This window comes from Azospirillum sp. ST 5-10 (assembly GCF_051225715.1).
Classification (GTDB): domain Bacteria; phylum Pseudomonadota; class Alphaproteobacteria; order Azospirillales; family Azospirillaceae; genus Azospirillum.
On the sequence record NZ_JBPJSP010000008.1, the window covers coordinates 109,084 to 203,897 of the forward strand.

A 94,814-nucleotide genomic window follows, 5' to 3' on the forward strand; every position below is an offset into this window, starting at 1 on the left:
CGGCGCGTGGGTGTACTCGTCGTAGAGGTCGATGATCCGCTGGTCCATGGCTCACCCTCCCACGGGGAATTCTTGTGGGCGCAAGTGTGCCGCGCCGGCCGCGGACCGGCAATTCGCGATTGCGTGAAACCCCTCAGCCGTGGCGGACCAGCAGGCCGTCGCGCAGTTCGAGGACGCGGTCCATGCGCCGCGCCAGGTCCAGGTTGTGGGTGGCGACGAGCGCGCCGACCCGTTCGCGGCGGACCAGGTCGGTCAGCATGGCGAAGACCGCCTCGGCGGTGTGCGGGTCGAGGTTGCCGGTCGGCTCGTCGGCGATCAGCAGACCGGGACGGTTGGCGAGCGCGCGGGCGATGGCGACGCGCTGCTGCTCGCCGCCGGACAGCCGGGCCGGCCGGTGGGTGGCCCGCGCCTCCAGCCCGATCGCCGCCAGCAGCTCGCGCGCCCGCACCGCCGCCTCCCGCTTGGCCATCCCGGCGACCATCTGCGGCAGGACGATGTTCTCCAGCGCCGAGAACTCCGGCAGCAGGTGGTGGAACTGGTAGACGAAGCCGATGGCGCGCCGGCGCAGCGCCGTCCGCTTGTCGTCGTCGAGGCGGGAGGCGTCGGTGCCGGCGATCCGCACCGTGCCCCCGTCCGGCCGTTCCAGCAGGCCGGCGACGTGCAGCAGGGTGGACTTCCCCGCGCCCGACGGACCGACCAGGCCCACCAGCTCGCCCGGCCGCACGGCCAGGGCGGCGCCGCGCAGCACCTCCAGCCGCGTGCCCGCCTGCTCGAAGACGCGGACGACGTCGGCCAGCTCCAGCATCGCCGCCTCACTCATAGCGCAGGGCCTCCACCGGGTCGAGGCGGGCGGCCCGCCACGACGGATACAGGGTGGCGCCGAACGACAGGGCGAGCGCCATCGCCGCCACCTGCGCCACCTCGCCCCAGTCGATCTTCGCCGGCAGCTGCGAGAGGAAATAGATCTCCGCCGAGAACAGGTCGGTTCCCGACAGGCTCTGGATGAACTGGCGGATGCTCTCGATGTTGAGCGCGAAGGCGATGCCCAGCGCCAGCCCGGCCAACGTGCCGACGACGCCGATGGACGCCCCGGCGAGGAAGAAGATCCGCATGATCATGCCGCGGGTCGCCCCCATGGTGCGCAGGATGGCGATGTCGCGGCCCTTGTCCTTCACCAGCATGATCATGCTGGAGATGATGTTGAAGGCGGCCACCATGATGATCAGCGACAGGATCAGGAACATGACGTTGCGTTCCACCTGCAGCGCGGTGAAGAAGCTGGCGTTGGACTGCTGCCAGTCGACCACCCGGCCGACCCCGGCCACCGCCGGCAGGATGGCGGAGCGGGCGGCGGCGAGCTGCGTCGGGTCGTCGACGAACACCTCGAGCGAGGTCACGGACCCGTCGCCGGTGCGAAAGAAGATCTGCGCCTGCTCCAGCGGCATGAAGATGAAGGCGTTGTCGTACTCGAACATGCCGACGTTGAAGATCGCGCCGATCGGGAAGCGGCGCAGCCGCGGCACCGTGCCGAAGGCGGTGGCGTTGCCCTGGGGGGCGATCAGGGTCAGCTCGTCCCCCACCGTCAGGCCGAGGCGCTGCGCCATGCGGATGCCGATGGCGATGCGGTCGCCGCCGAAATCCGCCAGCGAGCCGACGGCGATGTTGCCCGCCAGGGTCGGCCGGTGGCGGAAATCCTCCGGCCGGACGCCGCGCACCACCGCGCCCGACGCGGTGCCGCGCGCCGACACCAGCGCCTGGCCCTCGACGGTCGGCGTCACCTGCACCACGCCGGGCGCGGCGCGCAGCCGGTCGGCCAGCGCGTCGAAGTTGGGCAGCGGCCCGCCCTGGGCGGAATAGACGTTGAGGTGCCCGTTGAGCCCCAGCACCCGGCCGAGCAGCTCGGCGCGGAAGCCGTTCATGACCGCCATGACGATGATCAGCGTCGCCACCCCGAGCGCGATGCCCAGCAGCGAGAAGCCGGCGATGACGGAGATGAACCCCTCCTGCCGGCGGGCGCGCAGGTAGCGCATCGCCACCGTGCGTTCGAAAGCGGAAAAGATCATGAAGGCCTGTCGGGAACGGGGCGACGCGGAAGGAAAGCGTGGTCCGCACCATATGGGGACGGACCGGCGCGAACCATAGGGTCCGAACGAGGCAAAAGGAAGGGGGCAGTGCGGCGCCACGTCGCGGCGAACATCCTCCCCCAGGGCGTCGGATTCCGCTGGCCAGAGCCCGGTTATCCGCCCGAAAATGAGAGCGGTCCCGCAGGCCCCACAACCGCGATCGCCGCGGCGCCCCCGCCGGGCCGCCGCCGCCACGACCGCAAGGAGGACCCCGCCGATGAGCGATGCCGTCCGTTACGACCTGATGCTCTTCGCCCCGAACCAGCCCGCCGGCTCGGCCACGCTGACCCTGAGCGCGGCCGACGGCACCCCTTTGCCGGCCTTCCGGGGGCCCGCGCCGGAGAGCGCCGTGCCGACCGGCGACATCACGGTCAGCGTCGTGCCCATGAAGGCCGCGCTGACCCTGGAGGGGGGCGCCCCGATTCCGCTGACCGGCTTCGCCCTGGTCAGCCTGCTCGGCCCGGTCTACTGCTTCAAGTTCGTCAACGCCGAGGCCGGGCCCGACTGGGCCGTGGATTTCTCGCTCCTCGATTCCCCGGGCACCGGCATCGGCGGCAGCGGCACCACCTCCTCGCCGGCCCTGGGGGCGAACTGGGCGTTCCTCGGCTACCGCGGATAGGCCGCGGTCAGGCGGACCGCACCGGCCGGCCCCGGCACACCGGGGCCGGCCGCACGATCGTGAGCGTCACGGCCGCCTCGTCAGGCGGTCAGCTTCGCCAGCGCCGCCTCGGCCGACAGCTCCTCGCGCGCGCCGGTGGCGCGGCGCTTCAGTTCGACCACGCCGTTCTTGAGGCCGCGCGGCCCGACGACGAGCTGCCAGGGCAGACCGATCAGGTCCATGTCGGCGAACTTGACGCCCGGGCGCTCGTCGCGGTCGTCGTAGAGGACCTCGACCCCGGCCGCGCCCAGCTTGGCGTAGAGGTCGCCGCAGACGCGGTCGGTCTCGGCGTCGCCCGGCTTCAAATTGACCAGCCCGACCTTGAAGGGTGCCACGGCGTCGGGCCAGACGATGCCGTTGTCGTCGTGGCTGGCCTCGATGATGGCGCCCATCAGGCGCGACACGCCGATGCCGTAGCTGCCCATCTCGACGAGCACCGGCTCGCCGTCCGGGCCGGCGACGGCGGCGTTCATCGGCTTGGAGTACTTGGTGCCGAAATAGAAGATGTGCCCGACCTCGATGCCGCGGGCCGACACCAGGTCCTTGGGGGCGGCCGGATCGCCCTCGACGTGCTTCTCGTCGGTGGCGGCGTAGATCGAGGTGAACTTGTCGAAGAATGGCTGCAGGTCCTCGCCATGGTTCGGCGCCTCGGCGAGGACGTCGAGGTCGAGCCACTGGCGGTCGCAGAAGACGCCGCTCTCGCCGGTGTCGGCGAGGATGATGAATTCGTGGCTGAGGTCGCCGCCGATCGGGCCGGTGTCGGCGCGCATGGGGATCGCCTTCAGGCCCATGCGGGCGAAGGTGCGCAGATAGGCGAGGAACATCGCCTGGTACGAGCGCTTGGCGCCGGCCGCGTCGATGTCGAAGGAATAGGCGTCCTTCATCAGGAACTCGCGGCCGCGCATCACCCCGAAGCGCGGGCGGATCTCGTCGCGGAACTTCCACTGGATGTGGTAGAGGTTGAGCGGGAGCTGGCGGTAGCTCTTCACGAAGGTGCGGAAGATGTCGGTGATCATCTCCTCGTTCGTGGGCCCGAACAGCATCTCGCGCTCGTGCCGGTCGGTGATGCGCAGCATCTCCTTGCCGTAGTCGTCGTAGCGCCCGCTCTCCTTCCACAGCTCGGCCGACTGGATGGTCGGCATCAGCAGCTCCTGGGCGCCGGCGGCGTCCTGCTCCTCGCGGACGATCTGCTCGATCTTGCGCAGCACCCGCCAGCCCATCGGCAGCCAGGCGTAGATGCCGGCGCTGGTCTGGCGGATCATGCCGGCCCGCAGCATCAGCCGGTGCGAGACGATCTGCGCCTCGGTGGGGGTTTCCTTGAGGGTCGGCAGGAAGAAGGCGGACATCCGCATGGGGTGCACTCTCGATCGATCGGGGCCGGGAGCCCGGCCGGCGCAGGGGTGTGCGACTTTAGGAAGGCGCGGCGCGCTTGTCCATCGCCGCGGCGCGCCTCAGCGCGGGCTGCGGCAGAAGGCGTAGATCCGGCCCTCGCTGCCGGCGTCGAGCGGGCGGCCGTTGAAGCTGAGCCGGCCGCCGTCGAGCACCAGCGTGCCGATCTCGGTGCCGCCGGGCAGGCCGGTGCGCGGCACCGACACGCCCATGCGGCGCAGGAAGCCGAGGGTCACGGGGATCTCGAAACGGTCCAGCGGCGCCGCGGCGCCGGCGGAGCCCGGCAGGTCGGCCGGCGCCACCGGCCGGCCGTGGACGTCGACGCCGGGAACGTACTCGACGTCCGCGGCGGGGCGATGGGCCGTCATGTACTGGCAGAGCGACAGGTCGACGGGCGCCTGCAGATCCAACGGCGCCTGGGCCGCCGCCGGGCCGGCGGCGGTCGTCAGGATGGCGGCCGTCAGGACAGCGGCCGTCAGGGCGGCGGCGAGGAACGAAAGCGCGGTTCGCGGCATGGCACCGGTCACTCCTGCACGAGGACGGCGTTGGACATCGCCTTCCAGTAGAGGGTCAGGTAGGGCATCCCGCGCTCCGCCTCCTCCTGCGTGCGCGCGGACTGCCGGATGAACTTGCCGATGAACTGCTTGTTGACGTGCTCGAAGTCCACCGCCGCCTTGACCACCAGGAACTCGCCGATGCGGTCGGGCAGGTTGAACTGCCATTTCTGCAGGGCGTCGGACAGGACGCCGGTCTTGGCCTGGTCGTGACCGGTCATCTCGAACTCCTGCCGGTGGTACTGCGCCAGCTCCTTGGAGGCCGCCAGCACCCGCGCCGGCTTCACCCGCACCAGCGCCTTGAACACCCGCAGATCGTCGTGGAAGAGCGGCAGATAGCCCTTCTTGTCCGACAGCCGGTTCAGCATGCTGTAGAGCCCTTCCATCACCGCGCCCTCCTCGTTGGCGGGGCGCGATTCCGGCTTGGGCTGGCCGCGCCGCCCGAACAGGGAGCCGAGGAAGCCGCGCCGGCGCTCCGGCTGCGCCGACGTGGAGGCCGGCGCCTTGCGCTCGTCCCACAGCGCGTCCCAGGCATAGTCCCACGACGTGAACACGGCGTTGGTGCGGTCGTCGAGCACGCTGAGCAGGTACTCCCGTCCCTCGCGCGCCCAGTCGACGTCGCCGACGATGGCCCGCACCGGCCGCCGGCTGAGCACCACCGGGAAGATGCCGACCCGCACCACCTCGCTGTAGATGTCGAAGAAGGAGGGCGTCTGGGCGAACGGCAACCGGGCGCACGGCTCCTTCTCGGGAACGAGAAGCTCCATGGTCTTCTTGGTCCGCTCGAGCAGCTCGGTCTGGAGGACCGCGGCGAATTGCTCGAATCGCTCGTTCTCGTTCGCGGTCATGCCACGCCTCAATCCCGCTCCGTTCCCGGGCCGGACCACCGCAACGTCCGGCCGCATTTCACGCACAACAACCGACCGCGGCCCTCATCCTCCTTCCGCGGCCCTTTCGTTCGAGCCCAGACTTTTGAAGTTCCTACCTTAACAGAGCCTTAAGGAAAAATCCCCCGCCGGTCGTCGCGCGGACGACCGTGCCGCCCTGTTCCAGTGGTGACGTGTCGCGACGGCGTCGTCAAGTGTGCGAACAAAAAAAGGACCGCGAAGCGGTTGCCGCGCGGCCCAAGTCTAGGGAGGAATCGCCACCAGGCGTCGGTCGGAGAGCGAAAAACTCTCGTCACCATGTAAGTGTGCGGCCACTCCCCGAACAAGGCAAGACCAAATTGGAAGTGCCACCTTCATCCGACCGCCATTTCTACTGCATCGCCCAGAGGTCAGGCATTCGCTTAAGCACTGGGCATGAGATCGCCCACTTCATAGGCGTGAAGGACAGGGATTCGACGTACGGTGAAGGGGTGCGGGACGCCAGAGGGGGAATCCGGCGCTTGCCCATCTCTGTCGGCGGCCCGCACCGTCCGTCAGCCCGCGGGGACCAGCCAGCCGTCGCGCACCCGGACGCCCACGGCGGCCCCAGGCGCCGGAGGTTCGCCGGCGGTTTCGAGGTGCAGCTCGGCGCCCTCCGGCCCCGCCGCCACCGACACCCGGGAGGCGGCGCCCTGGAACGCCACCGCCCGCACCCGCGCGGACACGGTGCCGGCGGGCCCGGCCAGCTCCAGGTCGCCGGGGCGCAGGCAGAGCAGCCGTTCCTCGCCGGGCCGGCCGTCGCCCCGGGCGAGGATGCGATGCCCCCAGAGATCGACCGCCGTGCGCCCGTCGCCGACCGGCCCGCCGACCGTCACCGGCACCAGCATGCCGCGGCCGACGAAGGCCGCCACCATGGCCGTCGCCGGTGTGCGGTAGAGGTCGCGTGGCGGCGCCACCTGCTCGATCCGCCCCGCGCTCATCACCGCCACCCGGTCGGCCAGCGCCATCGCCTCGCCCTGGTCGTGGGTGACGTAGAGGAAGGTGGCGCCGATCTCGCGGTGGAAGCGCTGGAACTCGCCCTGCATGGCGTCGCGCAGGTGGGCGTCCAGGTTGGCCAGCGGTTCGTCCAGCAGGACGACCGGCGGCCGCATGGCGAGGCAGCGGGCCAGCGCCACGCGCTGGCGCTGGCCGCCGGAGAGCTGCTGCGGCCGCCGCGCCGCCAGTCCGGCCAGGCCGACCAGGTCGAGCGCGCGGGCCACCCGCTCCGCCCGTTCCGCCGCCGGCAGGCGGCGCACCTTGAGGGCGTAGGCGACGTTCTCGGCCACCGTCATGTGCGGCCACAGCGCGTAGGACTGGAACACCATGCCGAGCCCCCGCCGCTCCGGCGGCACCACCCGCCCGGGCTCGGCGACCGGCTCCCCGCCGATGCGGATGCGGCCCTCGTCCGGAGCCTCGAAGCCGGCGACCAGGCGCAGCAGGGTCGTCTTGCCGCAGCCGGACGGGCCGAGCAGCGCCAGGAACTCGCCGTCGCGCACCTCGAGCGACACGCCGTCGACGGCCCGCGTCGCCGCGAAGCGCCGGGTCACGCCCTGCAGGCTCACGCTCGCCACGGCACCACCCCGTCGGGAAGCCGCCGCCCGGCGAGGCCGACGAGCAGCGCCAGGACGACGGTCACCAGGACGCTGACCGCCGCCACCGCGGCGGCGGCCGGCGAGTTCCCTTCATAGTGCAGCGAAAACACCATCACCCCCAAGGTCTCGTTGCCGGTGGACCACAGCAGCGCCGAGACCGTCAGCTCGTTGAACGCGGTCATGAACACGAGAAGCCCGCCGGCGGCGGCCGACGGGGCGGCCAGCGGCAGCACCACCGTGGCCAGCCGGCGCAGCAGCCCCGCCCCGGCCATCTGCGCCGCCTCCTCGAGCGTGCGGTCGAGCTGCTCCATGCCGGCCAGCGCCGGCCGCAGGGCGAGCGCCAGGAAGCGGGCGAGGTAGGCGGCGAGGATGATCCACACCGTCCCGTAGAGGCCGATCCCCAGGAGCGGCAGCGGCTGCAGGAACACCAGGATCGCGGCGATCGACAGGACGATGCCGGGGACGGCGTAGGGGGCGTCGGCGACGAGGTCGAGGACGCGGGCGAGGCGGCTGCGCCGGAACACCAGGAGATAGGCGAGCGGCACGCTGACCAGCGCCGACACCACCGCGGCGGCCGCGGCCAGGGCGAAGCTGTTGGCGAAGGCGCGGCGCACCGCCTCCTGCTCGACCAGGGCGAAGCGGTAGTTGGCGAGGGTGGCGCTGTCCGGCCCCAGCGGCACCCCCAGGGCCGGGCTGAGCGAGGTCGCCAGCAGGGCGCACAGCGGCAGCACCGACAGCAGCGTCAGGCCGCCCCACAGCCCGGCCTCCAGCCAGGGCCGCCAGCGGCCGAGGGCGAAGGGCGGCGCCCCGCCGCCGGTGCGGTCGACCACCGCGCCGCCGCGCGCCGCCAGCGCCGCGCGCACCGCCAGGCCGGCCGCCGCCAGCGCCGCCAGGATCATCGCCAGGGCCGCCACCTCGCCCAGCACCTTCGGCCCGAAGCCGTTGAGCCGCTGGTAGATGAGCGTGGTCAGCAGCGGGTAGCGGCCGGGGATGCCGAGCAGGGCCGGCACCCCGAAATTGCCGATGGCCGAGACGAAGGCGAGCGCGCCGCCGGCCAGCACGGCCGGGCGCAGCAGCGGCAGGACGATACCGACCACCACCCGCCGCGGCCCGGCGCCGGCCAGCCGCGCCGCCTCAACGAGGTCGCGCGGCAGCGCCCGCAGCCCGGCGCGCACGGCGAGGAAGACGATGGTCGCGTGCTCGACGCCCATCACCAGGATGACGCCCCCCGGCGAATAGAGGGGATTGGTGGTGCCGGGCGGCGGGGCGAGGCCGAGCAGGCCGAGGACCGGGCTGGACGGTCCGGCCAGTTCCAGCCAGGCGAGCGCGGTGATCTGCGGCGGGACGAGAAGCGGCAGCAGCAGCAGGAAGACGAGCGCCGCCTTGCCGCGGACGTCGGTCAGGCCGACCGCCAGCGCCGTCCCGGTGCCCAGCACCACCGCCAGCAGCGACGACCAGACGCCCGCCTCCAGGGTGTTGGCGAGCGCGCGCTGCGTCGCCCGGCTCGCCCACACCTCGGCCAGAAGGGCGAACGGGCCGCCGTCGCCGGCCAGCGCCTCGGCGAACAGGCGCAGCAGCGGCCACAGGGCGAGGACGCCGACGTAGAGCGACAGGGCGGCCAGCAGCAGCGCCTGCGCGGTGAGAACGGGCAGGACCGGGCGCCCGAACCGCCGGGCGCCCGCCAAGGCGGCGTCGGCCACGCGTCAGCCGCCGAACAGGTCCGCGAAGGTCTTCTTCATCGCCTCGTCCGTCTTCAGCATGACGGCCGGATCGGCCTCCAGGATGCGGACCTTGGACAGCGCCGGGTAGCCCTTCGGCGGCTCCAGCGAGGGGATGGCGGGGTAGTAGCCCTGCTCCACCGCCTGGCGCTGGGCGGCCTGCGAGAGCTGCCAGTCGACGAAGGCCTTGGCCGCCTCGACGTTGCCGGCGGTCTTGAGGATGGCGACGGGCTGGGTGATGACGCTCACCCCCTCCTCCGGCACCACGAACTCCAGCGGCGAGCCCTTCTCCTTGGCGTTGAGGGCCATGTACTCGATGATGATCCCGTAGGCCTTCTCGCCGCGGGCGACCGCCTCGAGGACCGAGCCGTTGCCCTTGCCGGCGACCGCCCCGCCGTCGGCCAGCGCCCCGTAGTAGTCCCAGCCGAACTGCGGCTGCAGCACCATGGTGGCGACGTGGATGGCGGCGGCACCGGAATAGAGCGGGCTCGGCATGATCGTCGCCTTGGCGGCCTCGGGGGCCAGGAGGTCCTTCCACGAGCCGGGCGGCGTCTTGACCAGGCTGGTGTTGTAGACGATGCCGGTGGTGATCAGCTTGGTGCCGAAGAAGGTGCGGTCGGGATCGATCAGCGCCGCCGGGACCGCCCCGACCGGGGCATCCGTGTAGGCCAGCAGCCGGCCGTCGGCCTTGAGCTGCGTGGTGGCGACGGCGTCGGCGATGAGGACGACGTCGGCCTTGGGGGCGCCGGCGGCGAACTCGGCCTGCAGCTTGTTCATCACCTCGGTGGTGCCGGAGCGGAACAGCTCGACCGTGACGCCCGGGTAGGCCTCGTTGAAGGCCTTGACCACCGCGGCCATCTGGTCGCTCGGCTGCGAGGTGTAGACCGTCAGCGTTCCCGACGGCGCGGCGCTGGCGACCCCGCCGAAGAGCGACAGCACGACCGCACCGGCGGCCAGAGTCTTGGCGATTCCCATGGTCCCGTTTCCCTCCTGCCTGTCCCGTCGGCGGGCGCGGCGGCGCCCGCCGGGGCATCCGTGAAGGGTCCCTTCACTAGCAGACCAAGGTTACGGTTTCGGGACACCGCCACGCCGGCCGGCCCCGGCGGGCTCAGGCGCTCGTCTCGCCGGCCATGCGCCCGACGCCGCCCGGCGCGTTCCGCCGGCGTCCCCGCCGCACGATCTCGGCGAGGCGCGCCGTCAGCTCCTCCGGCCGGAACGGCTTCTGCAGGACGGCGTCGCAGTCGAGACCGTCGGGCGCGTCGGCGTATCCGGTGATCACCATCACCGGCAGGCCCGGCAGCCGCCGGCGCGCCTCGCGCGCCAGCGCGGCTCCCGTCATCCCGGGCATGGCGTAGTCGGTGACCAGCGCATCCACCGGCCCCTCCTCGCCCAGGACGCGCAGCGCCTCGGGGCCGTCGCCGGCCGTCAGCACCCGGTAGCCGACCGACTCCAGCAGCGCCTGGGCGGCGAGGCGGATGACGGCGTCGTCGTCGACCAGGAGCACGCTGCGCCCCTCCTCCGGCACCACCTCCACCCGCGGCGGCGACGGGGACGGCGCCGCGGCGGCGGCGCGGGGCAGATAGATGGTCACCGTGGTGCCGACGCCGACGGTGCTGGCGACGGCGACCCCGCCGCCAAGCTGCATCGCCATCCCGTGGACCATGGCCAGGCCGAGGCCGGAGCCCTTGCCCACCTCCTTGGTGGTGAAGAAGGGCTCGAAGACGCGGGCGACGGTCGCCTCGTCCATGCCGGTCCCGGTGTCGGCGGCGCTGACGGTCACGTAGGCGCCGGGCTCCAGGTCCGGCGGACGGCCGGGCTCGCCGCGGCGGGCGACCGTGACGCCGCCGGTCCGCAGGGTGAGCCGGCCGCCGCCCGGCATGGCGTCGCGGGCGTTGATCGCCAGGTTGAGGATGGCGGACTCGAGCTGGGCGCGGTCGACCAGCGCCGGGGCCGTCTCCTTCGGCGCCTCGATCTCCACCGCGATCATGCCGCCCAGGGTGCGCTCCAGGAGGGGCCGCATGCCCTCGAGAAGCTCGCGCAGGTCGGTCGGCTCGGGCGCCAGCATCTGCCGCCGGGCGAAGGCCAGCAGCGCCTGCGTGAGGCGCGCGCCGCGGCCGATGCTCTGGCGGGCGGCGTCGAACAGCAGCCGCGGGTTGCCGGCCGGAACGTAGGGCTCGAGCACGGCGAGGCAGCCGCCGATGCCCTGCAGCACGTTGTTGAAGTCGTGCGCCACGCCGCCGGTCAGCTGGCCCATCGCCTCGAAGCGCTGGGTGCGGCGCAGCGCCTCCTCCGCCTTGTCGCGCCGCTCCACCTCGTCGCGCAGCGCGTCCAGCGCGCGCTGCTCGCGGGCGGCGTGGCGCAACGCGAACAGGGTGGCGGCGCCGAGGATGACGGTCGCCGCCGCCCAGGCCGGCAGGAAGCCGAGCATCCTGTGCCGCCACATCGCGGCGACGTCGGCCGTCGAGCGGGCCACCACGACGTAGAGCGGCAGCTCCTCCAGGCGGCGGTAGGCGAAGGTCCGCGGGACGCCGTCGCGCCAGGTCTCGTAGGTGTAGGTGCCGCGCTCGGGGTCCGTGACGATCGCCCGCAGCAGCCCCCGGTCCGCCGGCAGCCGGGGAAAGGGCGGCTCGGGCGCGGGGTAGACGGCCGGGTAGCGGGCGAGGATCGCCCCGTCGTCGCGCAGCAGGCCGGCGATCTCGAACCGGCTGTCCAGCAGCAGCCGGGGATAGGCGTCGCTGAAATAGGCGGGATCGGCGGACACCGCGATCAGCCCGTCGAAGCGGCCGGCGCCGTCGCGCAGCGGCACCGCCAGGGTGAAGAACAGCGCTCCGTCCACCCGCCCCCGCCCGATCTCGCTGACGTAGAAGTCGCGACCGGCGTGATCGCGCAGGCCGACGAAGTAGTCGCGGTCGGACAGGTCGAGCGACGGCGCGACGGGGAAGGCGACGGACGTCGCCAGCGGCCGGCCGGTGCGGTCGAGGACCCAGATCGAGGACAGGGGACGGAGCTGCGTCACCAGCCCTTTGAGCGCCGCGTGCAGCCCCGCCTCGTCGCCCCGGCGCGATTGCGCCAGTTCCCGCACCCGGTCGACGACGACGCGGTGCAGATCGAACACGCGCAGGGAATGCTCGTACAGGACGTCGACCTGGGTCAGCAAGGTGACGCGCGACCGCGCCACGTCGTCGCGGTAGGACAAGGCGCCGAACAGGGCCAGGATCACCGCCGGACCGAGGACCGACGCCGCCAGCAGCAGCCACAGGATGGGCACGGTGCGCGGACGACGGGACGGCGGGCTGGCGGAAACGGCTTCGTCGGACTGCATGCGGCGCCTCGTTGCGCCACCTTCATACGGCACGGCGTCGGCAAAGGCGAGCATACCGAACGCCATATGCCGACAGCGACGCAGATTCTCCTACGGCACCGCCGACCAGGGCGGATTCCGGGCGAGGATCGTCGCGTGTACCGGGCAGCCGGGATGATGGGCGCCGGGCAGGTAGCCGATGCTCATCAGAAACTCGCCGACGATCTCGCCGCCGGTGAAGCGGAAGGTGCGCCTGAACAGCGTCACCCACTCCGGCTTGGCGAGCGGGTGGTGGGCGGCGAGCCAGCCGGCGAAGGAGCCGTATTCGGCCCGGAGCGCGACGAGGCGGCGGGCGTTCTCGATGGCGGCATCGACCTTCAGCCGGTTGCGGACGATGCCGGCGTCGGCCAGCAGGCGGGCGCGGTCGGCCTCGCCGTAGGCGGCGACCCGATCGATGTCGAACCCGTCGAAGGCGGCCCGGAAGGCGTCCCGCTTCTTCAGGATGGTGAGCCAGGAGAGGCCGGCCTGGTTGATCTCCAGCACCAGCCGCTCGAACAGCACGCGGTCGTCGGCGACGGGAAAGCCGTACTCCCCGTCGTGGTAGGGAGCGTGGACGGGATGGCCGAGGGCTGCCTCGCAGTAGGTGGCGGCGCCCACCCCTACAGCCCCTTCGCCATCTCGCGAAACGAGATCAGGTCGGACATGACGACGAGGTAGATGCCCGTCCACACCACCGCGGCGACCACCGACGTCACGGCGAACTTCAGCAGGATGCGCGGCTTCTGCGGCGCGCTTTCGGCGGTGCCCGGCTCCGGCTCGTCCGGCGGGCGCACGCCCCAGGGCAGCACCGCGAACAGGACGACCCACCAGACGACGAAATAGACGGCGATGCCGGTCACCAGGCCCATGCTGCTCCTCTCCCGTTCACGCCTGCTCCAGTTCCACCAGGGTGCCGCAGAAGTCCTTGGGGTGGAGGAAGAGCACCGGCTTGTCGTGGGCGCCGATCTTGGGGTTGCCGTCGCCCAGCACGCGCGCGCCTTCCGCCTTCAGCTTGTCGCGGGCGGCCAGGATGTCCTCCACCTCGTAGCAGATGTGGTGGATGCCGCCGGCCGGGTTCTTCTCGAGGAAGGCGGCGATGGGCGACGTGCCGCCCAGCGGATGCAGCAGCTCGACCTTGGTGTTGGGCAGGGTGATGAACACCACCGTGACGCCGTGGGCCGGCTGGTCCAGCGGCTCCGAGACGGTGGCGCCCAGGGTGTCGCGGTAGAGGGCGGTCGCCGCGGCGAGGTCGGGCACGGCGATGGCGACGTGGTTCAGCTTGCCGATCATGGTGGTCCCCCGGGGGTTCGTTCCTGCTTATTGTCCTTCAGACGCGCACCAGATGCACCTCGGTCACCGGCTTCTTCCCGTGCGACGCGTTGAAGCAGCGGCGCACGGCGATGCGGGCGGCCTCGCGCACCTGGGCGTCGTCGAGGCGCGCCGCCCGCGGCAGCGCCGCCACGGCTTCCCGCACCGCGTCGACGACGTCGAGGACGGCGTCGCGTTCGGCGCCGTCCTCCAGCAGCCCCATGATGGCGACCTGGGGTGCCGTGACCAGCTCGCCCCTGCCGTTCAGCACCAGGGTGGCGACCGCCGCGCCGTTGTGCACCATGCGGTGGCGGGCGCGCATCAGCCCGGTGTCGAGCGGCACCAGCTTCCTGCCGTCGAGCGCCCAGCGGCCGGCGTGCACCTGCGCCACCACCTCGGCCGGGCCGGGCGCCAGGCGGATGACGTCGCCGTTGCCGGGCACCACCGTCTCGGCGACCTGGCAGGCGCGGGCCAGCCGTGCGTGCTCCAGTTGGTGGCGCTGCTCGCCGTGCACCGGCACGGCGATGCGCGGGCGGATCCACTGGTACATCTGCACCAGCTCCTCCTGGGCGGGATGCCCGGAGACGTGCACCGGCGCGTGGTCGGCGGTGACGACGCCGATGCCCCGCGCCGCCAGCAGGTTCTGGACGCGGCCGATGGCGCGCTCGTTGCCGGGGATCTCGCGCGAGGAGAAGACCACCGTGTCGCCCGGCTCCAGCGAGACCTGGGGATGGTCGTCGGCGGCGATGCGGGCCAGCGCCGAGCGCGGCTCGCCCTGGCTGCCGGTGCAGATCAGCACCAGCTTGTCGCGCGGCAGGAAGCTGGCGTCGTGCTCGGTGAGGAAGGGCGGCGTGTCGCGGAGATAGCCGGTGGACCGCGCCGCCTCGTTGATGCGCCAGAGCGAGCGGCCGACCAGGGCGACGTTGCGGCCGTGGTGCGCCGCCGCCGCGGCGATGCTCTCCAGCCGCGCCACGTTGGTGGCGAAGCAGGTGACGGCGATGCGGTTGGGGTAGCGGCCGATCAGCTCGGTCAGCGCCGCCCGCACCTCGGCCTCCGACCCGGACCGGCCGGGCACCAGGGCGTTGGTGCTGTCGCACAGCATGGCGAGGACGCCCTCGTCGCCGATCCGGCGCAGCCGCGCCTCGTCGGCCACCGGGCCGACCTGCGGCGCCGGGTCGAGCTTCCAGTCGCCGGTGTGCAGGACCGTGCCGGCGGCGGTGCGGATCGCCAGGGCGCTGGGCTCGGGGATCGAGTGGGTGACCGTCACGTACTCGACCCGGAAGGGCCCGGCCTCGACGCTGCCGCCGGGCGGCACCTCGACGATCGGCACGCGCTGGGCCAGCGCCCGCTCGTACAGCTTGGCGCGCAGCACCGACGCCGTGAAGGGCGTCGCGTAGACCGGACAATCGAGGCCCGGCCACAGGTACTGCACGGCGCCGAGATGGTCCTCGTGGGCGTGCGTCAGGACGATGCCGACGAGGTTCTCGCGCTGCTCGGCGATGAAGGTCGGGTCGGGCATGATGACGTCGAGGCCCGGCATGGTGTCGTCGGCGAAGGAGATGCCGAGGTCGACCATCAGCCACTTGCCGCGATGCCCGTAGAGATTGAGGTTCATGCCGATCTCGCCCGAGCCGCCCAGCGGCACGAAATAGAGACCGTCGCCATCCGGCGAGAACGAGGCGGAGGAGGAAGGGCGGGCCTGCCCGGGGGTGCCGCTGGCCGGAATGCTCATGCTGCCGTGTTGCGCTGGTAGATCAGGAGGAGGCCGCGCAGCGTGAGCTCCGCGTCCGTGTGCTCAATGACATGGGTCGCCTTGGCGAACAGTACAGCGAGGCCGCCGGTGCCGACGACCGTCATCGGCCGCCCGTACTCCGCGCGGATGCGCGCCACCAGCCCCTCGATCAGGCCGATGTAGCCCCAGAAGATGCCGGACTGCATGCACTGCACCGTGTTGCGCCCGATCACCGCGTCGGGCTGCACGATCTCCACGCGCGGCAGCTTGGAGGCCGCCATGTGCAGCGCCTCCAGAGACAGGTTGATGCCCGGCGCGATGACGCCGCCGCGGTAGTTGCCGTCCTCGTCCACCACGTCGAACGTGGTCGCGGTGCCGAAGTCGATGACGATCAGCGGCAGCGGGTAGCTCGCCGCGGCCGACACCGCGTTGACCAGGCGGTCGGCGCCCACCTCGTCGGGGCGCTCGACCACCGCCTTGGCGCCGAGGCTGACGGTCGGCTGGCCGACGATCATCGGCTCGCAGCCGAAATGGTCCTTGCACAGGCGCTTGAGGTTGAAGGTGGCGCCGGGCACCACGCTGGCGACGATGCAGCCGTCGACGTCGCCCGGCGCCAGGGCCCGCAGGGCCATGAGGTGGGTGAGCCAGACCATGTACTCGTCGGCGGTCCGCTTGGGGTCGGTGGCGATGCGCCAGAGGCCGCGCTGCACCCCGCCCTCGTAGACGGCGAAGACGACGTTGGTGTTGCCGGCGTCGATGGCGAGCAGCATGTCAGCCCTCTTCCCCTTCCGCTCGGGGCACCGGCGGGATGCCCGGAAAGAACACGTCGCCGGCGGCGATGCGCTGCCGCCCACCGCCGTCCTGGCGATCAAGCAGCAGAACGCCGTCGCTGTCCAGGTCCGCAAACGTGCCATGCAGCGTACGGTCCGCCAGGCGGACCACCACCGGCCCGCCGACCCCGGCCGCCCGCCCCAGCCAAGCGGCGCGCACCGCGGCGAAGCCCTCGCCGCGCCAGCGGTCGAGCCAGCGGGCGAGCGCCGCTATGAAGCGTTCCGCCGCCGCCGCCGGTTCGGCGCCGACCGCCCCCTCGGCGGCCAGCGAGGTCGCGGGATACTCCGCATCGGCCGGTGCATGCCGGAGGTTGACGCCGACGCCCAGCACCATCCACGCCAGACCGCCGTCCGCCGTCGCCTCGCACTCCAGCAGGATGCCCGACAGCTTGCGCCCGCCGACCAGCACGTCGTTGGGCCACTTGCAGCGGACCGCGGCGTCCGGCGGCAGGAAGGACGAGGCGGTCTCGGCGATGGCGAGCGCGGCGACGAACGACAGCTGCGCCGCCTCGGCGACGGCGACCGGGGGGCGCAGGATGGTCGAGAGATAGAGGTTGCCCTCGACGGAACTCCAGGCGCGACCGCGCCGGCCGCGTCCCGCCGTCTGGCGACGCGCCCAGACGACGGTGCGCTCCGGACACCCGGAGCGCGCCAGGTCCCTGGCCACGTCGTTGGTGCTGCCGACGGCGTCGTAGGCCACCACCCGAAAGCCCGGGGGCAGGCGCAGCCCGCCCGCCCCCGCGGCCGCCGCGTCGGTCATCCCGCGAACAGGGTGTGCGCCGCCGCCGCCGCGCTGTTCAGGATCGGCCCGGGAATGACGAAGAACAGCAGGGTGAACAGACCGGTGCCCACCAGGATCGCCGTCATGCCGTCCTCGCCGACGCGGTCGAGCGTCTCCACCGGCTCGTCGAAGTACATGATCTTGATGATGCGCAGATAGTAGTAGGCGCCCACCACGCTGGTCAGCACGCCGATGACGGCGAGCGTGTAGAGCTGCGCCTCGATGGCGGCGAGGAAGACGTAGAGTTTGCCGAAGAAGCCGGCCATCGGCGGGATGCCGGCCATGGAGAACATGAAGATCGCCATGGCCGCCGCCAGCATCGGGTTGGTGCGGGCGAGGCCGCCGAGGTCCTTCACCTCCTCCACCATGCGGCCGTTCTGCTTCATGCAGAGGATGACGCCGAAGGTGCCGACGTTCATGAAGAGGTAGATGGCCATGTAGATCAGCACGCCGCGCACGCCCACCTCGGTGCCGGTGGCGAGGCCGACCAGGGCGTAGCCGACGTGGCCGATCGACGAATAGGCCATCAGCCGCTTGATGTTGGTCTGCACGATCGCGGCGAAGGAGCCGAGGATCATCGACAGGACCGAGGCGACGATGACGATCTGCTGCCACTGCTCCAGCAGGTGGCCGAACGGCTCGATCAGCAGGCGGGTGAACAGGGCGACGGCGGCGATCTTCGGGGCGACGGCGAAGAAGGCGGTGACCGGGGTCGGCGCGCCCTCGTAGACGTCCGGCGTCCACATGTGGAACGGCACGGCGGAGATCTTGAACGCCAGGCCGGCGGCGACGAACACCAGGCCGATGACGACGCCGGTGGAGGCGTGGGCGCCGCCGCCGAACAGGCCGGCGATGCGGTCGAAGCTGGTGGTGCCGGCGAAGCCGTAGACCAGCGACGCGCCGTAGAGCAGCAGGCCGGACGACAGCGCCCCGAGGACGAAGTACTTCAGGCCGGCTTCGGCCGAGCGCGCGGAATCGCGCCGGAAGGCGGCGATGACGTAGAGCGCCAGCGACTGCGTCTCCAGGCCGACGTAGAGCGAGATGAGGTCGTTGGCCGAGATCATCATCATCATGCCGAGCGTGGCGAACAGCATGAGGACGGGGAACTCGAAGCGCTTCATCTGCTCGCGCTCGATGTAGCCGAGCGACATCAGCACCGCCAACGAGGAGGCGACCAGCACCAGGATCTTCATGAACACCGCGAAGGCGTCCATCACGAAGAGGCCGTTGAAGGTCACCACCCTCGCCTCGCCGAGGCCGAGCGACAGGATGGCGGCGAACAGCATGGCGACGACGGCGAGATAGGCGACCGGCCGCGTCGCCCCGTCGCCGCGGAACACGCCCAGCATCAGCAGCGCCATGCCGGCGACGGCCAGGAAGATCTCCGGCAGCGCCGGCCAAAGGTCGGGGAACTGTGCAAGCATGGCGTTTCCTCTAGCGGGCGGCCAGTTCGGACCCGCCGGCGGCGGCGGCGAGCTTGGTTTCGTAGACGGAGATGAGCTGTTCGACCGAGGCCGAGGTCATGCCGAGGAAGCTCGAGGGGTAGATGCCCATCCACAGCACCACCAGGATCAGCGGCACGAACACCGCGATCTCGCGCGGCCCCATGTCCAGCATCGCCCGCACGTCGTCGCGGGTCAGCTTGCCGAACACCACCCGGCGGTAGAGCCACAGCGCGTAGGCGGCGCCGAGCACGAGGCCGGTGGCGGCGAGCGTCGCCACCCAGGTGTTGTCGCGGAAGGCGCCCAGCAGGATCAGGAACTCGCCGACGAAGCCCGAGGTGCCGGGCAGGCCGACCGACGCCAGGGTCATGAACATGAAGACCACGGCGTACTTCGGCATGTTGTGGACGAGGCCGCCGTAGCGGGCGATCTCGCGGGTGTGCAGGCGGTCGTAGACGACGCCCACGCACAGGAACAGGGCGCCCGAGACGATGCCGTGCGACAGCATCTGGAAGATCGAGCCCTCGACGCCCTGCTGGTTCAGGGTGAACATGCCGATCGTCACGAAGCCCATGTGGGCGACCGAGGAGTAGGCGATCAGCTTCTTCATGTCCTCCTGGGCCAGTGCCACCAGCGAGGTGTAGATCACCGCCACCACCGACAGGGTGTAGACCAGCGGCGTGAAGAACTCGGTCGCCTCCGGCATGATCGGGATGTTGAAGCGCAGGAAGCCGTAGCCGCCCATCTTCAGCAGCACGCCGGCCAGGATCACCGATCCGGCGGTGGGCGCCTCGACGTGGGCGTCGGGCAGCCAGGTGTGCACCGGCCACATCGGCACCTTCACCGCGAAGGAGGCGAAGAAGGCCAGCCACAGCCACATCTGCATGTCGCGCGGGATCGTCGTGGCGGTGATCGTCGGGATGTCGGTGGTGCCGGCGAGGAAGTACATGGCGAGGATCGCCAGCAGCATCAGCACCGAGCCCAGCAGCGTATAGAGGAAGAACTTGAACGCCGCATAGACCCGCCGCGGCCCGCCCCACACGCCGATGATCAGGAACATCGGGATGAGCACGCCTTCGAAGAACATGTAGAAGACGACGAAGTCGAGCGCGCAGAACATGCCGATCATCAAGGTCTCGAGGACCAGGAAGGAGATCATGTACTCCTTGACGCGCCGTTCGATCGCCTCCCAGCTGGCGAGGATGCACAGCGGCATGAGGAAGGTGGAGAGGATGACGAACAGCACCGAGATGCCGTCGACGCCCATGTGGTAGGCGATGTTGAAGGTGGGGATCCACTCCACCTTCTCCACCATCTGGTAGTTGGGGTTCGCGGGATCGAAGTTGATCCAGATGAACAGCGACAGCACGAAGGTGATGAGGGTCGTCCACAGCGCCACGTTGCGGGCGTTGCGGTTCACATCCTCGGGCGTGCCGCGGATGATCAGGATGAACAGCGCGCCCACCAGCGGCAGGAACGTCGTGATCGACAGGATCGGCCAGCCAGCCATTGTTCTTCTTCCCCCTTAACCGATCAGCCGAACATCGACAGCCAGAGGATCAGCGCGACCACGCCGATCACCATGGCGAACGCGTAGTGGTAGACGTAGCCGGACTGCAGGCGGGCGGCCCGGGCGGCGACGTCCCGCGTCGCCGCGGCGATGCCGTCCGGCCCGACGCCGTCGATCACCGCGCCGTCGCCCGACTTCCACAGGCCGTAGCCGAGCGCGCGGGCCGGGCGGACGAAGGCCCAGTCGTAGAGCTCGTCGAAGTACCACTTGTTGTAGAGGAACTGGTGGACGCCGGAGAGCGCCGAGGCGATGCGGCCCGGCGTGCCCGGCCAGAACATGTAGAGCAGGTAGGCGAGCCCGATGCCGAACAGGCCGCAGAAGATCGGCAGCACCGGCACCCAGCCCGGCAGGTGGTGGTGCGCCGCCTCGATGCTGTCCTGTTCGTGCAGGACGAAGATCGCTTCGCCCCAGAAGGATTCGCGGCCGTCGCCGATGAAGCCCTCGTGGAAGACCATGCCGGCGAACAGTGCGCCGAGCGCCAGGACGGCGAGCGGCACCAGCATCACCGCCGGCGACTCATGGACGTGGGCCATGACGTGCTCGTTGGCGCGCGGCCGGCCGTGGAACGTCATGATCAGCAGGCGCCAGGAATAGAAGGCGGTCATCACGGCGGCGGCGATGCCGAGCCAGAAGGCGAAGGCGCCGACCGGGCTGTGGGAGGCGTAAGCCGCCTCCAGGATCATGTCCTTGGAGTAGTAGCCGGCGAAGAACGGCAGGCCGGCCAGCGCCAGGTTGCCGATCCACATGAAGGCGTAGGTGAACTTGATGTGCTTCCAGATGCCGCCCATGTGCCGCATGTCCTGCTCGTCCGACATGGCGTGGATGACCGAGCCGGCGCCCAGGAACAGCAGCGCCTTGAAGAAGGCGTGGGTGAACAGGTGGAACATGGCGGCGCTGTACGCCGACACGCCGATGGCGAAGAACATGTAGCCGAGCTGCGACATCGTCGAATAGGCGATGACGCGCTTGATGTCGAACTGGGTGAAGCCGATGGTCGCGGCGACGAACGCCGTCAGCGCACCGACCACGGCCACCACCTCGAGCGCCGCCGGCGCGTACTCGTAGACCGGCGACAGGCGGCACAGCATGAAGACGCCGGCGGTCACCATGGTGGCGGCATGGATGAGGGCCGACACCGGGGTCGGGCCCTCCATGGCGTCGGGCAGCCAGGTGTGCAGGCCGAGCTGCGCCGACTTGCCCATGGCGCCCATGAACAGCAGCAGGCAGGCGGTGGTGAGCGCCGGCACCTGCCAGGACAGGAACGGCATGGTGGCGTCCGCCAGCTCCGGCGCGCGGGCGAAGATGGCGTCGAACTGCACCGAGCCGGTCAGCACGAAGATGGCGAAGATGCCGAGCGCGAAGCCGAAGTCGCCGACGCGGTTGACCAGGAAAGCCTTGATCGACGCGTTGTTGGCCGAGGGCTTCTCGTACCAGAAATTGATCAGCAGGTAGGACGCGAGGCCGACGCCCTCCCAGCCGAAGAACATCTGCACCAGGTTGTCCGCCGTCACCAGCATCAGCATGAAGAAGGTGAACAGCGACAGATAGCCCATGAACCGCGGCTTGTTCGGGTCGTGGCTCATGTAGCCGATGGAGTAGACGTGCACCATGGCCGAGACGGAGTTCACCACCACCAGCATGACGGCGGTGAGCTGGTCGATGCGCAGCGCCCAGGACAGCTCGAAGGTGCCGACGTCGATCCAGGTGAACAGCTCGGTCGTGCGCGTCTGCCCGCCGTAGACGACCTGGAAGAAGATCACCCAGGACAGCACGAAGCAGACCAGCAGCGCCCCGGTGGTGACGAACTGGGAGGCGGTGTCGCGCCAGTCGGCCTTGTGCCCGCCGTGGCCGTGGTCGCCGTGACCGTGGCCGTGCCCGTGGTCGTCATGGGGGGCGCCGGCGAACAGCGCGATCGCGCCGGCGACGAGGAACGCCAGCAGCGGGAGGAATACGACGAGAACGTCCATGGCGCGGCTCAGCCCCTCATCAGGTTGATGTCTTCGACTCGGATGGAGCCGCGGTTGCGGAAATAGACCACCAGGATCGCCAGGCCGATGGCCGCCTCGGCGGCCGCCACGGTGAGGATGATCAGCGAGAAGACCTGGCCGACCAGGTCGTTCAGGAACACCGAGAAGGCGATGAGGTTGAGGTTCACCGCCAGCAGGATCATCTCGATCGACATCAGGATGACGATGACGTTCTTACGGTTCAGGAAGATGCCGAAGACGCCGAGGGTGAACACGATCGCGGCGACCGTCAGGTAATGGCCGAGCCCGATTTCCATTGTCAGATTCCTCCCCCGGTCGGCACCTTGCGGATCGCCACGGCCTCTTCGCGGCGGCGGGCGAGCTGGCGCCCGACGTTCTGTTTGCGCACGCCCTCGCGCTGGCGCAGCGTCAGCACGATGGCGCCGACCATGGCGATCAGCAGGACCAGGCCGGCCGCCTGGAACAGGTAGACGTAGTGGGTGTAGACGAGCAGGCCGAGCGCGTGCGTGTTGGTCACCTGGTCGACCGCCGGCGCGGGGGCTGCGGCCAGTCCGGCGGCCTCGGGTGCGACCACCCAGGCGCCCAGGACCACCGCCAGCTCGACCAGCAGGATCAGCCCGACCAGCCCGCCGATCGGCAGGTAGGTCAGGAAGCCGCTGCGCAGCTCCTGGAAGTTGATGTCGAGCATCATGACGACGAAGAGGAACAGCACCGCGACGGCGCCGACGTAGACGATGACCAGGATCATCGCCAGGAACTCGGCCCCGAGCAGCACGCACAGGCCGGCGGCCTGGAAGAATGCCAGGATCAGGTACAGGACCGAGTGCACCGGGTTCCGCGCGGAGATGACCATCACGCCGGAGGCCACCAGGATGGCGGAGAACACGTAAAACGCCAGGGTTTGCACAATCATCTTAAGTCCCCGCCTCCGCGGTCGAGGGTGTATCCGTCCGGTCCGGGCGTTCGACCGGGAGCGGGTCCGCCGCACCGGCGCCGGACCCCGCCCCCTTCGCCCGGGGGGTTCTTAGCGGTAGGGCGCTTCGGCCGCAAGGTTGGTGGCGATCTCCGCCTCCCAGCGGTCGCCGTTCGCCAGCAGCTTCTGCTTGTTGTAGAACAGCTCCTCACGGGTCTCCGTGGAGAACTCGAAGTTCGGCCCCTCGACGATGGCGTCCACCGGGCAGGCTTCCTGGCAGAAGCCGCAGTAGATGCACTTCGTCATGTCGATGTCGTAGCGCGTCGTGCGGCGGCTGCCGTCCTCGCGCGGTTCGGCCTCGATGGTGATGGCGAGCGCCGGGCACACCGCTTCGCAGAGCTTGCAGGCGATGCACCGCTCCTCGCCGTTGGGATAGCGGCGCAGCGCGTGCTCGCCGCGGAAGCGCGGGCTGATCGGCCCCTTCTCGTGCGGATAGTTCAGCGTCGCCTTCGGCTTGAACATGTAGCGGAAGGTGAGGCCGAGACCGGTCACGAGCTCGCTGAGGAACAGGCTGCGCGCCGTGCGATCGAGGAATGCCATGGCCGCTTCTTCTCCTTGTTGCCGCGGGCGCCCGACCGGAAGCGCCCGCGATCCTTGTCCTTGTCGCCCGCCGAGGCGGGTCCGTGGTGTCCGTTCAGCGCGGCAGCCAGTCGAAGGCCACCAGCACGCCCGCCGTCAGCACGACCCAGAACAGCGAGAACGGCAGGAAGACCTTCCAGCCCAGCCGCATCAGCTGGTCGTAGCGGTAGCGCGGCATGGTGGCGCGGACCCAGATGAACACGAACAGGCAGAGCGCGATCTTCAGGGCCAGCCAGATCGGACCGGGGATCCAGTTGAGCGGGGCGATGTCCAGCGGCGGCAGCCAGCCGCCGAGGAACAGGATGGTGGTCATCCCGCTCATCAGGATCATGTTGGCGTATTCGCCGAGGAAGAAGAGGGCGAAGGGCATGGCGCTGTACTCGACCATGAAGCCGGCGACCAGCTCCGACTCGCCTTCCGGCAGGTCGAAGGGCGAACGGTTGGTCTCGGCCAGGATCGAGATGAAGAAGACGATGAACATCGGGAACAGCGGGATGAAGAACCACACCGTCTCCTGCGCCCGCACAATGTCCGTCAGGTTGAGCGAGCCGACGCACAGCAGCACCGAGATGATCACGAAGCCCATCGAGACTTCGTAGGACACCATCTGCGCCGCCGAGCGCAGGGCGCCGAGGAAGGCGTAGCGCGAGTTCGAGCCCCAGCCCGCCATGACGATGCCGTAGACGCCCATCGACGAGATGGCGAACAGGTACAGGATGCCGACGTTGATGTCGGCCAGCACCAGGCCGTAGTCGAAGGGGATCACCGCCCAGGCGACGAGGCTGAGGAAGAAGGTCAGCATCGGCGCCATGTAGAAGACGACGCGGTTGGCGCCGGCCGGCAGGATCTGCTCCTTGGCGAACAGCTTGAGGCCGTCGGCGAAGGGCTGCAGCAGGCCGAACGGCCCGACCATGTTCGGGCCCTGGCGCAGCTGCATGGCGCTCATGATCTTGCGCTCGGCGTAGGTGAGGTACGCCACCGCCACCAGGAGCGGAACGACGATCGCCAGGATCTGGAGGACGATGATGATCAGCGGCAGCAGGAAGCCGCTCCAGAACTCAGCCATGGGTACCCGTCCTCTCCTGGGCGGTTCCGAGGAACGTCTCGGTGCAGCGGGCCATCGTCACCGAGGCCCGGCTGATCGGATCCGTCATGTAGTAGTTGGCGATCGGCGACACGAAGGGCGCGGCGTCGAGCGCGCCGGCGGTGCCGAACGGCAGCCAGGTGGCCGGCGTGACGGCGCCCGTCGTGGCGAAGATCGGGTTGACCGCCGCCATGCGCGCCCGCAGCTGGCCCAGGCTGTCGTAGGGCAAGGTGTGGCCGAGCCGCTCCGACAGGGCGCGCAGGATCTTCCAGTCCTCGCGCGCCTCGCCCAGCGGGAAGGTGGCGAGGCGGGCGAGCTGCGGCCGCCCCTCGGTGTTGACGTAGGTGCCGTTCTTCTCGGTGTAGGCGGCGCCCGGCAGGACCACGTCGGCGCGCGCCGCACCGGCGTCGCCGTGATGCCCCTGGTAGATGACGAAGGCGGAGCCGAGCCGGCCCGTGTCGATCTCGTCGGCGCCCAGCAGATAGACCACCTCGATCTCGCCCCTGCCGGCGCCGTCGAGGATGCCCTCCAGGTCGCGTCCGCCCTCGCCCGGCAGGAAGCCGATGTCGAGGCCGCCGACCCGCGCCGCCGCGGTGTGCAGCACGTTGTAGCCGTTCCAGTCCTCGCGGATCATGCCGCAGCCCTCGGCGAGCGCCCGCGCCGCGGCCTGGACGGCCGGACCGTCGGCCCGCCGGAAGGCGCCCATGCCGAGGATCAGCATCGGGTTCTTGGCGCCCTTCAGCACCTCGGCGAAGTCGCCCTTGCCGTCGACCAGATCCTGCAGCGCCTGCGGGCCGGTGCCGAGGTGGAGGTGGGGGTAGGTGAGGTCGCGCTGCTCGCCGATCACCGCCACCTTGAGGCCGCCCATCAGGTAGCGCTTGCGGATGCGGGCGTTGACCAGGGCGCCTTCCCAGCGCGGGTAGGTGCCGATCAGCAGGATGACGTCGGCCCGCTCGATGCCGGCGATGCCCGTGTTGAAGAGGTAGCCGGACCGCGCCGAGGCGTCGAAGCGGGCGCCGTCCTGGCGGCAGTCGATGTTGGCCGACCCCAGCGCCGTCATGGTGTCCTTGAGCGCCAGCATCGCCTCGACGTCGACCGTGTCGCCGGCGATGGCGGCGATCTTCGACCCCGGCACGCCCTGCAGGCGCGCGGCGATCGCCTCGAAGGCCTCGGCCCAGGTCGCCGGATGCAGGCGGCCGCCCTTGCGCACGTAGGGACGGTCGAGGCGCTGACGCTTCAGCCCGTCGTAGTGGTAGCGGCTCTTGTCGGCCAGCCACTCCTCGTTGATGTCCTCGTTGAGGCGCGGCAGCACGCGCATCACCTCGGGACCGCGCGTGTCGACGCGGATGTTGGAGCCGACCGCGTCCATCACGTCGACGGTCTCGGTCTTGCGCAGCTCCCACGGGCGCGAGGTGTAGGCGTAGGGCTTGGAGGTCAGCGCGCCCACCGGACAGACGTCGGCGAGGTTGCCCGACAGCTCCGACGCCACCGCCTTCTCGACGAAGGTGGTGATCTCCATGTGCTCGCCGCGATTGACCGCGCCGATGTCGGGGACGCCGGCGATCTCGTTGACGAAGCGGATGCAGCGGGTGCAGTGGATGCAGCGGGTCATGATCGTCTTGATCAGCGGACCCATGTACTTGTCCTTGACCGCCCGCTTGTTCTCGGCGAAGCGGCCGTGGTCCATGCCGTAGGCCATGGCCTGGTCCTGCAGGTCGCATTCGCCGCCCTGGTCGCAGATCGGGCAGTCGAGCGGATGGTTGACCAGCAGGAACTCCATGACGCCCTTGCGGGCCTTGTGGACCAGCTCGGTGTCGGTCTTGATGACCATGCCGTCGGCACAGGGCATGGCGCAGGAGGCCACGGGCTTGGGTGCGCGCTCCATCTCGACCAGGCACATCCGGCAGTTGGCCGGCACCGAGAGGCGCTCGTGATAGCAGAAGCGCGGGATTTCGATGCCGAGCTGCTCGCAGGCCTGGAGCACCGAGGTGCCCGGCTCGACTTCGATCTCGATCCCGTCGATGGTGAGTTTCGGCATGAGACCTCGGGCTCCTTACTCGGCGGCGACGCGGTGGGCGGCGTTGCGGTACTCGAGGATGCGGCGCTCCATCTCCGGCCGGAAGTGCCGGATCAGCCCCTGCACCGGCCACGCCGCGGCATCGCCCAGCGCGCAGATGGTGTGACCCTCGATCTGCTTGGTGACGTCGAGGAGCATGTCGATCTCCTCCACCCGGGCGTTGCCGCGGACCATGCGCTGCATGACCCGGTTCAGCCAGCCCGTGCCCTCGCGGCAGGGCGTGCACTGGCCGCAGCTCTCGTGGGCGTAGAACTGCGACAGCCGGGCGATCGCCTTGACGATGTCGGTGGACTTGTCCATGACGATGACGGCCGCCGTGCCGAGGCCCGAGCGCACCTCGCGCAAGGAGTCGAAGTCCATCAGCACGGTGTCGCAGATCGACTTCGGCAGGACCGGCACCGACGAGCCGCCGGGGATGATGGCCAGCAGGTTGTCCCAGCCGCCGCGCACGCCGCCGGCGTGGCGTTCGATGAGCTCCTTCAGCGGGATGCCCATCTCCTCCTCGACGTTGCACGGCCTGTTGACGTGCCCGGAGATGCAGAAGAGCTTGGTGCCCGAGTTCTTCGGCCGCCCCAGCCCGCCGAACCAGCCGGCGCCCCGGCGCAGGATGGTGGGAACCACGGCGATCGTCTCGACGTTGTTCACCGTGGTCGGGCAGGAATAGAGGCCGGCCTGGGCGGGGAACGGCGGCTTGTTGCGCGGCTGGCCCTTCTTGCCCTCGATGGACTCGATGAGCGCCGTCTCCTCGCCGCAGATGTAGGCGCCGGCGCCGCGGTGGATGTAGATGTCGTAGTCGTAGCCGGTGCCGCAGGCGTTCTTGCCGAGGAAGCCCGCCGCGTACGCCTCGTCGATGGCGCGCTGGACGTTGGAGCCCTCGTTGTAGAACTCGCCGCGGATGTAGATGTAGCAGGCGCTGGCGCCGATGGCGTAGCCGGCGAGCAGGCAGCCCTCGATCAGCTTGTGCGGATCGTGGCGCAGGATGTCGCGGTCCTTGCAGGTGCCGGGCTCGCCCTCGTCGGCGTTGACCACGAGGTAGACCGGCTTGTCCGTGACGTTCTTGGGCATGAAGGACCATTTCATGCCGGTCGAGAAGCCGGCGCCGCCGCGTCCGCGCAGCCCCGATTCCTTGACCTGCTCGATGATCCACTCCTTGCCCTTGCCGATCAGGCCGGCGGTGCCGTCCCAGTCGCCGCGCTTCTGGGCGGCCTTCAGGCCGAAATCCTGGAAGCCGTAGAGGTTCGTGAAGATGCGGTCTTCGTCGCGAAGCATCGTCCGGACTCCCTCAGTCGTCGCCCTGGGCGACCGGCTGGTCGCCGCAGAAGGCCTTGAGCGTCGTCGGGCCGCCGGCCGGTTCCGACGAGCGGCGACCGGCCTGCGAGCCGGCCTTGGGCGTCTCGCCGCGCTTCAGCGCGTCGATGATCTTGCCCATGGCCTCGGGCGAGACGTCCTCGTAGTAGTCGTCGCCGATCTGCACCACCGGCGCGTTGACGCAGGCGCCGGAGCACTCGACCTCGCCGAGCGTGAACTGGCCGTCGTCGGTGGTCTCGCCCATGTGGACGCCGAGGTGGGACTCGCACGCCTTGACGACGTCGTCGGAGCCGCGCAGCCAGCACGGCGTCGTGGTGCAGACCTGGATGAAGTGCCGCCCGACGGGGGCCTTGTTGTACATGGTGTAGAAGGTCGCCACCTCGTACACGCGGATGCGCGGCATCTCCAGGAGGTCGGCGACGCAGTCCATGGCCGCGCGCGGCAGCCAGTTGGCGTTCTGGCGCTGCGCCAGGTCGAGCAGCGGCATGCAGGCGCTGGCCTGCCGGCCGGCCGGATACTTGGCGATGATGCGCTTCGCCAGTTCCAGGTTCTCGGGGGTGAAGGCGAAGGTGGCCGGCTCGTTGGCCGGGACCGAAGCGGGCGCGCTCATCGGTCGATCTCTCCGAAGACGATGTCCATCGAGGCGATGTTGGCGACGGCGTCGGCCAGCATGTGACCCTTCGACATGAAGTCGAGGCCCTGCAGGTGGGCGAAGCCGGGGGCCTTGATGTGGCAGCGGTACGGCTTGTTGGTGCCGTCCGAGACGAGGAAGACGCCGAACTCGCCCTTGGGCGCCTCGATCACCGTGTAGGTCTCGCCCGCCGGGACGTGGAACCCCTCGGTGTAGAGCTTGAAGTGGTGGATGAGCGCCTCCATCGAGCGCTTCATCTCGCCACGCGGCGGCGGCGCCACCTTGCGGTCCTGGATGCGCACCGGGCCGTCCGGCATCTCCTTGAGGCACTGGCGGATGATGCGGTTGCTCTGCCGCATCTCCTCCATGCGGCAGAGATAGCGCGACCAGCAGTCGCCCGACAGGCCGACCGGCACGTCGAAGTCCATGCGGTCGTAGACCTCGTAGGGCTGGCTCTTGCGCAGGTCCCACGCCACGCCGGAGCCGCGCAGCATCGGCCCGGAGAAGCCCCAGTCGAACGCCTGTTCCTTGGTCACGATGCCGATGTCGACCGTGCGCTGCTTGAAGATGCGGTTCTCGGTCAGCAGGTTGTCGACGTCGTCGCAGAACTTCGGGAAGCGCTCGGTGAACTCCCAGATGTCGTCGGCGAGGCCGGCCGGCAGGTCCCACGCCACGCCGCCGGGGCGGAAGTAGTTGGCGTGCAGCCGGGCGCCGGAGACCCGCTCGTAGAACTCCATGAGCACCTCGCGCTCCTCGAAGCCCCACAGCGACGGCGTGATGGCGCCGACGTCGAGCGCACCGGTGGTGATCGACAGGATGTGGTTGAGGATGCGGGTGATCTCGGAGAACAGCACGCGGATGTACTGGGCGCGCTCGGGCGGCTTGATGCGCAGCAGCTTCTCGATGCCGAGCACGAAGGCGTGCTCCATGCACATCGGCGAGACGTAGTCGAGGCGGTCGAAGTACGGGATGGCCTGGATGTAGGTCTTGTACTCGATCAGCTTCTCGGTGCCGCGGTGGAGCAGGCCGATGTGCGGGTCGCAGCGCTCCACCACCTCGCCGTTCAGCTCCATCACCAGGCGCAGCACGCCGTGGGCCGCCGGATGCTGCGGCCCGAAGTTCATGGTGTACGGCTTGATCGTGGTCTTGGCCGACTGCCCGGCGGCCGCACCGGTGGTCGTGGCGATGGTCACGGCTTGCTCCCCGTGTCAGGTGCCTGGGCCTTCTCGTCGCCGGGCAGCATGACGTTGGTCATGCCCTCCCAGGGGCTCAGGAAGTCGTAGGTGCGGAAGTCCTGGGTCAGGCGCACCGGCTCGTAGACGCAGCGCTTCTGGTCCTCGTCGTAGCGCATCTCGACGTAGCCGGTGAGCGGGAAGTCCTTGCGGAAGGGATGCCCCTCGAAGCCGTAGTCGGTGAGGATGCGGCGCAGGTCCGGATGGTCGGAGAAGAAGACGCCGAGCATGTCCCAGGTCTCGCGCTCGAACCAGTTGGCGGCGCTGTAGACCGGCACGACGGAGGGGACGGGCGTGTCCTCGTCGGTGGTCAGCTTCACGCGGATGCGCTGGTTGTGCTTGAGGCTGAGCAGGTTGTAGACGACCTCGAAGCGCTCCTCGCGCTCGGGATAGTCGACCGCGGTGATGTCCATCAGCTGCTCGAAGCTGCAGCTGGTTTGATCCCGCAGGAAGGTCAGCACCTTGACGATCGCGGGACGGCGGACCGTCACCATCAGCTCGCCGAGCTTCACCTCCGCCTTGAGGACGTCCTCGCCCAGCCTGGCGGCGATGTGGTCCCCGAGTTCCTTGAGCGCTTGTTCGGACATGGGTGTCAGCCTGCGTCCTTATTGTTCCTTGGTGCCGGCGCCGGTCACCGGGCGATGCGGTTGCCGCGACGGATCTTCTTCTGGAGCTGCAGGATGCCGTAGACGAGGGCCTCGGCCGTCGGCGGGCACCCCGGCACGTAGATGTCGACCGGCACGATCCGGTCGCAGCCCCGCACCACCGAGTAGGAGTAGTGATAGTAGCCGCCGCCGTTGGCGCACGAGCCCATGGAGATGACCCAGCGCGGCTCCGGCATCTGGTCATAGACCTTGCGCAGCGCCGGCGCCATCTTGTTGGTCAGCGTGCCGGCGACGATCATGCAGTCGGACTGGCGCGGGCTGGGGCGCGGGATGACGCCGAAGCGGTCGAGGTCGTAGCGCGGCATGTAGGCGTGGATCATCTCCACCGCGCAGCACGCCAGGCCGAAGGTCATCGGCCACAGCGACCCGGTGCGCGCCCAGTTCAGCACGTCCTCGTACTTGGCGAGGATGAAGCCCTTCTCCTGGACCTCCTCGGTGACGGCGCGCAGATAGGCATCCTGTTCCGGTCCGGGCGGAATGGGCGCCATGCGGTTGGCAGCCTCTACTCCCATTCCAGAGCTCCTTTCTTCCACTCGTAGACGAAACCGATGGTCAGCACGCCCAGGAACACGATCATCGACCAGAAGCCGAACATGCCGATGTCGCCCAGGGCGACCGCCCACGGGAACAGGAAGGCGACCTCGAGGTCGAAGATGATGAACAGGATCGAGACCAGGTAGAACCGCACGTCGAACTTGGCGCGGGTATCCTCGAAAGGCTCGAAGCCGCATTCGTACGGGGAGACCTTCTCGGGATCCGGGGCGCTCGGGCCGATGATGTAGGACCCGGCCACCATCACCACCGAGAGCGCGATGGCGATGAGCAGGAACACCAGGATCGGAAGGTATTCGATGATGAGCGGATTTGACACCGCATTCCTCCCATGGGCCTCAAACGCGAGCAACGCTGCGGCCCGGGAAGGCCGAGGCGCCACACGCGGTGGGTGAAGACTGGATTAGCCCGTCAGACGCAGCGCAATATAGGCCGGATGTACGATCAAGGAAAGCGCTTTGATCGGCCGGCAAAGCCGGAACAGCCTAGGCTTCCGGCCTTCTACGGCGTTGAAAACGTTCAATTTCGTAGGATGGAAAAGCAAAGGGAAGATGGCGCGAGTGACGGGACTTGAACCCGCGGCCTCCGGCGTGACAGGCCGGCGCTCTAACCAACTGAGCTACACCCGCGCATTTGCCGATGACGGCAAGACCACGCTTTAAAAATCGGCGTCCGGTGCGTCCGTTGTTTTGAAGGCCGGGACCGGCCGCCGCCGTGGTGGGCGGTTTCTAGCCCCGCCTCGCCCCCCTGTCAATCATGAAAACGCAGGAGCCCGCCCCGCTCCGGTCACGGGGTCCGGCTGCGGTGGCGCAGCCGGTCGAGACGCTCGAAGGCGTCGAGCATGCCCGCAGGCAGGCCCCGCCGCTCGGTGCGGCCGGCACCGCCGAACCGGGTCAGCGTCTCCTCGAGAGCGCGGGCGAGGTGCTCGCTCACCTCGAGGTCCTCCTCGTCGAGGGCCAACTCCAGCGCATGCAGGATGCGGTCCCCCAGGCGCCGCTCGTCGCTCTTGGGCCCTGCGTTCATGGCACGCTCCTCCGCCGCTTCCCGTTTCCGTCCCGCACGCCGCCAGTCTAGCACGGAACGGCGGCGGCGCCGCGTCCTGCGATGTCGCGGCGGGCACCGGCGGGGCGAATCGACGGACGGCCGCAGCCCGACTCTCTCGAATCGGGTCGGGATGCGCGTCGGGATACCCCGAATGAACCGGCTCCGCCGGCGCGTTGCTTTAAGGAATGTTAACCAGCCCGCGGCATGCTCGCTTCATTCCGCGACCCGGCAGGTGACCATGTACCAGACCCTCGAAGCCCCCGCTCCCGTCGATCGCAGCGACACCGTCCGGACGCCCGTGCGGGCGCCGGCGCATGAGGACCCCGTCGTGGACAAGATGCGCGGCCTGCCGCTGATCGCCACCTGGGTGGTCCTGGCCGGCGCGCCGTGGGTGGTGGTCTGGCAGGTGCTCAAGCACGCCCTCTGACGGCCGGCTCCCGCCCGTCGCGGGCCTCTTACGGCCGGCTCCCGCCGTCGCGGGGTGGCCCGACCGGCCCGGAATCCCGCCGTCCGCGTCGGCCGACGGGGTGGTGGGCGATGACGGGTTCGAACCGCCGACCCTCTCGGTGTAAACGAGACGCTCTACCGCTGAGCTAATCGCCCGCGCCACTTCTGCGGAAGGCGCGGTGCACGTGCCGCGCGGACCCCGGAAAGGCGAACCGGCCGGTTGTCGGCCGGCCGGTGCGTATATGGCCCGAAAGGCCGTATCAGTTCAAGGCGTCCTTGAGGTTCTTGCCGGGCTTGAACTTCGGCTGCTTCGACGCCGGAATGGTGATCTTCTCGCCGGTGCGCGGGTTGCGTCCCTCCGACGCCGCACGTTCCGCCACCGCGAACGTGCCGAACCCGACCAGCCGCACCTCGTCCCCCTTCTTCATCGCGTCGGCGATGGTGTCGAACACAGCGTCGATCGCCTTGCTCGCGTCTGTTTTAGACAAACCCGCGACATCGGCCACGTGTGCCACGAGATCATTCTTGTTCACTTATTCCCCCTTCCCGTTCAAACGAATATACGACAAACAAAGTCACCTCACGACTTCGCGAGATGAAAATGTAAGCACAGCGGCCACCACCCGTCAATTGCCGACGGGGGTGACCGCTGCCGTCTGAGGCGATTCGCCCGGGCATGCCCGCGCGAACGCACCGTTAATGACGCAACACCTCGCCGCCCTGCTCACCGTCGCGCGGCTTGGCGGCGGGTTCGATGGTGTCGGCCGGTTCCGTCCACTCGATCGGCTCCGGCACCCGGACGAGCGCGTTGCGCAGCACCTCGTCGACCGAGTTCACCGGGATGATCTCCAGGCCACGCTTCACGTTGTCGGGGATGTCGGCGAGATCCTTCTCGTTGTCCTTGGGAATCAGCACGTGCTTCAGGCCGCCGCGCAGGGCCGCCAGCAGCTTCTCCTTGAGGCCGCCGATCGGCAGCACCCGGCCGCGCAAGGTGATCTCGCCGGTCATCGCCACGTCCTTGCGCACCGGGATGCCGGTGAGCACCGAGACGATCGAGGTGAACATCGCCACGCCGGCCGAGGGGCCGTCCTTGGGGGTGGCGCCCTCCGGAACGTGGACGTGGATGTCCCGCTTCTCGAACAGCGTCGGCTTGATGCCGAAGGCGGTGGCGCGCGACTTGACGTAGCTCTCGGCCGCCTGGACCGATTCCTTCATCACGTCGCCCAGCTTGCCGGTGGTGGTCACCCGCCCCTTGCCGGGCAGGGTCACCGCCTCGATCGACAGCAGTTCGCCGCCCACCTCGGTCCAGGCGAGCCCGGTGGTGACGCCGACCAGATCCTCCAATTCCGCCTCGCCGAAGTGGAACCGGCGCACCCCGGCATACTTGTCGAGGTTGCGGCGGGTGATCGACACCTTGGCGGCCCCCGACGGCTTCAGGAGGATCTCCTTCACCGCCTTGCGGCAGAGGTTGGCGATCTCGCGCTCCAGGTTGCGCACGCCGGCCTCGCGCGTGTAGTAGCGGATGAGGTCGCGCAGCGCGTCGTCGGAGATCGCGAACTCGCCCTTCTTCAGGCCGTTCGCCTTCACCTGCTTCTCGATCAGGTGCCGCTTGACGATCTCGACCTTCTCGTCCTCGGTGTAGCCGGCGACGCGGATCACCTCCATGCGGTCGAGCAGCGGCTGCGGCAGCCGCAGCGTGTTGGCCGTGCAGACGAACATCACGTCGGAGAGGTCGTAGTCGACCTCCAGGTAATGGTCGTTGAAGGTCCCGTTCTGCTCCGGGTCGAGCACCTCCAGCAGCGCCGAGGACGGGTCGCCGCGCCAGTCGGCGCCCAGCTTGTCCACCTCGTCCAGGAGGAACAGCGGGTTCGACGACTTGGCCTTCTTCATGCCCTGGATGACCTTGCCGGGCATCGAGCCGATGTAGGTGCGGCGGTGGCCGCGCACCTCGGCCTCGTCACGCACGCCGCCCAGCGACATCCGCACGAAGTTGCGGCCCGTGGCCCGCGCGATCGACTTGCCGAGCGACGTCTTGCCGACGCCGGGCGGCCCGACCAGGCAGAGGATCGGCCCCTTCACCTTGTTCATGCGGTTCTGCACCGCCAGGTACTCGAGGATGCGCTCCTTGACCTTCTCCAGGCCGTAATGGTCGGCGTCGAGGATCTTCTGCGCCAGGCGCAGGTCCTTCTTCACCTTGGTGCGCTTCTTCCACGGGATCGTGAGGATCCAATCGAGGTAGTTGCGCACGACCGTCGCCTCGGCCGACATCGGGCTCATCGAGCGCAGCTTCTTCAGCTCGGCGAGCGCCTTCTCCCGCGCCTCCTTGGAAAGGCGGGTCTTGTTGATCTTCTCCTCGAGCTCCGCGGCCTCGTCGCGGCCGTCCTCGGACTCGCCCAGCTCCTTCTGGATGGCCTTGAGCTGCTCGTTGAGATAGTACTCGCGCTGGGTCTTCTCCATCTGCCGCTTGACGCGGTTGCGGATGCGCTTCTCCACCTGGAGGACGCCGATCTCGCCCTCCATGAAGGCGTAGACCCGCTCCAGCCGCTCCGACACCGTCGCGCATTCCAGAAGCTGCTGCTTCTCCGGAATCTTCAGCGCCAGGTGCGAGGCGACCGTGTCGGCGAGCTTGCCCGCCTCCTCGATCTGATTGATGGAGACGAGGACTTCCGGCGGGATCTTCTTGTTGAGCTTGATGTACTGCTCGAACTGGGAGATCACCGCGCGGGACAGCGCCTCCAGCTCCTGGGTGTCGCCCGCCTTCTCCTCGACGAGATCGCCGTAGGCCTGGAAGAAGTCCTCGTTGTCGGCGAACTTCACGATGGAGGCCCGCTGGCCGCCCTCGACCAGCACCTTGACCGTGCCGTCCGGCAGCTTCAGCAGCTGCAGCACGGTGCCCACGGTGCCGACACCGTAGATGTCGGCGGGCGTCGGGTCGTCCTGCGCGGCGTTCTTCTGGGTGACGAGAAGGATCTGCTTGTCGTCCTTCATCACGTCTTCCAGGGCGCGCACGGACTTCTCGCGGCCGACGAACAACGGCACGATCATGTGGGGAAACACCACGATGTCCCGCAGCGGCAGGACCGGATACAGGGCACCACGGGGGATTTCGAACATCGAATGGGCCTCTTGATGGGAAGACCGCCAGCCCGGGATGGGCCTGGGGCAGCACCGCCTCGGGATGAGCGCAGCGCCTTCTGCGGCACCGGACTAACGTGGCACACCCCCTGTCCCCCTTCAAGGCCCGAAGGCGCGAATCGCTTGCCGCGCAAGCGTTGCGGGGTGCGGCTTCGCGGTCCGCCACCGCCGTCCGGGCGGCGACGCCGGATGGACAGGGGGCCGGCGATCGGGCATGACAGCGGCCATGCCCGCCCCGTCGCCGCCCCGCCCGCCCGCCCCGACCGTCCCCCGTTTGGCCGCCGTCGACGCGGCGCGGGGCCTGGCCGTGGCCGCCATGGTCGCCTACCATTTCTGCTGGGACCTCGACTTCTTCGGCTTCGCGCGCTTTGCGCTGACCAGCGACCCGCTGTGGCTGGCGGCGCGCACGGCGATCGTCTCCGCCTTCCTGCTGCTGGTCGGGTACGGCCTGGTGCTGGCCACGGCGCGCGGCCTCGACCGCCGCCGCTACGGGCGCCGCCTCGGCGTGCTGGCGGCCGCGGCGGCCGCGGTGTCGGCGGTGTCCTACGTCGGCTTCCCGGAAAGCCCCATCTTCTTCGGCGTGCTGCACCACATCCTGGTGGCGAGCGTGCTCGGCCTCGCCGCGGTGCCGCTGCCGGCGCCGGTCACCGCGGCACTCGGCGCCGCGGTGCTCGCCCTGCCGGCCGTGGTGGGGCCGGTGCCGGCCTTCGACGCGCCGTGGCTGCGCTGGATCGGGCTGATGAGCCATGCGCCGGACTCCAACGACTACGTGCCCCTGGTGCCGTGGTTCGGCGTCGTCCTGCTGGGGGTGGCGCTGGCCCGCCTGCGGCCGCCCCGCGGCCCCGCGCCGGCGCGCCCGCGGCCGCTCGTCGGCGCGCTGGCCCGGGTGGGGCGGCACAGCCTGGCGGTCTACCTCCTCCACCAGCCGGTGCTGTTCGGCGCCCTGTGGCTGGCGGCGGCGACCGCCGGCGCCACGGGGGGCGCCGGCGCCGCGGGGGAGGCGTTCCTGGAGAATTGCGCGGCGAGCTGCCGGGCGACGGGCGGCGGAGCCGCCGGCTGCATCGCCGCGTGCGGTTGCGTCGCCGACGACCTGCGGCGGGCCGGCCTCTGGGAGGACACCCTGGCCGACCGCCTCGATGCCGGCGGGCGGGCGCGCAGCGACGCGGTCGTCGCCGCCTGCCTCGCCGCCCCCGCGCGCTGATCCGGCTCAGGCGCGGCGGCGTCCGACGGTGTCGGCGACATAGGCGCCGCGCTCCCCCATCGGCTTGCTCGGCGCCTCGGTGGTGTCGCGGGCGGTCTGGTGCTCCATCTCGGCGTTCAGCTCGGCGCCGATGAGCACCGCGTAGGCGGTCAGGTTGAGCCACAGCAGCAGGATCACCGCCGCGCCCACCGAACCGTAGGTCTCGTTGTAGCTGGCGAAGTTGGTGACGTAGACGGAGAAGGCGATGGAGCCCAGCAGCCACAGCGCGGTGGCCACCGCCGACCCCCAGGTCACCCAGCGCCACCGCGGTTCGCGCCGGCACGGCGCGTAGCGGTAGAGCACCGCCAGCGCCAGCATGACGGCCGCCGCCAGGATCGGCCAGCGCACCAGCCGCACCACCCAGTCGAGCCCGCCCAACGGCACCATCTGCAGCACCGCCGGCACCACCACCACCACGGCCAGCGTGAAGAACAGGAACAGGATGCCGGCGACGGTGAGCACGAGGGACAGCAGCGCCAGGCCCAGGAAGCTCCGGCCCTCCTGCTCGTCGTAGACGATGTTGAGGGCGGTCACCATGGAGCTGACGCCGCGCGAGGTGCTCCACAGCGCGAACAGGATGGCGGCGACGGCGCCCACGGTCAGGCCGCTGCCCGACGCCGAGGCGACGCTCTTCGCCTGGTCGCGCACCACCTGCAACGCCTCTTCCGGCAGCAGGCCCGCCATGGCCTGGACGTGGGTCTCCACGGTCGCCGGATCGGCGACCAGCCCGTAGATGGAGACCGCGGCGGCGATCGCCGGGAACAGGGCGAGCAGCGCGTAGTAGGCGACACCGCCGGCCACCATGCCGAGATTGTCCTTGGACTGCTCCTCGTAGACCCGCCACAGCACGTCCTTCCAGCCGCGCCGGGGGATCTCCCCCGGCCGCTCGGCGCGGCGGCCGCGCCCGGCCGCCGGCCGCGGCGAGCGGTCGTGATGCCGGCGGCTGAGGCCGAGCATCAGGCGAGCGCCTCCCGGACGCTGGCGACATGGTGGCGCGTCGTCTCGAGGTCGTGGAACTGGCCGCCGACGACGACCCGGAGATCCTCCGGCAGGCCCTCGTGCAGGCAGTCGCGGAACAGGTCGAGCGTGCCGTCCAGCCCGCGCTCCAGGGTGGCCAGCACCTGCGCCCGCGACCGGCTGCTGCCGAGGACCTGGAACAGGTCCTGCCAGGCCGGGTGCAACGGCCCCTCGGCGTCGGGCGTGCCGCCGCGCATCCGCAGCTCGTGGGCCAGCGCCGCGGCGGCACGCTCCAGCTGGTTCGACACCTCCATCAGGCGCGGCGACAGGCGGGCGTCGTCGAGCGCGGCGTCCGCCTCGCGGCAGCCCTCGGCCCCCTGGGCGCAGGCGCCGATCAGGCCGGTGAGCAGGATGCGCACGCGCTGGTCGGACGCCGCGGGGCCGCCGACGTCGGCCGGGCCGGCCTCGTGCTCGGGCGTGCGCGAGATGGCCCAGGCGAGCCACAGCACGCCGATGCCGATCATGGCGACCGGAATGGGGTTGGCGCGGACGGCGCGGGCGACCCGGGTCGGGCGGCCCTGCACGACGTCGCGCACGGCCTGCGTGACCAAGCCGGTCATCTGCCCCGGCGACAGCCGGTATTCGAGCTCGTCGAGGGTGGAATCCATTCGCGCGCGAATCGCGCCGATGTCCTGCTCGATCTCGCCCATGTTGCGCGGCCGTTGCGCCGGGGACGCGTAATCGCTGCGATCATTGGCCATGCCGGAACCTCCCTGTCACGCTGCGGCAACCAACACCGGCCGTGCGGCAAAGGTTCCGCCCCAGCGGGCGGCCGGTCAGAGCTGTGCCGTCGCCGCCAGGATCTCGCCGCCGCCCTCCCAGATCATGCGCAGCGCGACGTAGACGATGACCGCCAGACCGACGTAGGCGATCCAGTGGTAGCGGTTCAGCAGCCGCGCCATGACGGTGGCCGCCGCCCCCATCAGGCCGACCGACAGGATCAGGCCGATCACCAGCACCCAGAGGTGCTCGCGCGCCGCGCCGGCGACCGCCAGCACGTTGTCCAGCGACATCGAGACGTCCGCCACCACGACCTGCCAGATGGCGGCCCCCATCGGCTTGCTGCCCGGCGGCACCGGATCGTCGACGGTGACGTCGCCGCCGACCAGCTCGCCGCCCTCGGCCTCCTCGCGCTGCTCCCCCAGCTCGCGGTAGAGCTTCCAGCACACCCACAGCAGCAGCACGCCGCCGGCGAAGGTCAGGCCGATGATGGCGAGGAGCTGGGTGGTGAGGACGGCGAAGACGATGCGCAGCAGCACCGCGGCGACGATGCCCCAGAAGATCACCCGGGTCCGCTTCTCGCGGGCGACGCCGGCCGCCGCCATGCCGACGACGATGGCGTTGTCGCCGGCCAGCACCAGGTCGATGAAGATCACCTGGCCGAGGGCGGCCAGTTCGGACAGCATGGTATCGGGAAGCACGGATGGGGGTCCTCGCGCAGCGGCATCTCGCCTATAGACGTCTCAACACCGCAGCGCAAGGAGCGTGCCGGTGGCGGCCTGCGCTCACCCCGTCCGCATGAGGTCGCCGAGCTTCGCCAGCAGGTAGTCCAGGTCGTCGCTGGCGAGGTCCTCGTACTGGGTGAGGATGCGCTCGATGATGCGGCGGCGGTGGCGGGCGATGTCGTCGGGCTCGCCGTCGTAGGGGGTCTGGCTGGTGACGTCGAGGGCGATGCGGCAGGCGGGCAGCAGGGCCGCCGGCATCTTCGCCTTCTCGTAGATCGATTTCAGCCCCAGCGGGCCGACGTCGTGGATCAGCAGGCGGGCGTTGGTCAGGGGCACGCCGGCGCGCTGCGCCATCGCCGCCTCGAAGAAGGCGACGTCCCCCATGCACAGCGCCCGCACCATCAGCGACGGCGTCAGCCGGCCGGTGCGCGCGAGCTGCGCCACCAGGCGCTCCAGCGCCAACTCGTCGCTCTCGCCGGTGAAGAGCCCGACGGTGGCGCGCTCCCGGCTCTGCAGGATCAGGTCGGAGGCGGTCTTGGCCGGCAGGTCGTGGTGGGCGACGAGATAGTTCTGCAGCTTCTCCGACACCACGGCGACCAGCCGCTCCGCCACGGTGACCGGCAGGCGGCTGCGGTGGACCAGCGGCGCCTGCACCGCCTCGCTGTCGCCGAAGCGGTCGAGCACGCGGCCGAGGGTCTTCTCGCCGAGGTCGGCGCCTTCGTTGGCCACCAGCGCCGCCACCGCGCGCTCCCCGGCCGTCTCGACCAGCGCTTCGGCCACGCTCGCCGACACCGCCGGCCGCTGCGCCACCGCCGTCTGCTTGGCGTCGCCGCCGGCGCGGATGACCTCCAGCAGGTCGGCGTCGGTCAGCACCTGCGAGACGCTGAGGATGGGGATCGCCACCGCCTCCACGTCGCGCGCCAGGGTCAGGGCGACGTCGCGCGGCAGGGACAGGCTCGACTTCAGGTTCTCGGCCAGCGACTGTCGCACCCGCACCACGGCGTCGCGCGCCATGACGCGGACGATGTCCTCCGCCAGCCGGCGCTCGTCGCTGCTCAGCGTGTTCGCCTCGAACTCGCGGGCGACCTTGGCCGCCAGATCGGCGCGGGTCGTCGGCGAGGGGTCCGTCAGCAGACGCGCGACGTCGTCCTTGCCCAGATGCTCCGTCATCGGTCCCGCCCCCGTCTTCCAACCACCGCCTCCCGCGCGGGAGTCAGCCTAACAATTCAGCATGTGCCGGAAGGATTGAGCCTTCCTTAATGCCGGCGCGCGGTCCTGCAACGCTCGGCTGTGGCCCGTCACATATGGAATGCCGGCGGCTCCGGGAACAGGGGGGTGCGGCGACGGCCGCCGCGCAGGGCGGCCTCGACGGCGGCGATCTGCGCGTCGACGGAGACCATCCGCTCCGAGGGGACCTCCAGGGCGCGGTCCTCGTAGACGTAACGGTCGGGGTTGGCCGCCTCCCAGCGCCGGATGGCGGCGTCGCGCTCGTGCAGCAGCACGGCGATCTGCGGCCGGAACAGGCGCAGGAGCGCGGTGATCCAGCGGTTGGCCGGCCAGGACGGGCGGGCGTGGTCGATGACGAAGCCGTCGAGCATGCGCACGACGTCGCCGGCGGAATACCAGGTCTCGCCGGTCACCCAGCGGTTGGTGGTGAAGAGGCGGACGGGCCGGCCCAGCGGATCGATGCCGATGGCGACGAGATGGGACAGGGCGTCGTTGTCGCTGGCCGGCGGAGCCGCGTCGGGCAGGTCGGCGGGCCGCACGCCTTCGGGCATCCCGAAGGGCCGCAGGAAGGTGTGGAAATGCCCGTGCTCGCCGCGCGGACGGTCGTCCTCGGGGTGGCAGTGATAATAGTACTGGGCGTGGTATTCGGAATCGTAGACGTCGCCCGGCGGGTAGTGCCGCCACTCCGACGGCGTGCCGTGGCCACGCAGCAGCTCGCCGACCACGGTGTCGCCGGTCTTGGCGAGCACCCGCTGGCAGGTCCGCACCTCCCGTGCGGCGGCGGCCATCGCCTCCAGCTCCTCCCGCGGCAGCCGCGCCAGCTCTTCCGTCGTCTGGTCGCCCATCACCAGCACCTCGGCCCGTCCTGCGCTCCAGAATAGGCCAGGCCGGCCGACCGTTGGTACAGGAAAAGTAGGGGCTTGCCCTTTCGTCCAGGCTCCCGCTCCCAGGGCCCCGCCCGGCCTCGCCCGGGCGGCCGCTCAGGTGGTGCCGGCGCTCCGGACGGCGACGCCGCGGCGCAGGGTCCACGACGCGAGATCCTCGGTCACCCGCCCCAGCGCCGCGTCGAACGCCTCGATCACCGCGGGGAAATCGCTGCCCTGCACCGGAGCCGTCGCCTCGAAGGTCTCGCCGGCCTCGATGGTGCGGCGCGGCATGGCGACCAGCTTGGCGGCGACGCGCACCTTCACACGCTGCGGCTGGCCGGTGCTGCGGCCGTCGGCGTACTCCGCCTGGAAGTCGCGCAGCTCGGTCTTCAGGGTGAAGTCGGCCCGCAGCCCCAGGCTGTCCCGCCCGACCGAGATGATCTTGCCGCTCTCCTCGAACGATTCGACGATCAGCCCCTGCACCATGGCCGGTGCCCGGTCGACCCAGGAGACGTTGGCGAAGTAGTCCAGCGAGGTCGGCGACTTGGCGACGGCGATGCGCGGCGTGTCGAGCCCGGCCGGCGCCGTCGGCATCTCCACCAGGAGCTGCCAGTCGGCGCGGGGCAGACCGGGGTCGAAGGTCTCGTGCGGGGTCAGGGTGTAGAGGCTGGGCGGCGTCGGGTTGAGGGCCGCCGCGCACGCCGCCAGCGCCGCGACGGCCGCCCCGAGCGCCGCCGCCGCCAGGGTCCTGGTCGCGCCCGTGCCGCGGGTCTGCCGGCGTCCGATCATCGTCCCACCTCCACGCCTTGCCGTGTGCCGCCGAACAGGAAGTTCGTCGGGCTGTTCTCGATCCGCGTGGTCAGCCGCGACAGCTGCGCCGACAGGTCGCGCAGCTGGGTGACCAGCAATGTCACCTCATACAGCCCCGTCGCCGTGAAGTCGCGTACCGGTTCGCGGTTTTCCTCGACCAGGGCGCCGAGCTGGTCGGCGGTGCCGGTCAGCGACTTCGTCAGGGTGCGGGCCGAGCCGTCGAGCGTCGCCAGGGTCTGGCGCGCCTGCGCCACGGTCTGCCGCAGCTCGGGCCCGAGTTCGCCCACGGTGCCGTTGAGCGTCGTCGCCAGGCGGTCGAGGCCGGCCATGGCGGAGCGCGCCTCGGCCATGGTGCGGTCGAGGTCGCGGGTCGCCCCGGCGAGCCCGTCGGTGACGACGCGGGTGTTGGCGACGATGGCGGCGACCGCCTCCTGGTTGGCCGGATTGAGCAGATCGTTGACGCGCTCGGCGATGGCGAGCACGCGGTTGAGCAGCTGCGGCGCGGCGTCCACCACCTCGGCCAGGGTCGACGGCCGCGACGGGATCACCGGGACGCCGCTCTCCGCCACCCGCAGCAGCTCGCTGCGGTCGGTGCCGCCGGTGATCTGCACATAGGCGCCGCCGGTGATCCCCTGGACCTCCAGAGAGGCGATGGAATCGGTCTTGATCGGCGTCCCCTCCTGCACCTCGATGCCGACCAGGACGCGGCCGACGTTGGACGGGTCGAGACGGATGTCGGTGACGGTGCCGACCGGGATGCCGCGGTAGCGCACCGGGCTGCCCTCCTGCAGGCCGGTGACCGAGCCGGTGAAGTAGATGAGGTAGGGATCGCGCTGCTCGTCGAGCTGGACCTTGGCGATCCACACCGTGAACACGAACAGCCCGGCGATGAGCGACAGCACGAAGGCGCCGACGAGGATGTAGCTGGCCCGCGTCTCCATGGCCCTAGGCCTCCGCACGGCGGGCGGCGCGGCCGCGCGGCCCGTGGAAGTAGTCGCGGATCCAGGGATGGTCGTCCTCCAGCAGCTCCTCCAGCGTGCCCACCTTGATCTTCTTGTCGATCAGCACGGCGATGCGGTCGCAGATGGAGGTGAGGCTGTCGAGGTCGTGGGTCACCATGTAGACGGTCAAGCCCAGGCTCCGTTGCAGGTTGCGGATGAGCCGGTCGAAGGCGGCGGCGCCGATCGGGTCGAGGCCGGCGGTCGGCTCGTCGAGGAACAGGATGTCGGGGTCGAGCGCCAGCGCGCGGGCCAGGCCGGCGCGCTTGCGCATGCCGCCCGACAGCTCCGACGGATACTTCGGCCCGGCCTCGGGCGGCAGGCCGACCATGGCGATCTTGACCCGCGCGATCTCGGCGATCAGCGCCGCCGGCAGGCGCGTGTGCTCCTTCAGCGGCACCATCACGTTCTCGGCCACGGTGAGCGAGCTGAACAGCGCGCCGTCCTGGAACAGCACGCCGGTGTGGGACTTGAGCTCGCGGTCGAGGCGCGGCGACAGGTGGGCGGTGTCGCGGCCGAGCATCTCGATGGTGCCGGCGGCCGGCCGGATCAGGCCGACGATCTCCTTCAGCAGCACCGACTTGCCGGTGCCCGAGCCGCCGACCACCCCGAGCACCTCGCCCGGCAGCACGTCCAGGTCGAGCCCGTCGTGGATGACCTGCCGGCCGAAGCGCGTCACCAGGCCGCGCACGCGGATCACCGGCTCCGGCGCCGCCGGCGCCACGCGCGCCGCCGTCGAGACCTGGGCCTTGCCGATCGCCATGAGCTTCCTTTCCTATCCTAGACGCCGAGGTACGAGAACAGGACCGAGAACAGCGCGTCGAGCACGATGACCAGAAAAATGCCCTCCACCACCGCCTTGGTGGTGAGCCGGCCGACGCTCTCGGCGCTGCCCGACACCTGCAGCCCCTCGTAGCAGCCGATCATGGCGATCACGAGCGCGAACACCGGCGCCTTGACCAGGCCGACGGCGAAGGTGCCGACGCCGACCGCGCCCTGGAGCTGCTTGAGGAACTGCGCGAACGTGATGTCGAGCACGACGTAGCTCATCACCGCGCCGCCGAACAGCCCCATGATGTCGGCGTAGAAGCCGAGCAGCGGCAGGGTGATCATCAGGGCGAGGGCGCGCGGCACCACCAGCAGCTCCACCGGGTCGAGGCCCAGCGTGCGGATGGCGTCGACCTCCTGGTTGACCTTCATGGTGCCGATCTGCGCGGTGAAGGCCGAGCCCGACCGGCCGGCGACGATGATGGCCGTCATCAGCACGCCGATCTCGCGCAGCACCGAGATGCCCAGCAGGTTGACGACGAACAGCTCGGCGCCGAAGCGCTGCAGCTGGTCGGCCCCCTGGAAGGCCAGCACGACGCCGATCAGGAAGGTCAGCAGGCCGAGGATGGGCAGGGCGTTGAGGCCGGTCTGCTCGATGTGCGCCAGCACCGCCCGCAGCCGCAGCCGCGAGGGGTGGAGCGCGACCCGGCCGAGGGTGATGGCGATGAGGCCGAAGAAGGACAGCAGGTCCAGCCCCTCGCGCCCGAGCGCCACCGCGCCGCGCCCGGTGCGCTCGAACATGTCGAGCACCGGGCGCGGGCGCGGCTGGGCCGGCGGCGGCACGGCGGCGGCGTCGCGCACGGCGTCCAGCAGCGGCGCGTGTTCCGGCCGCACCGCCGACAGCTCCACCGCATGGCCGGCGCCGCGCAGCCGCTCGGCGAGCCGGGTCAGCAACAGGGCGCCGACCGTATCGAGCACCTCCAGGGCCGACAGGTCGATCCGCACGGCGGCGGCGCCGGCCGGCCGCACGCCGTCCAGCTCGCGGGTCAGCCCCGCCGCCCCCTCCAGGTCCCATCGGCCGCCGGCCGTCACCAGCCAGGCGCCACCGTCCCCCGGCGCCGCCGTCATCCAAGCCTGCTGCGGCGCCATGCGCCCCCGTCCTCCGTGCCGTTCCACCCGCACCGTCGGTGGCCGCCGGCGTTCCGGCGGCACATCCGTGTTAACCGCGATTTGCGCCAAAAGCACGCGCCGCGTACACTGCGCCGGCCATGCCCAGGCCCCTGCGGGCCGATCACTCACGGAATCGCCCACCATGACGTCAGCCGCCATCGACCTGCGCGACCACATCCGCGGCATCGCCGACTTTCCCAAGCCGGGTATCCTGTTCTACGACATCTCGCCGCTGCTGGCGAACGCGACCGCCTGGCAGGAGGCGATCGCCCAGTTGGCCGAGGCGATCCGTCCGCACCAGCCGGACCTGCTGGTGGGCATCGAATCGCGCGGCTTCCTGCTCGCCGCCCCGCTGGCGCTGGCGCTGAACAAGGGCTTCGTCATGGTACGCAAGCGCGGCAAGCTTCCCGGCGACAAGATCACCCATTCCTACGATCTGGAGTACGGCACCGACACCATCGAGGTGCAGGCCGACGCCATCGCGCCGGGCCAGCGGGTGGTGGTGCTCGACGACCTCCTGGCGACCGGCGGGACGATGGCCGCCTCGATCAACCTGCTGCGCCAGGTCGGCGCCGACGTGCGCGCCGCCGCCTTCATCATCGAGCTGAGCTTCCTCGGCGGCCGCGACCGCATCGACGTGCCGTGCACGACGCTGATGAGCTACGACTCCTGAGGGGCGGGCCGGCTCAGGCGTCCGGGCCGGCCCCGGCCGCGTCGTCGAGCACGGCGCGGTCGACGACGCCGTGCGCCGCCGCCACCAGGCAGACGTCGAGGCTCTCGTCCAGGAGGCCGAACATCGCCTCGCGGAACGGCCCCTTGTCGCCGAGCGTGCGGGCCCGTTCGAGAGTGTCGCGGTAGGCCTCCAGGCTCTCGGCGCGCACCACCACCGGCGGATAACCGGCCCGGTTGAGCAGCAGGTTGGTCAGCAGCAGGGCGACCGCGGCGTTGCCCTGGTAGAAGGGCCGCACCGCCATCATCCGCACGTGCGCCTCGAAGGCGCTCTCCGGCCCCGGATCGGTGCGCCGCAGCCAGCCGCTGAGCGCCGACATGGACACGCGGACCTTCGCCGGGTCGGGCGTGGCGGAGGCGGCCCCCTCCCCCAGCGCGCCGTCGCGGTAGGCGCCGGCCGCCGCGTCGACGCCCTGGAAGAGCACGGCGTGGAGGGCGGCGACGGTGCGTTCGGTGACGACGCCGTGCGGCTCGTAGGACAGCCGGGCGACGATGCGCAGCGCGTCGACGTGGTTCGCCACCAGCCGCTGGTCGTCGGGCGGGCGGTTGCGCAGCACCGGCCCCTTCTCCAGGACGCGGGCGATCTCGGCCCGGGTCAGCCGGCCCCGCTCGACGAGGTGGGCGGCGACGGTCAGTTCCAGCTCGAACCAGTCCGCCAGCGTGTGGACGACGTCCGGCGCCAGCGGGCGGGCGGCGTCGAGCGCGCGCTTCTTCTCGCTGATGTCGTTCGGCTGCGCCACGGATACACCTCGCCATCGGCCTGCGTCATTGGGCTGCCGGGATGTTATACGGGGTCGCGGGGGCGCCCGGAAGGGGCGTGGTGGCCGCCGGCCGCGACGGCTGCGAGCATTTGCCGCTCGCCGCGACGCTTGTGACGGGTCGGTTGCCGGCATTAGATGGTCGGCCGAACGGGACCACCGGCCCCCCGGCGGGCGGTCGAGCCACGCGAAGGGGTGCGGCCATGGACTACGTCGCCTGGGACCAGAACATGAGCGTCGGCGTCGACGTCCTCGACGGCGACCACAAGCGCCTGCTCGACATGTTCAACGGCCTGCTGAGCGGCGGCGTCTCGAACCGCAGCAAGGACGATCTCAGCGCCCTCCTGGCGGATCTGCGCGACTACACCGACGTCCATTTCCGCCGCGAGGAGGAGTACATGGCGCAGGCCGGCTATCCCGATCTGGAGACGCACAAGGCCGCCCACCGCTACTTCGTCGACGAGGTCGAGAAGATCCGCCGCGAGTTCGACGCCAGCCACGCCGTGATGCTGCGCATCGACCTCATCCTGCTGCTCAAGGAATGGCTGATCGAGCACATCCAGTCGGTCGACGCGCGCTACAAGCCGTTCCTCGCCGCCAGCGACGGCGCGGTGGCCGGAGCGGGTTGACCGGCGGGCTCAGGCGAGGCCGGCGAAGAACGCCATGATGGCCGCCCCGGTGCCCGCGGGCCACTGGTGCGGGTAGAAGCGTCCGGCGCCGGTGACGTCGTCGGCGTGCGGGCACCACAGCACCGGATCCGCCGCGTCCTCCGGGCCGTAGCGCCGGCAGTTGAAGCGGCGCGGCGACGCCGGCTCGCTTCCCGCGGCGAAGCCGTTCTGCGTCAGCAGGGAACGGCGCACCCGCAGCCCCTCGGACAGCGGCACCAGCCGGTCGCGCGGGTTGTGCAGCACCATGGCCGCCACCGGACCGCTGCATCCGGTCGCGCCGGTGATGCCGCCGCCGACGGTGGCGACGGCGCGGATCGCCGCCCCGCGGGCGCAGGCGAGGCTGTTGGCGACGGACGCGCCCAGGGAATGGCCGACGACGAACACGCGGCGGCGGTCGAGGCAATAGGTGTCGCCGAGCGCCCGCAGCAGGGAATCGAACAGCGCGGCGCCGCCCGGCCCACCCGGCGGGTCGGCGGCGGCCGCCCAGGTGTAGCGCCCCTCGGCGTCCTGGCGGCCCGCGGGATAGGCGAAGATCGTCGCCCGTGCGGCGTTGCCTTCGAGATCGTAGTAGCGGCGCGCCCGGACGTTCGCGGTGGTGCGGCCGTGGAAGGCGATCACCAGGTCGTGGGGCCGCCCGGGGTCGTAGTCGGCCGGTGGCACCACGATGACGCCGCGGGCCCGGCCGCCGACCGTCACGGCGGCGGGTGCCGCCGCCGGAGGCGGGCGGCCGCATGCCGCCGAAGGGTGCGCCCCCTCCTGGCCGGCCGCGGCGCCGGCGAGAACGAAGATTGCCAAGGCCAAGCCGAGAGCAGGGATTTGTTTCACCATCGCGCACCCGGACGGCCATGTCCTTTCGTCAACAGGCAAATTTTGCCCATGTTACCCCTGTGGACAGGGGTGGTGTTAACGAAGGCGTAAAGTTTTCCGGCAACTCTTCGCGCAGAGCAAGGAGGGTTGCATGGCGGTTCGTGCGGTCGCGGCGGCAATTCTGGGGGTGGTTTTCGCGATGGGGGCCCCGGTCTCCGCGCACGCCGGGACCGAAGCACGGGCGCACGCCGGCGTTCCCACCTTCCCCGACGCGGCGATGGTCCGCACCGACCATGGCGACGCCACGGTGCTGCGCATCGACGGCATCATCACCGAAGGGCTGGAGCACCGCTTCACCGAGGCCCTGCAAGGGCTTCCGGCGGGACGCAAGCTGGTGGTGGAACTCGACAGCCCCGGCGGCTTCACCGCACCGGGCTACCGGATGATCGACCTGATGCTGGCCGAGCGCGCCGCCGGCCGGCCGGTCGCCACCCGCGTCAACAGCGGCGAATCCTGCGAGAGCATGTGCGTCGGCGTCTACCTCGCCGGCTATCCCCGCTACGCCGATCCGTCGGCGGAATTCATGGTGCACGCGCCGCGCGCCTCCGACACCGGCTTCATGACCCTGCGCACCACCCGCGACATGGTCGAGCGCCTGGTGTCGCTGGGCGCCGCCGAGGGCTGGATCGCCCGCGTCCGCCGCGCCGGCGGCTTCTCCGGCAAACTCGACTACCGCACCCGCGCCGACCGGCTGACCGCCGAGAAGGCCAACATCGTCACCGTCCTCACCCGCTGACCCGCCCCTACCACTCCAGGCGGAAGGCCAGCGCCTCCGGCCCGGCCGGACCGGCGCTGACGCGGAAGCCGTAGGCATCGGCGAAGCGGCCGGTGACGTAGGCGTGGACGGTGCGCGGCGACAGTTCGTCCGACGCGGCCACGCCCGTGAGGGCGCGGTCGGCCGCGGGGTTGAGCGCCCCGGGACGGCCCTGGGCGGTGACGGTGATGCGGCCGGAATCGCCGTCGCCGTCGCCTTCCACCGACACGGTGCCGCCGTGGGTCAGCGCCTCCTCGGCCAGCACGATCAGGTTGAGCAGCGCCTTGGCGACCCCGGTGCGCTCGGTGATGGCGTCGGGCAGCGCACCGGCCGGCCAGTCCAGCCGGGTGCGCGAGCCCTCCACCCAGCCCTCGGCGGCCGCCCGCGTCTCGGCGAAGCCGCGCTGGTCGCGTCCGGCCACCCCGTAGGCGAGGCGGAACAGCTTCAGCCGCCGCTCCGCCTGGCCGGCGGAGTGCTCGATCAGCTTGATCGACTCGCCGAGGAAGCCGGACGCCGGGTCATCCTCCATCTCCTCGATGAGCTCCAGCCCGTTGTGGATCGCGCCGACCGGGCTCACCAGGTCGTGGCACACACGGGACGCCAGGAGTTCGAGGATGCGCATGTCGAGAGCCATGAAAGCCCCGCCTGATGAGGGTTCTTGCGAATGGTCGGCGACGGGAACTTCACGGCCCCGCCCGCCTTCTTGTAACATCCATCGCCGCGAGATGCCCCCGCTTTTCCGGAAGCCCACATGGACGATACGCTGGTCCCCGGCGCCTGGGTGCGCCACCCCGACCGCCCCGACTGGGGCCTCGGCCAGGTCCAATCGGCCATCCGCCACCGCGTCACGGTGAACTTCGAGCACGCCGGCAAGCTGCTGATCGACACCAGCGCGGTGTCGCTCACCGTCGTCGATCCCGACGAGGCCGGACCGTAGGGCGGCCGACGCCCCCTTGCGGCAGCCCCTGGCGTGCCGCCCGGCCGTCCACTATGGTCGGCGGAGGGAGGGCTGCCGGCCAACGGCGCCCGGCACAGGGAGAGGTCACCCCATGAAGGCCATGGTCATCGGATTCGCCGCCGCCGTGCTGATCGCCGTCGGCGCCGCGGTCGTGCTCGACCGCGTCCCCAACAGCGCCGCCTCGGTGCAGTCGTCGCCGGCGGTGCGGCTGTAGGGAACCGGCCTTCGACCGACGAGCGGCTTCACGCGTCCGATCGATGCCGATTTGACGCGATCCGCTCTACTCCGCCGGGTGCGGCGCCGCGGCGCCGTGGACGGGTCCCTCGTCCTCGGTCGTCGGGTGCTTGCGGGCGAGATAGCTGTAGACCGTCGGAACCACGAACAGGGTGAGCACGGTGCCCAGCGCCATGCCGCCGACGATGACGACGCCGATCGCCTGGCGGCTCTCCGCGCCGGCGCCGTCCGCCATGGCCAGCGGCACGGCCCCCAGCACCATGGCGCCGGTGGTCATGAGGATGGGCCGCAGGCGGAGCACGGCCGCCGCCTCCACCGCCTCGCGGATGGCGACGCCGCCGCGCTGGAGCTGGTTGGCGAACTCGACGATCAGGATGCCGTGCTTGGTGATCAGCCCGACCAGGGTGACCAGGCCGATCTGGCTGTAGACGTTCATCGTGCCGCCGGTGAGTTGCAGCCCCAGCAGCGCCCCGGTCATCGACAGCGGCACCGTCAGCATGATGACGAAGGGATCGACGAAGCTCTCGAACTGCGCCGCCAGCACGAGGTAGATGAAGGCGAGCGCCAGCACGAAGGTGACGTAGAGGCCGGCCGAGGATTCCCGGTATTCGCGGCTCTGGCCGGCGTAGTCGGTCTGCGCGGTGGCCGGCAGCACCCGCTCGGCCGCCGTCTGGAGGAAGGCCAGGGCCTCGCCCAGCGAGGTGTCCGGCGACAGGGTGGCGGTGATGGTCGCCGAGCGCAGCTTGTTGAAGTGGTTCAGCTCGCGCGGGCTCACCCGCTCCTCGACGCGGACCAGGTTGGCCAGCGACACCATGTCCCCGGCACCGCCGCGCACGTAGATCGAGGCGATGTCGTCGGGGTCGTTGCGGTCGACGCCCTCGACCTGCACCACCACGTCGTACTGCTTGCCCTCGCGCTTGAAGCGGGTGACCTGGCGGCCGCCGAGAAAGGTCTCCAGGGTGCGCCCGACCGTCTCGATGTCGATGCCGAGGTCGGCCGTCTTGTCGCGGTCGAGGGTGATGCGCAGCTCCGGCTTGTTCAGCTTGAGGTCGGTGTCGAGGTTGACGAGCCCGGGGAATGTCCGCGCCTCGCCCATCATCGCGTCGACCATCCGCTGCAGCTCCGGATAGTCGAGCGACGTCTGGATCACGAAGTTGATGGGCTTCTCGGTCGGGCTCTGCCCCAGCGACGGCGGATTCGAGGCGAAGGCCAGCACGCCGGGGATGCCGAACAGCTTGGGCGCCAGCCCGCCGACCACCTGCTGCTGCTTGACGTCGCGCTCGCTCCAGTCCTTCAGCCGGACGAAGCTCATGCCCTGGTTCACGACGGGGAAGCCGACCACCATGAAGTAGGTGTCGATCTGCGGCACCTGCTGGAACAGCGCCTCCATGCGTCGGGTGTAGCCGTCGGTGTGGTCGAGGGTCGAGCCTTCGGGGGCGATGGCGATGGCGACCACCGTGCCGCGGTCCTCGGTGGGGGCGAGCTCCGACTTGATGCCGGAGAAGAGCGACCAGCTCGCCGCCGCCACCAGCGCCCCCAGCAGCAGCACCAGCGGCCGCACCCTGAGGGACGCCCGCAGGAGCGCCCGGTAGCCGCCGGTCAACCCCTCCAGGAACCGTTCGATCAGGTTGTAGACGAAGCCGTGCCTGGCCTGGTGGCGCAGCAGCTTGGAGCACATCATCGGCGACAGGGTCAGGGCCACGAAGCCGGACACCAGCACGGCCCCGGCGAGCGTCAGCGCGAACTCGGTGAAGAGGCGGCCGGTGCGGCCGGTCATGAAGCCGATCGGCGCGTAGACGGCGGCGAGCGTGATGGTCATCGCCACCACGGCGAAGCCGATCTCCTTCGCTCCCAGCAGCGCCGCCCGGAACGGCGGCACCCCCTCCTCGACGTGCCGGAAGATGTTCTCCAGCATGACGATGGCGTCGTCGACGACAAGGCCGATGGCCAGCACCATGGCCAGCAGGGTCAGGGTGTTGACCGAGAAGTCGAAGAGGTACATCAGCGCGAACGAGCCGACGAGCGACACCGGGATGGTGACCAGCGGCACCAGGGTCGCCCGCAGCGAGCGCAGGAAGAAGAAGATCACCAGCACCACCAGCACGATCGCCTCGAAGATCGTGTGGAAGACGGCGTCGATGGAGCGGGCGATGAAGATCGAGCTGTCGTAGCCGATCGACACCTTCATGCCCTCGGGCACGCTGGCGTCGATCTTCGGCAGCTGCTCGCGCACCGCCGTGGAGACGTCGAGGGGGTTGGCGGTGGACTGCTTGACGACGCCCAGCGCCACCGCGCTCTGCCCCTTGAAGCGGGCGTTCACCCGCTCGTCGCGGGCCGCCAGCTCGGCGCGGCCGACGTCGCCCAGGCGCACGAGGTAGCCGTCGGCGTCGCGCAGGATGATGCGCTCGAACTCCTCGGGCGTGCGCAGATCGGTCTCCGACACCACGGTGAACTCGCGCGCCACGCTTTCCACCCGGCCGGCCGGGATCTCGACGTTCTGCTTGCGCAGCGCGCTCTCCACGTCCTGGGGCGTGATGCGGTAGGCGGCCATGCGCGCCGGATCGAGCCACAGGCGCATGGCGAACCTGCGTTCGCCGAAGATGCGGACCTCGGCGACGCCGGGCAGGTTCTGCAGGCGGTCCTTGACGTAGCGGTCGGCGAAGTCGGTCACCTCCAGCGGCGAATGGCGGTCGGAGGAGAAGGCGAGATAGATCACCGGCTGGGCGTCCGCCTCCACCTTGGCGATGGTCGGCTCGTCGATCTCGTCCGGGAGATTGCGGCGCACCCGCCCCACCCGGTCGCGGACGTCGTTGGCGGCCTCGTCGATGTCGCGGGTCAGGCGGAAGCGCAGGGTGATCTGGCTGCGCTCGGCGCGGCTGACCGAGGACAGCACGTCGATGCCCTCGATGCCGGCGAGGCTGTCCTCCAGCACCTGGGTGACCTGGGTCTCGATGATCTCGGCCGAGGCGCCCTGGTAGACGGTGGTGACGTTGACCACCGGCTCGTCGATCTTGGGATACTCGCGCACCGACAGGCGGTCGTAGGAGACGATCCCCACCAGCAGGATGGCGAGGCTCATCACCGTCGCCAGGACCGGCCGGCGGATCGAGAGGTCGGAGAGGACCATGGCCTCAGCTCCCCGTCGGCTTGGCGCCGCCCGGCGGCGCGCCCGGCGTGCCGCCCGGCGCCACCACCGTCACCGGGGCGCCGTCGCGGATCTTCATCTGCCCGCCCGTCACCACGACGTCGCCGGGCGCCAGCCCTGCCGAGATCTCCACCTCGCCGCCGCGCCGCGTCCCCAGGGTCACCCGGGTCTGCACCGCCTTGCCGTCGACCACGGTGTAGACGAACTGGGCCTTGCCGAAGGCGACCACCGCCTGCTCCGGCACCAGAACGGCGTCCGGCGTCACGGTCAGGGTCAGCTCGACCCGGGCGAACAGGCCGGGACGCAGGGCGCCGTCCGGGTTGGGCACGCGGGCGCGGATGACGACGGCACGGCCGTTGACGTCGACCAGCGGATCGATGGCGTAGACGGTGCCGGCGAAGCTGCGGCCCGGGACGGCGTCGACCGTCACCGCCAGGGTCTGGCCGACGCGGACGACCGGCAGGTAGAGTTCCGGCACGCGGAAGTCGAGCTTCAGGGTGTCGATGGCCTCGAGGTTCACCAGGTCCTCGCGGACCTCCACCACGTCGCCGACCGACACCTTGCGCAGGCCGAGCACGCCGTCGAACGGCGCCGTCAGGGTCAGCCGGTCGAGCTGTGCCTTGGCGAGCTGAAGCGTCGCCTCGTCCTCCTGCATCTGCGACAGCGCCTGTTCGCGCGCGCGGACCGAACCCGCGTTGTTGCGCTGCAGCTCCTCGGCCCTCTGCAGGTCGGCGCGCGAGAACGCGAGCGCCGCCTGCGCCTGCGCCTGCGTCGCCTTGGCGATGGCGTCGTCGAGACGGAACAGGACGGTGCCCTTGGCGACGCGCTGCCCTTCCTTGAAGGCGATCTCGACGATGCGGCCGGGCACCTCGGGGCGGATGACGACCGACTCGTCGGACAGCAGGGAGCCGACCGCGGTCACCGTGCGGGCGACGGTGCCGACCTTCACCGGCACCGCCTCCACCGGCATGCCGCCGCCCGCCGTAGCGGCCGCCGGCGGCGCCGCTGCCGGCCCGCCCGGCGCCGTGGAGCGCAGCGCCAGGGCCAGCAGCCCGTCGACGGTGCCGCCGCGCTGGACGAAGTACCAGTAGCCGCCCGCTGCGATGGCGACGAGGACGAGCAGGACCATGAGGCGGAGCGTGGAGCGCATGGTCGGACCATCCGTCGAACGGCGGGTTGCGGGCGCTGGGCGGGCGCCACGACGATCGTACTCTATCGTTCAGTCCGGCGGCGGGTCGAGAGCCTTGCCCGCCGCGTCAGGGGTGGTCCGGCGGCGGCGTGCAGGCGCATTCGAGGCCGAGGGCGCAGACACCGTCGGGCTTGCCGCGACGCAGGATCACCTGGCCGGCAGGGCAGTCGATCCGCAGGTCGGCGTCCCGCCCCGGTTCGATGCGCCCGTCCTCGGCGAGCGGGCAGACCGCCGCGCCGCCGAGATCGATGCCACGGCAGCAGCACGGCGCGCCGCCGGCGGGGACCACGGCGCGAATGGCGCCATCCTCGATCCGGATGTCCGCCAGCACGGCGCGGCCGGGCTGCGGCACCAGTCCCGCCGCGGCGCCACCGATGCGGTCGCCGGGGACACGCGCCCTCTTCAACCAATACCGGTCGCGCGCGAACATTCGTTCCGAGCTGCTCATTGCCATGGCATGCCAGACGCAGCGCTTGTTGTCCGGAGGAGCTTCCTGTTCTTAGCATCTACTTTGTAAATAGGGAGTTCACAAGGCGCCGGAAGGGGTGGCGGCGTCGCCTTTCCGGCGGACTGTGACCGAAGCGCCGCAAACGCGGGGGCGCCGCGGCGGCAGCGGCGCATCGCCGCTGGACTCCCGATGCTGCAGCGCAGCGGTGACAGGGCTGCCGCGGATGCGTACGGTGGGCGGCACCAGAGACGGAAGCCCGCCGTGACCGACACCAGCAACGAAGCTCCCGACCCCGTCGTCCTGCGCCACCGCGAGCTGGAGCGGATCGCCAACGCCGCGCTGGCGGTCGGCTGCGCCCTGACGCAGAGCGGCGCCAGCGTCCGCGTCGCCCACGACGCCGCGGTGCGGATCGTCGCCGCGCTCGGCGCGGAGGTGCTCGGGCTGCGTTCCGGCTACGCGTCGTACGAGATCACCGTCGGCGCCGGCGGCAACACCATCACCCGGATGATGCGCATCGGTCGCCACGGCGTGAACCACCGTCTCGACTTCGCCGTCCGCGCCCTCGTCGTGCGGGTGGCGAACGAGGGCGGCACGCCGGCGTCGGTCGAGGCCGAGCTGGCGCGCATCGCCGCCGAGACGCCCCACTACCCGCCGTGGCTGGTGGCCGTCGCGACGGGAACGGCGTGCGCCGCCTTCGGCCGCCTCCTGGGGGCCGACTGGGCGGCCTTCCTGCCGGTGCTGGTCGCCGGAACGCTCGGCCAGCGGCTGCGGCACGCCCTTCTCGTCCGCCAGGTGAACGTCTTCGTCGTCGCGACCGTCATCGCCTTCCTGGGCGCGGTGCTCGGCGGCACCGGGGCGGGGGCCGCCGGCAGCGGGACGATCGGCACGGCGATGATGGCGTCGATCCTGCTGCTCGTGCCGGGGGTCCCGGCCACCAACGCGCAGACCGACATCATGGACGGCTATCCGACCATGGGCAGCGCCCGCGCCGTCTGGGTCGTCATGATCATGGTGTTCGCCGCCACGGGGATATGGCTCGCCCAGGCCCTGCTGGGGGTGCGGTCGTGATGGACGGGATTCTCGCGGCCGTGCCGCACGTCGCCCATCAGGCCTTCTTCGGCGGCGTCGCCGCCGTCGGCTTCGGGGTGCTGTTCAATTTCGGCTGGCGGCGGCTGCTGTGGTGCATGGCGGCGGGCGCGTTCGCCCTCACGGTGCGCACCGTCTGCCAGGACGCCGGGTGGAGTCTGGAGGCCGCGACCTTCGCCGCGGCGGCGGCCACGTCCTGCGCCTCCCTCGCCCTCAGGGGGCGCATCGGCGTCGCCGGCCAGGCGGTGGCCCTGGCCGGCTGCATCCCGATGGTGCCGGGGGCATTCTTCGGCCAGGCGCTGCTGGGCTTCCTCGACCTCACGGCGCCGCACCCGGAGAATCCCGTCGCCACGGCGACCCAGTCGATGGCGGCGATGCTGCGGGTGATCTTCACGCTCGGCGCCATCGGCGCCGGCCTCAGCATCCCACCCCATCTGCTGCGCAACCGCGACTTCTGAGAGCGGCCGGCCGCGGGCGACCGGTCGGGCCGGTCACCGCTTCTTCTTCTTCGGCTCGGGCTTGGCGATCTCCTCGAACAGCTCGTCGCTGGCGATCAGGATGTCGACGGGCGGGTCGTAGCCGATCAGCTCGGCGGTCTTGAGGTTGAGGGCGATCTTGGAGGGCGCCACCCAGCGCTGCTCGAGGTCGCGCGGCTTGGCGCCGTTGAAGATCTTGGCGATGGTCTCGGCGTGGAACTGGCCGACGTAGCTGTAGCCGGCCTGCGAGATGCTCATCAGCACGCCGTGCTGCACCTCCTGGGCGCCCAGCATGGAGAAGGACGGCACCTTCAGCCGGTTGATCGGCTCCATGATGTTGGGAAGGTTGCCGATGGTGACGCCGCGATGGACGGTGATGTAGACGGCGTCCACCTTGGGCGCGATCTCGGCGTAGCACGCGGCCACCCGCTTCTCGGCCTCCTCCTGCGTCACGCCGCTGAACGGCGCCAGGCAGCGGACGATCTCGAATCCGCGCTCGCCCGCCACCTTCTCGACCTCGTCGACGCCGCCGAAGGTGCGTCCCTCGGGCGTGTCCTCGTAGACGATGCCGAGGCGCTGGAAGCCGATGATGTCGTGGAAGATCTCGACCTGGCGGGCGTAGCGGTCGGGCTCCACCTTGGCGTGGAGATGGTCGAACCCGGAGTCGGTGGCGCTCTTGACGATCTTCGAGGCGATCGGGTTGCTGGTCGAGGCGACGACGGTCGGGACGTTGATCTGGTCGTTCGCCAGGTCCTGTCCGGCCCAGGTGCCCATGGCGATCATCAGGTCGATGTCGCCGTGCGTGTTCAGGCGCTCGATCACCGCCTCCCTGGTCGCCGCGCGCTTGTCGCCGTCGAAGTTGCCCGGCGCGTAGTAGGCGTCCTCGGGGAACTCCAGATAGGCGCTGCGGACATTGGCCGACAGCCAGCGCCAGAAGCCGCCCGGCTCCGGGTTGTTCTCCGGCGGCAGCGTCATGGGTTCGATCCAGCCGAGTTCCATCAGCCCGCGCAGCGTCGCCTTGAGGATCACCTCGTAATCCGGGTATTGGCCGCCCTCGAGATAGCCGATGCGCCATTTCGCGGCACCGTGAAGCGTCGGGGTCGTCGCGTAGGTGCCCCTGTCGCGCGGCGGCTCGTCGGCCGTCGCGGACGCCGCCGGCCACGCGGCGGCCAGGACCATGGCGACGAACAGGCAGCTCAGGCGCCGGAAGACTGAACGCATGCTATTCCTCTTTGAAGGCCGGTGCGGGCTGCGGCGCGGCGACGGCGGCGCCGTCGTCGGCCGGCATGCCATAGTAGCGCAGTGCCAGCACGGTGATGTCGTCGGACTGCTCGGCCCCGTTGGCGTGCTCGCCGACGCTGGTCACCACCGCGTCGACGATCGCCCGCGCCGAATGGCCGGCCAGGCGGTGCCGCGCCAGGTCGAGCAGCTTCTCGTCGGAATACAGCCGGTCGGCGGGGTCCATCGCCTCGGTCACGCCGTCGGTGTAGAGCAGCAGCGTGTCGCCGCGGGCCAGGGTGACGGTGGCCGTGCCGTAGGCGACCCCCTCCATGATGCCGCACGCCATCCCCACGGCGGCCTCCTTCAGGTACTCCGCGCGGCCGTCCCTGGTCAGCAGCAGGGGCGGATTGTGGCCGGCGCTGGCGTAGCGGAGCATTCCGGTGCGGACGTCCAGGATGCCCACCACCAGGGTCACGAACATCATGTTGGGATTGTCGAGCGACAGCTCGTCGTTGACCTGGGCGAGGATCTGCGCCGGCTCGCGCACGCGGTCCGCGACCACCTTGATGAGCGTCTTGGTGACCGCCATGAACAGGGCGGCGGGCACCCCCTTGCCCGACACGTCGCCGACGGTCAGGCACAGGTGGTGCGGGTCGAGGAAATAGAAGTCGTAGAGGTCGCCCCCCACCTCCTTGGCCGAATGCAGGGTCGAGTAGAGCTCGAAGCCGTGCGATTCCGGCGGCTCGGGGAAGATCTTCGGCAGCAGCCCGATCTGGATGTCGCGGGCGATGGTCAGCTCGCTCTCGATCCGCTGGCGCGCCGCCGTCGCGTCCATCAGCAGGCGCACGTTGTCGCGCAGCGACGTCTCCATGTAGATGAAGGCGTTCGCCAGCCGCCCCACCTCGTCGCGGTGGCGCCGCGGCAGGTCGGCGATCGCTTGGCCCGGGGCCGTCGCCGACGGCTTGGAGAAGTCCTGGGCGGACAGGTCGTTGGCGTAGCGCGTCAGGGTGACGAGCGGCCGCGACAGACGGGCGGCGTAGAGATAGCCGAGGCCGGCGCTGACCAGCAGGACCACCGCGAAGATGATGCCCTGGCGGGCGATGAGGAGGCGGGCCGGCCGGCCGATCTCCTCGGTCGAGGTGGTCGCCACCACGTACCAGTCGAGCGCCTTGAAGTAGGAGGCGTGCGATTCCATCGGCTCGCCGTTCCCGGCGACGTGGAAGACGGAGGTGGCGCCGGCCTCCGTCGCCGCCGCCTTGAGGTCGTCGAGCAGGCGGTTGCCGGTGAGCGGGTTGCGTTCGCCGGCGACGTCGGGATTGTCGCGCGGCGGCACGACGATGTTGCCCTTGCCGTCGAAGACGAAGACGTAGCCGGTCCGCGCGACGTGGATCGCCGGCATGCTGACCCGCAGTTCGTCGACGAAGGCGTCGATCTTGCGGCGGACGTCGTTCTCGACGTCGCGGATGTCGTTGACCGTGCCGACGATCCAGTTCCACCGGGGGAACCGGAAGAAATGTCCGAACTTGGCGACCGCCTGGTCCTCCCCCGCCTCCTTCCAGCGGTAGGTGGAGAAGGTCTCGCGGTAGCGGTCGGTCTCGCCACGCACCGTCTCCACCAGGCTGCGTCCCTTGTAATCGGTGAAGCCGCCGAGATCCTGGCCGATCATCGCCGGATTGGGATAGGCGACGGCGCGGTTGTTGCGGTCGAAGGCGAACACGTACTGCCGCCCCGCCTCGTCGAGCCGCAGATCGGACATCCAGTCCAGCGCGGCGGCGCGGGCCTCGTCCTCGCCGATCAGCCCCTGGTCGGCGAGCGCCGCGAACTGCCCGAGGGCCGCCTGCACGACGCCGCTGGTCTGGCGCAGATGCTCCTTGCCGGCGGTGATGGTGCGCACCTTCTCCATCAGCAGGGCGCGGTAGCGGTTCGTGATGTCCCGCTTGACGAGCTGGACGACGTTCTGCGCCGCCTCCACCTCGGAGTCCAGCATGGCGCGCTCGACGTCGCGCTTGCTGAGGGTCATCACCGTCGCCGCGACGATGCCGAGCAGGACGATGACCAGCAGGAAGACCTTCGCCTTGAGCGAATTCAGCACCGCCGACATGCGATGCCCCCGTTTCGAACTGCACCCATTCCAGGCCCCTTGCTCCGGCCGAACCCGACGACACCGGCTTGCATCAACTGCTTGCACCAACTAACGGAGGCACCCTACGACACCCCGCCACCCGCCGACCACATCCACGCAGAATATTATCCGGCGTTTATGTTTCGCAAACGTATATGTTTCAAGAACGTAACATGCGTCTGTCTTCCGAATCGATTGCGTTCGTGCTATTGCAATCATAATTGCACATGGTGCCTACGACGGCACCGTTTGTTTGCGTCCGCTGCGACAAATTCCGTGCGAGGAACGGTCTCCGGCAGCCCCCGGGGCGGCGGCCGGGGGACGCTCGACGGGAAAAGGCTCTGGCAAGGTGGGTTCGACGATGGCACGGCGCGGGAGAGGAGGACTGTGGAAGGTCCTGCTCGGCAGCATTCTGATCCTGATCGTCGCCCAGGCGCTGAACGGCGGCCTGTCCCTGGCGTCGCTCAACAAGATCTATTTCCAGTCGCTGGTCGCCGGCATCAAGGTCGCCGGCAGCAACGCCGCGCTGAAGATCGAGGGGGCTGTCCGGTTCGGCAAGCCGATCGAGGCGTTCTACGGCATGCAGAAGGTGGCGGACGACGTCCGGCGCGCCCTGCCGGAGCTGGACGACGTGGTCCTCGCCCTGCCGGACGGACAGGCGACCTACCGGGCGGCCGGCGAGGCGCGGCCGATCGGGCGCGCCCTGGGCGTCGCCCGGCAGGCCTTCGCCAAGGGCGAGACCTTCGTGATGGAGGAGGAGGGCGACGACCATCTCGCCATCTTCGCGGTGCGCGGCAAGACGGGCGAGCTCGCCGGCATGCTGGCCCTGTCCTTTCCCGACGAGCTCGTGCGCGAGCGCGTGCGGGGCGCCCTGCTCGACAATCTGCGCCTTCTCGGCCTGAGCACCGGGGCGGCCATGGCGATCATGCTGGGGCACTTCGCGCTGCTCGGTGGCGGACGCGACCGCAGCCGGACGCTCGGGGCGCGGCTCTACGCCGTGCCGATCGTCGCGATCGTGGCGGCGCAGGCGTACTACTCGTTCGAGACCGTGCAGACCTTCCGCGACGAGTACGTCTCGGTGACCCGCAGCAACGCCGAGCGCCTCACCGACCTCGTCCGGCGGGACATCGAAAGCATCCTCGGCAAGGGCATCAAGATCACCAGCCTGGTGCGCATCGAGGACCATTTCCACCGCATCGTCCGCAGCGTGCCGGAGATCGCCGACATCGAGATCCGCGACGCGGACCGCTCCCTGCTCCACCGGATCGACCAGTCCGGGCGGGTCGCCGACCCGATCGCCGCCACCGCCAGCGATGCCAACGCCGACGCCGACTACCAAGTGGTGCTGCCGCTGCGGCGGGCCATGCCGGACGGCAGCCGGCCGCTGGCCGGCTTCATCGAAATCCACCTGTCGCCGGAACGGATCGGCGAAGGGGTGCGCCAGCGCATGCTCGACGCCGGAACGCTGGCGCTGCTGTCGGCGCTCGCCGTGTTCGAGCTGTCGATCCTGCTGACGGTGCTGGTGCGCCGGACCATGGGGGGCCACGGCGCCGACGATCCGACGACTCGCCACCTGCTGGCGCGGCCGGCCGTCTTCTCCTTCCTGCTCGCCTGGGCACTGCCGCTGTCCTTCGTGCCGCTGCAGATGCGCCAGCTCTACGAGCCGATCGCCGGCCTGCCGGCGAGCATCGCCATGGCGCTGCCGATCTCGCTGGAGATGCTGTGCGCGCTGTTCGCCGCCCTCCTGGCCGGCGCGCTGACCGACCGGCGCGGCTGGCACGTGCCCTTCCTGGCCGGCGTCGTCGTCAGCATCGCCGGCGCCCTGCTGGCCGGGACCGTCACCTCGGCGCTGGCCTTCGTGCTGTGCCGCGGCGTCGTCGGGCTGGGCTACGGCCTGGCCTGGATGGGAATCCAGGGCTTCGTCTTCCAGCACAGCACGCTCCACACCCGCGCGCGCGGCATCTCCAACCTGGTGGCCGGCATCTTCGCCGGCCACATCTGCGGCACGGCGATCGGCGCCATGCTCGCCGAGCAGGTCGGCTTCTCCTTCGTCTTCCTGGTGTCGGCCGGAGCGATGCTGGTGCCGCTGGTGTTCGCCTTCGCCTTCATGCGGCCGCTCATGCTGCCGCCCGAGCCCGGCACCCTCTCCGTCGCCGGAGCGGCCGAGGCGATGGGCGGCAACGCCCGCCGCGGCCTGCTGGCGGTGCTGCGCGACCGCAACTTCCTGGCGGTCATGCTGCTCAGCGTCATCCCCTTCTCGATCGCCCAGGTCGGCCTGCTCTATTACGCCCTGCCGATCTACCTGGCCGAGTTGCAGGTGAACCAGTCGAACATCGGCCGCATCCTGATGATCTACGGCCTCTCCGTCATCTACATCGCCCCCCTGGTGGCCCGCGCCGTCGACCGGACGCGGCGCAAGAAGCCCTTCATCGCCGCCGGCGGCTTGGTGGGCGGCGCCGGTCTGGCCTGGCTCTACGTCGACCACGGGATGAGCGCCATGATCCTCGCCGTCTTCCTGCTCGGCCTCGCCTCCTGCCTGGCCGGCGGCGCCCAGTCCGCCTTCGCGCTGCGCCTGCAGAGCGTCCAGGCGTTCGGCACGGGCAAGGCGATGGGCGTCCAGCGCGCCGCCGACAAGCTCGGCCAGATGCTCGGCCCGCTGATCGTCGGCGCGCTGTTCACGGCGGTCGGCATGGAAGTCGGTCTGGCCGTGACGGGCGTGCTCTATCTGGGGGCCACCGCGCTCTTCCTGATCGTCGCCAGCGAACGGTCGTTCCGCTCCCGGCCCACGACCGAGACCCCGCCGGCCGGCGCACTGCCCGGGGCCGAGCCGGGCGCGCCATGACAGCCCCTCCCGCCATGCCCATGATCGGCCTGGAAATGGAGATGGCGGTCGCCGACACGGCGACGGGGCGGTCGCACGCCGTCGGGCCGTACTTCCGCGCGCTCCACGCCCTCAAGCGGGCGGACGACGGCCAGGCCACGCTGGAGGCCGCCGGCGGACGCGACATCGCCGTGCGCACCCCAGGCGTCGTCAGCTCGATCGACAACGGCTTCAACATTCTGGAAAGCGCCATCGGGCCGGTCCCCGCCGCGCCGGACAACCTGCTGGAGCTGGACCGGCGGGTGCGGCGCGAGCTGGACGCGGTGTGCGCCGCCCTCGACGGCGAGAACGCCACCGTCCTGAACCTGGCCGAGCACCCCTGCGCCGCCGAGGACCACGCCCACTATCTGCGGGTCCGCGCGCCGAAGCCGATCTACGACTACTGGGCGGGAACCCGCGGCTGGGACCATGCCGCCGGAATCGACGCCAAGGCGCAGAACAGCCCGTCCACCAGCGTCTCCGGCGCGGACGCCGTGACCGCCTTGAACACGCTGCTGGCGCTCTCCCCGGCCTTCATCGCTCTCTTCGCGAACAGCCCTTTCGAGGGTGGCCGGATCGCTCCGCACAAGGAGAACCGCCTCACCCTCTGGCCGCGCATGTTCGGCAAGGCGGCCTATCCCGGCGACCGCGCCCTGCACCGCCTGCCGCCGGCGCCGTTCCGCGACCTGCGGGACCATCTCCGCTGGATGTTCGGCCCCGGCACGGTGATGCAGTGCGTGCCGCTGACCCGCCAGCACGCCTACAAGACGCTGGGCGACCTCTACCACATCGTGGACGAGCCGGACCTGCTGCGGTTCCTGGCGGCGCCGCGCTGGCGCGGCCGCCACATCGTCAGCGGTGCCGCGGCCGCGGTGGTCCCGGCGATGCACCACCTGGAGTTCCTGCAGTTCAGCAGCTTCCTCGACGCCCGCATCCGGTTCCGCTACCGCGACGGACCGTTCGGCGTCGACGAGTTCCAGGAGGCCTGGCACGGCCCCGCCCCCCTCGAAGACCTGTTCGAGGCCAAGCTGGACGACTGCTACATCGAAGGCCGGGCCGGCGGCGCCAATTTCCCCGACCGCGAGCTGGCCGCCCTCGCCGACGACCGCATCGCCCGTTCCGTGGTCGTCGCGCCCAGCGCCCTCCAGACCGGCCTGCTGCGCAACCTGGGCGAGGCGGCCCGCCTGGCCGGCCGCCTGCCCTGGGGAGCCGTGCCGGCGCTGCGGGCGGCGGCCGTCCGCGACGGGCTGGACGGGCGGACCGGCGATCTCGGCGTCGAGCGGCTGTGCCGTCAGGTCGTCGAGGTCGCGGGCCGGGGCCTCGCCGTCGACGAGCAGTGGATGCTGAGCTATCCGCTCCATGTCCTGCAGAGCGGCCTGACCGGGGCGGACCGTGCGCTGCGGGCGTACGAGCGCCTGAGCGGCACGGCCGCCGAACGGACGCTGGCGGTCGCCCGCGAACGCGCCATCGTCTGGCCGCTCGATGCGCGCGCCGGCCGGGCCGCGGACGGCGCCTTCACGCTCCTGGACGTCGTCCCCCCCGTCGAGAAGGCCGCCTCATGCTGATCGCCCAGATCACCGACCTCCACGTCACGCCGCGCGGCACGATGGCGCTCGGCGCGGTGGACACCAACGCGCACCTGGCGGCCGCGGTGGCGCACCTGAACGCGCTCGCCCCGCGGCCGGACCTGGTGCTGGTCACCGGCGATCTCGCCAACACGCCACGGCCCGGGGAATACGAGATGCTGGCCGAGCTGCTGGCCCCCCTCGCCCTGCCCTTGCGCGTCCTGCCCGGCAACCACGACGACCGCGGCGAGCTGCGGCGCTGGTTCGGCGAACGCTGCGGCCTGCCCGCCGAGGGGGAGTTCCTGCACCACGCCGTGGAGGCCGGACCGCTGCGCGTCCTCATGCTCGACACCCAGAGGCCGGGGCGGCCGGAGGGGGAGCTGTGCGCGCGCCGCCTCGCCTGGATCGCCGAGCGGTTGGCGGAAGCGCCGGAGCGGCCGACCTTGATCGCCATGCACCACCAGCCCTTCGCCACCGGGCTGCCGGTCGACACGATGGGCTGCGCGGGCGCCGACGGGCTGGCGGCCCTGGTGCGGCAGCGGCCCGGCCAAGTGGTTGGCGTCGTCTGCGGCCACGTGCACCGGCCCATCACCGCCGCCTGGGCCGGCACCGTCGCCTTCTGCGCGCCGTCGACCGCGCACCAGTTCGCCCTCGACCTGCGCCCGGGAGCGGCGTTCCGCTGGACCGCCGAGCCGCCCGCCGTCGCCCTGCACCTGTGGCGCCCGGACGGCGGGCTGGTGACCCACCTCAGCGCGATCGGCGACCACCCCGGGCGATCGTTCTGAGGCTCCGGCGCGGCGGCCGTGGCGATGACAGCGGCCGGCCCGTCGGCTATAAGGTCCCCGGCCGCAGACGCTCCGGACATGGTCCGCCGCGGGCCGACGCTTCCCAGGGACCGCTGAATGCGCATCGCGTTCGTCCACGACCGGCCGAGGATGAGCTTTCCGAAAGGCGGCACGGGCAGAGCGGGGGGAACCGAGTCGACGCTCTACTACGTCGCGCGCGAGCTGGCGTCCCGGCATGACGTCACCTGCGTCGTCGACGCGCCGTCCTTCGTCGAGCACGGCGTGCGCTTCCTCAACATCCGCGACGCGCTGCAAGGGCCGAGGACGGCGGTGGACGCGGTCGTGGTCGTCGACGGAACGCGGACGGGCGACCTCGTCGATCGCCTGTTCGCACCCGAACACGCCCGCGTCTTCTGGCTTCACAACGCGCCGGACTCGTCCATCACCGAGACGGTGACCAGGCCGGGGATCGCACGGGCCGACGCCGTCGTCTGCGTCAGCCACTGGCAGGCCGGGGGAATGGCGGCGCGGCTGGGCATCGCGTCCGATTTCCTGCACGTCGTGCCGAACTGCGTGGCGCCGCAGTTCCTCGGCATGTTTCCCGACGGCTGTCCGATCCTGGCGCACAAGACGCCGGGATCGTTGGCCTACACGAGCAATCCGCTCCGCGGCCTGAGGAACGTGCCGACCCTGTTCAGGGCTCTCCGCCGCAACATCCCCGGCGCGACCCTCAAGGTGTTCGGCGGCTTCTATCTGGCGCCCGGGCTGTTCTCCGACGACATGCTCGCTTCCTACGGGCAGGTGTTCGACGAGCTGCGCGCGACGGACGGCGTTTCGGTGGAGGACGAGCAGGGCAAGGACGCCCTGGCGCACGCCCTCAAGGGCACGGTGGCGCTGTTCTATCCAACGGTGTTCAAGGAGACGTGCTGCATTGCGGCGCTGGAGGCGATGGCCGCGGGATGCCTGATCATCTCGACCCAGGCGGGAGCGCTTCCCGAGACCGTCGGCCGCTTTTCACAGCTGGTGCCGGTCGGCGACGCGGGAGTCGACGCCCGTGACTTCCTGCGCATCGCCGTCGGGCTGCTGCGCCGCGCGTCCGAATCGCCACCGCGGATCGAACGCCTGCTGCGCGACCAGGTCGATCACGTCAATCGCTACTATTCGCCCGAGGCGCGCGCACGGGACTGGGAGCGGGTGCTGCGGGAGGCCACGGGGCGGACGCGGAGACCGCGCGGCGGCGCCCGGATCCGACAGGCGCTCGGGAGCGGAGAAACGCCGGGACCCGGCCGGCCGCCTCCGGATCCTGATCGCAGCCGCGCCACACGTCGACAAGGGCGCCGAGCGTTCTGACCACGACCGCGACGTCGGGAAAGCTTAGGCAGCGCGCTTCATCCCGCGGCATCCTTTCCGCTCGGGAAAGGACTCGACAAAAGCAAATTGGAACGGCTCTCACAGAAGGCGGCTACGGTCCTTCTGCAGACCTTTCGCATATTCGTATAGCTCTTGGTCGAGCTCATTCATTTTCTTCACCTTCCGCAAATCTGCAGCAGACACGTCCTCACGACGAAGGCGATCTTTCGTAATGTTCTCAACGCAATATTCCACATTTTTCCAAGAAAATTCCCTTTGCAGGACAGCGAGAAAGTCGTCGAACATGTCCGTAACACCCACCGCTCCAAATGAACGCAAATTCTCCTTGGCCACTTCCAGATCACGCCCGGCGTTCAGGCCAGCCACCTGCAGCGTCTGGCCATTGGCCGCCTCTTGAGCAAGTTCGAGGTATTCCGAAAAGCTCTTTCCATGCGCAACGGATTCGTAGCCCGGATAATTCCGAACGAACGAATAGTGGGACAAGACTCGCTCGATGGGGTCACGAAGCAATGTAAAATACACTGGGCGCCTCTGCGGAAAACACTCATGAATTCCAAAAAAATAATGCCCCAAGACAATCTTGAGCTCCACGCCCCTCTCTTCCGGGAAATCAGCGGGCGGAAGAAAATGTCCATTGAATGAATCATGATCAAGGCAATTTTTTACAGAGTAATTTTTCTTGATCACACTGCTGACCGTAGTCCCTCCCGTTTTCGGGATGTGCATGAAAATCGGAAGTATTTTCTCCGCGCCGACCTTCAAGTTCTCGACAATTTCGACCATAGCCTTCACACATCCAGACGAAATCAAAAACATCATCGCTGACGAAGGGCAGTATAGCAGCAATAGAAGCCGCGAAAAGGAGGAGCCCCGATGAAAATGGCCGCGCCGGCGTGCGGCGGGAGGGGGGCCGTGCACGGCGAACGGGAGGCCGCCTCACATGAGAGCATCGTGAGGGCGTGGTGCGGTGACTTCACACCGGCGTCGCGCAAACGTTTCACCAACAGCCGAACGTGACGACATCGCCCTGCCGGTCCTGTGACACCGGAGAGCCGTCGCCTTGACGCACGATTTTCCCATCGGCTCCACAGCCCGGAGCGTCGGAAGGCACCTCCGGCACGCACGGCAGCCGGTGCCGGCGAGCGTCTCCGCTCCGTCCCAAGCCGATTCGGAACGCCGACCCGCCCGCCGCGGGAACGGTCCGGCTACGCCGGCTCCTCCGGCTCGGCCGGTTCCACCGTGCGGCAGCGGCGCTTGAGCAGGTCGATGGCCTGGGGCAGCTGCTCGTCCGACATGTCGAAGCTGGCCTGGTCGAGCATCCGCCCGCCGCCGTCGGTCAGCAGCACCTCCAGCCCGTCCTCGACGTAGCGCACCCTGGCATCGAGCAACCCGTCGGACGTCTCGTCGGCGGCGACCTCCAGGAACTGGCCGAGCTCGTCCAGCATGGCGTCGTCGTCCCATGCCCCCTCGGCGACGAACTCGAGCAGGTCGGTCAGACCGCCCACGGGCCGGCAGCGGCGGATGCGCGAATCGGCGGCGGCGACCGCCGACGAGATTTCCGCGACGGCGGTGAGGATGCGCTCCTGCCCCTCGGGCGACAGCTCCTCCTCCCAGTCCTCGTCGGAGCGGGCGAAGGCGTCGTCGTGGGGCTCGTCGAGCAGCCCCACCACGGCGAGCATGCCGCCCTCGTCGCTGCCGTCGGCCAGCAGCTCCTGCTCGGCGGCGAACCGGCCGACCCCGTCGAAGGCGGCGACGACCCGCTTCAGCAGGGCGCGGCGGTCGACCGCCTCCATGTAGGACAGCTCCTCCGGCGACAGCCAGACGGGGACCACGCGCAGACGCTCCTCGCCTTCGAACAGCTCCGCGTCGTCCACCGCGTCGGCGATGGCCTCGGCCGGCGGCGGCACCGCGAGGTCGCCGTCCACCTCGGCGACGAACCAGTAGAGGCTGCTGGTGACGCGGCGCCCGTTCTCGTCGACCCGGTCGACGATCTCCGCCAGGGTCTCGACGTCGTCGAGGAAGGCGAGCCGCTCGTCCTCGCGCAGCTTGGCGGCGGCGGCGTCGACCACCGCCTGGCGGCCGGCGTCGAGGATCTCGTCGAGCAACTGGTCGAACCGCTCGTCGTCGCCGCGCCACAGCCGGATCAGCCGGTCGGCCGGCGTGCCGGTGAAGGGCTCGCGCGGAGCCACGCCGCGGCCCCCGCCACCGTTGTCCCTTTGCCCCACGACGCCCTCCTGCTTCCCGTCCGCGAGCCGGCATCATAGGGAGTGGCGGGCGCCGCGTCGACAGCGACGAGGAGGGAGTCTAGCGGCGCCGGAACAGGAACTCGCGGCCCACCTTGACCCGCGGCTCGCCGTCGTACTCGATGATGTCGGCGGTGGCGTAGGTCTCGTTCCAGTGCTCCGGCAGGAAGCTGCCGGTGCCGACGACGTCGATGGGCGCGTTGGCCTCGGCCATCAGGCGGCACTTGGCCGGCCCGAAGCCGCTCGACGCGACGATCTTCACCGAGGGGAAGCCGGCCTGGTCCAGCTTCTCGCGCATGTGGTGGGCGGCGGCGGCCGAGACGCCGGTGCCGATGAGGTAGCGGAGTTGCGTCTCGTCGCGGTAGCCGCGGATGGCGTGCGGCGCGTGGCGCTCGAGGACGGCGTAGGAGGCCGGCGGATCGAGTCCCTCGACGAAGCGGCCGCCCGGCGTGTCGAGCCGGATGGCGAGCTTGCCGGCGGCGGCCAGCTCGGGAAAGCGGCGGCACACCTCCAGGCTGTCGGTGACCTCGCGGCCGAAATAGTCGACGAGAACGGTCAGCGGCAGGTCGGGAAAGGTCTCGTGGAACATCTCGGCGGCGCGCACGGTGGAGCCGGCGTAGCCGATCAGGGCGTGCGGCATGGTGCCCATGCCGCGCCGCTGGCCGAAGAAGTGGGCGGTGGCGTCGGTGGCGTTGCCGGTGAAGCCGAGCGCGCCCACCTTGCGCCGCGCCCGCTCCGACCCGACGGAGGCGGCGTAGGCCATGATCTCGGCCATCTCGGTGCCGGCGCAATGGCGGGCGTCCATGGCGAGGAAGGCGACCTTGGGCAGGTCGGCGCACATGGTGAAGGCGTTGTAGGCGGCCACGCAGGCCGGCCCCAGCTTCATCAGGAAGATCGTCTCGAGATCGACCAGATGGTAGAGGGAGCCGGTGATGTACATCATCGGCTCGCCCGCGCCGACCCACTTGCCCTCGGCGTAGTTGAGTTCGACCTCGACGTCGAAGCCGCGCTCCGCCGCCACCGTGTTCAGCCAGTCGACGGCGAGCCTGGGCGCGCAGATCACCGGGCGGCGCATGAAGATGGCGTAGACCACCCGCTTGTCGCCGAACTTGGCGACCGCTTCCTTGGTCCGCTTGAAGTAGGTGTCCGTCCACGCGCCGACCGTGCCGGCCGCCGGATGGGGGGATGCCTTCACGCTGTTGCCGTCCATGTCCCTTTCCCGGGCGCCGCCCTGCCTTCGCCGATGTGACGAGATTCCAGCATTATACGGCCGGCGGGCCGGAGGGAAGGGGTTTGACGGCCGCCGCCACACCTCCCGGTCGTGCCGCACTGCGGCATTTCCGCCCGGCCCGGTCCCCGCCGGACCGGCCGCAGGACGGGCCATCCCCGCCCTGCGGCCGTGGGGTCTACTCGGCGGCGCGCGCGGCGGCGCGGCGCTCGGCGTCGCGCTGGTCGCGGGCGCGCTTCAGCTCCTCGGCCAGCAGGAACGCCAGCTCCAGGGACTGGCTGGCGTTGAGCCGCGGGTCGCAGGCGGTGTGGTAGCGCAGCGCCAGCTTGTGGTCGGTGATCGCCTGGGCGCCGCCGGTGCACTCCGTGACGTCCTGGCCGGTCAGCTCGAAATGCACGCCGCCGGCGTGGGTGCCCTCGGCCTGGTGGACGGCGAAGAAGGCGCGCGCCTCGCCCAGCACCCGCTCGAAGGGGCGCGTCTTGTAGCCGTTCGACGACTTGATCGTGTTGCCGTGCATGGGATCGCACGACCACACCACCACCCGCCCCTCCTGCTGCACGCGGCGCAGCAGCGGCGGGAACTTCTCCGCCACCTTGTCGGCGCCCATGCGCACGATCAGGGTGAGGCGGCCCGGCTCGTTGGCCGGGTTGAGGATGTCGATCAGGCGGATCAGCTCGTCGGGGTCGGAGGTCGGCCCGCACTTCAGGCCGATCGGGTTGCGCACGCCGCGCAGGAACTCGACGTGCGCGCCGTCGAGCTGGCGGGTGCGGTCGCCGATCCACAGCATGTGGGCGGAGACGTCGTACCATTCGCCCGACGTGCTGTCGATGCGGGTCAGCGCCTGCTCCCACGGCAGCAGCAGCGCCTCGTGGCTGGTGAAGAAGTCGGTCTCGCGGATCTGCGGCGTCGTCTCGGCGGTGATGCCGCAGGCGGCCATGAAGGCCAGGGCCTCGTCGAGGCGCTGCGCCAGGTCGCGCATGCGCTCGCCGGCCGGCGAGCGCTCGACGAAGCCGAGCGTCCACTGGTGCACCTTGTGCAGGTCGGCGTAGCCGCCCTGGGAGAAGGCGCGCAGCAGGTTCAGCGTCGCCGCCGCCTGGGTGTAGGCCTGCATCATCCGCTCGGGATCGGGGATGCGCATGTCCGGCGTCGGCTCGAAGCCGTTGACGATGTCGCCGCGGTAGCTCGGCAGCTCGATGCCGTCCACCGTCTCGTAGTCGGCCGAACGCGGCTTGGCGAACTGCCCGGCCATGCGGCCGACCTTGATCACCGGGATGGCGGCGCCGAAGGTCAGCACGACCGCCATCTGCAACAGCACGCGGAAGGTGTCGCGGATGTTGTTGGGATGGAACTCGGCGAAGCTCTCGGCGCAGTCGCCGCCCTGCAGCAGGAAGGCGTTGCCGGCCGCGGCGTCGGCCAGATGCTGCTTGAGCCGGCGCGCCTCGCCGGCGAAGACGAGCGGCGGATAGGACGACAGGCGCTGCACCACGGACTCGACCTTGGCCGCGTCCGGATAGACCGGCAGCTGCTTCGCCGTCTTCGTCTTCCAGCTCTCGGGGGTCCAACGCTCGGCCATGACGCTCGCTCTTTCCTTGACTGACATCCTCCATTGGGCCAGGGCCGGCCCAAGGGATCAACCCTATACGTCGGGACCCGGAATTTTTCCACCTCCTTCGAGTCGGCGGCAGCCCTTTCAGGCGACGCCGGCCGGCGCCGGAGCCGGCTCCGGCGCCGGCGTCTCCGAGGGCGGCGAGGGAGGAGCGGGAGGGGCGACGGCGCCGAGGTTGAGGGCGTAGCGGCGCAGCATCCAGTTGATCCGTTCGAAGAGGTCGGTGGCCCGCCAGACCGTCTGCCGCTCCGCCGGCGCCAGGTCCGGGCTGCGGCGGGCGAGATCGTCGCGGACGGCGCGCATCATCGCCGAACGGTCGGTGGTCAGCCGCTCCATGACGCCGTGCTCGCCCGGCGCCGCGGCCTCGTCGGCAAGCGTCAGCAGCAGCGCGTGCATCGCCTCGGCGAGGTTGCCGGCGACGCCGGCCACGGCCGGGTCCGTGCCGGCCTTGGCCAGCGTCGCCGACAGCTCCGCCAGCGCGTCGTGCAGGCCGCTCAGCAGCTCGTTGCAGTTCCATCGCCGCATCAGCCGTTCCAGCTCCGCCGGCGGCAGCGGCGACTGCAGGACGGCCTTGAGGAAGGCGTCGATGGTGCGGACCAGCTCGTTGCCGGCGCCGCGCAGGGTCGCCGCCGACGGCCCGGCGGCGGCGCCCGCCTCGCCGCGGACGGCGGCGAGGAAGTCGGGCAGCCGCCGCAGCAGGCGGAGCTGCTCGCGCTCGACCATGGCGAGCGCCGCCAGGGGATCCCCGGCGGCGCGGCGGTCGATGAACTCGGGCGCCGCCAGCGCCTCGTCCTCGGTCGGCGGACTCAGCCGCTCGACCAGCCGCAGCAAGGGCCGGTCGGCCGCCGACGCCACCACGGCGGCGACGATCTGGAAGATCCAGTGCACCAGGGTCACGCGGATGCCGGCGTCGTCGCTGACCGCCGCCGCCAGGGCGGTGAGCCCCGGCACGCCGCCCCAGTGCTCGAGCATCAGCAGCGGCAGCAGCACGGCGGTGCCGATCGCCTTCAGCAGGAGCTGGTAGAGCGAGAGCTGCCGGCTGGTGCCGGCCAGCCCGGCGCCCTGCAGGGCGCTCATGATGCCGGAGCCGAGATTGGCGCCGACGACGATGAGGATCGTCTGGTCGAGCCCGAGCAGGCCGCCCTGGGCCAGGGCGATGGCGATCACCGACACCGTCTGGCCCTGCACCACCGTCGCCAGCGCCGTGCCGGCGACCAGCCCCCAGAGGTAGAACTGGTCGGCGGCCCGCAGGACGCCGCGCACCGTCTCGGACTCGCGCAGCGGCACCGCCGCCTGCACCGTCAGGTCCACGCCGTAGAGGAGCATCGCCAGGCCCATCGCCGCGGCGACGAGGTGGCGGTGCCGGGCGTCGCGGTCGTAGCCCAGGAGGAAGGCGACGCCGACCCCGCCGATCATCAGCAGGGACACGGCGCTGAGATCCACCGAGGCCAGCAGCAGGCGCAGCGTGGTGCCCGCGTAGCACCAGGTGACGATCGGCATGGCGGCCTGCACCGTCGCCGTGCCGGCGCTGACCAGGCCGACGACGATGAAGGTGACGGCGTTGGTGCTCTGGATCACCGCGCCCGCCGCCACGCCCACGGCGGCGGCCCGCAGCGGGTGGCCGGTGGCACGGGCGACCAGGGCGTGGAAGCGCGGCCCCGCCACCTGCTTCATGTTGGCGGTGAGGAACTGGGTTCCGATGAAGATGAAACCGAGGCCGGCGAGCAGGGCGATGAGGACCAGCATGCGGCGGTTCGTCCGGCATCGACGGGCGGTGCCGTCTCTTGCACCGCATCATATTTCGATCCCGGCCGGCGTTCAAGCCGATGCCCGGCGACCGCGGCCGTCCTGCGCCCTGAGCCGCCGGCGCGCTGTCGACCGGCCGGTCGGCAGCGCGCCGGTCAGTAGCGGGCCGGCAATGTCTGGATGTACGCGAGGATGCCCGCCACCGCGTCGCGAGGCAGGGCGCGCAGGGGCGGCATCACCTCGCCGGGATGGCCGTTGAGGATGCCGTGCAGGGCCCGCCAGGGATCGCCGGCGGCAACCCGGCCGAGCGGCGGCATGGTGCGGATGTCGCGCCCCTGCATGCCGTGGCAGGGGGCGCAGATCGTCTCGTAGTGGCCGGCGTAGGCGGCACCGTCGGCGCGCGCCGTCGCCGTCGCGCGGTCGACGAAGGCGTCCATGTCCACCTGGCCGCGGGTCACGAAGGTGGCGAGGTCGCGGCGGTCGCGCTCGCTCAGCAGGTCGCCGTAGGCGTGGGTGGCATCGCCCAGCACGGCGACGACCGCCGCCGGGTCGCCGCCGGCCATGCCCTGGATGCCCTTGATGCCGGTGCGGTGCGCGTCCTCGCCGTAGACGCCGTCGCGGCCGCGGTAATCCCAGCCGTGACACTCCTTGCAGCGCCAGGTGGTGCGGGGCTGCACGCCGGCGGACAGCGCCGCCGGATAAGCGGGATGGACGGTGGCCGGCGGCTCGCGGCCGGTCTCCTTGTACCAGGTGTCGTAGAGCCGCCCGCCGCGCACCACCGCGGCCAGCGGCTCGCGCGCCGGCAAGGTCTGCAGGCGGGCCAGCGTGTCGCCGACCACGCCGGGGTCGAGGGCGCGCAGCGCCGGCATCTCTCCGCCGGGATGGCCGTTGAGCAGGGTGTGCATGGCCCGCCAGGGATTGGCCCGGGCCAGCTCGCCGAGCGGCGGCGCCCGGTCGATCGCCTCGCCGGCGGGGCCGTGGCAGTTGGCGCAGATGGTCTGGAAATAGACGTCGCCGCGGGCGGGATCGCCGGCGGCCCGCCCGGTCCCGGGGTCGACCGTCCGCTCCATCGCCACCTGCCCGCGGCTGACGAAGAGGGCCAGGTCGCTGAAGTCGGCGTGGTCCATGACCTCGGCGTAGCCGTGCCGGGCGTCGGCCAGCACCGCCATGACCGCCGCCGCGTCGGCCCCGGCCATGGCGCCCAGGCCCTTGGCCGCCGCCGCATCCCCGGCCCGTCCCCGTTCGCCGTCGCGGCCGCGGTAGTCCCAGCCGTGGCAGGCGACGCAACGCCCCGGCCCGCCGGCCGGCCCGCCGCCCCGTTCCCGCGTCCAGTCGTCGTAGAGGCGGCCGCCGCGGGCGACCGCGGCGAGGTCGCCGTCGCCGGCCGCCGCCGGCACGGCCGCCGCGGCCGCCAGCGCCACGGCGAGGACGAGACCGGCCCGGACGCCGAGGGCGGCGAATGCGGTCCCGGCGACGCCGGCCGGGCGATGCGCGGGGTGGCCCATCAGTCGCCCTCGTAGCCCTGCGGCAGCTCGTGGACGATTCCCTTGTGGCAGCTGATGCAGTGCTTGCCCTCCTGCATCGCCGCGGGATGCTTGGCGCGGGCCCGCCGGCCCTGCTCCTCCAGGTCCATCGCCTGGAAGGCGTGGCAGGACCGGCAGGACGCGGACCCGGTGGCCTCCATCTGCGCCCAGACGCGCTGCGCCATCACCAGGCGCCGCGCCTCGAACTTCTCCTTGGTGTCGATGGTCCCCATCAGCGAATGGTAGACGTCCTTGGCGGCGATCACCTTGGCCACCAGCTTGGCGCCGAACTCCTTCGGCACGTGGCAGTCGGCGCACATCGCGCGCACGCCGGTGCGGTTGTTGAAGTGGATGGTCCGGGTGTACTCGGCGTACGGCCCGCTTTCCATCTCGTGGCACGCGATGCAGAACTCCAGCCGGTTGGTGTGCTCGGCGAAGGCGTGGAAGCCGCCGACGAACAGCGCCACGAGGGCGCCGCCGGCGGCGACCAGGAGCATTCCGCCCCAGGCCGTCCCGGGGCGCGCGAACCATTTGCCAAGACGAGCAAACACGACGGACCTCTCCCCCCGGTGCCGGCCAACCCTCAACCCCAGCTGTCGGCGACGATGTTGCGGTACCAGCTGTGGGCGTAGGCGACCTCGCGCCGGCGGTCGGCGTCGGCGGCGTCGAGGGGCGACAGGCCGCCCGACCCCGCCACCTCGGCGATGGCGTTCTTCGCCGCGTCGTAGGTGTAGACGCCCGCCACCGAGAAGCCGTGGTCCTTGCCGGCGATGGAGTAGCAGGTGTTGAGGTAGGACGGCTCCGGCGCCTCCTCGCCGCGCAGGAGGGCCGCCACCGCCGCCGCCGTCACCTTGCCCTGGGAGTTGGCGGCATAGCCCGACTTCGGCATGGTCGCGGCGTCGCTGGCGTCGCCGAGCACGTGGATGCCGGCGACCTTCTTCGATTCGAAGGTCTTCTTGTCGACGGGAGTCCAGTCGCCCTCGGTCAGGCCGGCGTCGAAGGCGATCCGGCCCGCCTTCTGCGCCGGAATGAGGTTGAGCACCGCCGCCTTGACGGCGTCGAAGTCGGTGTCGACCGTCAGGGAGGCGACGTCGACCCGGCCGACCTTGCCGCCCTTGGCGGCCGGCACCCATTCGATCAGGCTGTTGTCCGAGCCGTAGCCGTAGAGCCTGGTCCAGGCCTGCTCGAACAGCTTCTGCTTGGAAAAGGCGTCCTTGTGGTCGAGGACGACGACCTTCGAGCGCGGCTTGTGATGCTTGAAGTAGTGGGCGACCAGGCTGGCCCGCTCGTAGGGGCCGGGGGGGCAGCGGAACGGGTTGGGCGGCGCCACCAGGACGAAGGTCCCGCCGTCCGGCATGGCCTCCAGCTGCCGGCGCAGCAACGCCGTCTGCGGCCCCGCCTTCCAGGCGTGCGGCGCCTGCTCCGCCGCCTCGGCGCTGTAGCCCTCGACGCTGTCGTAGACGAAGTCGATGCCGGGGGCGACGATGCAGCGGTCGTAGGCGAAGCTCTGCCCGCCCGCGGTGGTCACCGTCCTCGCCGTCCCGTCGATGCCGGTGACGAGGTCGTGGACGACGCTCACCCCGGCCTTGCGGAGCCCGTCGTAGCCGACCCGGATGGCATCCATGGCGCGCTCGCCGGCAAGGACCTCGTTGCTCATGAAGCAGGTGTGGTAGTCCCGGTTCGCCTCGATCAGGGTCACCTCGACGGCGGGCGCGAAGCGGCGCAGGTAGCGGGCCGCGGTGGCGCCGGCCGGCCCGCCGCCGACCACCACCACCTTCGGACCGGCGGCGCGGGCGATCCGCGGGGCGCCGACGATGCCGGCCGCCGCGGCGGTGCCGGCGAGCGCGACGAAGGAACGACGGTCGATCTTGGTCATGGCGCGTTCCTCCCCGCTCACTTCACGCTGGCGTAGTAGTGCAGGATGACGTCGAAGCCGCGGTCGCCGTGCTCGGCCTTCAGCTCCTCGTACTTCCGGGCCTGGCGCTTCTCCATCGCCCGCGCGCCGTTGAGGAAGTCCTCCATGGCGAACTCCATGTAGGGCAGCTTCTGGCCGGCCAGCACGCCGACGCCGTCGCCCAGACGCCCCTCGTCCTCATGACAGGATTCGCAGAACTTCTTGGCCAGGCCCCTGCCCTCCTGCGCCTTGGCCGGGTCGACGGGCTGGTCGGCGCGGACGAAGGGCTTGGCCTGGAAATGGGCCGCCATGGCCTGGATCTGCTCGTCGGTGTAGGCCTTGGCGATGCGGCCCATGACCGTCGATGGCCGCTTGCCGGACTGGTAGTCCTTCATGGACAGGACGAAGTAGTCGGTGGACAGGGCGGCGATGGTCGGGGTGGCCGGCCCGAGGCTGGCGCCGTCGGGGCCGTGGCAACCGGCACAGGTGCCGGCCAGCGTCTCGGCGTCGGGTGCCGCGGCGGCGTCCGCCGCGGCGGCGGTGCCGGCGAGCGTTGCGGCGGTCAGGAGCAGGCGAAGGCTCGGCAGTCTCATGGCGGCGGTCTCCCGGATGGTCCTTCCCCGGCCCGGTACGGGCGGGCCGGCGTGCGCCGTCTGTTCGATGCCGGCAGGGCCCGTCCGGCGGACCGCCCGGCAATGGTTATGATCGGCAATTGCTAATGTAGCAAATCATCATGGACGGAAGCCAATGAAAAATCCGGCCCGCCGTGGCGCCGCGGCGGACCGCCGGCGGGCCATGCGGCGGGGTGCCGCACTTGTCCGCGGCGCCACGCGGCGCCCCGGCACCTTCCGGGTTGGCCGGCGGTCGGTGGCGTGCCTATAAACGCGCAGCACTGCCGCCACAGAGGGTCCGCCCGGTGAAAGCGTCGTCGTGGAGCCAAGCCGCCGCCGTCTATCTCGACCGCCGCGTGCTCGCCATCCTGTTCCTGGGCTTCTCCGAGGGGCTGCCGCTGGCCTTGACCGGGGCCACCTTGTCGGTGTGGCTGCGCGAGGGCGGGATCAGCAAGACCGCCATCGGCCTGTTCGCCCTCGTCACCATGCCCTACGCGCTGAAGTTCGTGTGGGCGCCGCTGATCGACCGGCTGCGCCTGCCGGTGGTGACCCGCGTCTTCGGCCGGCGGCGCGGCTGGGCGCTGGTGACGCAGGCGGCGCTGATGGCGGCCCTGGTCGGGCTCGGCTCCACCGACCCGCTGGCCGACCTGTGGTGGACCGCGCTGTGCGCGGTGGTGGTGGCCTTCTGCTCGGCCAGCCAGGACATCGTCATCGACGCCTACCGCGTCGAACTGCTGGACGAGGAACAGCAGGCGGCCGGCGCCGCCCTGCTGGTGCTGGGCTACCGCTTCGGCATGTTGGCGTCGGGCGCGGGGGCGCTCTACCTCGCCTCGTTCTTCGGCTGGCACGTCGCCTACTACGCCATGGCGGCGCTGGTGGCGGTGGGGATGGTCACGGTGCTGCTGACCCGCGAGCCGGCGGTCGCCGTCTCGGCCGACGCGGCGGCGCGCGAGCGTCACGTCGCCGACTGGCTGGAGGCCCGCCCGCACCTGCACGGCCGGAAGGCGGAGGCGCTGGCGTGGCTGTACGGCGCCGTCGTCGCCCCATTCGCCCAGTTCATGACGCGGCGGGCGTGGCTGGCGATCCTCGCCTTCATCGCCTGCTACAAGCTGGGCGACGTGCTGGCCGGCATCATGGCCGCGCCCTTCTACGTCGACCTCGGCTTCGAGAAGACCGAGATCGCCAACGTCACCAAGCTGTTCGGGCTGTGGGCGACGATCGTCGGCGGGCTGGCCGGCGGCATCCTGGTGAGCCGGATCGGCGTGCTGCGCGGGCTGCTGGTGGGCGGCCTGGCGCAGATGGTCTCCAACCTGGGCTTCGTCGCCCTCGCCTGGGCCGGCCACGACCTCGCCATGCTGGCGGTCACGGTGGCGGTGGAGAACGTGTGCGGCGGCATCGCCACAGCCGCCTTCGTCGCCTATCTCTCGAGCCTGTGCCACGCCTCCTACACGGCGACGCAGTACGCGCTCCTGTCGAGCTTCTACAAGCTGGGGGGCGACCTGTTCGGCGCCTCGTCGGGCTGGCTGGCCGACCAGATGAGCTGGCCCGCCTTCTTCCTGCTGTCCATGGGCGGCGCCGTCCCCGGATTGCTGATCCTGCTGTGGCTGATCGGCGCCATGCGGCGGGACGGGCACCCGGCGCCGGGGGCGGAGCCGGCGGTCGCCGGCTCCGCGGATTGACGGCCCGCGATCAGCCCTGCGTGACCGGCTTGGTCTTGCCGGCGCCCGGCCCGGCGCCGAGATCGGCGCCCGTGGTCGGATCCATGTCGAGGCGCGACTTGGTGCGTGCGGCCAACTGGTCCACCGCGGCGATCTCCGAGGCCGCGAGACGGACCGAGGCGTTTCCGTCGCCACCGTCCACCGCCTGCTGGTCGGGGCGGGCGTCGACGTACTCCCACTGGTCGCCCTGGTTCCACGGGCCGCGCATGTCGCCGGGGCCCTGGCTCATGTTGTAGTACTTGTTGGTGTACTCCGGCACCCCCGGCAGCTTGCCCGGCGGGAAGTTGTTCTCGATCGAATAGAGCGCCTTCTCGAACATCTTCTGGTGGGCCACCTCGCGGGTCATCAGGAAGCCCAGGGCGTCGCGGACGCCGGCGTCGTCGGTGACGTTCATCAGGCGCTCGTAGATGATCTTGGCGCGCGCCTCGGCGGCGAGGTTGGAGCGCAGGTCCGCCGTCGGATCACCGATGGAATCGATGTAGCCGGCGTTCCACAGCTGGCCGGCCGAATTGACCAGGCTCGGGCCGCCGCCGTAGAGCAGCGACAAGGTGTGGCTGCCGTTGCCCTGGGTGATGTTGGCCAGCATGTCCGTGGTCTCTTCCGCGCCTTCGGCCAGCTTGCCCTTCACACCCTTGGTCAGCATGGCGACGATGCTGCCGATCACCTCGAGATGGCTCAGCTCCTCGGTGGCGATGTCGATCAGCATGTCCTTGCGGCCCGGATCCTCGTCGGCCAGACCCTGCGTGAAGTAGCGCATGGCCGCGGCGAGTTCGCCCTGCGGGCCGCCGAACTGCTCGAGCATCAGGCTGGCGAGCTTCGGATTCGGCTCCGAAACCCGCACCGTGTACATCAGCCGCTTGTTGTGCATGAACATGACAGAGGGATCCTCCCAGGATATGGACCGGGGCAAGGCACGCCGGCGCCCCGTCCCGTCCGGACCGTCGGCGTGCACTCGCGTCCCCCAACAGGCCGCTGATTAGAAGCGTTACAAGAATATCGTCGCGCCGCGGTCCCCTCCACCATTTCGCGCCGATGCGCCGGCCCCCATCCTCATGCGGTACCCGGATCGGCGACCTTCTCGCGCATCAGCACCCATTCCTCGGCCGTCGACGGGTGCAGGGCCATGGTGCGGTCGAAGTCCCGCTTGGTGGCGCCGCAGTTGAGGGCGATGGCCAACCCCTGCGCCATTTCCGGGGCGTCCATGCCCATCATGTGGCAGCCCAGCACCCGCTGCGTCGCGCCGTCCACCACCAGCTTCATCAGCACCCGCTCGTCGCGCCCCGACAGGGTGTGCTTCATCGGCCGGAAGCCGGTGCGATAGATGTCGATCTTGGCGAAGCGGGCCCGCGCCTCGGCCTCGGTCAGGCCGACGGTGCCGAGCGGCGGCAGGGAGAAGACGCCGGTCGGGATGTTGGCATAGTCGATCGCCGTCGGGTTGTCGTTGTAGAGCGTCTCGGCCAGCGCGCGGCCCTCGGCGATGGCGACGGGGGTGAGGTTGACCCGGTCGGTGACGTCGCCGATGGCGTAGATGTTGTCGACATTGGTGCGCGACCACTCGTCGACCTTCACGGCACCGCCCTCGGTCAGCGCGACGCCGGCCTCTTCCAGGCCGAGGTCGCGGGTGTTCGGGCGCCGCCCGGTGGCCGCCATGATGAGGCCGGCGGAATGCTCGCGCCCGAGGTGGTCGGTGACGGTGAAGCCGCCGGGTCCCTCGGCGACCTCGACGGGTTTGGTGCGCGCCAGGATCTGGATGCCGCGCTTGCGCAGCTCCTGGGCCAGCGCCACGCGGATGTCGTCGTCGAAGCCGTTCAGCAGCTCCTCGCCGCGGATCATCAGCGAGACCTCGACGCCGAGGCCGCGGAAGATGCTGGCGAACTCCACGGCGATGTAGCCGCCGCCGATGATGAGGATGGAGTGCGGCAGATGGCCGAGGTGGAGCGCCTCGTTCGAGGTGACGGCGTGGTCGATGCCGGGGATCTTCGGCAGGGACGGCCAGCCGCCGGTGGCGACGAGGATCCGCTTGGCGGTGTAGCGCTGCCCGGCCACCTCCACCGTGTGCCGGTCGACCAGCCGGCCGTGACCGGTGACCAGCGTCACCCCGGCCTTCTCCAGCATGCCGATGTAGATGCCGTTGAGGCGGTCGATCTCGCGGTCCTTGTTGGCGATCAGCCGCGGCCAGTCGAAGGCCGGCACATGGGCGTCCCAGCCGTAGCCGCAGGCGTCCTCGAAGCCGTCGCGGAACTGGCTGGCGTAGACCAGCAGCTTCTTGGGGACGCAGCCGCGGATCACGCAGGTGCCGCCGACCCGGCTGCCCTCGCAGATGCCGACCCGCGCCCCGAACGACGCGGCGCGCCGGCTGGCGGCGACGCCGCCGGAACCGGCGCCGATGGTGAACAGGTCGAAATCGAATTCGGCCACGACAGTCTCCTTCCCGTCCTTCTCCCTCGGGCGGGAGTGTTCCCCATTCCCGCCGGCCTGTCGAGAGGAGGGAGGCGTCGCCTCAGCGCACCAGGAAATGCTGCAGCATCACCGAGCGCACCCGCAGCGGCCTGAGCTCGCGGTTGGCGGCGATGCTCACCTGCTGCTTGACGAAGGTGGTGCCGGCGCTGCCGGACAGGTCGCTCGGCTGCACCTCGATGAGGCGGCTGCTGACCGCCGTGGCGATCCGTGGCACCGACGCCGCCAGCGCCTCGGCGTCGGTGCCCGGCGGCAGTTCCAGCGTGACCTTGAGGTTGACCGTGTGCAGGCGGCGGTCGTCGGCCAGGGTGAACTCCATCGCCGGCAGCGGCGCCAGCGGCCCCAGGGCGTCGCTGAGCACGACCCCGGCGCGGCTCGCATGGGCCGGGCCGATTCCGAACAGCAGCACGCCGCCCGCCCCGATCAGCACCAGCAGCCCGAAGACGGTGGCGAGCACCGGCAGCGCCGCACGGGGCAGCCGGTCGATGCGGGACCGGCGCGGCGCGGCATGGGCGCCCATCGATCGGATCGTGGTGGTCCGGGCCATGCGGCGCCCCTCCTGTTCCAGAAGAGAACTGTATGGATCGGGCAACCGCGCGTCAAATGACAGTATTTGAGACTATAGCGTCGACAAGATCCGCGATCCGCCCATCGTCCGACTTGGCATTTTCTTTAGATCGACATTATTTCGAATTTCGAAGCAATTCCGGAGCACGCCCCGGGCGGCACGGACCGACGGGGACCGGGCGCCGGCGTCCGCCCCCTGAGAACGAACGGCGCGCCGCCGCCTGCGGCGGACCGTTGCCATGACGGTGCCGCCCGCTTTAAACCTTCCGTCCTCTCGGCTGCAAAGGAGGCGCGGCATGGACCGCTTCACCGGCGGCTGCCTGTGCGGCAACGTCCGACTCGTGGCGTCGGGACGGCCATACCGGGTGGGCGTCTGTCACTGTCTCGACTGCCGCAAGCATCACGGCGCCCTTTTCCACGCGTCCGCCGTGTTCCCTCAGGACGCGGTGGCGATCGAGGGTGAGACACGCGACTATGCCGGGCGGTTTTTCTGCCCGCGCTGCGGCTCGTCCGTGTTCTCGCGCACCGCGGACGAGATCGAGGTGAACCTGGGCTCCCTGGATGCCCCTGACCGGCTGATGCCGACCTACGAAAGCTGGATCGTCCGCCGCGAGTCGTGGCTGCCGCCGTTTCCCCTGGCGAGACGGTACGACCGCGATCGCGACGCCACGGGTCGCTTCGAGGAGTAGGCCGCTCGACCGACCGGCGCGACGGCGCCGGTCCCGTCCCTCACGCCCTGTCGACTAGCCGCGCGCCAGCTGGACCCGCCCCTCCTTCATGACCAGCCGGATGCTCTCGTCCGGACGCGACCAGGGCTCGACCGAATGCAGCACGTCGCCGTCGACGATCAGCAGGTCGGCGAGCAGGCCCGCCTCGACCCGGCCGATGCGGTCGGACATGCGGAACAGGGCGGCGGCCTCGGTGGTGGCCGCGCGCAGGATGTCGATCGGCTCCTGCACGGCGCCGCGGATGGCGAACTCGGTGAGCTGGTGGCGCTGCATCGGGCCCAGCAGGTCGGAACCGTAGACCAGCTTGACGCCGGCGCGGGCGGCCATGCGCAGGGCCTCGGTCCCGGCGTCCAGCACCTCGTAGACCTTGCGGTGCAGGTCGGCCGGCATGCCGGCCGCCAGCCCTTCGGCGGCCAGCGCGTGGTAGGTGGCGAGCGTCGGCACCAGCCAGCGGTCGAGCCGCAGCAGGGTGGCGACGGCCGGCTCGTCCAGCAGGTTGCCGTGCTCGATCGAGGAGACGCCGGCCTCCAGGGCGCGGACGATGGCGCGGCCGGTGTAGGCGTGCGCCATCACCGGGATGTTGGCGGCGTCCGCCTCCTCGCAGGCGGCGACCAGCTCCTCCACGGCGAACTGGGTGGAGTCGATGCGGTCGGTGGGCGACGCCACCCCGCCCGAGACCATCAGCTTCAGGTGGGTGGCGCCCTTGCGGATCTCGTCGCGGCAGGCGCGCCGCATCTCCGGCACGCCGTCGCACAACCGGCCGAGGCCGGAGCAGCACAGGCAATGGTCCAGGTTGTTCTCGCCGGGGCCGCGCATGTCGCCGTGGCCGCCGGTCTGCGACAGGGCATGGCCGCAGAAGAGGAGGCGCGGCCCCGTCAGCGCCCCCTCGGCGACGGCGCGGGCGAGGCCCCAGTCGGCGCCGCCGGCGTCGCGCACGGTGGTGAAGCCGCGCCGCGTCATCCCCGCCAGGATCTCGCCGGCGTGCACGGTGACGTAGGCCGGCGACAGGCGGCCCAGCAGGGCGAAGTCGGGCACGATGGCGGTGACGTGGACGTGGCCGTCGCACAGGCCGGGCATCAGCACCCGGCCGGCGACGTCGATCTCCCCGGCGTCGGCGCCGGCCTGGCGGTGCGCGTCGGGCGCCACGGCGGCGATGCGGCCGTCGCGCACCAGCACGGACTGCCCGTCGACGTAGCGGCCGGCCACCACGTCGAGGACGCGGGCGTTGCGGAAGATGGTTTCGGTCATGAAGGGGGCTCTCGGATCGGTCGGGACGGTTGCGGCGGCGTCAATGCTCGCCGAGGTAGAGGTCGGCCATGCGCTCGTCCGCCAGCAGGCGGTCGGCGCGGTCGTCGATGACGACCCGGCCGCTGTCGAGGATGTAGCCGCGGTCGCTGATCGCCAGCGCCTGGCGGGCGCGCTGTTCCACCAGCAGCACCGCCACCCCCAGCTCGGGCAGGGTGCGGATGAGGTCCAGCACGCCGTGCACCAGCGCCGGCGACAGCGCCGCCGTCGGCTCGTCGAGGATCATCAGGCGCGGCGAGGCCATCAGCGCGCGCGCGAAGGCGAGCTGCTGGCGCTCGCCCCCCGACAGCGCCCCCGCCCGGGTGGAGCGCCGCTCCTCCAGGGCGGGGAAGCGCGTCAGCATCTCGGCGATGCGGCGGGCGCGGTCCTTCACCCCCTCGACGACCTGCAGGTTCTCCAGCACGGAGAGGGAGGCGAACACGTTGTTGACCTGGGGCACGTAGGCGATGCCCATGTGGATGCGCCGCTCGCTCGGCACCGCCAGCAGCGAGGCGCCCTCGAACTCGACGCGGCCGCGGATGCGCTTCAGCAGGCCCATCAGCCCCTTCACCAGGGTCGACTTGCCCGAGCCGTTGGTGCCGGCGATGGTGACGATCTCCCGCGGCTCGACGCGCAGCGACAGGTCGTTGACGATGTCGACGTCGCCGTAGCCGGCGTAGAGGTTCTCGACCTTCAGGATGGTCATGCCGCGGCCCCTCCCATGTAGGCCTCGCGGACCGCCGGATCGGCCAGCACCGCCGCCGGCGTCCCCTCGGCCAGGAGGCGGCCGCGGTCGATGACGAACATGCGCTCCACCAGCGCGGCCAGGGCGGGCAGGTTGTGCTCGACGATGAGGAAGCCGATGCCCTTGGCGGCGAGCTCGCGGATGCGGGCGGCGATCTCGCCGATCAGCACCGGGTTGACCCCGGCGAAGGGCTCGTCGAGCAGGATCATGCGCGGCTCCAGCATCAGCACGCGGCCGAGCTCCAGCAGCTTGCGCTGGCCGCCCGACAGGCGCCCGGCGGGCGTGTCGGCGACGTGCGCCAGGTTGAGGAAGGCCAGCCAGCCGTCGGCGCGTTCGCGGATCGCCGCCTCCTCGGCGCGCACCCGGCCGGGCCTCAGGAAGGCGGTGAGCAGGCGCTCCCCGCTCTGCTGCGGCGCCGCCGCCATCAGGTTCTCGCGCACGCTGAGGGAGCCGAACTCGCGCGGCACCTGGAAGGTGCGGCCGAGGCCGAGGCGCACGCGGTCCACCACCGGCAGCCGGGTGATGTCGCGCCCGTCGAAGGCGACGCGGCCGGCGTCGCCCTCCTGGAAGCCGGTGATGATGGAGAAGAGCGTGCTCTTGCCGGCGCCGTTGGGGCCGATCATCCCCGACACCCCGTCGGCGGGCGCCGAGAACGCCACCCCGTCGAGGACGGTGACGCCGCCGAAGCGCTTCTGCAGGCCGGCGACGGCCAGGGCACCCGTCGTGTCCGCGGCGGTCATGCGTCCCCCCTTCCCCCGAGAATGCCCTGCGGACGCCAGCGCATCAGCAGCATCAGGGCGAGACCGATCACGCCGAGGCGGATCGACGACATCTCGACCTCCGCCACCCCCGGCAGGAGGTCGCGCAGGAAGCGCGAGCCCTCGACGAAGACCATCAGCACGACGGTGCCGGCGACGGCCCCGCCGATCCGCCCGGCGCCGCCGAGGATCATCGCCACCCAGATGTAGAAGGTGAGCAGCGACATGAACTGGTCGGGGGCGATGTAGGTGATGTAATGGGCGTAGAGCGCGCCGGCCAGGCCGGCGACCGCGCTGCCCAGGACGAACACGGTGACCTTGAAGCGCCCGGGGTGCTTGCCGAGCGAGCGGACCGCCTCCTCGTCGTCGCGGATGGCGCGGATCACCCGGCCGAACGGGCTGGCGATGAGGCGCCGCGTCGCCAGGATGACGGCGGCCACGGCGGCCAGCGCGATCGCGAAGGTGACGAGGCTGGGATCGGCGTCCAGCCCGAGCGCCGCCGCGGTCGAGGGGATGCCGGCGACGCCGCGCACGCCGCCGGTCAGCCAGCCCTCGCTGGTGACCACCAGGCGGATCGTCTCGGCGTAGCCCAGCATGACGATGGCGAAGTATTCGACGCGCAGGCGCAGCGACAGCAGCGCCACCGGCCAGCTCGCGACCGCCGCCGCGACGACGGCGAGGAGCAGGCCGAGCGGCAGCGGCCAGCCGGCGCGCACGGTGAGCCCGCTGGCGTAGGCGCCGACGGCGAAGAAGCCGACGACGCCGAAGTTGATCAGGCCGGTGAACCCGTACTGCAGGTTCAGGCCGAGGGTCAGCAGGGTGTAGATGAGGGCGACGACGGCGACGGCGAGGAGATAGGCTTCCATGGCGTGTGCTCCCTTCCCGGCGCTCAGCGGACCAGCGCGTTCCTGGCGAACAGGCCCTGCGGCCGCACCAGGAGCGTGAGCAGAAGGACCAGGAAGCCGACGCCGATCTTGTAGGTGAAGCCGACGAGCGGCGTCGACAGCTCCTGCGCCAGACCGATGACGAGGCCGCCCAGCACGGCGCCCAGCGGGTTGCCGATGGTCCCCAGGATGGTGGCGGCGAAGGCGGGCATCAGCAGGTCCCAGCCCATTTCCGGCGAGACCACCGTCTTGATGCCGAGCAGCGTCCCGGCGACTCCGGCCAGCGCCCCGGCGCAGACCCACATGACCACCAGCACCGGGGTGGCGGCGATGCCGCTGGCCCGCGCCAGGTCGGGGTTGTCGGCCACCGCCCGCATGCGCCGCCCGATCGGCGTGAGGTGCAGGAGCGCGAACACGGCGGCCAGGGCCAGCACGGCGGCGGCGATGACCTGCAGGTCGGTCGGCTGCACCCGCAGCGGCCCCAGCCGCATGGCGCGGACGATGGGAAGCGGATAGACCTGCTGGCCGTGGCCGACGAAGAAGGTGAGCACCGCCCGCACGAAGAAGGCGACGCCGATCGAGGCGATCAGCGAGGCGACCGGAGGCTTGTCCGCCAGGCCGCGGAACAGCGCGGCGTAGAAGAAGACCGACAGCGCCGCCGCGCCGAGGATGCCGAAGCCCAGGATCGCCGCGGTGCCGCCGCCGGTGGCGGTGGCCGCCAGGCCGGCGAAGGCGCCGACGGTGGCGACGTCGCCGGCGGCGGCGTTGGGGAAGCGCGCGACGCCGAAGACCAGGGTGATCGACAGCGCCGCCAGGGCGACGATCAGGCCGAGGATCATCCCGTTGAAGGCCAGGTTCAGGAAATAGGCGCTGTCCACCGCACCGCGCTCCCGTCGAGGCGAAGGGGAGGGAGGCATGGACGGGGCGGCGCCCCGCCCATGCCGCGGGAAACGGCGCTCACTTCGCGCCGAGCGAGACGATGCGCTCGCGCACCACCTTGCCGTCCTTGATCACCGACAGGCTGAAGTCCGGGGTGACGTCGCCGAACTCGTCGAGCGCCAGCTGGCTCGACGCTCCCTCGTAGTTGATGGTCTTTCCCGCCGCCAGGGCCGCCTTGCCCTCGGCGAAGCCGTAGACCTTCTCGCCCGCCGCGGCGTCGACGGCACGCAGCTTGGCGTTGATCGCCTTGGGCGCGAGATCCGGGCAGGACGCCTCCATCGCCAGCCCCCACAGCACCATCATGTCGTAGGTCATGGCGGCGTAGACGTTGGCGCCCGCGGGCTGGCCGGTGGCCTTGCCGTAGAGTTCGCCGAAACGGGCGTAGGACGGCGCCTTCTCGTTGCTGATGCTGTCGACGGCGATGACGCCCTCGGTCACCTCGGGCCCCAGCGCCTCGACCAGCTTCTCGTTGGCCGCCCAGCCCGGAATGATCCACTTGAGGTCGGGGTTCTCGCCGCTCTGGTACCATTCGCGCAGGATGATGGTGGTGTCCGGCAGATAGGAGCCCATCACCACCACGTCGGGGTCGGCGGCGAGGATCTGCTGCAGCTCGGAGCGGTAGCTCGCCTGCTTGGGCTCGTACACGACCTTGGCGACGATGTCGCCGCCCTTGGCCTTCCACGCCTCCTCGAACCCCTCGGTGTTGCCGAGGCCCGAGGCGTTGTTGAAGGCCATCGTCGCCGGCCGCTTGAAGCCGCGGACCCCGGCGATCTCGGCGAAGGCGCGGCCGAAGCGGCCGTTGGTCGCCTGGAAGCGCCAGACCAGGTCGTCCTTGTCCTCGGTGGAGATCGCCGGGGCACCGGAGGTGTTCATCAGCGGCACGCCGGCGGCCGTGGTGATCGGCATCACCGCCAGGGTGACGCCCGACGACCAGGTCCCCATCACCACCTGCACCTTGTTGACCTCGACCAGCTTCTTGGCGGCCAGCACGGCGGCTTCCGGCGAGGTCTGGGTGTCCTCGGCGACCACCTCGATGCGGGCACCGCAGGCCCCGCCGGCGGCGTTGATCTCCTCGGCGGCGGCCAGGGTCGCCTTCTGCATGCCGGTGCCGTAGGTGCCGCCGGCGCCCGACACGGGGTCGAGCGCGCCGACGGTGAAGGTCTTGTCCTGGGCCGTCGCGGGGGCGGCCGGGACGACCGCCGCGACGGCCACCGAGGCGAGGAGCGAGGCGAGCGGGACGTAGCGGGTTGCACGGGACATGGAGCTCTCCTGTTGTGGGGGCAGCGTTGCCGTTCTTGTCGTCGGCCGTTCTTGTCGTCGGCCGTTCCTATCGTCGATCGGGGTCCGGCTCGGCCGCCGGAAAGGGCTGGGCGGTCAGGCCGGCGAGCACGCCGTGGTCGAGCGGCTCGCCGCCGACCAGGGCGGCGAGGATGGCCTTCCAGGCCGTGAGCAGCGCGCCGTAGTAGGAGTCGTCCCCCGGGCGCAGCACGCTCTGCACCCCCATGCCGCGCAGCAGGCACAGGGTCAGGTTCAGGATCACCGCGACGGTGGGGTCGGGCAGCGACGCCGTGTGGAAGAACTCCTGCCAGGTCTCGTCGAGCGCCTGATGGAAGCGCTTGACGACCGGCATCAGCTCGGCCCGCACGCCGGCATCGGTGCGGGCGATGGTGACGTGCTCCAGCGTGACGTAGAAGAGCCGGTTGGAGAAGTGCTCGGCCCAGAGATAGTCGATGAAGTCGCGGACCGGGATCTCGCCGCTGCGCACCCGGCTGGCCTGGGCGCGGATGTCCTCGGCGGCGACCGTGAGCATGTGCTCGATGGCGTGGGCGAGAAGGCGTTCCCGGCTCGGGAAGTGGTGCAGCATGGCGCCGCGGGACACGCCGGCCACGTCGCAGACGCGCTGCGTCGTGAAGTTCTGGTACCCCTCGGCCAGCAGCACGTCCAGGGTGGCGTCGATCAGCTTGGCGCGCGTCTCGGCGGAGCGCATCTCCTGGGTGCGGCGCCGGGGAGGCGCGTGACGGCTGCGGTCGGACACGGGCCCTCGATCCTTGTGCGGCGCGAAAAAGCGTCGCACGCCCGAAACAAACCGTCAAGACTGTTTGTTTTTGTCCGGCCCCGGGGCGGCGGGGAGCGGCGGCCTCGGCGGCGCCGCCCCCGACCGGCGTCCCGGCCCCGTCACACGTTCAGCAGCAGGTTCTCGCGTTCCCAGGAGCTGATGACGCGGTGGTAGGCTTCGTACTCCGCCTCCTTGACGCAGGTGAAGGCGGCGATGAACTTCTCGCCCAGCACCTCGCGCAGCGGCTTGCTGGCGTTGAACTTGGCCAGCGCGTCGCCCTGGTGGCGCGGCAGGGTGAAGGCGAGCCGGTAGGCCGAGCCCTTGACGGGATCGGTGGGTTCGAGCCCCTGCTCCATGCCCAGCCAGCCGCACGCCAGCGAGGCGGCGATGGCGAGGTAGGGGTTGGCGTCGGCGCCGGCGACCCGGTTCTCGACGCGGCGCGCGTCGGCCGGCGACACCGGCACGCGCAGGCCGGTGGTGCGGTTGTCGCGCCCCCAGTGGACGTTGATGGGGGCGTCGGAGTTGGGCACCAGCCGCCGGTAGGAGTTCACGTTGGGCGCCAGCAGCGGCATCACGTAGGGCAGGAACTTCTGCAGCCCGGCGAGGTGCGACATGAACAGGGCGCTGTCGGAGCCGTCGGGGTTGGCGAACAGGTTGCGCCCGGTGTCCTTGTCGACCACCGACTGGTGGATGTGCATGGCGCTGCCCGGTTCGGACTGCATCGGCTTGGCCATGAAGGTGGCGTAGACCTGATGGCGGATCGCCGCCTCGCGCGCCGTCCGCTTGAACAGGAAGGCCTGGTCGGCCAGTTCCAGCGCGTCGCCGTGGTTGAAGTTGATCTCGATCTGCGCGGCGCCGGCCTCGTGGGTCAGGGTGTCGATGTCGATGTCCTGAACCTCGCAGAAATCGTAGATCTCCTCGAAGATCGGGTCGAACTCGTTGACGGCGTCGATGCCGAACGCCTGGCGGCCGCTCTCCACCCGGCCGTTGCGGCCGACCGGCGGCACCAGCGGGTAGTCGGGGTCCTTGTTGACCTGGACCAGGAAGAACTCCAGCTCCGGCGCCACCACCGGCTTCCAGCCCCGCTCCTCGTAGAGGTTGAGCACCCGCTTCAGCACGTGGCGCGGCGAGAAGTCGACGGGGCTGCCGTCGGCGTAGACGCAATCGGTGATGACCTGCCCGGTCGGTTCCTTGTACCAGGGGACGAAGCGGATCGTCCGTTCGTCGGGAATCATGTAGATGTCGGAGTTCTCGTCCGAGGTGATGTTGTCCTCGTCCGGATATTCGCCGGTGACGGTCTGCACGAAGATCGCTTCCGGCAGCCGCAGACCACGATCGCGCAGGATGCGCAGGAACTTCTCCGCCGGCACGATCTTGCCGCGTGCGATGCCCGACATGTCGGGAACGAGACATTCGACTTCGGTAATGCGGTTCTTCTTGATGAAGTCATCCATGAAAGCCATGAACAAAACGGTCCGCGCGGGCCCCGGCGGACGGCCTCCCCTTTGTTGAAGACCCCCCTAATATGGTGCCGAACCGGGTGGAAGCGCCAGAGGCGCGGGGGCGACTTTGTCGAACGCGGGTCCGGCCGCAGGGCCGGCATGCGGGCCGGCCGGTTGACGGGGCCCCGCCGCGGTCCTATGCGATGGGCATGAGCACCGTTCCGTTCCCGCGCTCCTGGTACGCCGACACGGCCAACCCGCACCCGCCCCACCCCGTCCTAGCCGGCGAGGAACGGTGCGACGTCTGCGTCGTCGGCGGCGGCTACACCGGCCTGATGGCCGCGCTGGAGCTGCGCGAGCGCGGCTTCGACGTGGTGCTGCTGGAGGCGGAGCGGGTCGGCTGGGGCGCCTCCGGGCGCAACGGCGGACAGATCATCACCGGCTACAACAAGCCGATGGCCACCATCGAGGGCTGGGTGGGCCGGGACGACGCGCGCAAGCTCTGGGACCTCAACGAGGAGGCCAAGGCGCTGCTGGCCGACCGCATCGCCCGCCACGCCATCCGCTGCGATCTCACCTGGGGCTACGTGCTGGCCGCACCCAAGGAGCGGCACGCCGCCGAGCTGGCGGGGATGGAGCGCGAGCTGCGCGACGGCTACGGCTACGCCAAGCAGACGCTGCTCGACCGCGCCGGGCTCGCCCGCTACGTCGCCAGCCCGGCCTATGCGGGCGGCCTGCACGATGCCGGCAGCGGCCACCTGCACCCCCTGAACTACGCCCTCGGCCTGGCCGACGCCGCGGCGGCGGCGGGGGTGCGGATCTTCGAGGGGTCGCGGGTGACCGCGCTCGACACCGGGCCGTCGCCCTCGGCGCGCACGGCGGGCGGAACGGTGCGGGCCGGCCACCTGGTGCTGGCCGGCAACGCCTATCTCAACGGCCTGGTGCCGCGGCTCGCCGGCACCATCATGCCGGTGGCCACCTACATCATCGCCACCGAGCCGCTGGGCGAAGCGACGGCGACGGCGCTGCTGCCGGCCGACGTGGCGGTGTCCGACATGAACTTCGTGCTGAACTACTTCCGCCGTTCGCCCGACCACCGCCTGCTGTTCGGCGGCGGCGTCAGCTACTCCGGGCTCGACCAGCCCGGCCTGACCCAGGCGCTGCGGCGCAAGATGCTGCGCGTCTTCCCCACCCTGAAGGACGCGCGGATCGCCCACACCTGGGGCGGCCACGTCGCCATCACCGTCAACCGCATGCCCCACCTCGGCCGGCTCAGCCCCACCACCTTCTTCGCCCACGGCTATTCCGGGCACGGGGTGGCGCTCGCCGGCATCGCCGGGCGCACCATCGCCGAGGCGGTGGCCGGGACGGCGGAGCGCTTCGACGTGCTGGCCCGCATCCCCCACGGCCGCTTCCCCGGCGGGCCGCTGCTGCGCACGCCGGCGCTCGTCCTGGCGATGACGTGGTTCCGCCTGCGCGACCTCCTGTAGCATCCGTGCGGTGGGCGCCGCGGCGCGATGCAGCACGGTTGCGGCCGGACGGTGTTTCGCTGTAGGGATAATCCTCCAATCCTCGCCGGCCCGACCATGACCGATGTCGCGAACACCGAGACCGGCGGCGGCGCCGACAAGCCGTCGGGAACCGCTCCCGCCCCGATTCGGGACACCCATTTCGATTTCCAGCACAAGGTGTTCACCCTGCCGTCGGCGCACTTCTCGGTGGACGCCACCACCAAGGAGCCGGTGCTGAACATCCTGCTGGGCGACCTCAAGGCCTCCCTGCCCTTCCAGACGCTGAAGGAGTCCTTCGACATCGGCGAGGGGTCGCACGACGCCCGGCTGCTGGACACCGTGGCCAAGGGGCTGCGCTTCGTGAAGCAGATCCGCCCGGGCGAGAAGATCCCCGGGGAACTGCTCGACGGCAGCGCCTCCTGGTCGGTCGACGAGAAGCACCGGCTGATCGCCCGCGGCCGGCTGACCGTGCAGCTCGTCTCCTGGATCACCGGCAGCGAGATGATCGTCGTCGACATCGACGAGCTGGAGCAGGTCGTCGAGGATCCGCAGACCAAGGCCCGGCTGAAGGCGGCGTTCCAGGCGATCGCCGCGAAGCTCGGCATCACCGACAACCCCGAGCAGTACATCACCGACCGCATCGACGACCTGACCCAGGAACTCTCCTACATCGAGGCGCTGCGCGACCGCTTCCGTCACATCCGCGCGATCAACGACAACCTGGCGCGGATCACCCAGCTCTACCGCACCGACCGCAGCTTCGTCTCGGAGGTGGCCCGGATGCAGGGGCTGCTGCGCCGCCCCCTGAAGGAGTTCGACTCGATCTTCGAGCAGGCCGACGCCCAGACCGGCGAGATCGTCGGCGCGCTGAAGTCCTTCGACACCACCGTCAGCTTCGTCCGCAAGATCCGCGACGAGCTGCGCGAACGGCTGATCGAGTGGGAGGAGCTGCTGCAGGCCTGGGACGGCGTCCCCATCGAGAAATCGCAGACCGTCGAGCAACTGCAGAAGATGACCTACCGCTTCCTCGCCAACCGCTACATGGAAAGCAAGGTCTGGGAGCGGAAGTAGCGCGGCCGCCGCGTACACCGAACTGGTATCCAATTTCTAGGCTGCATAGAAAATGGGAGACAAGAACGATCAGGTCATCGCAGCCGCTCTGGCCATCCTGGTGCCGACGATTGTCGGCTCGTTTCTAGTGATGGTGTTCACGTCCCTGATCAGCGGCATCATGTTCGGACAATTCATCCCCTTTCCAATAGAGGATGTCGTCCTGTTTGGCGCCTCCGACGGCAGCAATGGACAGGCCTTTATCGCTATCATACAGTCCATCTCCGATGGAACCATGAGCCTCATGGTTGCCATATTTGCAGCATTGGGATTTTGTATATTTTCACTGAGAAGCAGCTTTGAAAGAATTCCTATTATCGGATTCTCGATATCCTTGTTCTGCGTCTTCTCTGGAGTCATATGCCTATTTTTTGCAATTGAAACAAAAATCTATGCAGCCATTCAGGCTGAATCTGGTCAATATGCCATCGACCGAATACAGCCCGTCATCAATCTGCAACTCATATTTCTACTCTATGCGGGATTGTACTTTTTCGCGCTGGTGTTCATGCTGTTGCGCGCAGACAGCGGTGGGGAGGCGATTCGATGAGGCGATGCCGAACCCGGCCTTTCCGAATGTCGACAATGGTCGCCGCGTCCGTTGTCGTGAGCGGGTGTGTAACGTCACAGCAAGATTTCACGGACAGGAGGCTCTCGTCCGACGGCGAACGACCGCCACCCCCGGTCTATCTGATCTATGATCCGGGTACCGAGGCAGTCAGGGAACTCAGTGCAGACGAGGCGATGGAACTCATTGACCGCCAGTTGCCCCCCGGGGCCATCGTCGGTGCCGTCGCCGGCGCTCTCACCGGCCATGCTGGCAACGTTTGGGCTGGGGCCGCAGTCGGTGCCGTGGTGGATTCACCGTTTCTGACCGTAACGGATCTCCCGACGGCGCCGCCGCTTCGGGTAGTGTCGACCGCGGATCTCGCGCCACCGGCGGAGCGATGGATCGTCGACTCCAGGCCCACCGGTGCCGACGTCTATGTCAACGGTGCTCGCCTCCCCTGCGCCACCGAAGCACACCGTGCCCTGGAAGGGTGCACCACAAAACTCAAGATACGAAGGGTCAACCCGGGCATCATGGCGAACATCCGCATCGAGAAATCAGGATACAAGCCGTGCGGATTCGCGGACACCACCGTCACGCGAATCACCGTCGCGGGACTGCCCTACAATCTGCTGTTCTGCGAACTCGAAAGTTCGACAAGCGCCCACCCCTGACAGAAGCGCGGTCTGGCGAACGGCGGCCGCTTGTATGACTTCCACTCATCGGGCGACCTCCTGATAGGATGGTTGGCCTGAAGGCCGGGAGAGGGTCGCCGCGTTC

General features: G+C 70.5%; 90 protein-coding genes and 2 tRNA genes (1 of these 92 running past the window's edge). 20 read left to right on the plus strand and 72 right to left on the minus strand.

Annotated features, from left to right (window positions below):
- From ACSBPG_RS11805 to ACSBPG_RS11815, 3 genes are all read right to left on the minus strand, one after another.
- Window positions 1-48: the 5' portion of a dienelactone hydrolase family protein gene (locus ACSBPG_RS11805; RefSeq protein WP_435537358.1), read on the minus strand. It extends 813 nt beyond the left edge of the window; only the first 48 of its 861 coding nucleotides appear in the window; its start codon is at window positions 46-48; the stop codon falls past the left edge of the window.
- An 85-nt stretch (window positions 49-133) separates the two neighbouring features.
- The gene (locus ACSBPG_RS11810; RefSeq protein WP_435537359.1) at window positions 134-820 is read right to left on the minus strand and encodes an ABC transporter ATP-binding protein; all 687 of its coding nucleotides are present in this window, start codon (window positions 818-820) and stop codon (window positions 134-136) included.
- Complete coding sequence (locus ACSBPG_RS11815) at window positions 813-2,063, minus strand: lipoprotein-releasing ABC transporter permease subunit (protein WP_435537360.1); 1,251 nt, start codon at window positions 2,061-2,063, stop codon at window positions 813-815. Before ACSBPG_RS11815 ends, ACSBPG_RS11810 begins: the two co-directional genes overlap by 8 nt.
- A gap of 277 nt (window positions 2,064-2,340) precedes the next feature.
- Between ACSBPG_RS11815 and ACSBPG_RS11820 the strand changes: the two genes are divergently transcribed.
- A complete protein-coding gene (locus ACSBPG_RS11820; RefSeq protein WP_435537361.1) occupies window positions 2,341-2,742 on the plus strand; it encodes a hypothetical protein in 402 nt (133 codons plus the stop codon).
- 80 nt (window positions 2,743-2,822) lie between these two features.
- On the opposite strand, the gene proS is transcribed toward ACSBPG_RS11820, so the two are convergent.
- The 29 genes from proS to ACSBPG_RS11965 form a co-directional block, all read right to left on the minus strand.
- Entirely contained in the window at window positions 2,823-4,133 is a 1,311-nt protein-coding gene (gene proS / locus ACSBPG_RS11825; RefSeq protein WP_435537362.1) for a proline--tRNA ligase, read from the minus strand.
- Between the two features lie 99 nt (window positions 4,134-4,232).
- Window positions 4,233-4,685, minus strand: coding sequence for a hypothetical protein (locus ACSBPG_RS11830; RefSeq protein WP_435537363.1), 453 nt, complete (start codon window positions 4,683-4,685; stop codon window positions 4,233-4,235).
- Between the two features lie 8 nt (window positions 4,686-4,693).
- Entirely contained in the window at window positions 4,694-5,572 is an 879-nt protein-coding gene (locus ACSBPG_RS11835; RefSeq protein ID WP_435537364.1) for a hypothetical protein, read from the minus strand.
- A gap of 572 nt (window positions 5,573-6,144) precedes the next feature.
- Entirely contained in the window at window positions 6,145-7,200 is a 1,056-nt protein-coding gene (locus ACSBPG_RS11840; RefSeq protein WP_435537365.1) for an ABC transporter ATP-binding protein, read from the minus strand.
- Entirely contained in the window at window positions 7,188-8,921 is a 1,734-nt protein-coding gene (locus ACSBPG_RS11845; RefSeq protein WP_435537366.1) for an ABC transporter permease, read from the minus strand. Before ACSBPG_RS11845 ends, ACSBPG_RS11840 begins: the two co-directional genes overlap by 13 nt.
- 3 nt (window positions 8,922-8,924) lie before the next feature.
- Entirely contained in the window at window positions 8,925-9,914 is a 990-nt protein-coding gene (locus tag ACSBPG_RS11850) for an ABC transporter substrate-binding protein (protein ID WP_435537367.1), read from the minus strand.
- A 133-nt stretch (window positions 9,915-10,047) separates the two neighbouring features.
- Window positions 10,048-12,261, minus strand: coding sequence for a response regulator (locus ACSBPG_RS11855; protein WP_435537368.1), 2,214 nt, complete (start codon window positions 12,259-12,261; stop codon window positions 10,048-10,050).
- A 90-nt stretch (window positions 12,262-12,351) separates the two neighbouring features.
- On the minus strand, window positions 12,352-12,897 hold the full coding sequence (locus tag ACSBPG_RS11860) for a DNA-3-methyladenine glycosylase I (protein ID WP_435537369.1): 546 nt from the start codon (window positions 12,895-12,897) through the stop codon (window positions 12,352-12,354).
- 2 nt (window positions 12,898-12,899) lie between these two features.
- Entirely contained in the window at window positions 12,900-13,148 is a 249-nt protein-coding gene (locus tag ACSBPG_RS11865; RefSeq protein WP_435537370.1) for a DUF1467 family protein, read from the minus strand.
- 16 nt (window positions 13,149-13,164) lie between these two features.
- On the minus strand, window positions 13,165-13,569 hold the full coding sequence (gene mce / locus ACSBPG_RS11870) for a methylmalonyl-CoA epimerase (RefSeq protein WP_435537371.1): 405 nt from the start codon (window positions 13,567-13,569) through the stop codon (window positions 13,165-13,167).
- Between the two features lie 37 nt (window positions 13,570-13,606).
- Entirely contained in the window at window positions 13,607-15,319 is a 1,713-nt protein-coding gene (locus tag ACSBPG_RS11875) for a ribonuclease J (RefSeq protein WP_435537372.1), read from the minus strand.
- Window positions 15,316-16,089 carry a type III pantothenate kinase gene (locus tag ACSBPG_RS11880; protein ID WP_435537373.1) on the minus strand — a complete coding sequence of 258 codons (774 nt, stop codon included), beginning with the start codon at window positions 16,087-16,089 and terminating at the stop codon, window positions 15,316-15,318. Before ACSBPG_RS11880 ends, ACSBPG_RS11875 begins: the two co-directional genes overlap by 4 nt.
- Window position 16,090: 1 nt before the next feature.
- The gene (locus tag ACSBPG_RS11885) at window positions 16,091-16,909 is read right to left on the minus strand and encodes a biotin--[acetyl-CoA-carboxylase] ligase (RefSeq protein ID WP_435537374.1); all 819 of its coding nucleotides are present in this window, start codon (window positions 16,907-16,909) and stop codon (window positions 16,091-16,093) included.
- Window positions 16,906-18,354 carry an NADH-quinone oxidoreductase subunit NuoN gene (gene nuoN / locus ACSBPG_RS11890; protein WP_435537375.1) on the minus strand — a complete coding sequence of 483 codons (1,449 nt, stop codon included), beginning with the start codon at window positions 18,352-18,354 and terminating at the stop codon, window positions 16,906-16,908. Before nuoN ends, ACSBPG_RS11885 begins: the two co-directional genes overlap by 4 nt.
- Before the next feature lie 10 nt (window positions 18,355-18,364).
- Window positions 18,365-19,882, minus strand: a complete 1,518-nt coding sequence (locus tag ACSBPG_RS11895) for an NADH-quinone oxidoreductase subunit M (RefSeq protein ID WP_435537376.1) — start codon at window positions 19,880-19,882, stop codon at window positions 18,365-18,367.
- A 23-nt stretch (window positions 19,883-19,905) separates the two neighbouring features.
- Complete coding sequence (gene nuoL / locus ACSBPG_RS11900; protein ID WP_435537377.1) at window positions 19,906-21,909, minus strand: NADH-quinone oxidoreductase subunit L; 2,004 nt, start codon at window positions 21,907-21,909, stop codon at window positions 19,906-19,908.
- Window positions 21,910-21,917: 8 nt separating this feature from the next.
- Entirely contained in the window at window positions 21,918-22,226 is a 309-nt protein-coding gene (gene nuoK, locus ACSBPG_RS11905; RefSeq protein WP_435537378.1) for an NADH-quinone oxidoreductase subunit NuoK, read from the minus strand.
- 2 nt (window positions 22,227-22,228) lie between these two features.
- Window positions 22,229-22,843: an NADH-quinone oxidoreductase subunit J gene (locus ACSBPG_RS11910; protein WP_435537379.1), complete on the minus strand. Its 615-nt coding sequence runs from the start codon at window positions 22,841-22,843 to the stop codon at window positions 22,229-22,231.
- 111 nt (window positions 22,844-22,954) lie between these two features.
- Window positions 22,955-23,443, minus strand: a complete 489-nt coding sequence (gene nuoI, locus ACSBPG_RS11915; RefSeq protein ID WP_435537380.1) for an NADH-quinone oxidoreductase subunit NuoI — start codon at window positions 23,441-23,443, stop codon at window positions 22,955-22,957.
- 94 nt (window positions 23,444-23,537) lie between these two features.
- Complete coding sequence (gene nuoH, locus ACSBPG_RS11920) at window positions 23,538-24,548, minus strand: NADH-quinone oxidoreductase subunit NuoH (protein WP_435537381.1); 1,011 nt, start codon at window positions 24,546-24,548, stop codon at window positions 23,538-23,540.
- A complete protein-coding gene (nuoG, locus tag ACSBPG_RS11925) occupies window positions 24,541-26,604 on the minus strand; it encodes an NADH-quinone oxidoreductase subunit NuoG (RefSeq protein ID WP_435537382.1) in 2,064 nt (687 codons plus the stop codon). Before nuoG ends, nuoH begins: the two co-directional genes overlap by 8 nt.
- A gap of 15 nt (window positions 26,605-26,619) precedes the next feature.
- Window positions 26,620-27,912: an NADH-quinone oxidoreductase subunit NuoF gene (nuoF, locus tag ACSBPG_RS11930; RefSeq protein WP_435537383.1), complete on the minus strand. Its 1,293-nt coding sequence runs from the start codon at window positions 27,910-27,912 to the stop codon at window positions 26,620-26,622.
- Between the two features lie 13 nt (window positions 27,913-27,925).
- Window positions 27,926-28,561, minus strand: a complete 636-nt coding sequence (nuoE, locus tag ACSBPG_RS11935) for an NADH-quinone oxidoreductase subunit NuoE (RefSeq protein WP_435537384.1) — start codon at window positions 28,559-28,561, stop codon at window positions 27,926-27,928.
- Window positions 28,558-29,706 carry an NADH-quinone oxidoreductase subunit D gene (locus tag ACSBPG_RS11940; RefSeq protein WP_435537450.1) on the minus strand — a complete coding sequence of 383 codons (1,149 nt, stop codon included), beginning with the start codon at window positions 29,704-29,706 and terminating at the stop codon, window positions 28,558-28,560. The genes nuoE and ACSBPG_RS11940 overlap by 4 nt, the downstream gene beginning before the upstream one ends.
- A 65-nt stretch (window positions 29,707-29,771) precedes the next feature.
- Window positions 29,772-30,401, minus strand: a complete 630-nt coding sequence (locus tag ACSBPG_RS11945; RefSeq protein WP_435537385.1) for an NADH-quinone oxidoreductase subunit C — start codon at window positions 30,399-30,401, stop codon at window positions 29,772-29,774.
- 44 nt (window positions 30,402-30,445) lie between these two features.
- Window positions 30,446-30,991, minus strand: coding sequence for a NuoB/complex I 20 kDa subunit family protein (locus ACSBPG_RS11950; RefSeq protein WP_435537386.1), 546 nt, complete (start codon window positions 30,989-30,991; stop codon window positions 30,446-30,448).
- Window positions 30,982-31,350, minus strand: coding sequence for an NADH-quinone oxidoreductase subunit A (locus ACSBPG_RS11955; protein WP_435537387.1), 369 nt, complete (start codon window positions 31,348-31,350; stop codon window positions 30,982-30,984). The genes ACSBPG_RS11950 and ACSBPG_RS11955 overlap by 10 nt, the downstream gene beginning before the upstream one ends.
- A gap of 233 nt (window positions 31,351-31,583) precedes the next feature.
- A tRNA-Asp gene (locus ACSBPG_RS11960) sits at window positions 31,584-31,660 on the minus strand.
- Between the two features lie 157 nt (window positions 31,661-31,817).
- Window positions 31,818-32,054 (minus strand): hypothetical protein, encoded by a 237-nt coding sequence (locus ACSBPG_RS11965; protein ID WP_435537388.1) that lies wholly within the window; start codon window positions 32,052-32,054, stop codon window positions 31,818-31,820.
- 259 nt (window positions 32,055-32,313) lie between these two features.
- Between ACSBPG_RS11965 and ACSBPG_RS11970 the strand changes: the two genes are divergently transcribed.
- Window positions 32,314-32,502: a hypothetical protein gene (locus tag ACSBPG_RS11970; protein ID WP_435537389.1), complete on the plus strand. Its 189-nt coding sequence runs from the start codon at window positions 32,314-32,316 to the stop codon at window positions 32,500-32,502.
- Window positions 32,503-32,603: 101 nt separating this feature from the next.
- Here ACSBPG_RS11970 and ACSBPG_RS11975 read toward each other — a convergent pair.
- From ACSBPG_RS11975 to lon, 3 genes are all read right to left on the minus strand, one after another.
- Window positions 32,604-32,678, minus strand: a tRNA-Val gene (locus tag ACSBPG_RS11975).
- A 104-nt stretch (window positions 32,679-32,782) separates the two neighbouring features.
- Window positions 32,783-33,055, minus strand: a complete 273-nt coding sequence (locus ACSBPG_RS11980; protein WP_435537390.1) for an HU family DNA-binding protein — start codon at window positions 33,053-33,055, stop codon at window positions 32,783-32,785.
- A 163-nt stretch (window positions 33,056-33,218) separates the two neighbouring features.
- On the minus strand, window positions 33,219-35,636 hold the full coding sequence (gene lon / locus ACSBPG_RS11985; protein WP_435537391.1) for an endopeptidase La: 2,418 nt from the start codon (window positions 35,634-35,636) through the stop codon (window positions 33,219-33,221).
- Between the two features lie 247 nt (window positions 35,637-35,883).
- Here lon and ACSBPG_RS11990 point away from each other — a divergent pair, with 247 nt between their 5' ends.
- Window positions 35,884-36,858 carry a heparan-alpha-glucosaminide N-acetyltransferase gene (locus ACSBPG_RS11990; RefSeq protein WP_435537392.1) on the plus strand — a complete coding sequence of 325 codons (975 nt, stop codon included), beginning with the start codon at window positions 35,884-35,886 and terminating at the stop codon, window positions 36,856-36,858.
- Window positions 36,859-36,864: 6 nt separating this feature from the next.
- Here the strand turns inward: ACSBPG_RS11990 and ACSBPG_RS11995 are convergent, their stop codons facing one another.
- The 9 genes from ACSBPG_RS11995 to ACSBPG_RS12035 form a co-directional block, all read right to left on the minus strand.
- Window positions 36,865-37,854 carry a YihY/virulence factor BrkB family protein gene (locus ACSBPG_RS11995; protein ID WP_435537393.1) on the minus strand — a complete coding sequence of 330 codons (990 nt, stop codon included), beginning with the start codon at window positions 37,852-37,854 and terminating at the stop codon, window positions 36,865-36,867.
- A complete protein-coding gene (locus ACSBPG_RS12000) occupies window positions 37,854-38,615 on the minus strand; it encodes a DUF3618 domain-containing protein (protein ID WP_435537394.1) in 762 nt (253 codons plus the stop codon). The genes ACSBPG_RS11995 and ACSBPG_RS12000 overlap by 1 nt, the downstream gene beginning before the upstream one ends.
- A 75-nt stretch (window positions 38,616-38,690) precedes the next feature.
- Window positions 38,691-39,320 (minus strand): TerC family protein, encoded by a 630-nt coding sequence (locus ACSBPG_RS12005; RefSeq protein WP_435537451.1) that lies wholly within the window; start codon window positions 39,318-39,320, stop codon window positions 38,691-38,693.
- A gap of 99 nt (window positions 39,321-39,419) precedes the next feature.
- A complete protein-coding gene (locus ACSBPG_RS12010; RefSeq protein ID WP_435537395.1) occupies window positions 39,420-40,529 on the minus strand; it encodes a DUF2336 domain-containing protein in 1,110 nt (369 codons plus the stop codon).
- A 128-nt stretch (window positions 40,530-40,657) separates the two neighbouring features.
- On the minus strand, window positions 40,658-41,431 hold the full coding sequence (locus ACSBPG_RS12015; protein WP_435537396.1) for a DUF6969 family protein: 774 nt from the start codon (window positions 41,429-41,431) through the stop codon (window positions 40,658-40,660).
- Window positions 41,432-41,566: 135 nt separating this feature from the next.
- Window positions 41,567-42,241 carry an ABC-type transport auxiliary lipoprotein family protein gene (locus ACSBPG_RS12020; RefSeq protein ID WP_435537397.1) on the minus strand — a complete coding sequence of 225 codons (675 nt, stop codon included), beginning with the start codon at window positions 42,239-42,241 and terminating at the stop codon, window positions 41,567-41,569.
- Entirely contained in the window at window positions 42,238-43,203 is a 966-nt protein-coding gene (locus ACSBPG_RS12025; protein ID WP_435537398.1) for an MlaD family protein, read from the minus strand. Before ACSBPG_RS12025 ends, ACSBPG_RS12020 begins: the two co-directional genes overlap by 4 nt.
- A 4-nt stretch (window positions 43,204-43,207) precedes the next feature.
- Window positions 43,208-44,023, minus strand: a complete 816-nt coding sequence (locus ACSBPG_RS12030) for an ABC transporter ATP-binding protein (RefSeq protein WP_435537399.1) — start codon at window positions 44,021-44,023, stop codon at window positions 43,208-43,210.
- 17 nt (window positions 44,024-44,040) lie between these two features.
- Window positions 44,041-45,177, minus strand: a complete 1,137-nt coding sequence (locus ACSBPG_RS12035) for an MlaE family lipid ABC transporter permease subunit (RefSeq protein ID WP_435537400.1) — start codon at window positions 45,175-45,177, stop codon at window positions 44,041-44,043.
- 178 nt (window positions 45,178-45,355) lie between these two features.
- Here ACSBPG_RS12035 and ACSBPG_RS12040 point away from each other — a divergent pair, with 178 nt between their 5' ends.
- Window positions 45,356-45,871 (plus strand): adenine phosphoribosyltransferase, encoded by a 516-nt coding sequence (locus ACSBPG_RS12040; protein WP_435537452.1) that lies wholly within the window; start codon window positions 45,356-45,358, stop codon window positions 45,869-45,871.
- Between the two features lie 13 nt (window positions 45,872-45,884).
- Here the strand turns inward: ACSBPG_RS12040 and ACSBPG_RS12045 are convergent, their stop codons facing one another.
- On the minus strand, window positions 45,885-46,667 hold the full coding sequence (locus tag ACSBPG_RS12045) for a Fic family protein (protein ID WP_435537401.1): 783 nt from the start codon (window positions 46,665-46,667) through the stop codon (window positions 45,885-45,887).
- Between the two features lie 221 nt (window positions 46,668-46,888).
- Between ACSBPG_RS12045 and ACSBPG_RS12050 the strand changes: the two genes are divergently transcribed.
- The gene (locus tag ACSBPG_RS12050) at window positions 46,889-47,314 is read left to right on the plus strand and encodes a bacteriohemerythrin (RefSeq protein ID WP_435537402.1); all 426 of its coding nucleotides are present in this window, start codon (window positions 46,889-46,891) and stop codon (window positions 47,312-47,314) included.
- Between the two features lie 9 nt (window positions 47,315-47,323).
- Here ACSBPG_RS12050 and ACSBPG_RS12055 read toward each other — a convergent pair whose 3' ends face one another.
- A complete protein-coding gene (locus ACSBPG_RS12055) occupies window positions 47,324-48,148 on the minus strand; it encodes an alpha/beta hydrolase family esterase (protein WP_435537403.1) in 825 nt (274 codons plus the stop codon).
- A 163-nt stretch (window positions 48,149-48,311) separates the two neighbouring features.
- On the opposite strand from ACSBPG_RS12055, the gene ACSBPG_RS12060 reads away from it, so the two are divergent.
- The gene (locus ACSBPG_RS12060; protein ID WP_435537404.1) at window positions 48,312-48,956 is read left to right on the plus strand and encodes a hypothetical protein; all 645 of its coding nucleotides are present in this window, start codon (window positions 48,312-48,314) and stop codon (window positions 48,954-48,956) included.
- Window positions 48,957-48,963: 7 nt separating this feature from the next.
- Here the strand turns inward: ACSBPG_RS12060 and ACSBPG_RS12065 are convergent, their stop codons facing one another.
- Window positions 48,964-49,608, minus strand: a complete 645-nt coding sequence (locus tag ACSBPG_RS12065) for a histidine phosphotransferase family protein (protein ID WP_435537405.1) — start codon at window positions 49,606-49,608, stop codon at window positions 48,964-48,966.
- 117 nt (window positions 49,609-49,725) lie between these two features.
- Between ACSBPG_RS12065 and ACSBPG_RS12070 the strand changes: the two genes are divergently transcribed.
- Together ACSBPG_RS12070 and ACSBPG_RS12075 are read left to right on the plus strand one after the other, a co-directional pair.
- The gene (locus ACSBPG_RS12070; RefSeq protein ID WP_435537406.1) at window positions 49,726-49,911 is read left to right on the plus strand and encodes a DUF3553 domain-containing protein; all 186 of its coding nucleotides are present in this window, start codon (window positions 49,726-49,728) and stop codon (window positions 49,909-49,911) included.
- Between the two features lie 112 nt (window positions 49,912-50,023).
- The gene (locus ACSBPG_RS12075) at window positions 50,024-50,146 is read left to right on the plus strand and encodes a hypothetical protein (RefSeq protein WP_435537407.1); all 123 of its coding nucleotides are present in this window, start codon (window positions 50,024-50,026) and stop codon (window positions 50,144-50,146) included.
- Window positions 50,147-50,212: 66 nt separating this feature from the next.
- Here ACSBPG_RS12075 and ACSBPG_RS12080 read toward each other — a convergent pair whose 3' ends face one another.
- The 3 genes from ACSBPG_RS12080 to ACSBPG_RS12090 all read right to left on the minus strand — a co-directional run bounded on the left by ACSBPG_RS12080 (window position 50,213) and on the right by ACSBPG_RS12090 (window position 54,906).
- Window positions 50,213-53,293: an efflux RND transporter permease subunit gene (locus tag ACSBPG_RS12080; protein WP_435537408.1), complete on the minus strand. Its 3,081-nt coding sequence runs from the start codon at window positions 53,291-53,293 to the stop codon at window positions 50,213-50,215.
- Window positions 53,294-53,297: 4 nt separating this feature from the next.
- On the minus strand, window positions 53,298-54,461 hold the full coding sequence (locus tag ACSBPG_RS12085) for an efflux RND transporter periplasmic adaptor subunit (protein ID WP_435537409.1): 1,164 nt from the start codon (window positions 54,459-54,461) through the stop codon (window positions 53,298-53,300).
- Between the two features lie 106 nt (window positions 54,462-54,567).
- Complete coding sequence (locus tag ACSBPG_RS12090) at window positions 54,568-54,906, minus strand: hypothetical protein (RefSeq protein WP_435537410.1); 339 nt, start codon at window positions 54,904-54,906, stop codon at window positions 54,568-54,570.
- Window positions 54,907-55,209: 303 nt separating this feature from the next.
- Here ACSBPG_RS12090 and ACSBPG_RS12095 point away from each other — a divergent pair, with 303 nt between their 5' ends.
- Both ACSBPG_RS12095 and ACSBPG_RS12100 read left to right on the plus strand, forming a co-directional pair.
- Window positions 55,210-56,016: a threonine/serine exporter family protein gene (locus ACSBPG_RS12095; protein ID WP_435537411.1), complete on the plus strand. Its 807-nt coding sequence runs from the start codon at window positions 55,210-55,212 to the stop codon at window positions 56,014-56,016.
- Entirely contained in the window at window positions 56,016-56,492 is a 477-nt protein-coding gene (locus ACSBPG_RS12100; protein WP_435537412.1) for a threonine/serine exporter family protein, read from the plus strand. The genes ACSBPG_RS12095 and ACSBPG_RS12100 overlap by 1 nt, the downstream gene beginning before the upstream one ends.
- A gap of 33 nt (window positions 56,493-56,525) precedes the next feature.
- Here the strand turns inward: ACSBPG_RS12100 and ACSBPG_RS12105 are convergent, their stop codons facing one another.
- Window positions 56,526-57,731, minus strand: coding sequence for an ABC transporter substrate-binding protein (locus ACSBPG_RS12105; RefSeq protein ID WP_435537413.1), 1,206 nt, complete (start codon window positions 57,729-57,731; stop codon window positions 56,526-56,528).
- Window position 57,732: 1 nt separating this feature from the next.
- Window positions 57,733-59,832: a SpoIIE family protein phosphatase gene (locus ACSBPG_RS12110; RefSeq protein ID WP_435537414.1), complete on the minus strand. Its 2,100-nt coding sequence runs from the start codon at window positions 59,830-59,832 to the stop codon at window positions 57,733-57,735.
- Window positions 59,833-60,214: 382 nt separating this feature from the next.
- Here ACSBPG_RS12110 and ACSBPG_RS12115 point away from each other — a divergent pair, with 382 nt between their 5' ends.
- The 4 genes from ACSBPG_RS12115 (at window position 60,215) to ACSBPG_RS12130 (ending at window position 66,413) form a co-directional block, all read left to right on the plus strand.
- Window positions 60,215-62,695 carry an MFS transporter gene (locus ACSBPG_RS12115; RefSeq protein ID WP_435537415.1) on the plus strand — a complete coding sequence of 827 codons (2,481 nt, stop codon included), beginning with the start codon at window positions 60,215-60,217 and terminating at the stop codon, window positions 62,693-62,695.
- Window positions 62,692-64,278 (plus strand): glutamate-cysteine ligase family protein, encoded by a 1,587-nt coding sequence (locus ACSBPG_RS12120; RefSeq protein ID WP_435537416.1) that lies wholly within the window; start codon window positions 62,692-62,694, stop codon window positions 64,276-64,278. Before ACSBPG_RS12115 ends, ACSBPG_RS12120 begins: the two co-directional genes overlap by 4 nt.
- A complete protein-coding gene (locus ACSBPG_RS12125) occupies window positions 64,272-65,063 on the plus strand; it encodes a phosphodiesterase (protein WP_435537417.1) in 792 nt (263 codons plus the stop codon). The genes ACSBPG_RS12120 and ACSBPG_RS12125 overlap by 7 nt, the downstream gene beginning before the upstream one ends.
- A gap of 117 nt (window positions 65,064-65,180) precedes the next feature.
- The gene (locus tag ACSBPG_RS12130) at window positions 65,181-66,413 is read left to right on the plus strand and encodes a glycosyltransferase family 4 protein (RefSeq protein WP_435537418.1); all 1,233 of its coding nucleotides are present in this window, start codon (window positions 65,181-65,183) and stop codon (window positions 66,411-66,413) included.
- 99 nt (window positions 66,414-66,512) lie between these two features.
- Here the strand turns inward: ACSBPG_RS12130 and ACSBPG_RS12135 are convergent, their stop codons facing one another.
- The 9 genes from ACSBPG_RS12135 to ACSBPG_RS12175 all read right to left on the minus strand — a co-directional run bounded on the left by ACSBPG_RS12135 (window position 66,513) and on the right by ACSBPG_RS12175 (window position 77,267).
- Window positions 66,513-67,217 (minus strand): sulfotransferase family 2 domain-containing protein, encoded by a 705-nt coding sequence (locus ACSBPG_RS12135; RefSeq protein ID WP_435537419.1) that lies wholly within the window; start codon window positions 67,215-67,217, stop codon window positions 66,513-66,515.
- 422 nt (window positions 67,218-67,639) lie between these two features.
- Complete coding sequence (locus ACSBPG_RS12140) at window positions 67,640-68,623, minus strand: hypothetical protein (protein ID WP_435537420.1); 984 nt, start codon at window positions 68,621-68,623, stop codon at window positions 67,640-67,642.
- 115 nt (window positions 68,624-68,738) lie between these two features.
- Entirely contained in the window at window positions 68,739-69,887 is a 1,149-nt protein-coding gene (locus tag ACSBPG_RS12145; protein ID WP_435537421.1) for a nicotinate phosphoribosyltransferase, read from the minus strand.
- 196 nt (window positions 69,888-70,083) lie between these two features.
- The gene (locus ACSBPG_RS12150) at window positions 70,084-71,478 is read right to left on the minus strand and encodes a class II 3-deoxy-7-phosphoheptulonate synthase (RefSeq protein ID WP_435537422.1); all 1,395 of its coding nucleotides are present in this window, start codon (window positions 71,476-71,478) and stop codon (window positions 70,084-70,086) included.
- A gap of 117 nt (window positions 71,479-71,595) precedes the next feature.
- Window positions 71,596-73,257 (minus strand): Na/Pi symporter, encoded by a 1,662-nt coding sequence (locus ACSBPG_RS12155; protein ID WP_435537423.1) that lies wholly within the window; start codon window positions 73,255-73,257, stop codon window positions 71,596-71,598.
- 155 nt (window positions 73,258-73,412) lie between these two features.
- Window positions 73,413-74,762, minus strand: a complete 1,350-nt coding sequence (locus ACSBPG_RS12160) for a c-type cytochrome (RefSeq protein WP_435537424.1) — start codon at window positions 74,760-74,762, stop codon at window positions 73,413-73,415.
- The gene (locus ACSBPG_RS12165; protein ID WP_435537425.1) at window positions 74,762-75,331 is read right to left on the minus strand and encodes a NapC/NirT family cytochrome c; all 570 of its coding nucleotides are present in this window, start codon (window positions 75,329-75,331) and stop codon (window positions 74,762-74,764) included. Before ACSBPG_RS12165 ends, ACSBPG_RS12160 begins: the two co-directional genes overlap by 1 nt.
- Window positions 75,332-75,363: 32 nt before the next feature.
- Entirely contained in the window at window positions 75,364-76,656 is a 1,293-nt protein-coding gene (locus ACSBPG_RS12170) for an FCSD flavin-binding domain-containing protein (protein ID WP_435537426.1), read from the minus strand.
- A 17-nt stretch (window positions 76,657-76,673) separates the two neighbouring features.
- The gene (locus ACSBPG_RS12175) at window positions 76,674-77,267 is read right to left on the minus strand and encodes a c-type cytochrome (protein WP_435537427.1); all 594 of its coding nucleotides are present in this window, start codon (window positions 77,265-77,267) and stop codon (window positions 76,674-76,676) included.
- Window positions 77,268-77,590: 323 nt separating this feature from the next.
- Here ACSBPG_RS12175 and ACSBPG_RS12180 point away from each other — a divergent pair, with 323 nt between their 5' ends.
- Window positions 77,591-78,964, plus strand: a complete 1,374-nt coding sequence (locus ACSBPG_RS12180) for an AmpG family muropeptide MFS transporter (RefSeq protein WP_435537428.1) — start codon at window positions 77,591-77,593, stop codon at window positions 78,962-78,964.
- Between the two features lie 10 nt (window positions 78,965-78,974).
- Here the strand turns inward: ACSBPG_RS12180 and ACSBPG_RS12185 are convergent, their stop codons facing one another.
- The 3 genes from ACSBPG_RS12185 to ACSBPG_RS12195 form a co-directional block, all read right to left on the minus strand.
- A complete protein-coding gene (locus tag ACSBPG_RS12185; protein ID WP_435537429.1) occupies window positions 78,975-79,877 on the minus strand; it encodes a manganese catalase family protein in 903 nt (300 codons plus the stop codon).
- 176 nt (window positions 79,878-80,053) lie between these two features.
- On the minus strand, window positions 80,054-81,421 hold the full coding sequence (gene gor / locus ACSBPG_RS12190; protein WP_435537430.1) for a glutathione-disulfide reductase: 1,368 nt from the start codon (window positions 81,419-81,421) through the stop codon (window positions 80,054-80,056).
- Window positions 81,422-81,503: 82 nt separating this feature from the next.
- Entirely contained in the window at window positions 81,504-82,007 is a 504-nt protein-coding gene (locus ACSBPG_RS12195) for a hypothetical protein (RefSeq protein WP_435537431.1), read from the minus strand.
- 316 nt (window positions 82,008-82,323) lie between these two features.
- On the opposite strand from ACSBPG_RS12195, the gene ACSBPG_RS12200 reads away from it, so the two are divergent.
- Window positions 82,324-82,716 carry a GFA family protein gene (locus ACSBPG_RS12200; protein WP_435537432.1) on the plus strand — a complete coding sequence of 131 codons (393 nt, stop codon included), beginning with the start codon at window positions 82,324-82,326 and terminating at the stop codon, window positions 82,714-82,716.
- 54 nt (window positions 82,717-82,770) lie between these two features.
- On the opposite strand, the gene ACSBPG_RS12205 is transcribed toward ACSBPG_RS12200, so the two are convergent.
- From ACSBPG_RS12205 to ACSBPG_RS12240, 8 genes are all read right to left on the minus strand, one after another.
- Window positions 82,771-84,003, minus strand: coding sequence for an amidohydrolase family protein (locus ACSBPG_RS12205; RefSeq protein ID WP_435537433.1), 1,233 nt, complete (start codon window positions 84,001-84,003; stop codon window positions 82,771-82,773).
- Between the two features lie 40 nt (window positions 84,004-84,043).
- Entirely contained in the window at window positions 84,044-84,745 is a 702-nt protein-coding gene (locus tag ACSBPG_RS12210) for an ABC transporter ATP-binding protein (protein ID WP_435537434.1), read from the minus strand.
- A complete protein-coding gene (locus ACSBPG_RS12215) occupies window positions 84,742-85,524 on the minus strand; it encodes an ABC transporter ATP-binding protein (RefSeq protein WP_435537435.1) in 783 nt (260 codons plus the stop codon). The genes ACSBPG_RS12210 and ACSBPG_RS12215 overlap by 4 nt, the downstream gene beginning before the upstream one ends.
- The gene (locus ACSBPG_RS12220; RefSeq protein WP_435537436.1) at window positions 85,521-86,408 is read right to left on the minus strand and encodes a branched-chain amino acid ABC transporter permease; all 888 of its coding nucleotides are present in this window, start codon (window positions 86,406-86,408) and stop codon (window positions 85,521-85,523) included. The genes ACSBPG_RS12215 and ACSBPG_RS12220 overlap by 4 nt, the downstream gene beginning before the upstream one ends.
- Window positions 86,409-86,431: 23 nt before the next feature.
- Complete coding sequence (locus tag ACSBPG_RS12225) at window positions 86,432-87,304, minus strand: branched-chain amino acid ABC transporter permease (RefSeq protein ID WP_435537437.1); 873 nt, start codon at window positions 87,302-87,304, stop codon at window positions 86,432-86,434.
- Window positions 87,305-87,383: 79 nt separating this feature from the next.
- Window positions 87,384-88,625 (minus strand): ABC transporter substrate-binding protein, encoded by a 1,242-nt coding sequence (locus tag ACSBPG_RS12230; protein WP_435537438.1) that lies wholly within the window; start codon window positions 88,623-88,625, stop codon window positions 87,384-87,386.
- A 67-nt stretch (window positions 88,626-88,692) separates the two neighbouring features.
- Window positions 88,693-89,400 carry a TetR/AcrR family transcriptional regulator gene (locus tag ACSBPG_RS12235; protein WP_435537439.1) on the minus strand — a complete coding sequence of 236 codons (708 nt, stop codon included), beginning with the start codon at window positions 89,398-89,400 and terminating at the stop codon, window positions 88,693-88,695.
- Window positions 89,401-89,540: 140 nt separating this feature from the next.
- Window positions 89,541-90,884, minus strand: a complete 1,344-nt coding sequence (locus ACSBPG_RS12240; RefSeq protein ID WP_435537440.1) for a glutamine synthetase family protein — start codon at window positions 90,882-90,884, stop codon at window positions 89,541-89,543.
- A 188-nt stretch (window positions 90,885-91,072) separates the two neighbouring features.
- Between ACSBPG_RS12240 and ACSBPG_RS12245 the strand changes: the two genes are divergently transcribed.
- From ACSBPG_RS12245 to ACSBPG_RS12260, 4 genes are all read left to right on the plus strand, one after another.
- Window positions 91,073-92,353, plus strand: a complete 1,281-nt coding sequence (locus tag ACSBPG_RS12245) for an NAD(P)/FAD-dependent oxidoreductase (protein WP_435537441.1) — start codon at window positions 91,073-91,075, stop codon at window positions 92,351-92,353.
- Between the two features lie 96 nt (window positions 92,354-92,449).
- Window positions 92,450-93,445, plus strand: coding sequence for a hypothetical protein (locus tag ACSBPG_RS12250; protein ID WP_435537442.1), 996 nt, complete (start codon window positions 92,450-92,452; stop codon window positions 93,443-93,445).
- A 52-nt stretch (window positions 93,446-93,497) separates the two neighbouring features.
- On the plus strand, window positions 93,498-94,034 hold the full coding sequence (locus tag ACSBPG_RS12255) for a hypothetical protein (RefSeq protein ID WP_435537443.1): 537 nt from the start codon (window positions 93,498-93,500) through the stop codon (window positions 94,032-94,034).
- A gap of 35 nt (window positions 94,035-94,069) precedes the next feature.
- On the plus strand, window positions 94,070-94,708 hold the full coding sequence (locus ACSBPG_RS12260) for a glycine zipper family protein (protein ID WP_435537444.1): 639 nt from the start codon (window positions 94,070-94,072) through the stop codon (window positions 94,706-94,708).
- Window positions 94,709-94,814: the final 106 nt, after the last annotated feature.

What these genes read in the sequence shown, in the direction of transcription:
- proS (WP_435537362.1), bottom strand. Translation starts at nt 4,133, where the DNA reads ATGCGGATGTCCGCCTTCTTCCTGCCGACCCTCAAGGAAACCCCCACC.
- nuoG (WP_435537382.1), bottom strand. Translation starts at nt 26,604, where the DNA reads ATGCCGAAACTCACCATCGACGGGATCGAGATCGAAGTCGAGCCGGGC.
- ACSBPG_RS12210 (WP_435537434.1), bottom strand. Translation starts at nt 84,745, where the DNA reads ATGACCATCCTGAAGGTCGAGAACCTCTACGCCGGCTACGGCGACGTC.
- ACSBPG_RS12145 (WP_435537421.1), bottom strand. Translation starts at nt 69,887, where the DNA reads ATGGACGGCAACAGCGTGAAGGCATCCCCCCATCCGGCGGCCGGCACG.
- ACSBPG_RS12135 (WP_435537419.1), bottom strand. Translation starts at nt 67,217, where the DNA reads ATGGTCGAAATTGTCGAGAACTTGAAGGTCGGCGCGGAGAAAATACTT.
- ACSBPG_RS12010 (WP_435537395.1), bottom strand. Translation starts at nt 40,529, where the DNA reads ATGACGGAGCATCTGGGCAAGGACGACGTCGCGCGTCTGCTGACGGAC.
- ACSBPG_RS12105 (WP_435537413.1), bottom strand. Translation starts at nt 57,731, where the DNA reads ATGCGTTCAGTCTTCCGGCGCCTGAGCTGCCTGTTCGTCGCCATGGTC.
- ACSBPG_RS12085 (WP_435537409.1), bottom strand. Translation starts at nt 54,461, where the DNA reads ATGCGCTCCACGCTCCGCCTCATGGTCCTGCTCGTCCTCGTCGCCATC.
- ACSBPG_RS11940 (WP_435537450.1), bottom strand. Translation starts at nt 29,706, where the DNA reads ATGAACTTCGGGCCGCAGCATCCGGCGGCCCACGGCGTGCTGCGCCTG.
- nuoE (WP_435537384.1), bottom strand. Translation starts at nt 28,561, where the DNA reads ATGAGCGCGCCCGCTTCGGTCCCGGCCAACGAGCCGGCCACCTTCGCC.
- ACSBPG_RS11875 (WP_435537372.1), bottom strand. Translation starts at nt 15,319, where the DNA reads ATGAGCATTCCGGCCAGCGGCACCCCCGGGCAGGCCCGCCCTTCCTCC.
- ACSBPG_RS12240 (WP_435537440.1), bottom strand. Translation starts at nt 90,884, where the DNA reads ATGGCTTTCATGGATGACTTCATCAAGAAGAACCGCATTACCGAAGTC.
- ACSBPG_RS12150 (WP_435537422.1), bottom strand. Translation starts at nt 71,478, where the DNA reads ATGGCCGAGCGTTGGACCCCCGAGAGCTGGAAGACGAAGACGGCGAAG.
- ACSBPG_RS12160 (WP_435537424.1), bottom strand. Translation starts at nt 74,762, where the DNA reads ATGGGCCACCCCGCGCATCGCCCGGCCGGCGTCGCCGGGACCGCATTC.
- nuoH (WP_435537381.1), bottom strand. Translation starts at nt 24,548, where the DNA reads ATGGCTGAGTTCTGGAGCGGCTTCCTGCTGCCGCTGATCATCATCGTC.
- ACSBPG_RS12070 (WP_435537406.1), top strand. Translation starts at nt 49,726, where the DNA reads ATGGACGATACGCTGGTCCCCGGCGCCTGGGTGCGCCACCCCGACCGC.
- ACSBPG_RS12030 (WP_435537399.1), bottom strand. Translation starts at nt 44,023, where the DNA reads ATGGCGATCGGCAAGGCCCAGGTCTCGACGGCGGCGCGCGTGGCGCCG.
- nuoL (WP_435537377.1), bottom strand. Translation starts at nt 21,909, where the DNA reads ATGGACGTTCTCGTCGTATTCCTCCCGCTGCTGGCGTTCCTCGTCGCC.
- lon (WP_435537391.1), bottom strand. Translation starts at nt 35,636, where the DNA reads ATGTTCGAAATCCCCCGTGGTGCCCTGTATCCGGTCCTGCCGCTGCGG.
- ACSBPG_RS11895 (WP_435537376.1), bottom strand. Translation starts at nt 19,882, where the DNA reads ATGGCTGGCTGGCCGATCCTGTCGATCACGACGTTCCTGCCGCTGGTG.
- ACSBPG_RS12195 (WP_435537431.1), bottom strand. Translation starts at nt 82,007, where the DNA reads ATGGCCCGGACCACCACGATCCGATCGATGGGCGCCCATGCCGCGCCG.
- nuoN (WP_435537375.1), bottom strand. Translation starts at nt 18,354, where the DNA reads ATGCTTGCACAGTTCCCCGACCTTTGGCCGGCGCTGCCGGAGATCTTC.
- nuoK (WP_435537378.1), bottom strand. Translation starts at nt 22,226, where the DNA reads ATGGAAATCGGGCTCGGCCATTACCTGACGGTCGCCGCGATCGTGTTC.
- ACSBPG_RS12025 (WP_435537398.1), bottom strand. Translation starts at nt 43,203, where the DNA reads ATGGAGACGCGGGCCAGCTACATCCTCGTCGGCGCCTTCGTGCTGTCG.
- ACSBPG_RS11850 (WP_435537367.1), bottom strand. Translation starts at nt 9,914, where the DNA reads ATGGGAATCGCCAAGACTCTGGCCGCCGGTGCGGTCGTGCTGTCGCTC.
- ACSBPG_RS12005 (WP_435537451.1), bottom strand. Translation starts at nt 39,320, where the DNA reads ATGCTGTCCGAACTGGCCGCCCTCGGCCAGGTGATCTTCATCGACCTG.
- ACSBPG_RS12255 (WP_435537443.1), top strand. Translation starts at nt 93,498, where the DNA reads ATGGGAGACAAGAACGATCAGGTCATCGCAGCCGCTCTGGCCATCCTG.
- mce (WP_435537371.1), bottom strand. Translation starts at nt 13,569, where the DNA reads ATGATCGGCAAGCTGAACCACGTCGCCATCGCCGTGCCCGACCTCGCC.
- ACSBPG_RS12220 (WP_435537436.1), bottom strand. Translation starts at nt 86,408, where the DNA reads ATGGAAGCCTATCTCCTCGCCGTCGCCGTCGTCGCCCTCATCTACACC.
- ACSBPG_RS12015 (WP_435537396.1), bottom strand. Translation starts at nt 41,431, where the DNA reads ATGGGCGACCAGACGACGGAAGAGCTGGCGCGGCTGCCGCGGGAGGAG.
- ACSBPG_RS11855 (WP_435537368.1), bottom strand. Translation starts at nt 12,261, where the DNA reads ATGCAGTCCGACGAAGCCGTTTCCGCCAGCCCGCCGTCCCGTCGTCCG.
- ACSBPG_RS12100 (WP_435537412.1), top strand. Translation starts at nt 56,016, where the DNA reads ATGGACGGGATTCTCGCGGCCGTGCCGCACGTCGCCCATCAGGCCTTC.
- ACSBPG_RS12130 (WP_435537418.1), top strand. Translation starts at nt 65,181, where the DNA reads ATGCGCATCGCGTTCGTCCACGACCGGCCGAGGATGAGCTTTCCGAAA.
- ACSBPG_RS11885 (WP_435537374.1), bottom strand. Translation starts at nt 16,909, where the DNA reads ATGACCGACGCGGCGGCCGCGGGGGCGGGCGGGCTGCGCCTGCCCCCG.
- ACSBPG_RS11810 (WP_435537359.1), bottom strand. Translation starts at nt 820, where the DNA reads ATGAGTGAGGCGGCGATGCTGGAGCTGGCCGACGTCGTCCGCGTCTTC.
- ACSBPG_RS12110 (WP_435537414.1), bottom strand. Translation starts at nt 59,832, where the DNA reads ATGTCGGCGGTGCTGAATTCGCTCAAGGCGAAGGTCTTCCTGCTGGTC.
- ACSBPG_RS12205 (WP_435537433.1), bottom strand. Translation starts at nt 84,003, where the DNA reads ATGACCGAAACCATCTTCCGCAACGCCCGCGTCCTCGACGTGGTGGCC.
- ACSBPG_RS11995 (WP_435537393.1), bottom strand. Translation starts at nt 37,854, where the DNA reads ATGCTCGGCCTCAGCCGCCGGCATCACGACCGCTCGCCGCGGCCGGCG.
- ACSBPG_RS12250 (WP_435537442.1), top strand. Translation starts at nt 92,450, where the DNA reads ATGACCGATGTCGCGAACACCGAGACCGGCGGCGGCGCCGACAAGCCG.
- ACSBPG_RS12075 (WP_435537407.1), top strand. Translation starts at nt 50,024, where the DNA reads ATGAAGGCCATGGTCATCGGATTCGCCGCCGCCGTGCTGATCGCCGTC.
- ACSBPG_RS12125 (WP_435537417.1), top strand. Translation starts at nt 64,272, where the DNA reads ATGCTGATCGCCCAGATCACCGACCTCCACGTCACGCCGCGCGGCACG.
- ACSBPG_RS11830 (WP_435537363.1), bottom strand. Translation starts at nt 4,685, where the DNA reads ATGCCGCGAACCGCGCTTTCGTTCCTCGCCGCCGCCCTGACGGCCGCT.
- ACSBPG_RS12230 (WP_435537438.1), bottom strand. Translation starts at nt 88,625, where the DNA reads ATGTCCCGTGCAACCCGCTACGTCCCGCTCGCCTCGCTCCTCGCCTCG.
- ACSBPG_RS11820 (WP_435537361.1), top strand. Translation starts at nt 2,341, where the DNA reads ATGAGCGATGCCGTCCGTTACGACCTGATGCTCTTCGCCCCGAACCAG.
- ACSBPG_RS12175 (WP_435537427.1), bottom strand. Translation starts at nt 77,267, where the DNA reads ATGAGACTGCCGAGCCTTCGCCTGCTCCTGACCGCCGCAACGCTCGCC.
- ACSBPG_RS11910 (WP_435537379.1), bottom strand. Translation starts at nt 22,843, where the DNA reads ATGATTGTGCAAACCCTGGCGTTTTACGTGTTCTCCGCCATCCTGGTG.
- ACSBPG_RS12050 (WP_435537402.1), top strand. Translation starts at nt 46,889, where the DNA reads ATGGACTACGTCGCCTGGGACCAGAACATGAGCGTCGGCGTCGACGTC.
- nuoF (WP_435537383.1), bottom strand. Translation starts at nt 27,912, where the DNA reads ATGCTTCGCGACGAAGACCGCATCTTCACGAACCTCTACGGCTTCCAG.
- ACSBPG_RS12065 (WP_435537405.1), bottom strand. Translation starts at nt 49,608, where the DNA reads ATGGCTCTCGACATGCGCATCCTCGAACTCCTGGCGTCCCGTGTGTGC.
- ACSBPG_RS11815 (WP_435537360.1), bottom strand. Translation starts at nt 2,063, where the DNA reads ATGATCTTTTCCGCTTTCGAACGCACGGTGGCGATGCGCTACCTGCGC.
- ACSBPG_RS12170 (WP_435537426.1), bottom strand. Translation starts at nt 76,656, where the DNA reads ATGACCAAGATCGACCGTCGTTCCTTCGTCGCGCTCGCCGGCACCGCC.
- ACSBPG_RS12120 (WP_435537416.1), top strand. Translation starts at nt 62,692, where the DNA reads ATGACAGCCCCTCCCGCCATGCCCATGATCGGCCTGGAAATGGAGATG.
- ACSBPG_RS11950 (WP_435537386.1), bottom strand. Translation starts at nt 30,991, where the DNA reads ATGGGAGTAGAGGCTGCCAACCGCATGGCGCCCATTCCGCCCGGACCG.
- ACSBPG_RS11865 (WP_435537370.1), bottom strand. Translation starts at nt 13,148, where the DNA reads ATGGGCCTGGTGACCGGCATCGCCGTCTATTTCGTCGTCTGGTGGGTC.
- ACSBPG_RS12060 (WP_435537404.1), top strand. Translation starts at nt 48,312, where the DNA reads ATGGCGGTTCGTGCGGTCGCGGCGGCAATTCTGGGGGTGGTTTTCGCG.
- ACSBPG_RS12200 (WP_435537432.1), top strand. Translation starts at nt 82,324, where the DNA reads ATGGACCGCTTCACCGGCGGCTGCCTGTGCGGCAACGTCCGACTCGTG.
- ACSBPG_RS12035 (WP_435537400.1), bottom strand. Translation starts at nt 45,177, where the DNA reads ATGGCGCCGCAGCAGGCTTGGATGACGGCGGCGCCGGGGGACGGTGGC.
- ACSBPG_RS12020 (WP_435537397.1), bottom strand. Translation starts at nt 42,241, where the DNA reads ATGATCGGACGCCGGCAGACCCGCGGCACGGGCGCGACCAGGACCCTG.
- ACSBPG_RS11970 (WP_435537389.1), top strand. Translation starts at nt 32,314, where the DNA reads ATGTACCAGACCCTCGAAGCCCCCGCTCCCGTCGATCGCAGCGACACC.
- ACSBPG_RS12245 (WP_435537441.1), top strand. Translation starts at nt 91,073, where the DNA reads ATGAGCACCGTTCCGTTCCCGCGCTCCTGGTACGCCGACACGGCCAAC.
- ACSBPG_RS12080 (WP_435537408.1), bottom strand. Translation starts at nt 53,293, where the DNA reads ATGGTCCTCTCCGACCTCTCGATCCGCCGGCCGGTCCTGGCGACGGTG.
- ACSBPG_RS11880 (WP_435537373.1), bottom strand. Translation starts at nt 16,089, where the DNA reads ATGCTGCTCGCCATCGACGCCGGCAACACCAACGTCGTCTTCGCCGTC.
- ACSBPG_RS11945 (WP_435537385.1), bottom strand. Translation starts at nt 30,401, where the DNA reads ATGTCCGAACAAGCGCTCAAGGAACTCGGGGACCACATCGCCGCCAGG.
- ACSBPG_RS11965 (WP_435537388.1), bottom strand. Translation starts at nt 32,054, where the DNA reads ATGAACGCAGGGCCCAAGAGCGACGAGCGGCGCCTGGGGGACCGCATC.
- ACSBPG_RS11835 (WP_435537364.1), bottom strand. Translation starts at nt 5,572, where the DNA reads ATGACCGCGAACGAGAACGAGCGATTCGAGCAATTCGCCGCGGTCCTC.
- ACSBPG_RS12155 (WP_435537423.1), bottom strand. Translation starts at nt 73,257, where the DNA reads ATGCTGGTCCTCATCGCCCTGCTCGCCGGCCTCGGTTTCATCTTCATC.
- ACSBPG_RS11990 (WP_435537392.1), top strand. Translation starts at nt 35,884, where the DNA reads ATGCCCGCCCCGTCGCCGCCCCGCCCGCCCGCCCCGACCGTCCCCCGT.
- nuoI (WP_435537380.1), bottom strand. Translation starts at nt 23,443, where the DNA reads ATGGCATTCCTCGATCGCACGGCGCGCAGCCTGTTCCTCAGCGAGCTC.
- ACSBPG_RS12185 (WP_435537429.1), bottom strand. Translation starts at nt 79,877, where the DNA reads ATGTTCATGCACAACAAGCGGCTGATGTACACGGTGCGGGTTTCGGAG.
- ACSBPG_RS12000 (WP_435537394.1), bottom strand. Translation starts at nt 38,615, where the DNA reads ATGGCCAATGATCGCAGCGATTACGCGTCCCCGGCGCAACGGCCGCGC.
- ACSBPG_RS12260 (WP_435537444.1), top strand. Translation starts at nt 94,070, where the DNA reads ATGGTCGCCGCGTCCGTTGTCGTGAGCGGGTGTGTAACGTCACAGCAA.
- ACSBPG_RS12215 (WP_435537435.1), bottom strand. Translation starts at nt 85,524, where the DNA reads ATGACCGCCGCGGACACGACGGGTGCCCTGGCCGTCGCCGGCCTGCAG.
- ACSBPG_RS12115 (WP_435537415.1), top strand. Translation starts at nt 60,215, where the DNA reads ATGGCACGGCGCGGGAGAGGAGGACTGTGGAAGGTCCTGCTCGGCAGC.